The 89271-nt window shown below is 74.8% G+C and carries 84 protein-coding genes and 3 tRNA genes (1 of these 87 cut by a window edge); 21 read left to right on the top strand and 66 right to left on the bottom strand.

The annotated features are described in order from the left end of the window. Positions 1 to 286: 286 nt before the first annotated feature. The 30 genes from CAE01nite_RS17605 to CAE01nite_RS17465 form a co-directional block, all read right to left on the bottom strand. Positions 287 to 1264 carry an ROK family protein gene (locus CAE01nite_RS17605; protein WP_146906828.1) on the bottom strand — a complete coding sequence of 326 codons (978 nt, stop codon included), beginning with the start codon at positions 1262 to 1264 and terminating at the stop codon, positions 287 to 289. Beyond that, positions 1261 to 2190 (bottom strand): carbohydrate ABC transporter permease, encoded by a 930-nt coding sequence (locus CAE01nite_RS17600; protein ID WP_371862919.1) that lies wholly within the window; start codon positions 2188 to 2190, stop codon positions 1261 to 1263. The genes CAE01nite_RS17605 and CAE01nite_RS17600 overlap by 4 nt, the downstream gene beginning before the upstream one ends. Next, a complete protein-coding gene (locus CAE01nite_RS17595; protein ID WP_246131315.1) occupies positions 2187 to 3176 on the bottom strand; it encodes a carbohydrate ABC transporter permease in 990 nt (329 codons plus the stop codon). Before CAE01nite_RS17595 ends, CAE01nite_RS17600 begins: the two co-directional genes overlap by 4 nt. An 87-nt stretch (positions 3177 to 3263) precedes the next feature. Next, positions 3264 to 4604, bottom strand: coding sequence for an extracellular solute-binding protein (locus CAE01nite_RS17590; RefSeq protein ID WP_146906827.1), 1341 nt, complete (start codon positions 4602 to 4604; stop codon positions 3264 to 3266). An 86-nt stretch (positions 4605 to 4690) separates the two neighbouring features. Continuing rightward, the gene (locus tag CAE01nite_RS17585) at positions 4691 to 5848 is read right to left on the bottom strand and encodes an ROK family transcriptional regulator (RefSeq protein WP_246131314.1); all 1158 of its coding nucleotides are present in this window, start codon (positions 5846 to 5848) and stop codon (positions 4691 to 4693) included. 328 nt (positions 5849 to 6176) lie between these two features. Next, positions 6177 to 6249, bottom strand: a tRNA-Ala gene (locus CAE01nite_RS17580). 95 nt (positions 6250 to 6344) lie between these two features. Continuing rightward, positions 6345 to 7049 (bottom strand): histidine phosphatase family protein, encoded by a 705-nt coding sequence (locus CAE01nite_RS17575; RefSeq protein WP_146906826.1) that lies wholly within the window; start codon positions 7047 to 7049, stop codon positions 6345 to 6347. Further along, positions 7046 to 7441: a ribosome silencing factor gene (gene rsfS, locus CAE01nite_RS17570; RefSeq protein WP_146906825.1), complete on the bottom strand. Its 396-nt coding sequence runs from the start codon at positions 7439 to 7441 to the stop codon at positions 7046 to 7048. Before rsfS ends, CAE01nite_RS17575 begins: the two co-directional genes overlap by 4 nt. Beyond that, positions 7438 to 8643: a hypothetical protein gene (locus CAE01nite_RS17565; RefSeq protein ID WP_146906824.1), complete on the bottom strand. Its 1206-nt coding sequence runs from the start codon at positions 8641 to 8643 to the stop codon at positions 7438 to 7440. Before CAE01nite_RS17565 ends, rsfS begins: the two co-directional genes overlap by 4 nt. Continuing rightward, the gene (nadD, locus tag CAE01nite_RS17560; protein WP_146906823.1) at positions 8636 to 9241 is read right to left on the bottom strand and encodes a nicotinate-nucleotide adenylyltransferase; all 606 of its coding nucleotides are present in this window, start codon (positions 9239 to 9241) and stop codon (positions 8636 to 8638) included. The genes CAE01nite_RS17565 and nadD overlap by 8 nt, the downstream gene beginning before the upstream one ends. 26 nt (positions 9242 to 9267) lie before the next feature. Further along, the gene (locus CAE01nite_RS18275) at positions 9268 to 9420 is read right to left on the bottom strand and encodes a hypothetical protein (protein ID WP_186816644.1); all 153 of its coding nucleotides are present in this window, start codon (positions 9418 to 9420) and stop codon (positions 9268 to 9270) included. A gap of 119 nt (positions 9421 to 9539) precedes the next feature. Beyond that, positions 9540 to 10859 carry a glutamate-5-semialdehyde dehydrogenase gene (locus CAE01nite_RS17555; protein ID WP_146906822.1) on the bottom strand — a complete coding sequence of 440 codons (1320 nt, stop codon included), beginning with the start codon at positions 10857 to 10859 and terminating at the stop codon, positions 9540 to 9542. A gap of 86 nt (positions 10860 to 10945) precedes the next feature. Next, positions 10946 to 12091, bottom strand: a complete 1146-nt coding sequence (proB, locus tag CAE01nite_RS17550; protein ID WP_146906821.1) for a glutamate 5-kinase — start codon at positions 12089 to 12091, stop codon at positions 10946 to 10948. A 125-nt stretch (positions 12092 to 12216) separates the two neighbouring features. After that, positions 12217 to 13764 carry a GTPase ObgE gene (gene obgE, locus CAE01nite_RS17545; protein WP_146906820.1) on the bottom strand — a complete coding sequence of 516 codons (1548 nt, stop codon included), beginning with the start codon at positions 13762 to 13764 and terminating at the stop codon, positions 12217 to 12219. A 147-nt stretch (positions 13765 to 13911) separates the two neighbouring features. After that, positions 13912 to 14163, bottom strand: a complete 252-nt coding sequence (gene rpmA / locus CAE01nite_RS17540; protein ID WP_146906819.1) for a 50S ribosomal protein L27 — start codon at positions 14161 to 14163, stop codon at positions 13912 to 13914. Between the two features lie 70 nt (positions 14164 to 14233). Continuing rightward, on the bottom strand, positions 14234 to 14542 hold the full coding sequence (gene rplU / locus CAE01nite_RS17535) for a 50S ribosomal protein L21 (protein WP_222595981.1): 309 nt from the start codon (positions 14540 to 14542) through the stop codon (positions 14234 to 14236). A 217-nt stretch (positions 14543 to 14759) separates the two neighbouring features. Further along, positions 14760 to 18953, bottom strand: coding sequence for a ribonuclease E/G (locus CAE01nite_RS17530; RefSeq protein ID WP_146906817.1), 4194 nt, complete (start codon positions 18951 to 18953; stop codon positions 14760 to 14762). A 295-nt stretch (positions 18954 to 19248) separates the two neighbouring features. Then, complete coding sequence (gene mutM / locus CAE01nite_RS17525; protein ID WP_146906816.1) at positions 19249 to 20166, bottom strand: bifunctional DNA-formamidopyrimidine glycosylase/DNA-(apurinic or apyrimidinic site) lyase; 918 nt, start codon at positions 20164 to 20166, stop codon at positions 19249 to 19251. 4 nt (positions 20167 to 20170) lie between these two features. Beyond that, the gene (gene rnc / locus CAE01nite_RS17520; RefSeq protein ID WP_222595979.1) at positions 20171 to 20872 is read right to left on the bottom strand and encodes a ribonuclease III; all 702 of its coding nucleotides are present in this window, start codon (positions 20870 to 20872) and stop codon (positions 20171 to 20173) included. Positions 20873 to 20889: 17 nt separating this feature from the next. Beyond that, positions 20890 to 21084, bottom strand: a complete 195-nt coding sequence (gene rpmF / locus CAE01nite_RS17515) for a 50S ribosomal protein L32 (protein ID WP_146906815.1) — start codon at positions 21082 to 21084, stop codon at positions 20890 to 20892. A 2-nt stretch (positions 21085 to 21086) separates the two neighbouring features. Further along, positions 21087 to 21632: a YceD family protein gene (locus CAE01nite_RS17510; protein ID WP_371862920.1), complete on the bottom strand. Its 546-nt coding sequence runs from the start codon at positions 21630 to 21632 to the stop codon at positions 21087 to 21089. Between the two features lie 188 nt (positions 21633 to 21820). After that, complete coding sequence (locus CAE01nite_RS17505) at positions 21821 to 22327, bottom strand: hypothetical protein (protein WP_146906814.1); 507 nt, start codon at positions 22325 to 22327, stop codon at positions 21821 to 21823. After that, positions 22324 to 22827 carry a pantetheine-phosphate adenylyltransferase gene (gene coaD / locus CAE01nite_RS17500; protein ID WP_146906813.1) on the bottom strand — a complete coding sequence of 168 codons (504 nt, stop codon included), beginning with the start codon at positions 22825 to 22827 and terminating at the stop codon, positions 22324 to 22326. The genes CAE01nite_RS17505 and coaD overlap by 4 nt, the downstream gene beginning before the upstream one ends. Positions 22828 to 22842: 15 nt before the next feature. Further along, positions 22843 to 23409 (bottom strand): 16S rRNA (guanine(966)-N(2))-methyltransferase RsmD, encoded by a 567-nt coding sequence (rsmD, locus tag CAE01nite_RS17495; protein ID WP_146906812.1) that lies wholly within the window; start codon positions 23407 to 23409, stop codon positions 22843 to 22845. Positions 23410 to 23418: 9 nt separating this feature from the next. Next, positions 23419 to 24954: a DUF6297 family protein gene (locus CAE01nite_RS17490; RefSeq protein ID WP_146906811.1), complete on the bottom strand. Its 1536-nt coding sequence runs from the start codon at positions 24952 to 24954 to the stop codon at positions 23419 to 23421. Continuing rightward, positions 24951 to 25655: an ABC transporter ATP-binding protein gene (locus tag CAE01nite_RS17485; RefSeq protein ID WP_146906848.1), complete on the bottom strand. Its 705-nt coding sequence runs from the start codon at positions 25653 to 25655 to the stop codon at positions 24951 to 24953. Before CAE01nite_RS17485 ends, CAE01nite_RS17490 begins: the two co-directional genes overlap by 4 nt. A gap of 99 nt (positions 25656 to 25754) precedes the next feature. Beyond that, positions 25755 to 27566, bottom strand: coding sequence for a glycoside hydrolase family 88 protein (locus tag CAE01nite_RS17480; RefSeq protein ID WP_146906810.1), 1812 nt, complete (start codon positions 27564 to 27566; stop codon positions 25755 to 25757). A 125-nt stretch (positions 27567 to 27691) separates the two neighbouring features. Continuing rightward, the gene (locus CAE01nite_RS17475; protein WP_146906809.1) at positions 27692 to 28339 is read right to left on the bottom strand and encodes an SGNH/GDSL hydrolase family protein; all 648 of its coding nucleotides are present in this window, start codon (positions 28337 to 28339) and stop codon (positions 27692 to 27694) included. Positions 28340 to 28507: 168 nt separating this feature from the next. Further along, on the bottom strand, positions 28508 to 30790 hold the full coding sequence (locus CAE01nite_RS17470) for an ATP-dependent DNA helicase RecG (RefSeq protein ID WP_246131313.1): 2283 nt from the start codon (positions 30788 to 30790) through the stop codon (positions 28508 to 28510). A gap of 190 nt (positions 30791 to 30980) precedes the next feature. Then, positions 30981 to 32654 carry a DAK2 domain-containing protein gene (locus tag CAE01nite_RS17465; protein WP_146906808.1) on the bottom strand — a complete coding sequence of 558 codons (1674 nt, stop codon included), beginning with the start codon at positions 32652 to 32654 and terminating at the stop codon, positions 30981 to 30983. A gap of 237 nt (positions 32655 to 32891) precedes the next feature. On the opposite strand from CAE01nite_RS17465, the gene rpmB reads away from it, so the two are divergent. Next, on the top strand, positions 32892 to 33083 hold the full coding sequence (gene rpmB, locus CAE01nite_RS17460; protein WP_146906807.1) for a 50S ribosomal protein L28: 192 nt from the start codon (positions 32892 to 32894) through the stop codon (positions 33081 to 33083). A 245-nt stretch (positions 33084 to 33328) separates the two neighbouring features. Continuing rightward, positions 33329 to 33850, top strand: coding sequence for a GNAT family N-acetyltransferase (locus tag CAE01nite_RS17455; protein ID WP_146906806.1), 522 nt, complete (start codon positions 33329 to 33331; stop codon positions 33848 to 33850). Between the two features lie 34 nt (positions 33851 to 33884). Here CAE01nite_RS17455 and CAE01nite_RS17450 read toward each other — a convergent pair whose 3' ends face one another. Continuing rightward, positions 33885 to 34886 carry a thiamine-phosphate kinase gene (locus CAE01nite_RS17450; protein ID WP_246131312.1) on the bottom strand — a complete coding sequence of 334 codons (1002 nt, stop codon included), beginning with the start codon at positions 34884 to 34886 and terminating at the stop codon, positions 33885 to 33887. Between the two features lie 164 nt (positions 34887 to 35050). Here CAE01nite_RS17450 and CAE01nite_RS17445 point away from each other — a divergent pair, with 164 nt between their 5' ends. Further along, positions 35051 to 35578 (top strand): DUF3515 domain-containing protein, encoded by a 528-nt coding sequence (locus CAE01nite_RS17445; protein ID WP_146906805.1) that lies wholly within the window; start codon positions 35051 to 35053, stop codon positions 35576 to 35578. A 79-nt stretch (positions 35579 to 35657) separates the two neighbouring features. On the opposite strand, the gene CAE01nite_RS17440 is transcribed toward CAE01nite_RS17445, so the two are convergent. Next, positions 35658 to 36815, bottom strand: coding sequence for a D-alanine--D-alanine ligase family protein (locus CAE01nite_RS17440; RefSeq protein WP_246131311.1), 1158 nt, complete (start codon positions 36813 to 36815; stop codon positions 35658 to 35660). Positions 36816 to 37092: 277 nt separating this feature from the next. On the opposite strand from CAE01nite_RS17440, the gene CAE01nite_RS17435 reads away from it, so the two are divergent. Next, on the top strand, positions 37093 to 38241 hold the full coding sequence (locus tag CAE01nite_RS17435) for a trans-sulfuration enzyme family protein (protein ID WP_146906844.1): 1149 nt from the start codon (positions 37093 to 37095) through the stop codon (positions 38239 to 38241). Next, the gene (locus CAE01nite_RS17430) at positions 38234 to 38938 is read left to right on the top strand and encodes a DNA alkylation repair protein (protein WP_246131310.1); all 705 of its coding nucleotides are present in this window, start codon (positions 38234 to 38236) and stop codon (positions 38936 to 38938) included. Before CAE01nite_RS17435 ends, CAE01nite_RS17430 begins: the two co-directional genes overlap by 8 nt. Here the strand turns inward: CAE01nite_RS17430 and CAE01nite_RS17425 are convergent. After that, positions 38935 to 40230, bottom strand: coding sequence for an MFS transporter (locus CAE01nite_RS17425; RefSeq protein WP_146906804.1), 1296 nt, complete (start codon positions 40228 to 40230; stop codon positions 38935 to 38937). The two genes, CAE01nite_RS17430 and CAE01nite_RS17425, sit on opposite strands and share 4 nt — an antisense overlap. Before the next feature lie 109 nt (positions 40231 to 40339). Here CAE01nite_RS17425 and CAE01nite_RS17420 point away from each other — a divergent pair, with 109 nt between their 5' ends. Further along, positions 40340 to 40825, top strand: a complete 486-nt coding sequence (locus CAE01nite_RS17420) for a winged helix-turn-helix transcriptional regulator (protein ID WP_146906803.1) — start codon at positions 40340 to 40342, stop codon at positions 40823 to 40825. Positions 40826 to 40877: 52 nt separating this feature from the next. Here CAE01nite_RS17420 and CAE01nite_RS17415 read toward each other — a convergent pair whose 3' ends face one another. Both CAE01nite_RS17415 and CAE01nite_RS17410 read right to left on the bottom strand, forming a co-directional pair. Continuing rightward, the gene (locus CAE01nite_RS17415; RefSeq protein WP_146906802.1) at positions 40878 to 41510 is read right to left on the bottom strand and encodes a maleylpyruvate isomerase N-terminal domain-containing protein; all 633 of its coding nucleotides are present in this window, start codon (positions 41508 to 41510) and stop codon (positions 40878 to 40880) included. A 115-nt stretch (positions 41511 to 41625) separates the two neighbouring features. Further along, positions 41626 to 42492 (bottom strand): SDR family NAD(P)-dependent oxidoreductase, encoded by an 867-nt coding sequence (locus CAE01nite_RS17410; protein WP_146906801.1) that lies wholly within the window; start codon positions 42490 to 42492, stop codon positions 41626 to 41628. 159 nt (positions 42493 to 42651) lie between these two features. On the opposite strand from CAE01nite_RS17410, the gene CAE01nite_RS17405 reads away from it, so the two are divergent. After that, entirely contained in the window at positions 42652 to 43044 is a 393-nt protein-coding gene (locus tag CAE01nite_RS17405; protein ID WP_146906800.1) for a glyoxalase superfamily protein, read from the top strand. A 31-nt stretch (positions 43045 to 43075) separates the two neighbouring features. Continuing rightward, positions 43076 to 43648: an MOSC domain-containing protein gene (locus CAE01nite_RS17400; RefSeq protein WP_146906799.1), complete on the top strand. Its 573-nt coding sequence runs from the start codon at positions 43076 to 43078 to the stop codon at positions 43646 to 43648. Positions 43649 to 43676: 28 nt separating this feature from the next. Here the strand turns inward: CAE01nite_RS17400 and CAE01nite_RS17395 are convergent, their stop codons facing one another. The 5 genes from CAE01nite_RS17395 to leuC form a co-directional block, all read right to left on the bottom strand. After that, entirely contained in the window at positions 43677 to 44675 is a 999-nt protein-coding gene (locus tag CAE01nite_RS17395; RefSeq protein WP_146906842.1) for an NAD(P)H-dependent glycerol-3-phosphate dehydrogenase, read from the bottom strand. Positions 44676 to 44680: 5 nt separating this feature from the next. Beyond that, positions 44681 to 45454 (bottom strand): lysophospholipid acyltransferase family protein, encoded by a 774-nt coding sequence (locus CAE01nite_RS17390; RefSeq protein WP_146906798.1) that lies wholly within the window; start codon positions 45452 to 45454, stop codon positions 44681 to 44683. 76 nt (positions 45455 to 45530) lie between these two features. After that, complete coding sequence (gene murA / locus CAE01nite_RS17385) at positions 45531 to 46847, bottom strand: UDP-N-acetylglucosamine 1-carboxyvinyltransferase (RefSeq protein WP_146906797.1); 1317 nt, start codon at positions 46845 to 46847, stop codon at positions 45531 to 45533. Between the two features lie 184 nt (positions 46848 to 47031). After that, on the bottom strand, positions 47032 to 47715 hold the full coding sequence (gene leuD, locus CAE01nite_RS17380; protein WP_146906796.1) for a 3-isopropylmalate dehydratase small subunit: 684 nt from the start codon (positions 47713 to 47715) through the stop codon (positions 47032 to 47034). Between the two features lie 40 nt (positions 47716 to 47755). Then, positions 47756 to 49195 carry a 3-isopropylmalate dehydratase large subunit gene (leuC, locus tag CAE01nite_RS17375; protein ID WP_146906795.1) on the bottom strand — a complete coding sequence of 480 codons (1440 nt, stop codon included), beginning with the start codon at positions 49193 to 49195 and terminating at the stop codon, positions 47756 to 47758. Between the two features lie 107 nt (positions 49196 to 49302). Between leuC and CAE01nite_RS17370 the strand changes: the two genes are divergently transcribed. Continuing rightward, a complete protein-coding gene (locus CAE01nite_RS17370) occupies positions 49303 to 50022 on the top strand; it encodes an IclR family transcriptional regulator (protein WP_146906794.1) in 720 nt (239 codons plus the stop codon). 307 nt (positions 50023 to 50329) lie between these two features. Here CAE01nite_RS17370 and CAE01nite_RS17365 read toward each other — a convergent pair. The 8 genes from CAE01nite_RS17365 to gltX all read right to left on the bottom strand — a co-directional run bounded on the left by CAE01nite_RS17365 (position 50330) and on the right by gltX (position 57170). Next, positions 50330 to 50402: transfer RNA gene (locus CAE01nite_RS17365), tRNA-Glu, on the bottom strand. 109 nt (positions 50403 to 50511) lie between these two features. Then, positions 50512 to 50583, bottom strand: a tRNA-Gln gene (locus tag CAE01nite_RS17360). A 172-nt stretch (positions 50584 to 50755) separates the two neighbouring features. After that, positions 50756 to 51361, bottom strand: coding sequence for a response regulator transcription factor (locus CAE01nite_RS17355; RefSeq protein WP_146906793.1), 606 nt, complete (start codon positions 51359 to 51361; stop codon positions 50756 to 50758). Then, on the bottom strand, positions 51358 to 52752 hold the full coding sequence (locus CAE01nite_RS17350) for a sensor histidine kinase (RefSeq protein ID WP_146906792.1): 1395 nt from the start codon (positions 52750 to 52752) through the stop codon (positions 51358 to 51360). Before CAE01nite_RS17350 ends, CAE01nite_RS17355 begins: the two co-directional genes overlap by 4 nt. A gap of 99 nt (positions 52753 to 52851) precedes the next feature. Further along, on the bottom strand, positions 52852 to 53688 hold the full coding sequence (locus CAE01nite_RS17345) for an ABC transporter permease (protein ID WP_146906791.1): 837 nt from the start codon (positions 53686 to 53688) through the stop codon (positions 52852 to 52854). Beyond that, positions 53685 to 54743 carry an ABC transporter ATP-binding protein gene (locus CAE01nite_RS17340; protein WP_146906790.1) on the bottom strand — a complete coding sequence of 353 codons (1059 nt, stop codon included), beginning with the start codon at positions 54741 to 54743 and terminating at the stop codon, positions 53685 to 53687. Before CAE01nite_RS17340 ends, CAE01nite_RS17345 begins: the two co-directional genes overlap by 4 nt. 139 nt (positions 54744 to 54882) lie before the next feature. Then, positions 54883 to 55632 (bottom strand): HAD family hydrolase, encoded by a 750-nt coding sequence (locus tag CAE01nite_RS17335; RefSeq protein ID WP_146906789.1) that lies wholly within the window; start codon positions 55630 to 55632, stop codon positions 54883 to 54885. Further along, positions 55629 to 57170, bottom strand: coding sequence for a glutamate--tRNA ligase (gltX, locus tag CAE01nite_RS17330; protein WP_146906788.1), 1542 nt, complete (start codon positions 57168 to 57170; stop codon positions 55629 to 55631). The genes CAE01nite_RS17335 and gltX overlap by 4 nt, the downstream gene beginning before the upstream one ends. A gap of 220 nt (positions 57171 to 57390) precedes the next feature. On the opposite strand from gltX, the gene CAE01nite_RS17325 reads away from it, so the two are divergent. Next, entirely contained in the window at positions 57391 to 58290 is a 900-nt protein-coding gene (locus CAE01nite_RS17325) for a diguanylate cyclase domain-containing protein (RefSeq protein ID WP_146906787.1), read from the top strand. Between the two features lie 107 nt (positions 58291 to 58397). Here the strand turns inward: CAE01nite_RS17325 and CAE01nite_RS17320 are convergent, their stop codons facing one another. Further along, positions 58398 to 59183: a fumarylacetoacetate hydrolase family protein gene (locus CAE01nite_RS17320; RefSeq protein ID WP_146906786.1), complete on the bottom strand. Its 786-nt coding sequence runs from the start codon at positions 59181 to 59183 to the stop codon at positions 58398 to 58400. Between the two features lie 42 nt (positions 59184 to 59225). Continuing rightward, positions 59226 to 60038, bottom strand: coding sequence for a methyltransferase domain-containing protein (locus tag CAE01nite_RS17315; protein ID WP_146906785.1), 813 nt, complete (start codon positions 60036 to 60038; stop codon positions 59226 to 59228). Between the two features lie 135 nt (positions 60039 to 60173). Here CAE01nite_RS17315 and CAE01nite_RS17310 point away from each other — a divergent pair, with 135 nt between their 5' ends. Next, positions 60174 to 61352 carry a heparan-alpha-glucosaminide N-acetyltransferase domain-containing protein gene (locus CAE01nite_RS17310; protein ID WP_246131309.1) on the top strand — a complete coding sequence of 393 codons (1179 nt, stop codon included), beginning with the start codon at positions 60174 to 60176 and terminating at the stop codon, positions 61350 to 61352. Here the strand turns inward: CAE01nite_RS17310 and CAE01nite_RS17305 are convergent. Further along, positions 61256 to 61972, bottom strand: a complete 717-nt coding sequence (locus CAE01nite_RS17305) for a pyridoxine/pyridoxamine 5'-phosphate oxidase (protein WP_146906783.1) — start codon at positions 61970 to 61972, stop codon at positions 61256 to 61258. The genes CAE01nite_RS17310 and CAE01nite_RS17305 overlap by 97 nt on opposite strands. Positions 61973 to 62050: 78 nt before the next feature. On the opposite strand from CAE01nite_RS17305, the gene CAE01nite_RS17300 reads away from it, so the two are divergent. Then, complete coding sequence (locus CAE01nite_RS17300) at positions 62051 to 62953, top strand: 3-methyladenine DNA glycosylase (protein ID WP_146906782.1); 903 nt, start codon at positions 62051 to 62053, stop codon at positions 62951 to 62953. Positions 62954 to 62980: 27 nt separating this feature from the next. Here the strand turns inward: CAE01nite_RS17300 and CAE01nite_RS17295 are convergent, their stop codons facing one another. Both CAE01nite_RS17295 and CAE01nite_RS17290 read right to left on the bottom strand, forming a co-directional pair. Continuing rightward, a complete protein-coding gene (locus CAE01nite_RS17295) occupies positions 62981 to 63583 on the bottom strand; it encodes an HNH endonuclease signature motif containing protein (RefSeq protein ID WP_146906781.1) in 603 nt (200 codons plus the stop codon). Continuing rightward, positions 63543 to 64367 (bottom strand): DUF222 domain-containing protein, encoded by an 825-nt coding sequence (locus CAE01nite_RS17290; protein WP_146906780.1) that lies wholly within the window; start codon positions 64365 to 64367, stop codon positions 63543 to 63545. Before CAE01nite_RS17290 ends, CAE01nite_RS17295 begins: the two co-directional genes overlap by 41 nt. Before the next feature lie 411 nt (positions 64368 to 64778). Here CAE01nite_RS17290 and CAE01nite_RS17285 point away from each other — a divergent pair, with 411 nt between their 5' ends. The 8 genes from CAE01nite_RS17285 (at position 64779) to CAE01nite_RS17250 (ending at position 73327) form a co-directional block, all read left to right on the top strand. After that, entirely contained in the window at positions 64779 to 67388 is a 2610-nt protein-coding gene (locus CAE01nite_RS17285) for a DEAD/DEAH box helicase (protein ID WP_146906779.1), read from the top strand. Between the two features lie 163 nt (positions 67389 to 67551). Next, positions 67552 to 69267 (top strand): S8 family peptidase, encoded by a 1716-nt coding sequence (locus tag CAE01nite_RS17280; protein ID WP_146906778.1) that lies wholly within the window; start codon positions 67552 to 67554, stop codon positions 69265 to 69267. A 111-nt stretch (positions 69268 to 69378) separates the two neighbouring features. After that, a complete protein-coding gene (locus tag CAE01nite_RS17275; RefSeq protein ID WP_146906777.1) occupies positions 69379 to 70095 on the top strand; it encodes a VIT1/CCC1 transporter family protein in 717 nt (238 codons plus the stop codon). A gap of 46 nt (positions 70096 to 70141) precedes the next feature. After that, positions 70142 to 70648, top strand: a complete 507-nt coding sequence (gene ybaK / locus CAE01nite_RS17270; protein ID WP_146906776.1) for a Cys-tRNA(Pro) deacylase — start codon at positions 70142 to 70144, stop codon at positions 70646 to 70648. 131 nt (positions 70649 to 70779) lie between these two features. Further along, positions 70780 to 71535, top strand: a complete 756-nt coding sequence (locus tag CAE01nite_RS17265) for a YggS family pyridoxal phosphate-dependent enzyme (protein ID WP_146906841.1) — start codon at positions 70780 to 70782, stop codon at positions 71533 to 71535. A gap of 289 nt (positions 71536 to 71824) precedes the next feature. Further along, complete coding sequence (locus CAE01nite_RS17260; protein ID WP_146906775.1) at positions 71825 to 72724, top strand: CPBP family intramembrane glutamic endopeptidase; 900 nt, start codon at positions 71825 to 71827, stop codon at positions 72722 to 72724. After that, positions 72721 to 72915, top strand: a complete 195-nt coding sequence (locus CAE01nite_RS17255; RefSeq protein WP_146906774.1) for a helix-turn-helix transcriptional regulator — start codon at positions 72721 to 72723, stop codon at positions 72913 to 72915. Before CAE01nite_RS17260 ends, CAE01nite_RS17255 begins: the two co-directional genes overlap by 4 nt. After that, positions 72902 to 73327, top strand: coding sequence for a hypothetical protein (locus CAE01nite_RS17250; protein WP_146906773.1), 426 nt, complete (start codon positions 72902 to 72904; stop codon positions 73325 to 73327). The genes CAE01nite_RS17255 and CAE01nite_RS17250 overlap by 14 nt, the downstream gene beginning before the upstream one ends. 66 nt (positions 73328 to 73393) lie before the next feature. Here the strand turns inward: CAE01nite_RS17250 and lplAB are convergent, their stop codons facing one another. The 6 genes from lplAB to CAE01nite_RS17220 form a co-directional block, all read right to left on the bottom strand. Then, a complete protein-coding gene (gene lplAB, locus CAE01nite_RS17245) occupies positions 73394 to 74443 on the bottom strand; it encodes a lipoate-protein ligase LplAB (RefSeq protein ID WP_146906840.1) in 1050 nt (349 codons plus the stop codon). A gap of 103 nt (positions 74444 to 74546) precedes the next feature. After that, on the bottom strand, positions 74547 to 76163 hold the full coding sequence (gene cimA / locus CAE01nite_RS17240; protein ID WP_281285618.1) for a citramalate synthase: 1617 nt from the start codon (positions 76161 to 76163) through the stop codon (positions 74547 to 74549). 544 nt (positions 76164 to 76707) lie between these two features. Next, on the bottom strand, positions 76708 to 77832 hold the full coding sequence (locus CAE01nite_RS17235; protein WP_146906839.1) for a branched-chain amino acid aminotransferase: 1125 nt from the start codon (positions 77830 to 77832) through the stop codon (positions 76708 to 76710). Between the two features lie 115 nt (positions 77833 to 77947). Next, entirely contained in the window at positions 77948 to 79009 is a 1062-nt protein-coding gene (locus CAE01nite_RS17230; protein ID WP_146906771.1) for a 3-isopropylmalate dehydrogenase, read from the bottom strand. Positions 79010 to 79101: 92 nt separating this feature from the next. Then, a complete protein-coding gene (locus tag CAE01nite_RS17225; protein ID WP_146906770.1) occupies positions 79102 to 79656 on the bottom strand; it encodes a hypothetical protein in 555 nt (184 codons plus the stop codon). 97 nt (positions 79657 to 79753) lie between these two features. Next, positions 79754 to 80404 (bottom strand): ASCH domain-containing protein, encoded by a 651-nt coding sequence (locus CAE01nite_RS17220; protein ID WP_222595978.1) that lies wholly within the window; start codon positions 80402 to 80404, stop codon positions 79754 to 79756. A 90-nt stretch (positions 80405 to 80494) separates the two neighbouring features. Here CAE01nite_RS17220 and CAE01nite_RS17215 point away from each other — a divergent pair, with 90 nt between their 5' ends. Next, on the top strand, positions 80495 to 81514 hold the full coding sequence (locus CAE01nite_RS17215) for a YihY/virulence factor BrkB family protein (RefSeq protein WP_146906769.1): 1020 nt from the start codon (positions 80495 to 80497) through the stop codon (positions 81512 to 81514). A 236-nt stretch (positions 81515 to 81750) separates the two neighbouring features. Here the strand turns inward: CAE01nite_RS17215 and ilvC are convergent, their stop codons facing one another. From ilvC to CAE01nite_RS17180, 7 genes are all read right to left on the bottom strand, one after another. Beyond that, positions 81751 to 82779: a ketol-acid reductoisomerase gene (gene ilvC / locus CAE01nite_RS17210; protein ID WP_146906768.1), complete on the bottom strand. Its 1029-nt coding sequence runs from the start codon at positions 82777 to 82779 to the stop codon at positions 81751 to 81753. A gap of 55 nt (positions 82780 to 82834) precedes the next feature. Next, the gene (gene ilvN, locus CAE01nite_RS17205) at positions 82835 to 83359 is read right to left on the bottom strand and encodes an acetolactate synthase small subunit (RefSeq protein ID WP_146906767.1); all 525 of its coding nucleotides are present in this window, start codon (positions 83357 to 83359) and stop codon (positions 82835 to 82837) included. Then, positions 83356 to 84075: an aspartate/glutamate racemase family protein gene (locus CAE01nite_RS17200; protein WP_146906766.1), complete on the bottom strand. Its 720-nt coding sequence runs from the start codon at positions 84073 to 84075 to the stop codon at positions 83356 to 83358. Before CAE01nite_RS17200 ends, ilvN begins: the two co-directional genes overlap by 4 nt. Next, positions 84075 to 85985: an acetolactate synthase large subunit gene (locus CAE01nite_RS17195; RefSeq protein WP_146906765.1), complete on the bottom strand. Its 1911-nt coding sequence runs from the start codon at positions 85983 to 85985 to the stop codon at positions 84075 to 84077. Before CAE01nite_RS17195 ends, CAE01nite_RS17200 begins: the two co-directional genes overlap by 1 nt. Before the next feature lie 249 nt (positions 85986 to 86234). Further along, complete coding sequence (locus tag CAE01nite_RS17190; RefSeq protein WP_146906764.1) at positions 86235 to 88025, bottom strand: glycoside hydrolase family 13 protein; 1791 nt, start codon at positions 88023 to 88025, stop codon at positions 86235 to 86237. Positions 88026 to 88050: 25 nt separating this feature from the next. Next, positions 88051 to 88950, bottom strand: coding sequence for a carbohydrate ABC transporter permease (locus CAE01nite_RS17185; RefSeq protein WP_146906763.1), 900 nt, complete (start codon positions 88948 to 88950; stop codon positions 88051 to 88053). Beyond that, positions 88950 to 89271, bottom strand: the 3' end of a protein-coding gene (locus tag CAE01nite_RS17180) for a carbohydrate ABC transporter permease (RefSeq protein ID WP_146906762.1). It continues 611 nt past the right edge of the window; the window shows 322 of its 933 coding nt (coding positions 612-933); its start codon lies beyond the right edge, outside the window; its stop codon occupies positions 88950 to 88952. The genes CAE01nite_RS17185 and CAE01nite_RS17180 overlap by 1 nt, the downstream gene beginning before the upstream one ends.

Here is an 89271-nt window from a genome sequence, read left to right as displayed (position 1 = left end):
ACCCCGATGCGCACCCCTCGTCCCGCGCGCTGCGAAGAACGAGCGGGTGGTGTCACACAGAGGGTTGCGCCGGCCCCCGGGACCAGCCGCCGCTCCAAGGAGCTGGCGTCCGTTCCTCCCGACCAGGGCGGCGAGGGACAACGTTACCCGCCCTGCGCGGTGTCCGGTCAACCCGGAGGACCGTGACGCCCGTCACCGGCCTCGCACGCAGCGCCTGTGCCGGGCGCGGAACGGGCGGATCGCTCGTCGGGCGGCCGTGACGAGGCGCTGCCGGCGAGGGCTCGTGTCACCGCGCCGGCGCCGGCGCCGGCCGGCGGGCCCCTGCCGGCCGTGCCGCCAGCGCTGCCCCGAGCGGGGCGACCTCACCGCCTCGTGGACTGAGCACGAGCCGGTCGGCGATGTGCATCGACTCCAGGAACGGCGAGCCGGCGGCGTGCACCCGCAGTGACTCCGTGACGGCCTCGAGCAGCGGCATGCCCAGCTGCGCGACGCCGCCCCCGAGGACGACATGGCGCACGTCGCACATGAGCACGAGCATCCGTACCGCTGCGGCCACGGCGTCGGCGACGTCGTCACGGATCCGCAGGGCGTCGGCGTCACCCGACGCGGCTGCCTCGAAGACCTCGGCGGGTGCCGGCCGTCCGGTCCTGCTGGGCCACGCCGCAGCGATGGCGGACCCGGACGCGTAGAGCTCCAGACAGCCTCGTTGTCCGCAGAGGCACGTCGGGCCGTCGGCCCGGAACGGCAGGTGGCCGATCTCCCCCGCGCCTCCCCGGTGCCCCCGGCGCAGCTGCCCGTCGAGGACGAGCCCGGCACCGACCCCGGTCCCCAGCGCGAGGAAGGCCAGGTCGCCGTCGAGGTGGAGCAGCTCGGACGCGCCCAGGGCCGCGACGTTGAGGTCGTTCTCCACCCGGACCGGGCTGCGGCGCAGCTCCTCACCGAGCAGCCGCCCGAGCGGGAGGGGGTCCCCGTGGACGCCGAGGTTGACCGCATGGGTCACCGTCCCCGCCGCGGTGTCGACCATCCCCGGCACGCCGACGCCGACCGCGGCGAGCTCCCCCGGCGTCACGTCGGCCTGCGCGCACAGCCGGTGGGTGGCCTCGGCAGCGGAGCCGACCACGCCGGAGACGCCATGACGCGTCGGCATCCGCAGAGCCGACCGGACGGTCGACGTCTCGTCCACCAGCACCGCGCTGATCTTCGTCCCACCGATGTCGAGCCCGACCGACCAGCCTGTCCCCCCTGGGCCCGCCGGTGCGGTCATCCCTTCACCGCCCCGGCGACGAGACCGCCGGTCATGCGGTTCTGGACGACGAGGAAGAACACGATGACGGGGACCGCGATCATCGTGGCCCCGGCCATGACGACTCCCCATTCCGTGGCGCGGTTCGCCTCCACCAGCCCCTGCAGCCACAGCGGGAGCGTGCGCTCGTCGGGATCGGTCATCACGACGAGGGCCAGTGTGTACTCGTTCCACGCCTGCAGGAATCCGTAGACCCCGGAGGCGACCAGACCGGGCGCGAGGAGCGGGAACGTGATGCGGAAGAACGCGCCGGTGCGCGAGAGCCCGTCCACCATGCCCGCTTCCTCGAGCTCGATCGGGACGCCGGTGACGAAGCCACGCAGCATCCAGATGGTGAACGGCACGATCGCGGCGACGTAGACGAGGCTGAGGCCGAGGACGTGGTTGACCAGGCCCCAGCCGTCGAGCATCTGGTACTGCGAGATGAACAGGCCCTCGGCCGGGATCATCTGCACCACCAGGATCGCCACGACGAAGCTCCGGCGGCCGCGGAACCTGAACCGGCTGACCGCCAGTGCGGCCAGGAACGCGAAGAGGATGGCCGCGGCGAGCGTGATCCCGGTGACGACGAGCGAGGTCCGGAAGGACTCGGCGAAGCCCGGGTCGCCCAGGACGGTGCGGAAGTTGGCCAGCGTGCCGTCGAGCGGGACGAACGTCGGTGTGGGGGTGCGCAACCGGTTCGTCGGCAGGAACGAGCTGCTGATCATCCAGTAGATCGGGAAGACCCAGACGAGGGCCACCGCGACGGCCACGACGCCCAGCAGACGGGTGGCGAGCGGTCGGCCACCGGAACGAGCGGTCCTCCGACCGCGCGAGAGCGGCGCGGCAGGACGCGGCCCGGCCCCCAGCGGCGAGGTGCCCCGTGCGGGGGCGGTCGACGCGGTCACAGCTCCTCCTCGCGCAGCATGTGCCGGATATAGAAGCCGGTCAGCGCCAGTGTCAGGACGAGCATGATCGTCGCCATGGCGCCGGCCATGGAGAACTCCTTCGCCAGCGAGTAGATGTACGTGCCCAGCAGGTGCGTGTCACGCGTCGGAGCACCGGCCCGTTGCAGGACGTAGATCTGGGTGAAGACCCGCAGGTCCCAGATGATCTGCAGCAGGGCCACGACCAGGAGGACGGGCTTGACCATCGGGATGGTGATCAACCAGAACCGGTCCCAGGAGCTGGCCCCGTCCAGCTGGGCGGCCTCCAGCGTCTCCGTGGGCACCTGGAGCAGGCCGGCGTAGACCGTGAAGACGACGAACGGCACGCTCATCCACACCACGATGACGGTGGCCACGGCGTAGAAGGACAGCGGTTCGACGAGCCACGCGTGGTACCGCATCCCCGCCATGCCCAGGGGCTCGGCCAGGATCCAGTTGACGACGCCGTACTGGGAGTCGAAGAGCCACTGCCAGACCGTCATCGTGGCCAGCACCGGGGTCCCCCACGCCAGGAGCATCGACACCTGCAGCACCAGGCGCGCGGGCCGCCCGACACGCGCCATCAGCACGGCCAGGGCCATCCCGACCGCCATAGTGATCGCCGCGTTGGCAAGGCAGAACGCCACCGACCGGACGATGACGGCCCAGACGTACCCGTCGGAGAGCAGCGCGACGTAGTTGTCCAGGCCGACCCACTCGGCGGGGCGCCCGAACTGCTGGGCGAGCCCGTACTCCTGGAACGACAGGACGAACTGGCGAGCCAGCGGGTAGCCGAGGCCGACGAGGATGGGGATCGCCGCCGGCACGATCAGCGCGTAGCCGCCGAGGCGGCGCAGCGGTGGACGCCCACGTGGTGGCGACTGCCCGGGTGGCAGGGCGGGGGCAGGCGCCACGGTCATCGACGGCGTCGCCGCGGTGACCGGGCGGCCGTCGTACGGGCCGGACATGGACTCTCCCGACGTAGTCGGACGCCGACAGCGGGCGGGTGGTGACCGTCGGAGGGCGACGGGACCCGCTGTCGGCGTCCGGTGCTGTTAGTTGAGCGTGTCGGCGATGAGCTGGTCGGCCGCGGCGGCCGCCTGCTCCACGTCGGCGCCGCTCGCGATCTGCTGGAAGAAGTCCTCCAGGATGCGCTCGCCCTCCACGTCGGCCCACTTCTCGGCCGGCGGGGTGAGACGGGCGTCCAGGGCCGCGTCCCGGGCGGCGACGGCGTACACGTCGTCCCCCAGGGTGTCGGCGAGCCGGGTGTTGCCCGGGATGAGGCCGTTCTCGCCCAGCATGGTCTGGTACTCGTCGCTGAAGATGATCCGCAGCAGCTCCTGCGCGAGCTCCTGGTTGCCGGACATCGACGGGATGGCGATGTTCGAGCCGCCGGCGAAGACGGTGGCCGGCTCTCCCTCGGACCGACCCGGCAGCGGGAAGATGCCGGTCTTCTCCTCGTTGCACGCCTGCTGCTCGGCCCGCAGCGCGACGGCCTCCTCGGACGTGTCCTCGGGGTCCACGCCCTTGTTGCACTCGGGGAGGTCGATGCTCCACCGTGCCCACGTCGGCGCGGAGAACATCGCGGTCTCGCCGTTGTTGAACGGGATCCACGGCTCGTTGGAGTCGGCGTCCCGCGGGGCGTTCGTCCCGGTGGTGAACAGGCGCTGGATCTCCGTCAGCGCCTTCTGCGACTCGGGGCTCGACAGTCCCCCGACCCATTCGTCGCCCTCCTGGACCGCGAGCTCGCCGCCGTTCTCGTAGATCCAGGGCAGCGCGTTGTACCAGTCCTGGCCCGGGAACCAGAAGCCGGAGAAGTTCGCCGCCCCGCGGGGGTTCGCCTGCTGGAGGGCGACGGCGGCCGCGGTGAACTCGTCCAGGGTCGTGGGCACCTCCACGCCGGCCGCGGCGAACAGGTCCTTGTTGTAGAACACGGCCCGGGCGCCCGAGTAGTACGGCAGGGCGTACACCGCGTCGTCCACCGTCCCCGCCTCGACGAAGCCCGGCAGCAGGTCGTCGCCGCCGAGCTCGTCGTACAGGTCGGTGAGGTCGGCGAACGCGCCGGCGTGGGTGAAGGTGGGCGCCTGCGTGTTGCCGATCTCCACGACGTCCGGCGTCTGCTCCGCCGAGGTCAGGGCCGTCTGCAGTCGCGGCACCAGGCCGTTCCAGTCCTGCTCCTCGATGGCGAGCGTCGCGCCGGTCTCCGCCGCGAAGGTGTCGACGAGGTACTCCCGCAGCTCGTCGGGCGTGTCCCCGCCGTTGAGCCACAGCCGGATCTCGGTGTCGGAGCCGGCCTGGGAGGTGCCCTCCTGCGACTCGGCAGGGCTGCCGCCGCTGCACGCGGTCAAGGTCAGTGTCCCGAGCGCCAGTACGGCCGTCGTGCGTGCCAGTCTCATGGGTGTTCTCTCTCTTCCGTGGTGCGGCAGCGCCCTCGACGCCGCGGTGGACCTACCGATGTGCCGGTCGGAGAGCCCCGAGGGGGTCAGCCGAAACCGAGTTCTGCGGACAGCACGAGGACGGCGGCGCCCAGCAGGGTCCCGTCCTCCTCCAGCCGGGTCATCCGCAGGTCGAGACCGGTGCCGATGACGGGGATCGTGCGCTCCCGGATCGTCCGCAGCGCCGCGTCCCGCAACGGCCCGCCGAGCAGCTCCGGGGGTCCGCTGAGGATCACCTCGGAGAGGTTCAGCGCACTGACCACCGGTGCGAGCGCGACCCCGAGACGCCGGCCCACCGCAGCCAGCGCGACGTCGCGCTCGGCAGCGTCCAGTCCGGCGATCCGGTGCCGCAGCGCGGGCACCGAGAGGACCGTCTCCAGGCACCCGCGACGACCGCACGCGCACTGCTGCGCCCGGCCCAGCGGGGCGTGGTCGACGTCGTCGCGCTCGTCGACCACGGTGACGTGCCCCAGCTCCCCCGCGGCATCGCCGTGGCCGCGCACCAGCGCGCCGTCGACCACGATGCCCGCGCCGACGCCCTGCCCGACCGTGACCACCAGGACACCCGACGCGGACGCCGCCCCGAAGGTGAACTCCCCCAGGACCGCCGCGTTGGCGTCGTTGGCGACGTGCACCGGCAGCGACAGCGCCCGGGACAGCGTCTCCGCGAGGCCGACGCCGTACCAGCCGCGGTTGGGCGCCTGGATCACCGTGCCGTGCGCGTCGACGACACCGGGCGAGCCGATGCCGACGCCGAGCAGCGGGCGGTCGGCCAGCGCGACCAGCTCACGCGCGAACTCCAGGACGGCAGCCAGCGCCTCGTCACCGTCCAGGCCCTCGACCGCGACGTCCTTGCGTGCCTTCCGGTCCCCGCTCAGGTCCAGGACCGCCCCGTGCAGCCGGGTGTCGGCCGTCAGGTCGATCGCGACGATCTGGAAGGCGTCCGTACGCAGCCTCAGCCGGGTTCCCGGCTTCCCGACGCGACCCTCGGCGCGGGGCCCGAGCTCGGCCACCAGACCGTCGGCGATGAGGGAGGCGGCGAGGTCCGACACGGTCACCCGGGTGAGCCCGGTCACCCGTGCCAGCTCGGCGCGGGACGCCGGCCCCGTGTGGAACAGGTGCTGGAGCAGCATGGCCCGGTTGTGCGCGCGCCCGTCCTCCGGCAGGACCTTGCTCGTCGGCCGCAGAGCGCGCTTCGTCGCCACGTTTGTAAGTTGCCCTTCCTAACGCGCTCCCGTCAAGTGTTTTGCTCTATCTGTGCGTGGCCAGCGCTTGCCGGACCAGGCGCGGCGGCCGCAGGAGGTCCGGCGCGTCGGTGGGACGCGGCTCTGCCGACCCGTTCGCCGGATGCCACCGAGGAACGCGGGCGCTGGGGCACCGTGCCCGCGACCCAGGGGGCGGCTCCCCTGGGGCCCCGCCCGGGAGCAGCAGAGGGCGCAGCCCCTTGGCAGGGCGCCCCCTCCGATGTCGGCTGTCGCCATGGCATGACGAAGGCCCCCTCCCGGGATCCGGGAAGGGGCCTGTCGTCGTGAGTGGAGCTGAGGGGATTCGAACCCCTGACCCCCTGCATGCCATGCAGGTGCGCTACCAGCTGCGCCACAGCCCCGCTGCCCTTGCGAGCGACGTGAACTCTACGTCACGTCGCAGGTCCAAGGCCAATCGCCACGGTGTGGGGCGTCTCACGCACCCTCCGGCACGACCTCAGGCCGGCACCTCACGGCCGGCCCCGCGGTCCGGGGCGGCGATCGCACCGAGCGCCGTGCCCGCGTTCCAGTCGGCGATCGACGTCGACGGACCCAGGTCGTGGCCGAACAGCCGCCACCCCGGCTCGACGCCCGGCGGGTTGCGACGCAGCTCCGCCCAGTGCGCGTTGGTCAGACCCGCGATCCCGCGCCACTGCAGGCCGAGGCCGAGCATCCCGGTCAGCGCGAGCGTGATCGCGGCGCCGTGCGAGACGGCCACCAGCGTCTGCGTGGGCTCCAGCGCGGCGGCGTGCTCCTCGATCGCCGCGACCATCCGCTCGGACACCTGCGCGCGGGTCTCCGCGCCGACGCCCTGCGGGTCCCCGCCGGACCGCCACACGTCGAACTGCTCGGCCCAGTCGGCGGAGATCTCCTCGCCGGTGAGCCCCTCCCACTCGCCGAAGGCCCGCTCACGGAGCCGGTGGTCCACGACGGCCTCGCGGCCGGTGCGGGACGCGAGATGCGCGGCGGTCTCCCGCGCGCGCCCGAGGTCGGAGACCACGATGCCGTCGACGCCGACCGTCGCGGACAGCGCCGCAGCGGCGGTGGCCGCCTGCCGGTGACCCACCTCGTCGAGCGGGATGTCGACCTGGCCCTGCAGCCGCATCGCGGCGTTGTACGCGGTGCGGCCGTGCCGCCACAGGACGACGGTGCCGGCGCTCACTCCGGACGCCCGGCCTCGCCGGCGCCGCCGCGGGCGTCGGCGGGCAGGTCGACGAGCGGGCAGTCCTTCCACAGCCGCTCGAGGGCGTAGTACACGCGGTCCTCGGCGTGCTGCACGTGCACGACGATGTCGCCGAAGTCGAGGAGCACCCAGCGGCCCTCGGACTTGCCCTCGCGTCGGAGCGCCTTGACGCCCTCCCGGTGCAGGGCCTCCTCGACGGCGTCCACGATCGCGGACACCTGGCGCTCGTTCGTCCCGGACGCGATGAGGAAGACGTCGGTGAGGACGAGCTGCTCGCTCACGTCCAGGGCGATGATCTCGTCGGCCTTGAGGTCGGAAGCGGCGCGGGCCGCGGTGATCGCGAGCTCCACGGCACGGTCGGTGGCAGTCACAGCACTCCTCGGGGGTCCGCCGGCAGGACCGACGACAGCAGGGCGGGCAGGGTGGGGGCGAGCGCGGCGGCGCCGTCGTCCGCCCCGCGGGTGATGAGGGACCAGATCAGGAAGCCCAGGACGAACGCCACCAGCAGGAGCACCAGCAGGTGGACCGTGGTGTAGCGGTGGTGCTCGTGCGGGGCGTCGTCGTGCGTGTCGTCGTCGTGCAGGGCGTCGTCGTCCAGGAGGTCGCGCCGGTCCAGGTCGTCCGGGCGAGGTCCGGGGCCGGCGACCTCGCCCGTGGACGGCGACGCCCCGGCGCCCGTGGGCGACAGGATCCCCGTGCCGGGGCGGAGGGACGACGTCGCGGCGTCCGGGTCCGCCCCGGGACCGGTCGGGGGCCGGGTGGGTGCCGTCGCGCCGACGCCGCCCGCACCTGCGCCGGGGCGCGGTGTCGTGGTGCCCCTCGGACCGGTGCCCGCCGGGCCCGCGCCGGTACCGGTGGGCCTCCCGTCGGGTCCGGTCGCCGGCGTGCCCGCGCCGGGACGGGGGTCCGTCCCGGACGTCGAGGGACGACCGGGCAGGACCGGCACCGACGGCAGCGCGGCGGACGACACCGGCCCGGACGAGACGGGCCCGGGGCGTGCCGGACCCGGGCGCCCGGGACCCGGGCGTGCGGAACCGGGATGCGGACCCGACAGCGTCTCCTCGGCGCCCGCGGGGCGCGGCGGTGTGCTCCCGGGCGGGCCGGTGCGCTGGGCCGGGAGCAGTCCCGGGCGGGCGGCCAGGGGCGCCCGCGGCTCGTCGTGCTCGTCGTGAGCGTCGTGCTCGTCCCCGGCCGACCGGCGACCCCGCGGTCCGTGACCGGACCGGTCGGCCCCCGGCGGCAGGTCGACGGCGAGCTCCTCGCCCGCCTCGGCCGCACGCCGGCGCTCCAGCTCGCGCAGCTCGCGGCGGGACAGCGGGCGCGACCCGGCCGGCGCGACAACCGGGACGGCGGAGGTGACCGACGGCGTCGACGTCCCGTCCGGGGTCGGCGGCGTGCGGGGTCCCGGTCGGGCCGGCGCGTGGGTCGACCCGTCCGGACCCGGCCGCTCGACGCCGGCCGGACGCTCGGCGTCGGCCGCCTGCTCGGGTCCGCCCGCCGCCTGCTCGGCCGCGAGCTCGCGGGCACGCTCGGCCTCGCGCCGACGGCGCCGCTCCCCCGGTTCGTTACTCATCGTCCTGCTCTCGATACAGACCGTGCTTGGCGATGTACTGGACCACGCCGTCCGGCACGAGGTACCAGACCGGGTGCCCGGCCGCGGCGCGGATGCGGATGTCGGTGGACGAGATGGCCAGCGCGGGCACCTGCAGCTCGCTGACCCGGTCCTCGGGCAGACCGGCGATGGACAGGTGGTGCTCCGGTCGGGTCACCGCGACGAACTGCGCCATCCGGAACACCTCCTCGGCGTCCTTCCAGCGCAGGATCTGCTCGATGGCGTCGGCACCCGTGATGAAGTAGAGGTCGACGTCCGGCCGCGCCGTCGTCAGGTCGCGCAGGGTGTCCACCGTGTAGGTCACGCCGGCGCGGTCCACGTCCACCCGGCTCACCGTGAACCGCGGGTTCGACGCGGTGGCGATCACCGTCATGAGGTACCGGTGCTCCGCGTGCGTCACGCGCTGGTCGAGCTTGAAGGTCGGCTGGCCCGTCGGCACGAAGACGACCTCGTCCAGCTCGTACCGTGCCGCGACCTCGCTCGCGGCGACCAGGTGCCCGTGGTGGATCGGGTCGAACGTGCCACCCATCACGCCGATCCGGGGGCGTCGCTGTGCCATCGCTGCGGGGCCGCGGCCGCCGACGGTCAGTGGCGCTGCCCGACGCTGCGGAACGCGTAGGCGATGAGCAGGAGCACCACGAGCCCGCCGAAGCCGCCGACCCCGATGACGACCGGGTCCACCGGCAGCTGGTTCACGACCTCCGTCGCCTCCTCGGCCAGGATCTGGGCAGCGTTCACGTCGTCCTCCAGGTGGTGTTCTCGCGGCTGCGGCTACCCGCGCGCGCAGCGCCAAGTGTCGCACGGCGGCACCTCCCCGGCCCGCCGCTCAGCGCGGTGTGGCGAGGTGCACGAGGCGGTCAGGAGCGGATCTGCCCGTCCCCCTGGACGATCCACTTGGTCGTCGTGAGCTCCCCCAGCCCCATCGGCCCGCGAGCGTGGAGCTTCTGGGTCGAGATGCCGATCTCCGCCCCGAGGCCGAACTGGCCGCCGTCGGTGAACCGGGTCGAGGCGTTGACCATGATGGCCGCCGAGTCGAGCTCGGCGACGAAGCGCTCCGATGACGTCAGGTCGCGCGTGACGATCGCCTCGGTGTGCCCCGACGTCCACGTGCGGATGTGCTCCAGGGCCCCGTCGAGGTCGTCCACGACCCCGACGGCGATCTCCAGCGCCAGGTACTCCCGCGCCCAGTCGTCGTCCGTGGCCGGGACGACCGCCACCCCCGCCGGCGCGAGGGCGGCGGTGCGGGCGTCACCGTGCACGACGACGCCCGCCTCGGCCAGGGCGGCGAGCGCCAGGGGCAGGAACGCCGGCGCCGCGTCGGCGTGCACGAGCAGCGTCTCGGCGGCGTTGCACACGCCGGTCCGCTGCGTCTTGGAGTTGAGCAGGATGGGCAGCGCCATCGCAGGGTCGGCGGAGGCGTCCACGTACACGTGGCAGTTGCCGACGCCGGTCTCGACGACCGGGACGGTCGACTCCCGCACGACGGTCTGGATGAGGTCGGCCCCGCCGCGCGGGACGAGCAGGTCCACCAGGCCGCGAGCGTGCATGAGCGCGACGGCGCCCTCACGCCCGTACGCGTCGATGGACTGGACCGCGTCGGCCGGCAGTCCCTGCGCGACCAGGGCGCGGGACAGCACGCCGACGATGACCTCGTTCGACGTCGCCGCGGCCGAGCCGCCGCGCAGGATCACCGCGTTCCCGCTCTTGAGGGCGAGCCCGGCGGCGTCGACGGTGACGTTCGGCCGGGCCTCGTAGATCATCCCGACCACGCCCATGGGGACCCGGACCTGTCGCAGCCGCAGGCCGTTCGGCAGCGTCGAGCCGCGCACGACCTCACCGACGGGGTCCGGCAGGGCGGCGAGCTCGCGGAGCGCCGCGGCGATGGCCTCGACGCGGTCGGGGGTGAGCGTCAACCGGTCGAGCAGCCCGACGGACGTGCCGTTCTCGCGACCGCGGCGCACGTCGACCTCGTTGGCGGCCACGATCTCGTCGGTGGCCGCGACGAGGGCGTCGGCGAGCGCCAGGAGGGCGGAGTCCTTCTGGGCGCGGGTGGCCATGGCCAGCGCGCGGGAGGCGACCTTCGCCCGGCGCGCGACGTCCAGGACGGCGTCACGCACGGGGTCGGTGGGCGAGTCGGTCGGCGCGCTCGCCGTCGTCGCGTCGGTCAGCGTGGTCATGGTCCCAGGGTAGTGCCGCGGTGCGGCACGACCGCCGGCCCCGGCACGCGCCCCGCGGTCGCGAGCCGGCGCCCGTCGGCCCGCGGTCAGCGCCGGGCGAGCCGGACCAGCACGAGGTCGTCGCGGTGCACGATCTCCCGGTCGTACCCGGGTCCGAGCTCCGCCCGCAGGGCGGACGTGGAGCGGCCCAGCAGGGCGGGGAGCTCGCCGGACGCGTACTGCACGAGCCCGCGCGCCACGGTCCGGCCGTCCAGCCCGACGAGGTCGACCGGGTCGCCCGCCTCGAACTCCCCCTCCACGCGCACCACACCGGCCGGGAGCAGCGAGGCGAGCCCGCCCCGCACCGCCCGCACGGCGCCGTCGTCGAGCACGAGGCGCCCGTGGGTGCGTGCGGCGTACGCGAGCCACAGCAGGCGCGTGGACCGCCGGCGCCCGGTCGCGCTGAACCACGTGCCGACCTCCTCGCCGGCGAGGGCGGCGGCGGCCTGCGCTGCCGACGTGAGCACGACCGGGATGCCCGACGCCGTGGCGATCGCCACGGAGTCGAGCTTGGTGACCATGCCGCCGGTGCCGACGGCGCTGCCCCGCGAGGTGACCTCGATCCCGGCGAGGTCGGCGGGTCCGTCGACCACGGAGATCCGCCGGGCGCCCGGGCGCGACGGGGGGCCGTCGTAGAGCGCGTCGACGTCGGTGAGCAGCACCATGGCGTCGGCGTGGACGAGGTGCGCCACGAGTGCGGCGAGCCGGTCGTTGTCGCCGAACCGGATCTCGTCCGTGGCGACCGTGTCGTTCTCGTTGATCACCGGCACGACGCCCAGCGACAGCAGCCGGGTCAGGGCGCGCTGGGCGTTGCGGTAGTGACCGCGGCGGATGGTGTCCTCCGCGGTGAGCAGGACCTGGCCCACCCGCAGCCCGTGGGCGCCGAACGCCTCGGTGTACCGGGCGACCAGCAGCCCCTGCCCGACCGAGGCGGCAGCCTGGGCGGTGGCGAGGTCCCGTGGCCGGGCGCTCAGGCCCAGCGGCCCGAGCGCCGCCGCGATCGCCCCGGACGACACCAGCACGACCTGGCCGCCGTCGGCGACCCGCGCCGCGAGCACGTCGACGAGGGAGCCCAGCGCGGCCGGGTCGAGGCGCCCGTCCGCCCCGGTCAGGGACGACGACCCGACCTTGACGACGACGCGGCGCGCCGCCGCCAGCCCGGGGCGGTCGGTGACGTGCGGTGCGGCGCTCACGAGGGCGCATCCTTCCGTCCGGCCAGGTGCAGGGGCGTGAGGTTCCGCCCGCTGGACGCCGGTCCAGCGATCCGACGGCACGGACGGGCCCGGCCGTCCCCGCCGGACGGGACGGCGGGGCCGGCTCAGCGCCCAGAGTCCTCCGGGGCGGTGGTGCGGGCGTCGTCGTCGGTCCAGATGCCCGCCTCGCGCTCCGTCCACAGCTCGGCCCGGGCCTCGGACTTGGCGTCCATCCGGTCCTTGTACTCGCGACGCTTGTCCGAGCGGGTGGGCCTCGAGCTGTCCTCGAGGCGCAGGTCGGTGCCGCGCGGCCCGCCGAGCAGCTCCGAGCCGGTCAGCAGGGTCGGCTCCCAGTCGAAGACGACGGCGTCGTCCCCGTCGCCGATGACGACCTCGGCGCCCGCGACCGCCCCGGCCTTGAACAGCGCGTCCTCGACGCCGATCCGGGCGAGCCGGTCGGCGAGGTACCCGACCGCCTCGTCGTTGGAGAACTGGGTCTGGCGCACCCAGCGCTCGGGCTTGGAGCCGCGGACCTGGAAGAACACGTGCCCGCTCTCCTCGCGACGGGTCACCGTGAACCCGGCGTCGTCGACGGCCCTGGGCCGCAGGACGACGCGCGTGCGCTCGGGCTCGGGCGCCTCGCGCCGCGACTGCTCGACCAGCTCGGCGAGGGCGAAGGTCAGGGGACGCAGCCCCTCGTGGCTGACCGCGGAGATCTCGAAGACGCGCAGGCCCCGCGCCTCGAGGTCGGGCTTGACGAGGTCGGCCAGCTCCCGGGCCTCGGGGACGTCGATCTTGTTGAGCACGACCATGCGCAGGCGCTCGGTGAGCGGCACCCGGCCGCCCTCGATGCCCACGTCGCCGCCGTACTCGGCCAGCTCGTGCTCGATCACGTCGAGGTCGCTGAGCGGGTCGCGGCCCGGCTCCAGGGTCGCGCAGTCCAGCACGTGCACCAGGACGGAGCACCGCTCGATGTGGCGCAGGAACTCCAGGCCGAGGCCCTTGCCCTCGCTCGCCCCGGGGATCAGTCCCGGGACGTCGGCGACGGTGAACCGGGAGGAACCGGCCTGCACGACGCCGAGGTTGGGCACCAGGGTGGTGAACGGGTAGTCGGCGATCTTGGGCCTGGCCGCGGACATGGCCGCGACCAGGCTCGACTTGCCGGCGCTCGGATACCCGATGAGCGCGACGTCGGCGATCGTCTTGAGCTCCAGGACGACGTCCTGCGTGTCCCCCGGCTCCCCGAGCAGCGCGAAGCCCGGCGCCTTGCGGCGCGGGGAGGCGAGCGAGTGGTTGCCCAGCCCGCCGTGCCCGCCGGAGGCGACGACGTAGCGCGACCCGGCGCCCACGAGGTCGGCGAGCACGTGGCCGGACGGCGACTTCACGACCGTGCCGTCGGGCACGGGCAGGACGAGGTCCTCGCCCGTGGAGCCCTGCCGGTAGTCACCCATCCCCTGCGTGCCCGAGGGGGCGTGCCGGTGCGGCGAGTGGTGGAACTGCAGCAGTGTGGTGACCTGGGGGTCGACCTCGAGGACGACGCTGCCCCCGTTGCCGCCGTTGCCGCCGTCGGGGCCGGCGAGCGGCTTGAACTTCTCCCGGCGGATCGAGGCGCACCCGTGCCCGCCGTCACCTCCGGTGGCGTGCAGCACCACCCGGTCGACGAATGTCGCCACGGTTCACCATTCCTCTCAAGACTGCTGGTCCCGGCCGGTGCCGCCACTCGTGGGGCGGGCACGCCGGGACACTGCTGGACCACCGGAAAAGGACGAGGGGCGCACCGACACCGGTGCGCCCCTCGTTCTCACTGCTGTGCGTCGCGACTACGCCTGGACGATGTCGATCACCTTGCGGCCACGGCGCGTGCCGAACTGGACGGCACCCGGCGTGAGGGCGAACAGCGTGTCGTCGCCGCCCCGGCCGACGTTGTTGCCGGGGTGGAAGTGGGTGCCGCGCTGGCGGACGATGATCTCGCCGGCGCTGACGACCTGGCCACCGAAGCGCTTCACGCCCAGTCGCTGCGCGTTGGAGTCGCGGCCGTTGCGAGAGGAGCTCGCGCCCTTCTTGTGTGCCATGTCGAACCTGCTTTCGTGCTGCGTGGAGGAACAGGAGCCCGTGCCCGGTCGGTCGACCGGCCGCGGAAGGTCAGGAGATGCCGGTGACCCGCAGGCGGGTGAGCTGCTGGCGGTGGCCCTTGCGGACCCTGTAGCCGGTCTTGTTCTTGTACTTCAGGATGGCGATCTTCGGGCCCTTCTCGTCCCGGACGACCTCCGCCGTGACAGTGATCTTCGCGAGCGCCTCGGCGTCCGTGGTCACCGTCTCGCCGTCGACGAGCAGGATCGCAGGGAGCTGCACCGTGGCACCGGCCTGCTCGGCCAGCCGGTCGACGACGACGACATCGCCGACGGCGACCTTCTCCTGGCGGCCGCCAGCCTTCACAATCGCGTACACCACGTTGCTGCTCATCTCTGCTCGGGTCACTGCTTCGTCTGCGTCACGTGCGGGGCGACTCGCCGCGAGGCGGTGCAGGCACGTGGGATCAGCGCGCGATGCGCGCCGACGTTCTAGGGTACGGAACCCACCCACGAGGGTCAAATGACCGGGGCTGTGACGACCGCCGCTCGCCGCCCCCGGACACGGGGCGGCGAGCGGTCGGCCGACGTCGCGCAGGTCAGTCGTCCGCGGGCTCGTCAGGCTCGACGACGTCGCCCAGGTCGGGCGCGACCGGCTCGCCCAGGTCGGGCGGCGAGACCTGCTCCTCCTCGGGCTGCAGGGGCTCGTCGCCCACGGGCTCGCCGGCCACCGGCGGCTGCCCGGCGTCCGGCAGCACGTCCACGGACCCGGCGTCGTCCGGCTCGACGTCGTCGGCCTCGACGTCGTCGGACTCGTCGTCGGAGAGGTCGAAGACGTCGGCGGCCACCGGGACCAGGACCAGCGTCTCGGTGGGCTGGGCGCCCAGCTCGTCGGCCGGCAGGCCCGCGAGCGGGTCGCCCGCGGCGTCGGCGACCACCTCGTCGGCGACGTCCTCGACGGCCAGGACCTCCTCGACGGTCGGCTCCAGGTCCGCCGGGGCGACGTCGGGGTGTGCCGCCGTGGCCAGCGACTGCGCCAGGTCCGGCTCGGTGAGGCCGGGCTCGCCGAGGTCCGGCTCGCCGAGGCCAGGCGCTACGACACCGGGCTCGGCCACCGACGCCGGCGACGCGGCGGGGTGCGCCTCACGCAGCGCGTCCAGCGCCTCGCTCACCGCCGCGACGACGTCGCTGGAGCCGATCCCGCCCTGGAGGCCGGAGCCGCCGTCGACCGGGGTCGTCGGCCCGGACGCGGGGGTGGCCGGGACGGCGACGTCGGGAGCCGCCGTCGCGTGACCGTGCCCGTTGTGCTCGTGGGCGTGCGCCGCGGCGGCCGCGATGGTCGCCAGCGTCGCCTTGACCGCCTCGCGCGCCTCCGGCAGCACCGGCAGCGCCGGGACGGCCGTCGTCGTCGCCGAGCCCTGCTCCTTGCCCGTCCCGCGCTTGCGGCGGGACGAGGCCCGCTTGCTGTCGTCACCGGTCGTCACCGACTGCTGCGAGGCCCCCTGCGGGGCGGGTGCCGGGGCGCCGTTCGATCCCTCGACGGGGTCGGTGTGCACGATGAACCCGCGGCCGTTGCAGTGCTCGCAGGTCTCGCTGAACGCCTCGACGAGCCCCTGGCCCACACGCTTGCGGGTCATCTGCACGAGACCCAGGGACGTCACCTCGGCGACCTGGTGCTTGGTGCGGTCGCGACCCAGGCACTCGACCAGCCGCCGCAGCACGAGGTCGCGGTTCGTCTCGAGCACCATGTCGATGAAGTCGATGACGATGATGCCGCCGATGTCCCGCAGCCTGAGCTGCCGGACGATCTCCTCCGCCGCCTCGAGGTTGTTGCGCGTGACCGTCTCCTCCAGCGTGCCGCCGGAGCCGGTGAACTTGCCGGTGTTGACGTCGACGACGGTCATCGCCTCCGTGCGGTCGATGACCAGCGACCCACCCGACGGCAGCCACACCTTGCGGTCCATGCCCTTGGCGAGCTGCTCGTCGACGCGGTGGGCGGAGAAGACGTCACCCTCGGCGGTCCAGCGCGAGACCTTCTGGGCGAGGTCCGGCGCGAGCGCGCCGATGTAGCCCGAGATCGTCTCCCACGCCTCGTCGCCCTGGACGACCAGGGACCCGAAGTCGTCGTTGAAGATGTCGCGCACGACCCGGATCGCCATGTCCGGCTCGCCCTGCAGCAGGGCGGGCGCCGACGCGGTCTTCGCCTTCTTCTCGATCGCGGTCCACTGGTCCTGCAGGCGCTGGATGTCGGCGCGCAGCTCGTCCTCGCTCGCGCCCTCCGCGGCGGTCCGCACGATGACGCCGGCGGTGTCGGGCACGATCTCGCGCAGCAGCTTCTTCAGGCGTGCGCGCTCGTTGTCGGGGAGCTTGCGGGAGATGCCGGTCATGCCGCCGCCGGGCACGTACACCAGGTACCGGCCGGCGAGAGTGATCTGGCTGGTCAGGCGCGCGCCCTTGTGCCCGATCGGGTCCTTGGTGACCTGCACGAGCACGGAGTCGCCGGACTTCAGCGCCTGCTCGATGCGTCGCGGCTGGCCCTCGAGCCCGGCCGCGTCCCAGTTGACCTCGCCGGCGTACAGCACGGCGTTGCGCCCCTTGCCGACGTCGACGAACGCCGCCTCCATGCTCGGCAGCACGTTCTGGACGCGGCCGAGGTAGACGTTGCCGGCCATGGACAGCTGCGCCTGGCGGGAGACGTAGTGCTCCACCAGGACGCCGTCCTCGAGCACGGCGATCTGCGTGCGACCGTCGAGCTCGCGCACCACCATCGTCCGGTCGACCGACTCGCGGCGGGCCAGGAACTCCGACTCGGTGATGATCTGGCGGCGGCGGCCGGCGTCACGGCCCTCGCGCCGGCGCTGGCGCTTGGCCTCCAGGCGGGTCGACCCGCGCAGCGCGGTGACCTCGTCCGACGGCGCCCGCGGCGCCCGGACGCGGGCAGCGACGGGTGCGACGGCCTCGGCCTCGACGCCCTCGGTGCCACGCCCGCTGCGGCGGCGACGGCGACGGCGGCGGCTGGAGCCGGTCCCCTCGTCACCTTCGGTCGGCTCCTCGTCGCCCTCGGTCTCGGCGCCGGCGGCGTCCTCGTCGTCGTCCTCGTCCGCGTCGTCCGCGAGCGGGGTGCGCGAGGCGTCCGCGTCGCCACCGGCACGGCTGCGACGTCCACGACCCCCACGACGACGACGTCGCCGCGGCCCGCCGTCGGTGGTCTCGTCGTCGTCCTCGTCCTCGTCGGGCTCGACCGCGGTGTCGACGGCGGACCCGTCGACCGTGAGCAGCGCCTCACGGTCCTCGATGGCGTCCTCGTCCGCCTCGAGGTCGGCGCCGCCCTCGTCGACGGCGTCGCGCGTCGGCGTCTCTCCGAGGAGCTCCTGGACGGCGTCCAGGGCACGGGAGGACCCGCGCCGCCGCGAGCCGCGACGTCCAGTGCGCGGCGCGTCGACGGCCTGGTCCTCGGTGTCCGTGTCGGTCGCGGTCGGCTCGTCGCGGACCGGCGTGGTGACCTCGGCGGCGGGCGCCGGGACGACGGGCGCCGGAGCGGCGGTCGGCCGTGAGGCGCGCCGGCTGCGACGACGCGGCTCACCGGCGGCGGGCTCGTCGGCGACCGTGCCGACCGGTGCGGCCGGGGCGCTGACGGGCGCGGCGATCGGGGCCGACGGCCCCTCGCTCGTGGTGACGGTGACCTGCGGCGCGGCCGAGGCCTCCCCGCCGCGCGGGGCGTCGGGGGTGATCGTCTCGGGGACGATGAACTGCGGGGGTCCGGCCTGGGCGACCACCCGGCGGCGCCCGGCACGGGTGGTGACCGGCTTCGGCGGCTGGAACAGCACCGCGGACGACGCGAGCCGCGGGGCGGGGGTCGGCTCCTGCGGGGCGGCGGAGGCGTCGGCGGTCACGCCACCGGTCACCTCGGTCGTCTCCTCGGCGTCCTCGTCGGTGGACGTCTCGGGGCCATCGACGGTCACCGCCGAGGTCACCGCGGGGGCGGTCACCTCGGACGCGACGGGCTCGGTGAGGGCTGTCGTCTCCGGCTCGTCGCCGGACGGGGCGGCCGGCTCGGCGGTGCGGCGCGAGCGCCGACGGGTCGACGCGGCGCGTGCGACGGGGGCGAGCTCGGCGAGCACGTCGAGGCGGGCACCGGTGGCGGTCGCCTCGGTGACGGACTCGCTGGTGGACTCGGTGGCCGCCGCATCGGGGACGCCGGTGGTCCCGGGCTCCGCGGCGACGGGTGCGGCCGGGACGGCGTCGGCCGCGGGCTGCTCGGTCGGGGCGGCGGCCTTGGAGGTCGCGCGGCGGGTGCGCTTGGCGGGCGCCTTGGGCTCGGTCGCCGGCTCGGTTGCTGCGGCAGGCTCGGCGGCCGGGGCGGGCTCGGCCGCTGCGGCGGGCTCGGCCACGGCGGCGGGCGCGGTGGTGGCCGACGGCTCCGTGGCGGCAGCGGGCGGAGTGCCCGTGGACCGCCCGGCGGACGTCGCGCGGCGGCTGCGGGTGGCTCGTGCCGGCGGGGCCACGGAGGGCTCGGGCGCCGGGGCGACGTCCTCGGACGCGGCCGTGGTGGCGGCAGGCGTGGTGGCGGCAGGCGTGGTGTCGGCAGGCGTGGTGTCGACGGGCGGGGCCTCGACGGCAGCCGGTGCGCTCTCGGCACCGGCCGGGGTCTCGACGGGCGCCGGGGCGGCGGTCCTGCGGGTCGCGCGTCGGCGGGCGGGCTTCGACGCGACGGCGTCGACGGCCGGCGGGGCGTCGGCGGTGGGGACTGCTGCGGTGGGCGCTGCGTCGGTGGGTGTGTTCTCGGACGTCACGTGGGGTACTCCTGTGTGCCCGTCGGCGTCGTGCCACAGGTCACGTCGCCTTCGGGCGGTCGGTCGTCGCTCGTGCGGTGAGCACGGCGACGGAAGTCGTCGGTCGCGGCGCCACAAGCGCGGCGACGCCGGCGCCAGCCGATCACCCCGGAGGGCGGCGGCGCGCGGCGGCCGCGGATGCGGCGAGCACGGTCGTGGTCCTGCGGGAGCTGTGGACTCCCGGACCGCGCCCAGTATCGCACAGGGCCATCGGCGGGGTGACCCACGACACGCTCGGCCGGGGGCCGCCGCCCGCCTACCAGCGCCCGTTGCGGGGTCGGCGCTGGCACACCGGGCAGGTGAACGCGGACCGGTTCATGAAGTCGTCCCGCCGGACCGCCGTACCGCACCGCGGGCACGGCCGTCCGGCCTGGCCGTAGACCGCGAGCGAGCGGTCGAAGTACCCCGAGGCGCCGTTCACGTTGACGTACAGGGCGTCGAAGCTCGTCCCGCCGGCGACCAGAGCCTCCTCCATCACCTCGGCCGCACCGGCCAGGACACGCTCCACCTCCGCCCTGCGCAGCGTGTCGGTCGGGCGCGCGTAGTGCAGGCGGGCGCGCCACAGGGCCTCGTCGGCGTAGATGTTGCCGACGCCGGACACCAGGGTCTGGTCGAGGAGCGCCCGCTTGACGCCCGTGCGGCGACGGCGCACCGCGGCGACGACGGCGTCGGCGTCCAGCGCGGGGTCGAGCAGGTCCCGGGCGATGTGCGCGCTCGGGCCGGGGACCATCGGGGCCGGCGAGCCCTGCCCGCCCGGCTGCCCGTCGGGCGTGAGGACGAGGTCGGCCATCGCGAGGTGGCCGAAGGTGCGCTGGTCGACGAAGTCGAGGTGGGCGCCGTCGTCCAGGCTCAGGCGCACCCGCAGGTGCGGCGACAGGACGGGTGTCTCCTGCGCGGTGCGGACCAGCAGCTGCCCGCTCATGCCCAGGTGCGCGGTCAGCGCGACGTCGGGCTCACCGCCGGCGACGGGGTCGAGGAGGAGCCACAGGTACTTGCCGCGGCGCACGGCCGCGTCCAGGCGCCGCCCGGTGAGGTCGGCGACGAAGCGGTCCGGACCGCCGGGCGTCCGGCGCACGCTGTAGTCGCGCAGCACCTGGACGTCGGTGACGGTCCGGCCCAGGACGTGGCGGGCCAGACCGTCGCGGACGGTCTCGACCTCGGGCAGCTCGGGCACCGGCTCAGGCGGTGGAGGCCGGCTGCAGCACGCGGTACGCGGCGGCCGCAGCGAGCTGCTCGGCCACCTTCTTGGACGGGCCGACGCCCTCGCCCCGCACCACGTCGTCGAGCAGCACGCGGGCGGTGAACGTGCGCGCGTGGTCGGGGCCGGCGCCCTCGACGGCGTACTCCGGGGCGCCGAGACCCTGGGCCGCGGCGACCTCCTGCAGGGACGTCTTCCAGTCCAGCCCCGCGCCGAGGTCGGCGGCCGCGGCCAGCGTCGGACCGACGAGCCGCTCCACCAGCGCGCGGGCGTCCTCCAGGCCGTGGGACAGGTACACGGCACCGAAGAGGGCCTCGAGCGTGTCGGACAGGATCGAGTCCTTGTCGGCGCCCCCGCTGGCGAGCTCGCCCTTGCCCAGCAGCACGTAGCCACCGAGCCCGAGCTCCCGCGCGGTCGCGGCCAGGGCGCGCTGCGACACGGTCGCGGCGCGCATCTTGGCCAGCTCGCCCTCGCTCAGCGACGGGTGGCGGCGGTACAGCGCCTCGGTGACGACCAGCCCGAGCACGGAGTCGCCGAGGAACTCCAGGCGCTCGTTCGTCGGGATGCCGCCGGCCTCGTGCGCGAAGGACCGGTGGGTCAGCGCGAGCACGAGAAGCTCGGGGTCCAGGTGGACCCCGAGCTTCTCGGTGAGCCGGTCGGCCGACGTCGCGGCGTTCCGCACGTCAGCGATCGCGATGGTCAGCTCGCGTGCTCGGTGCGCACGGCCTCGGCGTACGTGCGGCCCTTGTAGGCACCGCAGTTCGGGCACGCGGTGTGCGGCATCACGTTGCTCTTGCACTGCGGGCAGGTGGTGAGCGTCGTGGCAGTGGTCTTCCACTGCGACCGTCGCGCACGGGTGTTGCTGCGCGACATCTTGCGCTTCGGAACAGCCACGGCTAGCTCTCTTTCGTCTCGTCGAACATGCCCTGGAGCCGGTTCAGCTCGGCCCAGCGCGGGTCAAGGATCTCATGCGAATGGTCTGGGTCGTCCGCCAGCCGGAACCCGCACTCGGAGCAGAGCCCCGGGCAGTCCGGCGTGTCGAGCGGCTGGAACGGCAGCGCCGGCACCACGGTGTCGCGGAGCGCGGGCTCGATGTCGATGAGGTCGCCGTCCAGCTCGCGGACCTCGTCCTCGTCCTCGTCGAGCCCGGCCTCGCCGGCAGCCTTCACCCGCTCGGCATACGCGTACAGCTCCTGGAAGGGGACGTCGAGGTCCTCGACGACCTCCTCCAGGCACCGCACGCACTCCCCGACCGCACGCCCGCGGACGTGGCCGGTGACGAGCACGCCCTCCATGACGGCCTCGAGCCGGAGGTCCAGCTCCAGGTCGGTGCCGGTGGGGATGCCGATCACCTCGGTGCCGAGGTGCTCGGGCGCCGCCACCGTGCGCTGCACACGCCGCATCGATCCCGGACGCCGACCGAGCTCGTGCGTGTCCAGCACGAGCGCGGAGCGCGGGTCGAGCCGGTGGGGCGTGTCCACGGAAGGATTCCAGTCTGATCGGGTGGGGGATCCGCCAGACCGGCGGGACCAACGGACGATGCTACGTCATGGCCGCGGCGCCGCCCAAACGCCCGGGCGCACGTCACACCGCTGCGCGGGTGTCGCCGGAGCGGCGCCAGGCCCGGGCGTCAGTCCTCGTCGTCGTCGGTCCCCAGCCGCGTGGCGAGCTTCGCCCGTCCGGCCTGCACCTGGGTCATGAGCCGGGTCAGGTCGATCTCGAAGTCCGCCAGGCGCCGGTCGCAGTAGTCGTCCGCGTCCCGGCGCAGGCCGTCGGCGACGTCCTGCGCGTCGGCGACGATCTGCTCGGCGCGTGCCTGGGCGGCGCGGGTCAGCTCGTGCTCCTCGACCAGCTCGGCGGCGCGAGCGCGGGCGCCGGCGATGATCGCGTCGGCCTCCGCCTGCGCGGCCACGCGGGCGGCGTCCGCGGCCGCGAGCACCTCGTCGGCGCGGGTCAGCTGGGTGGGCAGGACGTCGCGGGCCTGGTCGACGAGGTCGAGCAGCTCGGCCCGGTTGACGAGCACCGACGAGGACATCGGCATGGAGCGGGCCTGGCCGATCGCGTCCGCGAGGGCGTCCAGGATGCCGGTCAGGCCCTCCGGCTGCGTCCGGTCCGGTCCGTGGTCGCTCACGCTCATCGCGCCTCTCCTCCCTGGGCCGGGCCCACGCCCAGCGCGTCACGTACGGCGTCCTCCACCCCGGCCGGTACCAGGTCGCCGACCCGCCCACCGTGCCGGGCCACGTCCTTGACCAGCGACGACGCGACGTGCGCCAGCCGCGGGTCCCCGAGCACGAACACGGTCTCGACGCCGGTCAGGTGCCGGTTCATCAGCGCCATCGGCACCTCGTGGTCGACGTCGGCCCCGCCGCGCAGGCCCTTGACGACCGCCACGGCGCCGACCTCTCGGCAGAACTCGCTGAGCAGTCCGTGGACGGGCTCGACCCGGACGCCGTCGGTGCCCGCGACCGCGGCGCGGGCGAGCTCGACCCGCCGCTCGAGGCTGAGCAGCGCGGTCTTCGACGAGTTCCGGGCGACGCCGACGACGACCTCGTCGAACAGGGCGCGCGCCCGCCGGACCACGTCCAGGTGCCCGAGGGTGAGAGGGTCGAACGACCCGGGGCAGACGGCGATGGTCACGGGGACGAGGGTATGTCAGCGCTGCTGGTCGAGGCCGACGGGCGACGCGAACCACACGACGGTCTCGCCGTAGGCGCGCCGGTCGGTGCGCTCCAGCCCCGCGGGCCACGCCGGCTCCGGGCTGCGCGAGGAGCGCTCGACGACGACCACGGCGTGGCCGGCGAGGGCTGCCGCGAGCGGCGAGAGCACGGCGGCGAGGTCGTCGTCGGTGAGGTCGTAGGGCGGGTCGACGAGGACGAGGTCCCACGGCGCGGGCGGCGCGGACCGCACGTACCGCTCGGCGCGCTGGGTGACCACGTCGATGCCGCTCAGTCCCAGGTCGGCGACGTTGCGGCGGCACACGTCGGTCGCGGCACGCGCGGAGTCGACGAGCGTCACCGCGGTGGCGCCGCGGCTGGCGGCCTCGATGCCCAGCGCACCGGAACCGGCGTACAGGTCCAGCACCCGCGCGCCGTCGACGGCGCCGAGGTGCTCCAGGCGGGAGAACAGGGCCTCGCGGACCCGGTCGCTGGTGGGGCGGGTCCCCCTGGGCGGCACGCGCAGGGTGCGCCCACCGGCCGTCCCGGCCACGACCCTCGTCACGGCGTCAACCTACGCGGCGTCGGGGACGTGGGCGCACACGGCGGCGACCAGCGCGGACACCAGCGCCTGGGCGACCAGGACGCCCGGCACCACGGTCCCCAGCGCGACAGCCACGAGGACCGGCACCAGGCCGAGCACGACGACGTCCGGCCCCCGGGACAGCACGCTCGCGGCCCCGATGGGCAGCGCCCCGGCGGGGGTGGAGACGAGCGGACCGCCCCAGTCGGGGGCCGGCCGGTACGCCGCCCGGACCGCGGCACCGGCCCACACCGGCGCCGCGAGCAGCCCGAGCACGACCCACTCCGGGACCTGGGCGCCGAGCAGCACGAGCGGCGTGAACGCGGGCACGGACCACAGGGCGATCGCGACCCCGGGGACGACCATGCGCAGCCACCGCACGCGTCGCGCGCCGATGGGCAGCAGGCGGTCGACGACGGGCGCCATCTCGGCCCGGCGGGCGCCCTCCGCGGTCGCCAGCGTGGCCACGTAGCCCGCGGCGAGCAGCGCGGGCAGCACGACGACCGGTGTGCGCAGGTGCGGGACGGAGAGCACGGCCGCGGGCACGCACGCCGCCCCGGCCAGCTGGGCGAGGTGCCGTCCGGACCGCAGGAGCAGCAGCGCGTCCGCGGTGACGAGCGCGGCGGCCGCGGACCGGACCGGACGCAGCCGGGCGCTGCGCCGCCGCCGGCGTGCCGGGATGCCCTCGCCGAGCGCGCGGCCGAGCTCGCGGGAGTCCAGGGAGACGACCGCACCGACCGCCTGCCCGGCGACGGAGCCGCTCTCGCGCAGGGCGCGGGCCGGGATCCGGTCCAGCCGCCGGTCGAGCGCGACCGACGCGGCGACCACGACGACGCCCAGTCCGGCCAGGACGCCGGCGTCGGGCGTGGGTGCGGGCGGCAGGCTCACCCCGGTGACCGCCGCGCCGACCGCCAAGGCGGGCGCCAGCGCCACGAGCACGTCCCCGGCGGCTGCGATCCGACGGCGCGAGGCGCCGAACGTCTGCCCGACGCCGGCGGCGAGCACCAGGGCGGCGGCCCCCAGCGCCCCGGCGGCGGCGACCGCGAGCACCCGCTCCGGCGCCGGCCGGCCGGCCTCGTGCACGGCGAGGTCCAGCACCGGGAGGACCACCGCCCCGACCGCCCCGGCGGCCAGCGGCAGCCGGACGGCAGCGGGTCGCAGCAGCGCGCGGCGCCCGACGGGCAGCGTGAGCCACCACGTGGCCTCCGCACCCCCGACGCCGACCGGGCCGAGCCGGCCAGCCAGGGACACCACGGTCCCGACGAGTGCCAGGACGACCAGCGCACCGAGCGTCGGCAGGCTCACCTCGGGTCCTGCCGCACGGCCGCCGGTGTCCGGCGGCAGCACCTCGCGGACCCCGTCCACCAGGCCGATCGCGAGCCCGACGCCGACGGCCGTGGTGATCAGCACCGTGTAGACGTCGACGAGCAGGGAGCCGATGGACGCCCCGCCGCGGCGGCGGGCGCGGGCGGCGGTGTACCGGCGCACCTGCCGGCCGGTCGGCACCGGGGTCGCGGTGAGGGTCACCGGGGCGGCTCGGCGCGGATCGCGCGCACCGCCTCGGGGACGTCGAGCACGGGCGACTCGTCCTCCCCGACGAGCACCGCGGCGTCCGCCACGGCGGCCAGCAGCGCGGGGTCGTGGGTCGCCAGCAGGACCGCTCCCCCCGCGGCGGTCTCGGCCCGCAGCCGCGCGGCCAGGGCGGACCGCATCCGCTGGTCCAGGCGCTGCTCCGGCTCGTCGAGCACCAGCAGCCGGCGAGGTCGGGCGAACCCGGCCGCGAGCAGCAGCCGGCGGCGCTGCCCCGAGGACAGCGTCACCGGCAGGACGTCGGCGTGGCCGGCCAGGCCGAAGTCCTCGAGCAGCTCGTCGACCACGCCCTCCGCGTCCGGCACGCCGTGCCCGCGTGCGGTCAGGACGAGGTGCTCGGCCACCGTGAGCGCCGGGAAGTACGCGTCGTCGTCCAGGACGCCGGCGACCTCGGCCCGGAAGAGGTGCTCGCGCTCGTCCACCTCCCGTCCCAGGACGTGCAGGACGCCGTCGGCGGGGGTGAGCAGGCCGAGCACGGCGCGGAGCACCGTCGACTTGCCCGACCCGTTGGGCCCGACGAGCGCGAGCGCGGTCCCGGCGGGCAGGTCGAACGTGACGGGGGCGCACACGGGCTCCCCGCCGTAGCCGACGAGCAGGGAGTCGGCCCGGACGACGGGGTCGGTCGGCCGGTCGCCCAGCCGGCCGGTCGGCACGTCGGTCAGCCCGTCGGTCGGCACGTCGGTCGGCACGTCGGTCGGCACGTCGGTCGGCACGGCGGTCACCCTAACCAGGGCCGGTCAGCCCGCGCGCCGCACCACGACGTCGTCGACCGTCACCACCACCGAGGCCGGCAGCGCCCCGCTGCCGAGGTACGTCGTGATCCCGACCGACCCGGCCGTCTGCAGCCCGGCGGTGGAGTCGGTGGACGTGACCTGCCACGTCGTGGGCTCCGGTGCGCCCGCCTTCCAGACCCGGACCCGGACGGTGGTGGGCGACGCACCGGTCACCTGGACCCGCACCACGAGCCGGTCCCCGGACGCGTAGGTCAGCCCGGGGAGGGTCAGCGCACGCAGCGTGGTCCCCGAGCGCAGCGCCTGCACCTGGACCGCGCCGGCCGGGTCGACGACGGCGCGGCCCGCGTACTCCGCCGTCCCGACCCGCCGCCCGAGCAGGGCGACGTGGACGCTGCCGCGCGTCGGGCGGAGGAAGCCCACCGTCGCCCGCACGTCGGTGTCCCGCGCCTGGACGCCCGCCAGGACCGCCGAGCGTGTCGTCGCGGCGGGGGTCCGCAGGGTCCCGGTGCGGCCGTCGACGGCGAGGTCGGCGGCGACCGCGGTGGTGGTCCACGGTCCGCCGACGTCGGCGGTGCCCAGTCCCCCGCTCACGGTGCGGCTGAACGTGTCGGCGGCGAGGTAGCCTTCGAGCTGGGCGACCTCCGAGGCGGCCAGCCCGAAGGCGCCCACGCAGTAGGCGATCGACGTCGTCAGGCTCGGCGCCGCGGGCGCGTCGCCCACGCCCTGGCAGTGGGAGACGAACCCGGTGCTCTTCAGCGACGTGGTGGTCAGCCCCTTCCAGGCGTTGAGCACCACGGGCAGGTAGGTCCCCGCGTCCAGCACGCCGGTGCGGATGCCGTACGCCATGGCGTAGGTGAACAGCGCCGTGGCGCTCGTCTCCGGCGCGGGGTAGAGGGAGGGGCTCAGCAGGCTGGACCGCCACATGCCGTCGGCGCCCTGGAGCCGGGCCAGCCGTGCCGCCATCCGCTGCAGCATCGACCGGTACTCGGCCGCCTGCGGGTCACCGGAGGGCAGCGCCATGAGCGTGCGCGCCATCGCGGCGATGACCCAGCCGTTGCCGCGGGCCCAGAAGACCTTGTGGCCGAGCGCGTCCCGCTGCGCGACGAACTTGCAGTCGCGCCACCACAGGTCCTCGGTGGCGTCGAACAGCCCCGAGGCGGTGCAGCCCGGACGCCAGACCGTCGTGCCGTCCCGCTTGAGGAAGGCGTAGAACTCCGCCGACCTGGCTCGGTAGGCCGGGTCCCCGGTGCGGGCCGCCCACCGGGGCCACAGCGGCAGGCCCATGAACATGGAGTCGACCCACCAGTACTGCGACGCGGGCAGCGCCCGGTCGGCGGCCATGAACCGGTCCGACGGCGCGAGGTCGGCGGTCACGCCGGAGGCGACGGAGTCCTGCCAGACCTGGATCGCGGCCCGGCTGTCCGGGTTGGACGTCGGGCTCACCGGGGCGTCGGGGGTCCAGCGGTTGCGGTCCCCCCAGGACTGCAGCCACTGGCGGTACTTCGGGTCACCGGTCTGCCGGTGCAGGGTCTCGACCGCCATGAAGTACGGCGTCCACCGCCAGCCGGCGTTCGACGTGGCTCCCCCGCCGGCAATGTAGAAGTGGTCGACGGCGGACCGCGCCGCCGCGATCACCGAGGCGCGGCTGGGCGGTGCGGGGACGGGCGTCGCCGTGGCGGCCGCCGTGCCGGCCGACGTGCCGGCCGGCGTCGCGAGCGACGCGACAGCCGCCTCGCGGGCCGTCGCAGCCGCGGACGGCACGGCGGCGACCAGGGCCAGGGTGGCGGCGACGAGCAGTGCGACGAGCTTCTTCATCGTGGGCACCCCGGCTCGGCGAGCGGTGGACACCCGACGGTAGGCCGGTCGGCCGGGTCAGGCCAAGGGCCCGCTGGCGACGCGACCACGCGGCCACGCGGCCACGCGGCCACGCGCTCTCGCGGCTACGCGGTGACGGTCGAGCGTCGGGCGTCGCGGTGCACCAGCACGGCCGCGGCGACGGCGCGGGCGATCCGGGCGCCGCCCACCACCGACGGCTCGATCGGGTTGGCGTAGTCCGCGGCCTGCGTGCAGACCAGCCGCAGGTCGACCACGGGGACCGCGCGGGCGAACGCGGTCCGGGTGATGGCGTCGTTGAACAGCGCGAGCGCGCTGCGGATCACCGCGTGCTCGGGTGCCGACGGGTTGGTGTCGTAGACGGTGCACACCGCCGTCGGGAGCCCGGTCGCCAGGACGCCGTCCAGCATGGCCGCGTAGTCCCGCTCGAACGCGGACTGCGCCCGGCCCAGCAGCGCGATGCCCTCGGCGACCGACCGCACCGGGGCCCCCAGCAGGTGTGCGTGCCCGAGGGCGTCGTTGCCGCCGACGCTCACCACGAGGTGCGTCGCGTCGGCCGGCAGGGACGCGAGCTGCCGGGGGATCCCGGCCGTGACGTCGCCGTCGACGGCGAGCAGGGTCGCCGCCCAGCCCGCCGGCAGCTCCCCGCGCAGGTGCGTCACCACGTCCGGGCCGCCGGGCACGTAGACGCCGTTGTCGAAGATCGAGTCGCCCAGCAGGACCACGTGTCCCGGGCGATCCTCGGCGTGCGTCATGGCTCCTCCTCGGCGCCGTCGGCGTCGTGCGGCCTCACGGGGAGCGCCGCCCCACGGGGCCCGCTGGGTCGTCGTGCCCGCTCTGTCACGGTGCCTGCTCTGTCACTGTGCATGCTCTGTCACTGTGCCCTCTGTCACCGTGCCCGCGACCACGATGCACGCTGCGGGTCAGGTCCGCTCGAGGAACTCCTCGCGCTCACCGGCGAGCTGCCGGTCGATGGCGGCGCCGAGGGCGGGCCACGCGTCGAGGGTGGGGTCCTGGTCCACGAGCTCGCGCGCGTCGGCACGGGCCCGCTCGATCACGTCGGCGTCACGGGCCACGCGCAGCAGGCGCAGGGAGCTCGCCGCGCCGGACTGGGCGGCGCCCAGCACGTCGCCCTCGCGCCGCAGCTCGAGGTCGACGGCCGCGAGCGCGAAGCCGTCGGTCGTCTCGGCGAGCGTCTGCAGCCGCGTGCCGGCGGGCGTGCCCGGGGACGCACCGGACACCAGCAGGCACAGTCCGGGCTCCGTGCCCCGCCCGACCCGGCCGCGCAGCTGGTGCAGCTGCGAGAGCCCGAACCGGTCGGCGTCCAGGACCACCATGACGGTGGCCTCCGGCACGTCGACGCCCACCTCGATGACGGTGGTGGAGACCAGGACCGGCACCCGGCCGGAGGCGAAGTCCGCCATGGCGCGCTCCTTGTCCTCCGGGGGCATCCGCCCGTGCAGGACGCCGACGCCCACGCCGGCCAGCACCGGCAGGCCGCGGAGCATGTCGGCCACCTCGACGACGGCCCGCAGCGGCGGCTGGGGGCCGCCACCCGGACCCGCATCCTGCTCCACGTCCAGCACGAGGTCCGCGCCGTCGTCGTCCGCCCGCGCCCGACCCGTGGTGCCGTCGGGCGCCTCGCCTGCCTCGATGCGCGGGCACACCACGTAGGCGCGTCGTCCGGCGTCGACCTCCTCCTTCACGCGCTGCCAGGTGCGTCGTGTCCACGCCGCGTTGTCGGCGGGCACCACGTGCGTGGTCACGCCGCTGCGGCCGGCCGGCACCTCGGTCAGCGACGACGTCTCTAGGTCGCCGAACACCGTCATGGCCACCGTGCGCGGGATGGGGGTCGCGGTCATCACGAGCAGGTGCGGGGTCGTGCTGCCCTTGGCGCGCAGCAGGTCCCGCTGCTCGACGCCGAAGCGGTGCTGCTCGTCCACGACGACCAGGCCGAGGTCGGCGAACTGCACCGTCTCGCTGAGCAGGGCGTGCGTGCCCACGACGATCCCGGCCCGGCCGCCGGCCGCGTCCGCCAGGTTCTCCCGGCGGGCGGCGGTGGCCTGCGACCCGGTCAGGAGCGCGACCCGGGTCCCCTGGTCGGCGCCGCCGAGGAAGCCCGCCTCGGCGAGCGGGCCGAGCAGCGCCCGCAGCGTGCGGGCGTGCTGGGCCGCGAGCACCTCGGTGGGCGCGAGCAGGGCCGCCTGGCCGCCTGCGTCCACCACCTGCAGCATCGCCCGCAGCGCGACGACGGTCTTGCCCGAGCCGACCTCCCCCTGCAGGAGCCGCTGCATCGGTCGGGGCTGCGCGAGCTCGGCCCCGATCTCGGCCCCGACCGCCCGCTGACCGGCGGTGAGCGTGAACGGCAGCCGCGCGTCGAAGTCGTCGAGCAGCCCCCCGGCGCGCGGCGGTCGGGCGGTGGCGTGCTGGGCGGCGGCCCGGGCGCGGCGGCGGGCCAGCTCGGCCTGCAGGACGAAGGCCTCCTCGTACTTCAGCCGCTTCAGACCTTGCCGCCACTGCGCGTCGTCGTGCGGCGCGTGGACGTCGGTCAGCGCGCCGAGCAGCGTCACCAGGCCACGACGGGTGCGCAGCTCGTCCGGCACCGGGTCCGGGACGTCCGCGGGCGTCAACGGGTCCAGCACCGTCCGGACGCTGGTCGCGATCCGCCAGGACGGGATCGCCGCCCCGGCCGGGTAGATCGGGATGGGCCGGCTCGCCTCGGCGAGCGCCTCGTCCTCGTCCTCCACGTCCACGCCGATGATCCGGTAGTCGGGATGGGTGAGCTGCCGGTCGCCGCGGTACTCCCCCACCACCCCGGTGAACAGGCCGACCCGGCCGGCGCGGAGCTTGTGCTCGTGGCTGCGCAGCGCCCCGGCGCCCTTGGCGAAGAACGTCAGGTGCAGCGAGTGGCGGCCGTCGGTCACCACGGCCTGCAGCATGGCGCCGCCGCGGGACCGCATCGACCGGACGGTGGCCTGCCGGACCTCGGCCATCACGGTCACGTGCTCGCCGACCACCAGGGAGGACAGGTCGGTCAGCGTCCCCGGCTCGGAGTACCGGCGCGGGTAGTGGCGCAGCAGGTCGTGGGCGGTGTGCAGCCCGAGCTTGGCCAGCGCGGTCGCGGTGCGCGGCCCGAGCAGCCGGGTCAGGGGCTCGGACAGCCGGTCCGCGGGCGCGGCCACCACCTCACCCAGCTCGCTGGTCACCGGTCCCTCCCCGTGCTCGCCCGACCTCGGGTCCCCGGGCCGGGCGTCGCACCGGACCGCAGGTCTGCCCTGCGCACGGTACGACGCGCCGCCCACACCGACGCGGCTCGGTCCACCGCGCGGTCCACTGCTCGGTCCACGGCACGGTGCACGGCGTGGTCCGTCACGCGCGCCACTGCTGCGTGCGGGCTCACTCGACCGCCACCGCTGCCGCCGGCGCCGGCTGCCCGCCGGCGAGGACGACCACCTCGACGTCCGGGTGCGACTCCCCCAGCGCACGCACCAGGTCCGCACGCAGCGGGGCGAGCGCACCCAGGTCCGCGCCGGCCACCACCGTGACCAGCTCGCCGCCGTGGTCGTCGAGGAGGGCTCGGGCGGCGCCGAGCACGGCGGCGGTGTCCGGGACCTCGACGGTGGTCGTCCGGACGGCGGCGAGGGCGTCCCGCATCGCTCCCACACGGTCGACGTCCGTGCCGGCACCCGCGGTGACCGCGACGACGACGCGGACGTCGTCGTCGGCGTCCAGGACGTCGACCGACACGTCGGCGAGCCCGGTCGCGGCGCGCGCCGCCGCGGCGGCCGCCGGCGACCCGGGCAGCACGACGACGTGCCGCGCGCCGGTGTCCACGACGACCCGCAGGACGTCCCGCGCCCGGACCGGCGCGCCGGTCAGGACGAGGACGAGCGCGCCGGCACGGGCGAGGTCCGCCACCAGCCCGGTCGCCCCGGTCGCGGCCACGACGCCCAGGTCCCGGCCGTCCGCGTCCGGGGACGTCAGCCGGCCGACGACGACCTGGCTCAGCACGCCGACGTCCGCCCCGGCGCGGATCGCGTCCGCCGGACGGTCCGTGTGCACGTGGACGTGCCAGCCGTCGCTCCCGCCGACGACGGCGACCGATCCCCCCAGCGCCTGCATGCGCGCGCTGAGCGCCGGCGCCAGGTCGTCCCGCGCCTGGCCGGCCTCGGCGGCCTCCCTCGGCTCGACGACGAACATCACCTCGAGCTCGCCGTCCCCCGCGGCCTCCGGGTGCCCGGGGGCCTGCGGCCCACCGCCGACCGTGGTCGGGGACCCGCTCGCGCTCGCGACACCGGCCGCGGCCCCAGCTCCGGCCCCGGCCCCGGCACGGGCGACCACCGCGGCGATCTCGCTCGTGCGGACCTCGGCGTTGCGGACGACCGCCGCGAGCGCCTCGAGCATGACCACGAGCCCCGACGCACCGGCGTCGACCACGCCGGCGGCGCGCAGGACGTCCAGCGCCTGCGTGCTGCGCGCGAGCGCCTCGCGCGCCGCGCTCGCGGCAGCGGCCGCGGTGGCGACGGCGTCCCCGCCCTCGCGAGCCACCCGGGTGGCGGCGGCCGACGCGGCGGTGGCCGCGGTGAGGATGGTCCCCTCGACCGGCCGCGCGACGGCGGCGCGCGCCGCACGCTGCGCCTCGTCCAGCGCGCCGGCGACGACCAGGCCTTGGCCGCCGGCGGTCGCACCCGTCGACCCGCCCCCGGTCGCGTCCGTCGACCCGCCCCCGGTCGCGTCCGTCGATGCGCCCGCGGTCGCGGGGCCGGACGGCCGACCACCCGCGGCCAGGCCGGCGGCGAAGCCGTGCAGGTACTGGCTGACGATGACCCCTGAGTTGCCCCGGGCGCCGCGCAGCGCACCGCGGGCGAACGCCGCCGCCACCTCGGTCGCCGCCGCGTCCGGGGCGGCGTCGGCGGCGTGCTCCGCCCCCTCGGCCACGGTCAGCGCGAGGTTGGTGCCGGTGTCGCCGTCCGCCACCGGGAAGACGTTGAGGGAGTCGATGGACCCGCGCGCCCCGGCGAGGGCACGGGCGGCGGCGGTGGCCCAGGCGCGCACCGTGCCTGCGTCCACCGTGTGCTCTCCTGGGGGTCGACGCGCCGCGGCGCGGAGGGGACCGCCGGGGACCCGGCGCAGATCACACCCTGCCCCACCGGGCGCGGGTTGGGGACCGCGCCGGTCATCGGCTAGTCTGTGCAGGTTGCCCGGGCCGCGCCCGGGCAGATGTGGAGCGCTCCGGCAAGGGCGCGCACCGCAACCCCGACCATTTACCTACGCGCTGTCGCGCGTGCACGACGATCAGGAGAGACCGTGGCTGCCAACTGCGACGTCTGTGGCAAGGGCCCCAGCTTCGGGCACAGCATCTCGCACTCGCACATCCGCACGAAGCGCCGCTGGAACCCGAACATCCAGCGCGTCCGCGCACTGGTGGCCGGTGCTCCGAAGCGCCTGAACGTGTGCACCTCGTGCCTGAAGGCCGGCAAGGTCGTCCGGCACGTCTGAGCCTGCCGCCCGAGAACGTCCCAGAGCCCGCCGGAGCACCGCTCCGGCGGGCTCTGCCGTGTCCGGGGCGCCGTCCCGTCGGCCGGCGCCGGCGCCCGCCGCGTCGCGTCCCGGCGAACGCGGGAGGGCCGGTGGGCGACCCGGAGCCGTCCCCCGGGTGACGCCCCGGTGACATCGGTCCGGCGACCCGCCGCCTGTCGGGCAGATGGCTGCATGCCCGAGCCGTCGATGGCATGGTGTGGCCCATGGGTGAAGAAGCCGAGGTCGCCATCAGGACCGCCCGCGTCGACGACGCGGCCTCGATCGCACGTGTGCACATCGCGTCGTGGCAGCAGGCCTACGAGGGCATCGTCCCCGCGGACTACCTGAGAGCACTCGACCCGGCCGACCGCACCGAGCGCTGGGCCACGGACCTGCGCAACGCCGAGCGTGACGGCGTCCGGACCTGGGTGGCCGACGACGGCGGTCGCATCCTCGGGTTCGCCAGCGTGGGCCCGGCCCGCGACGAGGACGCGTCGCGGGAGCAGGAGGAGATCTACTCCATGTACCTCGACCCCACGATGTGGGGCAAGGGCGTGGCCCGCGACCTCATGCGCACCGTGCTGAACGCCGTGCGCAGCGGGACCCCCGTGTCGCTGTGGGTGCTGGCCGCCAACGAGCGCGCACGGCACTTCTACCGCCGGCACGGGTTCACCCCGGACGGGTCCGAGCGCATGGAGGAGTTCGGCGGCGCACCCCTGCTCGAGGTCCGCCTGCGCCGAGGCTGAGCCGTCCGGCTGCCGCCCCGGGCGGGCGGCTGGCTCAGCGCGCGAAGTGGTCCCAGCCGGTCGTGCCGACCGCAGGCGGCTCGCCGTCGACCAGCACCCCGCCCCTCGCGTCGGGCCCGACGGTCCGCGCCCGGCCGATGCGCCGGAACGGTGCGGGCAGGTCCGCTCCGGCGGGGAACGTCGCCAGCAGGCCGTGGTCCTCGCCACCGGTCAGCACCCACTCCGCCGCGCTCGCCCCGAGCAGTGCGGCAGCCGCCCCCACGGCCGCCAGGTCGTCCGGGAGCGCGGTCGCGACCGCGTCGAGGTCGAGCACGACGCCGCTGGCGCGGGCGATGCGGCCGGCGTCGCGCAGCAGCCCGTCGGACACGTCCAGCATCGCGGTGGCCCCGGCGAGCGCGGCGGCCGGTCCGGCGGCGAGCGGCGGGTCGGGGCGCAGGTAGGCGCGGACCAGCTCCGGGGCGGCGTCGGCGTGTCCCGCGAGGAGCAGCGCCAGCCCTGCCGCGGAACGGCCGCGGACCCCGGCGTGCGCGACGACGTCGCCCGCCCGGGCACCGGACCGCAGCACCGGCGCCCGCCCGCCGAGGTCGCCGTGGACCGCGACGGTCACCACCACCCGGTCCCCGCCGGACAGGTCGCCCCCCACGACGCCGACTCCGGCCGGACCGCAGGCCGCCGCGAGCCCGCGCGCGAACCCGGTCACCCACTCCACCGGCAGGTCGCCCGGCGCCACGAGGGTGACCACGACCGACGTCGGCCGCGCGCCCATCGCCGCGATGTCGGCGAGGTTCTGCACGGCGGCGCGCCAGCCGACGTCCTCCCCGCTGGACCAGTCGCGCCGGAAGTGGCGGTCCTCGACCAGCACGTCGGTGGACACCACCACCCGGCCGTCCGGGGCCCGGACGATCGCGGCGTCGTCGCCGGGGCCGAGCACGGTGTCCGCGCCGGCGGGCAGCAGCGGGAAGATCAGGGCGAGCAGGTCGTCCTCGGAGACGTCGGACACGGTCAGCGGGGACCGCGCGGGCGGCTCGGGGGTCACGGCCGACACGGTACCCACCGCCGTCCCCGCCGGGCCGCACCGCTGGTCCCACCGCGGTCCCGCCCCGTGGTCCCACCGCGGTCCCACCACCGTGCGCCCGCGCCCGCGGTCGCCGTGCGGCTCGCCGCCGGATCCGCCGCACGTGCCGCGGGTACCGTGGCGTCATGCCCCCCGCGAGCGCCTCCGTCCGCGCGCGCCCGTCCGCGCGCCGGTGGACGACCCCGGCGTCGGTCGGGGTCGGGGTCGGCCTGACGCTGCTCGCGGGCTGCTCGTCTGCGGTGAGCGTGGGCGCCGCACCGTTCGCCGGCGACCCGGTGTGCGCGCAGGTCGTCCTGGCCCTGCCGGACGAGCTCGGGGTCGCCCGGCGGACCGAGACGACGAGCCAGGCGACCGCCGCGTGGACCGACGGCGACGCGCGGGACGCCATCGTGCTCCGCTGCGGCGTCGAGCCGCTGCCTCCCACCACCGACCAGTGCGTGACCGCCACCGACGAGTCCGGCACGAGCGTGGACTGGGTGACCGTCCCCGGCGACGAGGCGGCCGGCACGCCGTGGACCTTCACCACCTACGGGCGGCTGCCCGCGGTGGAGGTGACCGTGCCGACGTCCGTCACGTCCGAGCGGTCGACGTCGTTCCTCGTCGACCTCGGCCGCGCGATCGCGCACACCGAGCAGGTCCGGCAGTGCCTGTAGCCCGCCCGCAGCCGAGCCCGTAGCCGGCCGGTGGCCGGCCGGCCGCGAGCCGGACGCGGGGAGCCGGCGGCGAGCCGGCTCAGCGCAGGCCGGTGGGGCGGCCGAGCGCGAGCTCGACCAGCTCGTCGATCAGGTCGGGGTAGGACAGCCCCGAGGCCTGCCACATCCGGGGGTACATGGAGAACGGCGTGAAGCCCGGCATGGTGTTGATCTCATTGACGACCACGCCGTCGTCGGGCGTGACGAAGACGTCGACGCGGGCGAGCCCCTCGCAGCCCACGGCGTCGAAGGTCCGGACGGCGATCGCCCGCACCTCCTCCAGCACGTCGGCCGGCAGGTCCGCCGGGCACGTCAGCTGCACGCCCGCCTCGTCGAGGTACTTGGCCTCGAAGTCGTAGAACCCGTGCCGGGTGTCGGTCACGACGATCTCGCCGGGCTGCGAGGCCCGCGCGGGCTGACCCGGACGTCCGCCGAGCACCGCGCACTCGATCTCCCGGCCGCGGATGCCGGCCTCGACGACGACCTTCGGGTCGTGCTGCTGCGCCGCGGCGATCGCAGCCGGCAGGTCGGCGAGGTTCTCGACCTTGGTGATGCCCAGGCTCGACCCGGCCCGCGCCGGCTTGACGAACACCGGGAGCCCGAGGGCCGCGACGGTCTCGGTCCACACCTGCGGGTCCCGGTCGAACTCCCCGGGACGGATCACGGTGAAGGGCGCGATCGGCAGCCCGTGCCCGGCGAGCACCATCTTCATCACGTGCTTGTCCATGCCGACGGCCGACGCGAGCACACCCGCACCGACGTAGCGCAGGTCGACGAGCTCGAGCATCCCCTGGATCGTGCCGTCCTCGCCGAACGGCCCGTGCAGCAGGGGGAAGACGACGTCGACGGACCCGAGCAGGGCCGGTGGGGCTCCGTTGCTGAGCACCTGCAGGTCACGGTCGCCTGCCGACTGCGGCAGCAGCACCTGCGCCGGACCGTCCAGCACCTCGGGCAGGTGGCCGTCCGTGATGGACCACGCGTCCGGGTCGTCGTCGACCAGCACCCAGCGTCCGGACCGGGTGATGCCGACCGGGACGACGTCGTACTTCGTCCGGTCGATCGCCCGCAGCACCCCGCCGGCGGTCGAGCAGCTGATGGCGTGCTCGCCGGAGCGGCCGCCGAACAGCAGCATGACCCGCGGACGGTCCCGCGGCTGATCCGGGTCGAGGGGCGGCACGGGCGCGGGCGAGGTCTCCATCGCGCCCGACCCTACCGGCCGGGGGGCGTCCGGCCCGCCACGGCGCGAGGGTGGCGCGAGGGCGGCCCCGGCCCCGCACTACCCTGACGGCGTGGATCCCCAGACGTCCCCCGTGGACCAGGCCGTCGGCGCCGTCGAGCCCGCCGGTGCACCCGACCGCGGCGCACCCGACCGCGGCGCACCCGACCCCGGTGCACCCGACCCCGGTGCACCGACCGTCACCGGCACGCCCGCCCCGACGGCGTCCGCCGGCGCGCCCGACGCCGCCGACCGGCACCTGACCGGGCTCGCCCCGGCCACGGTCGCCGTGGCCTCCGGACGTCCGTCGCGCACGCCCGGCGGACCCGTGAACCCGCCTGTGGTGCTGTCGTCCACGTACGTCTCCACCGGCACCCCGCCGCCCGGGGAGCTGCTCTACGCCCGCTCCGGCACCGAGACGTGGGTGCCATTCGAGCGGGCGCTCGCCGACCTCGAGGGCGCCGCCCAGCCGGCGCTGGTGTTCTCCTCCGGCATGGCGGCCATCGCGGCCGTGATGTCGCTGGTCCCGGCCGCCGGGCGCCTCGTCGTCCCGCGGCACGCCTACCAGGTGACGCTCGGGTTCGCGGCCGACCTGGCCACGCGTGCCGGCGTCGAGGTCGTCAAGGTCGACATCGCCGACACCGATGCCGTGGTGGCCGCCGTCCGCGCGGCGCCGACCTCGCTGCTGTGGCTGGAGTCCCCGACCAACCCGATGCTCGAGGTCGCCGACCTGCCGGCGCTCGTCGAGGCGGCCCACTCCGTGGGCGTCCCGGTCGCCGTGGACAACACCTTCGCGACCCCGCTCGGGCAGCGCCCCCTGGGCCTCGGGGCGGACGTCGTCGTGCACTCGGTCACCAAGTACCTCGCGGGCCACAGCGACGTGGTCCTCGGGGCCGTCGTCGTCGACGACGCCGCCCTGCACGCCCGCTTCCTGGCGTACCGGACGCTGCACGGCGCGATCGCCGGCCCGTGGGAGGTCTGGCTCGCGCTGCGGGGCCTGCGCACCCTGCACCTGCGGGTGGAGCGGTCGCAGGCGAACGCCGCCGAGCTCGCCCGGCGCCTGGCCGAGCACCCGGCCGTGCTGGAGGTGCGCCACCCGAGCCTGCCCGACGACCCGGGCCACGAGCGCGCGTCGACGCTGATGACCGGCTACGGCTCGATCATCGGCCTGCGCCCCGCGGGCGGCGCAGGCGTGGCCGACGCGGTCGTCGACGCGCTGCGCCTGTGGGTGCCGGCCACCAGCCTGGGCGGGGTGGAGTCGACGCTGGAGCGGCGCCGCCGGTTCGCCACGGAGTCCGAGACCGTCCCGGAGGACCTGCTGCGGCTGTCGGTGGGCGTCGAGGACGTCGAGGACCTGTGGGCGGACCTGTGCGCCGCGCTGGACAGCACGGTGCCCAGCGGTGTCTGAACCGGGGACGACGGCGACCACCGCGTCGGTGGCCGACCTGCTGGCCGAGGTGAGGGCCGAGCTCGCCTCGCTCGAGGACCCGAGGGCACGTGCGGTGAACGAGCGTCACGGTGACGACCACGGCGTGAACCTCGGCCGGCTCCGGGCGCTGGCGAAGCGGCTGCGGACCCAGCACGAGCTCGCGATCGCGCTGTGGGCGACGCAGGACACCGCGGCGCGGCTGCTCGCGGTCCTCGTCTGCCGCCCGAAGGCCTTCTCGCGGTCCGAGCTGGACGCCATGGTCCGCGAGGCCGGCGCGCCGAAGGTGCACGACTGGCTCGTGGGGTACGTGGTGAGGAAGAGCCCGCACGCCGAGGAGCTGCGCGTGGCCTGGTCCACCGATCCCGATCCGGTGGTCGCCGGCGCCGGTTGGGCGCTGACCACCGACCGGGTGGCCAAGAGCCCCGACGGGCTGGACCTCGCGGGGCTGCTCGACGTCGTCGAGACGCAGCTGAAGGACGCCCCGGACCGGCTGCAGTGGGCCATGAACCACTGCCTGGCGCAGATCGGGATCGACCACCCCGACCACCGCGCCCGGGCCGTCGACATCGGCGAGCGCCTGGAGGTCCTGAAGGACTACCCGACCCCGCCGGGCTGCACGTCCCCGTTCGCGCCGACCTGGATCGCCGAGATGGTGCGGCGCAGCACCAGCGCCTAGACCGTCCGCGCTGCGGTGGCCCCGATCCGGACCGAGACGAGGGCCGCCACGGCGCACATCCCGGCGGCGCCGAGCCACGCGATCGTGTACGTGCCGGTCTGGTCCCGGATCGCCCCCGCGGCGACGGCGGCCACGGCGGCACCCACCTGGTGCGCGGCGAAGACCCAGCCGAAGACGATGGTGGCGTCGTCCCCGAACGACTCCCGGCACAGCGCCACGGTCGGCGGGACGGTGGCCACCCAGTCGAGCCCGTAGACGATGACGAACGCCAGCATGCTGGGGTGCACGGCGTCGGACAGCAGCGACGGCAGGAGCAGCAGGCCGACGCCGCGGAACGCGTAGTACACCCCGAGCAGCAGGCGGGGGTTGACGCGGTCGGTGAGGTAGCCCGAGCCCAGCGTCCCGACCAGGTCGAAGACGCCGACGACCGCCAGCAGACCGGCGGCGGTCGTCTCGCCCATCCCGTGGTCGTGCGCCGCCGGGATGAAGTGGGTGCCGACCAGCCCGTTCGTCGTGGCACCGCAGATGGCGAAGCCGCCGGCCAGGGCCCAGAAGGTGCGCCGTCGTGCGGCCGAGCGCAGCGCGGTGACCGCACGGCGGGCGGCGCCGGAGCCCGGGCGCCCGGCCGGCACCGGGTCCAGCAGGTCGAGCGGCTCGGCGGCGCCGTACGGCTGGACGCCGCGGTCGCGGGGGTGGTCGTGGAGGTAGCGCACGACGAGCGGGACGACGGCGAGGCTGGCACCCGCGATGACGAGCGACGCGGCCCGCCAGCCCCACGCCTCGGCGACGAGCGCGACGACCGGCAGGAAGACGAGCTGGCCCATGGTGCTGCCCGCCGTCAGCAGACCCATGACCAGCCCGCGGCGCTGGACGAACCACCGGGACGCGACCGTCGCCGCCAGCACCAGCGCCATCGACCCCGTGCCGACGCCGACCAGGACGCCCCACAGGGCCACGAGCTGCCACGACGCCGTCACGAACACGGTCAGGCCGCTGCCCGCCGCGACGAGGACGAGCGCGGAGGCGACCACCCGGCGGATCCCGAAGCGCTCCATGAGGGCCGCGGCGAACGGCGCCGTGAGCCCGAACAGCACGAGGTTGAGCCCGACCGCCGCCGACAGGACGCCGCGGGACCACCCGAACTCCTCCTCCAGCGGCACCATCAGGACGCTGGGCCCGGCGCGGAACGCGGCCGCGCCGACCAGCGCGACGAAGGTCACCGCGGCGACCAGCACGGCGGGGTGCAGGGCGCCGCGGCGGACCACGCGTCGTGGGGTGGCGGTGGTGCTCATCGGTCCTCCGGCTCCGGTCCGCGCGTGCCGCCTCGTGCCGGACGCTTGACGCGGGACACTAACCACCTAGGCTTGCTTCAAGCAAGCATGGAGCGAGCAGGGAGAAGACGTGCCTCTCAGGTCGGACTGGTCGGGAGAGCCCTGCCCGATCGCGCGCTCGTTGGACGTCCTCGGCGACCCCTGGGCGCTGCTGGTGCTCCGGCAGGCGCTGTCGGGTGCGCGCCGGTTCGAGGACTTCCGCGCGTCCCTCGGCGCCGCCGACAACGTCCTCGCCTCGCGCCTGCGGGCGCTCGTGGACCACGGGCTGCTCCGCCGGTCGCCCTACCGCGACGGCGCCCGGACCCGCGAGGAGTACGTGCTCACCGACGCCGGCGCCCAGACCCTGCCGATCCTCAACGCGCTGGCGCTCTGGGGTGAGGCGCACCGACCGCACCGGGACCCGGACCTCACGATGGGCATCGTGCACCGCGACTGCGGTCGCACCACGCAGAGCCCCGACCGCTGCACGCACTGCGGGACGGCCCTGACCCCCGCGTCGACGGCCTGGCGCAAGAGCTGGGCGCCGCAGGACCTGGCGCTCGTCGACGCCGGCTGACGATTCCGTGCGCCGTCCGCGCCGTGCCCCTCGCCGGCGCCACCGCCGCCCCTCAGAGCACCGAGAACCCGGGCGGCAGGGGCGCGCGACCGGTCACCGCGAGCAGCAGCGGCGCGGCGTGGCCGTCCTCCACGGCCAGCGCGGCCACGAGGTGCAGCGCCTGCGTCGCCGCGACCGGCGGGACCGCGGCGGGCACGGACAGCGCCGCGGCCAGGTCGGTGGTGTGGACGACGAGCTCGAACGTGCGCGTGGGCAGGTAGTCGGCGAGGCGCATGCCGCCGGCGACCGTGGTGAGCAGCGCAGCCGGGTCGGACCCGTCGACGAGCGGCACGACGCGGGCGGCGATCGCGGCCACGGCGCCGGCGGGGTCCTCACCCAGCGCGACGCCCGCGTCACGGCCTCGCTGCGCCACCTCCGGCCCGGACGAGATCGCCCGGGTGGCGCGGTAGTAGTGCGGCGCGGAGGCGACCTCGACGCGCTCCGCCGGTCGGGCCAGGTACGACTCGACGGTGAGCAGCGAGCGGCTGGTGTGCCCGACGAGGGCCCGCACGTCCCACTCCCCCAGGCCCGGCTCGCCCCACCGGTCGGCCACCAGCGCGACCGTCCCGACGAACCACTGCGCCGCCTCCGCGAACGCCCGGCGGGAGTCCTCCCACGCCGGCGACGCCGCCGCTGTCGTGTCCACGGCCGTAGTCAAGCACCGCGGCGCCGGCAGCGGCCCTCCTCGCCGGCCGCACGTCGACGAGGTCCGACTCGCCGGCCGCAGGTCCCGACGAGGTCCGGCGACGACGTCCGCTCCCTCACGACGGAGCCGGACGCCGCCGGCCCGCCTGGTGCGCGGCCAGGCGGTAGACCGCCCGGTCCGGCAGGAGCCGCACCACGGCGGCGACCACGAGGGCGTCGCGCCCCACGACGCGCCGCGGCCGCGGGTGACGCTCGGTCAGGGCGCGCAGGACGGCCGCGGCGGCTCGGTCGGCAGGCAGCCCGGTCGCCGCGCTGCGTGCCGCGCCGGCGACGGCGGCGTCCATCCGCGCCCCGTAGTGCGCCTGCGCCTGCGGCGACATCCCGGCGGCCATGGCGCGACCGTCCGCGGCGCCCCGCCCCCAGATCGGCGTCGCGATGACCCCCGGCTCGACGAGCAGGACGCGGATCCCCCACGGCGCGAGCTCCGCGCGCAGGGACCCGGTGAGCCCGACCAGCCCGAACTTGGCGGCGTGGTACGGCCCGAGCATGGGCCCGGCGATCCGGCCGCCGATCGAGCCGATCATGACGATCCGCACGTCCCGTCCTCGCTCACGGCCGGCCCGCAGGGCGGGCAGCATCGCCTGGGTCACGGCGAGCTGACCGACGAGGTTGACCTCCAGCTGGCGGCGCAGCACGTCCAGCGGGAGGTGCTCCAGCGGCCCAGGCAGCGCCACACCCGCGTTGTTGACCAGGGCGTCGAGCGGACCGGCTGCGCCCACACGTTCCCCGGCCGCCCGCACCGACGCCTCGTCGGTGACGTCCATGAGCACCGGCTCGACGGCGTCACCGTGCTCGGCCCGCAGGCTCTCGGCGTCCTCAGTCCGGCGCACGGTCGCCCACACACGGGCGCGCGACCGGACGAGCCCCGCGACCAGCTCGCGGCCGATGCCGGTGGACGCCCCGGTGACGACGACGGACCTCATGGGCGGACCTCCGGTGGATCGCATGACCTCGGGTCGCCAGCGTCCCACCGGGCTGGCGCACCTGGCCTGCTCGGCGCCCGGCACGGCGGCGCGACGCCCTTCCTGCGCGGAGGCGGCCGGGGCTAGCGTGGGCGGCCTCGACACCGACGGGAGCCCTCGATGGACGTGCGTCTGGAGCTGGTCATGGTGCCCGTGTCGGACGCCGACCGGGCGATCGCCTTCTACGTCGACCGGGCCGGGTTCGTCCTGGACCACGACGTCCGGGTGGACGAGACGGTGCGGTTCATCCAGGTGACCCCGCCCGGCTCGGCGTGCTCGATCATGCTGGACTCCTTCTCCGGCGCCATGGCGCCGGGGTCGCAGCGGGGACTGCAGGCCGTGGTCGACGACGCCGACGCCGCCCGCGCAGAGATGCTCGGCCGGGGGGTCGAGGTGAGCGAGGTGGACGAGCAGCCGTGGGGCCGGTTCGTGCACTTCGCCGACCCCGACGGCAACACCTGGGCGCTGCAGCAGCTCCCGTCCTGGGCCCCCGCACGGGACGCGGAGAGCTAGCCGCCGCTCCCCGGGTGGGAGACTCCCGCCCATGCCCTCGATGCACCGGTACGACGTCGAGGTGCTGCACCTCCTGGTCTCCCCCGCGCACGCCTACTTCGGCCGGGCCCGGGACGGCGCGGCGGACGTCCCGACCACCGACGCGGACCTCGCGCAGGTCGTCGCCGGCAAGGGCATCGTCGGGGACCGGTTCTTCGGCAAGGCGGCGCACATGGACGCCGCGGTCACGCTGTTCGCGGTGGAGGGCCTGGAGGCGATCGCCGCCGAGCTGGGCGCCGGACCGTTCGACCCGCTGCTGACCCGGCGCAACGTCGTCCTGCGCGGCGCGCACCTGGCGCCCCTGCTCGGCGAGGAGTTCGAGCTGCGGACCGGCGAGACGTCGGTGCGGTTCCGGGCCGGGCGGCCGGCGAACCCGTGCGCGTGGATGGACCGCGTGCTGGCCCCCGGCGCGCACGCGGCGATGCGCGGGCGGGGCGGGCTGAGGTGTCGGCCCCTGTCCGACGGCGTCCTGCGCCGTGGGCCGGCCGTCCTGCTGAGCCCGGTGCCCCTCGACCCGGACCGCGCCGGCGTGGCCGAGTGGCGCCGCCCGTCCCGCCTGCCCTGACCGTCCCGCGCCGGCCGGCCGATGCGGCCTAGAGCCCCTCCGCCCGGTGCGGACGGCCGAGCAGGCGCGGCGCGAGCTCGTCGACCGGCAGTCCCTCGTGCAGGACGGCGACCACCGCCTCGGCGATCGGCATCTCGACCCCGACCGACGTGGCGAGCTCGAGGATGGACCTCGACGACTTCACGCCCTCGGCGGTGCCGCCGGTGACCGCGATCGCCTGCTCCAGCGTCAGTCCCTGACCGAGGTGGGACCCGAGCGTGTGGTTGCGCGACAAGGGGGACGCGCAGGTCGCCATGAGGTCGCCCATGCCGGCCAGGCCGGGGAACGTCTCGGCGTCGGCGCCCAGGGCGAGCCCGAGCCGGGTGATCTCCACCAGTCCGCGGGTGATGACGGTGGCCATGGTGTTGTAGCCGAGGCCGCGCCCCTGGGCGATGCCGACCGCGAGCGCGATGACGTTCTTCGCGGCGCCGCACAGCTCCACGCCGACGACGTCGGTGTTCGTGTACGGCCGGAAGTACCCGGTCGCGCACGCCCCCGCGACCAGCTGGGCGGTTCCCTCCTCCACGGCGGCGACCACGGTGGCGGTCGGCTGCCGCTCGGCGATCTCCCGGGCCAGGTTCGGCCCGGAGACCACGGCGACCCGGTCGTACGCCACGCCGAGCGCCTCGGCGACGACCTGGCTCATCCGCCGGTCGGACGTCAGCTCGACGCCCTTCATCAGCGAGACGGCGATCGCCCCGGCCGGGACGTGGTCGGCCAGCGGCTCGAGGGTCGCCCGCGCGCTCTGCGAGGGGATCGCCACGACGACCAGGTCCGCGGCGTCGAGGACCTCCTCCGCGTCGGTGGACGCCCGCAGCCCCGCGGGCAGCTCGATGCCCGGCAGGTACTCCTCGTTGCGGTGCTCGACCGTGATGTCGTGGCAGACGTCGTCCCGGCGCCCCCACAGGGCGACGTCGCAGCCGGCGTCGGCCAGCACGGCGGCGAAGGTGGTCCCCCACGACCCGGTCCCCAGGACGGCGGCGCGCAGCCCCGTCACGCGGGCTCCTCCCCGACGGCGGGCAGATCGGTGCCGGGTGACTCCGTGCCCGCGGTGCCGGACGGGCGGCGTCGGGCGTCGAAGCGGACCTCCGGCGCGTGCCCGCCCCGGATGCCCTCCAGCAGCACGGTGATCGCGGCCATGACGCGCTCGGTCGCCTCGCGCAGGGTCGCGGCGTCCAGCGGGCGGCCGTAGAGGTCGTCCAGGTCGACCGGTGGGCCGGCGACGACGGTGACCCGCTTGCGGGGGAACGGCTTGAGCACCTTCGCGTACTGACCGAGCAGGTCCTGGGGGCCCCACTGCGCGATCGGGATCACCGGGGCCCGGGTGGTCAGCGCGAGCCGGGCCACGCCGGTCTTGCCGACCATCGGCCACAGGTCGGGGTCGCGGGTGAGGGTCCCCTCGGGGAAGACGGCCACGCACTCGCCGGCGTCGATCGCCTCGACCGCGGCCTTGAGCGAGTCGCCGGCCTGCGCGGTGTTGCGGAAGACCGGGATCTGGCCGGTGGCGCGCAGCACCGGGCCGAGCACGGGGACGCCGAACAGCGACGACTTGGCCAGGATGCGGGGGGCGACGCCGTTGTCGTACAGGTAGTGCGCGAACGTCAGCGGGTCGACGTTGGTCATGTGGTTGGCCGCGGCGAGGAACCCGCGGTCGGTGGGCAGGTGCTCGGCGCCGTGCCAGTCCGGCCGGGTCATCGCGAACAGCAGCGGTCGGATCACACGGGCGACGGTGCGGTACGCGCGAGAGGAGCGTCGGGGGGCAGGCACGAGCGACGATGCTACCGGGCGCGCCCGGCGCGCAGGCGGTCGGGCAGCCTGCGCGCGCCGGACGCCGCGGACGTCCTCAGTCCCGGCTGAACTCCGCGCCCAGCGCGGTGAGCTTGTCGGTGAAGTGCTCGTAGCCGCGGTCGATGAGCCCGATGCCACGGACCGTCGAGGTGCCCTTGGCCGTCAGCGCGGCGATGAGGTGGCTGAACCCGCCCCGCAGGTCGGGGACCTCGATCTCCGCGGCCTCGAGCGGCGTCGGGCCGGAGATGACGGCGGAGTGCAGGAAGTTGCGCTGGCCGAACCGGCACGGGCGCCCACCCAGGCACTCCTTGTAGACCTGGATGTTCGCGCCCATGCCCACCAGCGCGTCGGTGAACCCGAAGCGGTTCTCGTAGACCGTCTCGTGCACGATGGACAGGCCCGTGGCCTGGGTCAGCGCGACGACCAGCGGCTGCTGCCAGTCCGTCATGAACCCGGGGTGGACGTCCGTCTCGAGCACGATGGACTTCAGGTCGCCGCCGGGGTGCAGGAAGCGGATGCCGTCGTCGTCCACCTCGAACTCCCCGCCGACCTTGCGGAAGGTGTTGAGGAACGTCGTCATCTCCGGCTGCGTCGCGCCGCGGACGTAGATGTCGCCGCGGGTGGCCAGCGCGGCCGACGCCCAGGACGCGGCCTCGATGCGATCCGAGAGCGCGGTGTGGTGGTAGCCGCGCAGGCGCGGGACGCCCTCGATCCGGATCACCCGGTCGGTGTCGACCGAGATGATCGCGCCCATCTTCTGCAGGACGTTGATGAGGTCCATGATCTCGGGCTCGATCGCCGCGTTCGCGAGCTCGGTCAGGCCCTCGGCGCGCACCGCGGTCAGCAGCAGCTGCTCCGTGGCGCCGACGCTCGGGTACGGCAGCGCGATCTTGGTGCCGTGCAGACCGTGCGGGGCGCGGATGTGGATGCCCTGCTCGCGCTTGTCCACCACGGCGCCGAACTGGCGAAGGATGTCGAGGTGGTAGTTGATCGGGCGGTCCCCGATGCGGCAGCCACCGAGGTCGGGGATGAACGCCTCACCCAGTCGGTGCAGCAGCGGCCCGCAGAACAGGATCGGGATGCGGCTGGAGCCGGCGTGCGCGTCGATGTCGGCGACGTGCGCGGACTCGACCTCGCTGGGGTCCAGGTGCAGGGTCCCGGCGCCGTCGTCGACCGCGACGTCGACGCCGTGCAGCTCGAGCAGCCCGGTGACCACCGCGACGTCGCGGATCTGCGGGACGTTGCGCAGCACGCTCGGCGTCTCGCCCAGCAGGGAGGCCACCATCGCCTTGGAGACGAAGTTCTTCGCCCCACGCACGGTGATCTCTCCACCGAGGGGGTTGCCGCCGTTCACGTAGAGCAGGTCAGTCATGGAACCCATGGTCGCCTACGCCTGCCCCTGCCACCTAGCCACGCGCCGCGCGTGCCGCGTCACACCCCGAGATCTTCACAGGCCACCACCCCGCCGAGTGCGACGTCGTGGCCCCTTCCGCTGCGCGGAGGGGTCCACGACGTCGCACTCGGCGGTGGGATCGGGCGGTGGGAGTGGTGGGGGGTCAGGCCAGCGGGACGGTGCCCTGGCCGGTCGGCGAGCCGATCGACACCGGCACGGGACGGGCGGCCTCGATCTCGACCGGCGGCAGGTGCTTGGCGGGCAGGGTCCTGGGCCGCCACGGCTCGCGCGACGCCTCGAACTCGACGATCTCGGCCTCGTGGTTGAGGGTCAGGCCGATGTCGTCCAGGCCCTCCATGAGGCGCCACCGGGTGTAGTCGTCCACCTGGAACGGCACGACGACGTCGTCGCACACGACCGTCCGCGAGACCAGGTCCACCGTGATCTCGGTGCCGGGGCGGGTCTCCAGCACCTTCCAGATGAGCTCGATGTCCTCCGGGGCGACGACGGCGGCCAGCAGGCCCTGCTTGCCGGAGTTGCCGCGGAAGATGTCGGCGAAACGGGGGGACAGCACGACGCGGAAGCCGTAGTCCTTCAGCGCCCACACGGCGTGCTCGCGGGACGAGCCGGTGCCGAAGTCGGGGCCGGCGACCAGGACCGAGCCGGTCGCGTAGGCGGGCTGGTTGAGGACGAACCCGGGGTCCCCGCGCCAGGCGGCGAACAGCGCGTCCTCGAAGCCGGTCCGGGTGACCCGCTTGAGGTAGACGGCCGGGATGATCTGGTCGGTGTCGACGTTGCTGCGTCGCAGCGGCACGCCGACCCCGGTGTGCTGGGCGAACTTCTCCATGGGGGCGCTCCGGTCTGGGGGTCTGGGTGCTGGTGCGGGCTCAGGCGTGGACGGGCTCGGGCTCGCGGACGGCGTCCGGGCCCAGGTCCGCGACCGACGACAGGGTGCCGCGGATGGCGGTGGCGGCCGCGACCAGCGGGGACACCAGGTGCGTGCGACCGCCCTTGCCCTGGCGGCCCTCGAAGTTGCGGTTGGAGGTCGACGCGCTGCGCTCGCCCGGGGCCAGCTGGTCGGGGTTCATGCCCAGGCACATGGAGCAGCCGGCGTTGCGCCACTCGGCGCCGAAGTCCAGGAAGACCTTGTCGAGCCCCTCGGCCTCGGCCTGCAGGCGCACCCGGGCGGACCCCGGGACGACCAGGACCCGCAGCGACTCGGCCCGGTGCTTGCCCTTGATCACCTCCGCGACCGACCGCAGGTCCTCGATGCGCCCGTTGGTGCACGAGCCGATGAAGACGGTGTCGACGGCGATGTCGCGCAGCGGCATGCCCGGGGTCAGGCCCATGTACTCGATGGCGCGCTCGGCGGCCTGGCGGTCGCCGGCGTCGGCGATCTGGTCGGGCACCGGGACCGTGGCGGACAGCGGGAGCCCCTGGCCGGGGTTGGTCCCCCAGGTGACGAACGGCTCGAGGTCGTCGGCGTCGAGCACGACCTCGGCGTCGAAGACGGCGTCGTCGTCGCTCCTCAGCGTGCTCCAGTAGGCGACGGCGGCGTCCCAGTCGGCACCCTCGGGCGCGTGCGGGCGGCCCTGCAGGTACTCGAACGTCGTCTCGTCCGGGGCGATCATCCCGGCGCGTGCGCCGGCCTCGATGGACATGTTGCAGATGGTCATCCGCGCCTCCATCGACAGCGAGCGGATCGCCTCGCCGCGGTACTCCAGCACGTAGCCCTGACCGCCGCCGGTCCCGATCTTGGCGATGACCGCCAGGATGATGTCCTTGGCGGTCGTCCCCGGCTTGAGCTGCCCGTCGACGGTGATGGCCATCGTCTTGAACGGGTTGAGCGGCAGCGTCTGGGTCGCCAGCACGTGCTCGACCTCGCTGGTGCCGATGCCGAACGCCAGCGCGCCGAACGCCCCGTGCGTGGAGGTGTGCGAGTCGCCGCAGACCACCGTCAGGCCCGGCATCGTCAGGCCGAGCTGCGGCCCGACGACGTGCACGATGCCCTGGTCCGCGTCGCCCAGGGAGTGCAGGCGGATGCCGAACTCCACCGCGTTGTTGCGCAGCGTCTGGATCTGCGTGCGGCTGGTCGTGTCGGCGATCGGCCGGTCGATGTCGAGCGTCGGGGTGTTGTGGTCCTCGGTGGCGATCGTCAGGTCCGGGCGGCGGACCGGACGACCGGCGAGACGCAGCCCCTCGAAGGCCTGCGGGCTGGTCACCTCGTGGACCAGGTGCAGGTCGATGTAGAGCAGGTCCGGCGCGCCGTCGCTGCCGCGGCGCACGATGTGCGCGTCCCAGACCTTCTCCGCCAGCGTGCCGGCCATGTCGTGGTGTCCCTTCGTGTGCGTCCCCGGGGTGGTCCCGGGGCTCCGTCCTGCCGTCTTTCGTCCTGCTACTTGCGTCTCACGCATCGAGACGCCAATATCGTCCTATGGACAACTCTAGCGGAGTCGGCGTCCTGGACAAGGCCGCGTCGGTACTCAGTGCCCTCGAGGCCGGCCCGGCGACGCTCGCCCAGCTCGTCGCCGCCACCCACCTCGCCCGACCCACCGCACACCGGCTCGCCGTCGCCCTCGAGCACCATCGGCTGGTGACCCGCGACATGCAGGGAAGATTCGTGCTCGGTCCGCGGCTCTCCGAGCTCGCGACCGCCGCGGGCGAGGACCGGCTGCTGGCCGCCGCCGGTCCGGTGCTCACCGCGCTGCGCGACCACACCGGCGAGAGCGCCCAGCTGTACCGGCGGCAGGGCGACCAGCGCATCTGCGTGGCGGCCGCCGAACGGCCGATCGGCCTGCGCGACTCCATCCCGGTCGGCGCGTCGCTGTCCATGCAGGCCGGGTCGGCCGCCCAGATCCTGCTCGCGTGGGAGGAGCCGGACCGGCTGCACCGCGGGCTGCAGGGAGCGAAGTTCACCGCGACGATCCTCTCCGGCGTCCGGCGCCGTGGATGGGCGCAGTCGGTGTCCGAGCGCGAGGCCGGCGTCGCCTCGGTGTCCGCCCCGGTGCGGGGGCCGTCCGGCCGCGTGGTCGCCGCGGTGTCGATCTCCGGTCCGGTGGAGCGGCTCAGCCGCCAGCCCGGCCGCCTGCACGCCGGCGCCGTGGTGGCCGCCGCGAACCGCCTCACCGAGGTCCTGCGCCGCACCGGCGAGTAGGCCACGCCCGTACCGCGTCCCGCGACCCGCACCCGTCCGCCCTCCACACCCTCCGCCCTCCGCTACCCCGGCCCCCCGCGCCCTGCCCCCTGCGTCGAGTGCGACGTCCTGGACCTTTCGGTCACCCAGAAGGGTCCAGCACGTCGCACTCGGCGGCGACGGACGGTCCGGGACGTCGCACTCGGCCCGCCCGGGCGCGGTCACGTCCGCAGACGCAGCGACGGACCGACCAGCACGTCGCACTCGGCGGCGGCGGACCGCAGGAACGGCGAAGGCCCGGCCACCGAGGTGACCGGGCCTTCGTGCGTACCCCCGACCGGATTCGAACCGGCGCTACCGCCGTGAGAGGGCGGCGTGCTAGGCCGCTACACAACGGGGGCCTTGCAGCAATCCGCGAGAAGGGCCGGAGCCGATCTCGCGGGGAACCACGGGTGGAGACTGTACCGGATGTCCGGGCCGGAGACCGGCACGTACTGGCACTGCCTCGCGCTGGGGTACCAGGACTCGAACCTAGAATGACGGTACCAGAAACCGTTGTGTTGCCAATTACACCATACCCCATGGGGGTAACCCGTCCGGTGCGCCCGCCGTGCCCGTGAGGACCCGTCGAGGTGCGGTGGACTTCGTACCGGGGAGAGACGTTACCCGAGCCGGGCGGCACGGACCAAACCTCGTGGCGCTCGGGCGGCGGAACGTGACGAAGGGCACCCGCCGTGACAGCCGTCGTGCGGCGTCAGATCCAGCCGTGCCGGCGGGCCACGTGGACGGCCTCGTGCCGGTTCGCCGCACCGAGCTTGGTGACCGCCGCCGACAGGTAGTTGCGCACCGTGCCGGGGCTCAGGTGCGCGCGCTGGGCGATCTCCTCCACGCCGGCGCCGCCGGCGGCGAGCTCGAGCACGTCGGCCTCGCGCGGCGTCAGGGGTGACTCCCCCGCGCTGATCGCCTCCGCGGCGAGCTCGGGGTCGACGTACCGGCCGCCGGCGTGCACCTGCCGGACGACGTCGGCGAGCACGCGTGCGGACACGGTCTTCGGCAGGAACCCCGCGACCCCCGCCGTGAGGGCGCGCTTGAGGTGCCCGGGCCGCCCGTGGCTGGTCACGATGACGGTCCGGCAGCCGGGCACCTCGGCCGAGAGCCGCTGCGCGGCGGCGATGCCGTCCAGCCCGGGCATCTGCAGGTCCAGGACTGCGACGTCCGGCCGGTGCCGGCGGCCGGCGTCCACCGCCTCCGTCCCGGACGCCGCCGTGGCGACCACCTCCAGGTCGTCCTCGAGCCCGAGCAGTCCGGCCAGGGCGTCGCGGATGAGGGTCTCGTCGTCGGCGAGCAGGATGCGGATCATCGTGCGGCCATGCTGTCAGCCGCCGGCAGCGGGACGGTGGCGCGCAGGGTGAACCGGTCGCCGTCGGCGGTGGCGGTCAGGGAGCCGCCGACCTCCGCCAGCCGCTCGGTGAGACCGACCAGGCCGGAGCCGGTGGTGCCCGGCCGGACGGCGGCGACGCCGTCGCTGACGAGGCCGTCGCCGGTGCCACCGTCGGCGGTGCGGCCCTCCCCCGAGAGGCCGTTGGTCGTGCCACCGCCCGTGCCGCCCTCGCCCGTGCCGCCCTCGCCCGTGCCGCCCTCACCCGTGCCGCCGTCGTCCGTCAGCCCGTCGTTGGTGATGGTGAGGACGGCGACCGCGCGGTCGTGCCGGCCGTGCCTGCCGGCGCTGCTGGGTGCGCCGGTGCCGATCACGTCGAGGTCGATGGTGCAGCGCCGGGCGTGCGCGTGCCGGACGACGTTCGTGACCGCCTCGCGCACCACCCAGGCCAGGGCGCGCTGGACGTCGTCGGGCAGCGCCGTGCCCTCCCCCACGACGCGCGTGTCGATCCCGGCGGAGCGCAGCACGGACCGTGCCCCGGTGAGCTCGGCGGCGAGGTCGGCCGTCCGCAGACCGGAGACGACCCCGCGGACCTCCCGCAGCGACTCCTGCGCGAGGTCGCGGACCTCGGCCATCTGCTCGACGGCGCCGTCCTGCCCGCGCCGTGCCAGCTCGGCGGCGAGCTCGCTCTTCACCGCGATGGCGGACAGCGTGCGGCCGACGACGTCGTGCAGGTCACGGGAGAAGCGCAGGCGCTCCTCCGCCACCGCGAGCCGGGCGTGCACGGTCCGCGAGCGCTCCTGCTCCCACACGACCGCGAGCATCCAGCCCGAGATCCGGAAGCTGACCGCCATCCCCCACACGACCAGGACGCACAGCACGCCGACGACCCAGGCGCCCTCCCGACCGGCCGCGACCTCGGTGACCGCGACCACGACGCCGACGCCGACGCCGCACAGCCCCAGGGTGCGCACACCCAGCACGGGCGCCACGGCCATCAGGGCCAGGGCGAGCGTCACGAGCAGGGCTAGCGAGCGGACCGGCTGGTCGAGGTCGCCGGTCAGCGGCAGGGCGGCGACCGCGACCCCCAGGGCGCCGAGGGTCGTGGCTGCGAGCGCGGCCAGCCACGGGCGCGACAGCGGCGCGCCGGTCACCAGCCGGACCAGCGCCGCCCGGACGACACCCACCGCCGCGACCGTCTGCGCGACCGTGAGCGTGACGAACACCGCGGCGGCGCGGGTGGTGAGCCCGGAGGTCAGGGACAGGGCGACCAGCGGTGCGCTGGCCAGCAGCAGGTAGATCGTCCAGCGGGTGTACATGTCGACCCGCTCGGGGTCGGTCTGCCGCTGCCAGGCGGTCAGCATGCCGGTCATGGGCTCACCCTCCCAGGCAGCGGGGCCAGGGAGGGCGTGCGCCGGCGTCGGGCGCCGGTGCCGCGGCACCGGCGGTGCTGCCGGTGCCGCCGGTGCGGGTCAGCGGCGGGGCTCCCAGCGCATCCACCGGCGTGCACCCCCGAGGCCCGCGACGGTCCAGAGCGCCAGGCACAGGAGGGGCTGCCCGACGGCGGTCAGGGTCCCGCCCGCTGCCGGGCCGGCACCGAGGCCCGCCTCGACGAGGGCGACGACGGGGTACATCGGCGTCCACGACGCGATCGTGCCGACGACGTCCGGCAGGGCCTCCAGCGGCACGGTGAAGCCCGACAGGACCATGGTCAGCATGATCACCGGCAGCGTGGTCAGCTGGGCGGACTCGACGGTCCGCGTCAGGCCGGAGCTCACGACGGCCAGCAGCACGAACACCACGGTGCCGCCCGCGAGCCCCAGGAGCAGCCACAGCGGGTCGGCGACGTCCGGCACCGTGAACCAGACGCCGACGGCGACCGCGCCCAGCACGAGCTGGCCGAGGACGACGGCGACCGCGGGCGTCGCGCACGCCGCGACGATCTCGGTGGCGGACACCTCGCCGCTGAGCAGGCGCTTGAGCACGAGCTCCTCCCGGCGGGCGACGAGGGTCGTGGTGAGGTTGTAGTAGACGACGAAGACCAGCGCGATCGCCGCCAGCACGGTCAGCAGGAACGTCGCGGTCGCCTCGGCTCCCCCGCCGGCCCCGGGGAACGAGCCCGCGCCGATCCAGGCCAGGAACGCCACGGTCGCCGGGGCGACCGCGAGCGCGTTGAACAGCGCAGTCCGGTTGCGGACCAGCAGCAGGATCTCCGCCCGCGCCAGGGACCACACCCGGGCGGGTGCGGGCCGACGGGCGGGAGCCGGCCGGGCGGCCGCGGGCATCGCGGCGGTGGTGGACGTGGTCATCGGGAGGTCCTCTCGAGCGGGGCGCCCCGGCGGCGGCCGGTGGCGCTGCGGGTGCTGCGGGTTCGGTCGGACCCACCGGGTGCGTGGGCATCACCGGGGTCGGCGGCGTCGCCGACCCCGCCCGCGCCGCCGGCGGCGACGGCCAGGAACGCGCGTTCCAGCGAGGCGGGGCTGGCGTCCAGGTCGGTGAGGACCGCACCGGCGCCGTCCGCCTGCACGAGCAGACGCGTGAGGGTCGCCTGGAGGTCCGTGGAGGTGAGCTCGACACCCGTGGCGTCGGACCGCGGCGGCGCGGCGAGCGCCGGCAGGGCGGCGAGCCGGGCGGCGTCCCGCAGGTCGGGGGCGGTCGTCCGGAAGCGGATGCGCGCGGGCTCCCCGGCGACGATGTCGGCGACGGTCCCGGTCCGCACGACGCGTCCGGCGTGCATGATCGCGAGACGGTCGGCGAGCCGCTCGGCCTCCTCGAGGTAGTGCGTCGTCAGGACGATGGTCGTGCCCTCGTCGAGGAGGCGGCGCACGAGCTCCCAGGCGTCCCGGCGCGACTGCGGGTCCAGCCCCGTGGTCGGCTCGTCGAGGAACAGCACCGCGGGACGCCCGAGCAGCGCGAGCGCCAGGTCGAGCCGGCGCCGCTCCCCGCCGGACAGCGACGCGACCGGGACGCCGGCGCGGCCGCGCAGCCCGACCAGCTCCAGCGCCTCGGCGACCGGCATCGGGTCGCCGAGCGTGCCCGCCCACATGCGGGCGGTCTCCGCCGTCGTCAGGTCGGACGGGAAGCCCGCCTCCTGCAGCATGATCCCGGTGCGCGGGCGAATCCGGGCGCGCTGCCGGTAGGGGTCCAGCCCGAAGACGCGGACCTCGCCGCGGGTCGCCGGCGCGAGTCCCTCGACGACCTCGAGGAGTGACGTCTTGCCGGCGCCGTTGGTGCCCAGCAGGGCGAACAGCTCGCCCGGCCGGACGTGCAGGTCCACGCCGCGGACGGCGTCGAAGGAGTCACGGCCGGCGCCGTAGGTGCGGTGCAGGCCTCGGACGGTGATGACGTGGTCGGTGGGGTCCATGGCTCCACGCTCCCGGCCGTCGGCGCCGGGCGGCAGTGGCGCCCGTCACCGGTCCCGGTGAGGGCCGCACGGGTCGGGCATGACGGATGTCATGGTCGAGCCCCGGCGCCGGGGCCGGCGGCGACCCCCGCGCGGGACCTCACAGCCCGAGCGCCCCGGGGAGCTCCGCCAGACCGCTGACCACGAGCACGCCGGACGTGGCGATCTCCGCGGCCGACACCGGCACCCGCCGGGGCCCCGGCCGGTCGAGCCAGACGCCGGTCAGCCCCGCGGCGCGCGCGGCGACCGCGTCGACGTCCAGCTCGTCGCCCACGTACGCGGTCCGGGACGGGTCGGTGCCGAGCCGCCGGCAGGCCTCGACGAACACCCGCGCGTCGGGCTTGCCGAACCCGAGCGTGTCCACCCCGACGAGCATGGGCACCGTCTCGGCGAGACCCACGCGCTCCAGCTTCAGGCTCTGGTAGTCGACCGACGCGTTCGACAGCGCGCCGACGGCCACGCCGAGGCCGCGCAGCTCGTCGACCGCCGCGGCGGCGTCGTCGTGCGGCTCCCACGCCGTGCGGAACGCCTCCTCGAAGACCTCGTCCCAGGTGGTGAAGCCGTCGTCGTCGAGCATCGAGCCGCCGAACGCCGCGTGCATCGCGTTCGCGCGCGCGAGGCGCTGCTCGCGGTAGCCGACCTCCCCGCGCGTGTAGCGCGAGTAGTGACCGGCGGCGTCGGCGCGCCAGTGGGTGAGCAGCTCGGGGTGGCGCCCGGCGGGCAGGTGCGGCAGAAACCGCTCAGCGACCACGCCGAGCGCGGCCGCGAAGGCTCCGCGGGTGTCGACGAGCGTGTCGTCGATGTCGAACAGGACGCCGTCGAACGGCCGGTCGGCCGCCCGGGCGCTCACCCGGCGTCCCCGAGGGTCGCGCGCAGACGCCGCAGCCGGGCCAGCGAGGCGTCCTTGCCGAGGATCTCCATCGACTCGAACAGCGGCGGCGACACGCGCCGGCCGGACACGGCGGTGCGCAGCGGGGTGTAGGCGAACCGCGGCTTGATGCCGAGCCCGTCGACGAGGGCCGCCTTGAGGGCGTCCTGCACCGGCTCGGCGGTGAAGCCGTCGGCCGGGATCGGCTCCAGCGCGGTCAGCGCGGCGTCGAGGACCGCGGGCGCCTCCTCGCGCAGGGCGCCGACGGCCTCGGCCTCGAGCACGACGGCGTCGTCGGCGACGAACAGGAAGCCCAGCATGCCGGGGGCCTCGCCGAGCAGCGTCATGCGCTCCTGGACGAGCGGGGCGCCGGCGTCCAGCAGGGCGCGGTGCTCGGGCCGCAGGTCGGCGTACGAGTCCCCGGCGACCAGGCCCGCGCGGTGCAGGTACGGGACCAGCCGGTCCCGGAACTCCTCGGGCGACATGAGCCGCACGTGCGAGGCGTTGATCGCCTCGGCCTTCTTGAGGTCGAAGCGGGCCGGGTTGGGGTTCACGTCGACGATGTCGAACGCCTCGACCATCTCCTCGACCGTGAAGACGTCCCGGTCGTGGCTCAGGCCCCAGCCGAGCAGCGCGAGGTAGTTGAGCAGCCCCTCGGGGGTGAACCCGCGCTCGCGGTGCAGGAAGAGGTTCGACTCGGGGTCGCGCTTGGAGAGCTTCTTGTTGCCCTCCCCCATGACGTACGGCAGGTGCCCGAACAGCGGCATCACCGTGGCGACGCCGATGTCGAGCAGCGCGCGGTAGAGGGCGACCTGGCGGGGGGTGGAGGACAGCAGGTCCTCCCCGCGCAGCACGTGGGTGATGCCCATGAGGGCGTCGTCGACTGGGTTGACCAGCGTGTAGAGCGGCTGGCCGTTGCCGCGCACGATCACGTAGTCGGGCACCGAGCCCGCCCGGAAGGTCACGTCGCCGCGCACGAGGTCGGTGAACGTGACGTCGTCGTCCGGCATGCGCAGGCGCAGCACGGGCGCGCGGCCCTCGCGGCGGAAAGCGGCCTTCTCCTCCTCCGTCGTGTGCCGGTCGGCGCCGTCGTAGCCGAGCTTGGGGTCGCGCCCGGCGGCGCGGTGGCGCGACTCGATCTCCTCGGGCGTGGAGAAGGACTCGTAGGCGTACCCGCCGGCGACGAGGCGCTCGACGACGTCGCGGTAGAGGTCCATCCGCTGCGACTGCCGGTACGGCTCGTGCGGCCCGCCGACCTCGACGCCCTCGTCCCAGTCCAGGCCGAGCCAGCGCAGCGCGTCGAGCAGCTGCCGGTAGCTCTCCTCGCTGTCCCGGGCGGCGTCGGTGTCCTCGATGCGGAACACGAACGTGCCGCCGGTGTGCCGCGCGTACGCCCAGTTGAACAGGGCGGTGCGGATCAGCCCGACGTGCGGCGTGCCGGTCGGCGAGGGGCAGAACCGCACCCGGACGTCGCGTCCGGTGGGCGTGTCGGTCGGGGTGTCGGTGGGGGCGGGAGTCACCGCGCCAGCGTAGTGCGGGCGCCGCGTGGCCCCGGGGCGGGCGAGGGTGCCCGCACGGCCGGCGGCACGTCCCGCCGGGCGCCGTTAGGCTCGCGGTCGCGTGCCCCATGCCCGGGACACCGTGCCGACGGGCGCCGCCCCGGCTACGGTCGCAGGCGACGCGCCCCGCCCGGCCACCAGCAGGCAGCCCCGGACGAACGCAGAAGGCGAGGTGGGCCCGATGGAGGTCGCTGCCCTGATCATGGCGAGCGTCGCGGCGTCCCGCACGACGGTCGTCATCTGCGACGCGTCCGCCCCGGACCTGCCCGTGGTGTACGTCAACCCCGCCTTCACCGAGCTCACCGGGTACACCGAGGCCGAGGCCGTCGGGACGAACTGCCGCTTCCTGCAGGGTCCCGCCACCGACCCCGGGACGGTGCGGGCGATCCGCGACGCCGTGCGCGCCGGGGAGCCGGTCGAGTGCCGGATCGTGAACTACCGCGCCGACGGCACGGAGTTCTGGAACGAGCTGCGGATCTCCCCCGTCCACGACGCCACCGGCAGCATCACCCACTACATGGCGACCCAGCGCGACGTCACCGACGAGATGACCGAGCGGGAGGCCGAACGTCAGGCCGCCACGCACGACCCCCTGACCGGACTGCTCAACCGCACCGCCTTCGTGGAGGAGCTCGACCGCGAGCTCGCCCGGGCGGCGCGCAACGGCACGGCGGTCGGCGTGCTGTTCGCCGACGTCGACCACTTCAAGAAGGTCAACGACACCCGCGGGCACCTGGTGGGCGACGAGTTCCTCCGGCACGTCTCCCGGCTGCTGCGACGCAGCCTGCGCACGCAGGACGCCGTCGCACGTCTGGGCGGGGACGAGTTCGTCGCCCTGCTCACGGACCTGCCCGTCGAGCTCGCGCAGGACAGCGTCGACGCGGTGGTCGAGGACCTCGAGCGGTCCCTGGCGCAGCCGGTGCCCCTCGACGGCACCGAGTACCGCACCACCGTCAGCATCGGGGCCGCGGTCCACACCGCAGGCGCCGCCACCGGACGTCAGCTCCTCGACGAGGCGGACTCCGCCATGTACGCGCGCAAGCGGCGAGCGGCCGCGCGCGCCGACCACCGCGGCCGCTGACCCGGCCGGCTCCCGGACCGGGCTCGGCGCGGGCTCGGCGCAGGCTCGGCGCAGGCTCGGCGCGGGATCGGCGTGGTCGCCCGCCCGCCGGCCGGCGCCGGTCGCGCTCAGTCGCGCCGGATGACCGGGTTGCGCAGGACGCCGATCCCCTCGACCTCGCACTCGACGACGTCGCGGTGCACGATCGGCCCGACGCCGGCCGGGGTGCCGGTGAGGATGACGTCGCCGGGCAGCAGCGTGAAGATCTCCGACACGTACGAGATCAGGTACGGCACGTCGAAGATCAGCTGCGACGTCCGACCGTCCTGCCGGGTGTCGCCGTTGACGCGCGCGGTGACCTGCAGGTCGTCCACGTCCAGCCCGGTGACGATCCAGGGGCCGAGCGGGCACGAGGAGTCGAAGCCCTTGGCGCGGGTCCACTGCTCGTCCGAGCGCTGCACGTCGCGCGCGCTCACGTCGTTGGCGACGGTGTAGCCGAACACGTGGTCGAGCGCCCGCTCCGGGGTGACGTCCTTGACGACCTTGCCGATGACGACGGCGAGCTCGGCCTCGTGGTGCACCTCGTCCGAGTAGGACGGCAGCACGATGGGGTCGTCCGGCCCGACGACCGAGGTGTTCGGCTTGAGGAACACCAGCGGCCGGGTGGGCACGTCGTTGCCGAGCTCGGCGGCGTGCGCGGCGTAGTTGCGCCCGATGCCGATCACCTTGGACCGCGGGATCACCGGCGCCAGCAGGCGCACCGCGTCGTCGGCGAGCGGGATCTCCTCGCCGGTCGGCTGCACGGGGGTGTAGATGGGGTCCCCGCTGATCACCACGAGCCGCTCGGAGCCGGCCTCGCCGTCGACGAGGGCGTAGCGGGGGTCGTTCCCGGTCGTGAACCTGGCGATGCGCATGCGCACACCCTAGGTGGACGGCCGGAGTGCGCCGACGCGGCGTCAGGCGCGGGCCAGGACCTCGCCGTGCAGGACGGCGAACCAGCCGTCGGGGTAGGTCCCCCACTGCCGCCAGCCGTCCGCCAGGTGCTCCAGGGCGACGTCGTCGGCGAGGCCGTGCGCCAGTGCCTGGCGGGCGAAGTCCGACTCCGTGCAGCGGTCCGCCCACAGGTCGGACCACCAGGTGCGGTCCTCCTGGGTGGCGTAGCACCACACGCCCGCGCCCGGGACGACGCCGGCCGGGTCGAAGCCCGCCTCGAGCACCCACGAGTGCAGCATGCGCCCGGCGTCGGCCTCGGCGTGGTTGGCCTCGGTGACCTCGTGGTACAGCGCGCGCCACTCGTCCAGCCCGTCCGACGGCGGGTACCAGGTCATCGCGGAGTAGTCGGCGTCCCGGACGGCGACGACGCCGCCGGGGCGGGTCACGCGCCGCATCTCGCGCAGCGCGGCGACGGGGTCGGTGAGGTGCTGCAGGACCTGGTGGGCGTGCACGACGTCGAACGAGTCGTCGTCGTAGGGCAGGGCGTAGACGTCGCCGGCGGTGAAGCTGACGTTGGTCGCCCCGGCGGCTGCCGCCTCCTCGCGCGCCATCTCGACCACGACGGCGGACCGGTCCAGGCCGACGACCTCGCCCGGTGCGACCCGGGCCGCGAGGTCGATGGTGACCGTGCCCGGGCCGCAGCCGACGTCGAGCAGCCGCTGACCCGGCAGCAGCGCCGGGAGGAGGTAGGCGGCGGAGTTCTCCGCGGTGCGCCACCGGTGCGAGCGCAGGACGCTCTCGTGGTGACCGTGCGTGTAGGTGTCCTGGCTGCTCACGCACCCCAGTAGGCCGGTCCCAGGCGCAGAGATCAAGTGGCGGGACAGGCGGTACCGGAAGGTGAGACGGATTCGTCGCCGGTGCACAGGTCGCGACGAGCCGGCCGGCGGCCGGGCGGACGTACGCTGCGGGGCGTGGAACGCATCGGTGGCGTCGACGTCGCCCGCGGTGTCGCGGTGCTCGGCATGATGAGCGCGCACGTCGGGGTGGCGGGCCCGGACCTGTGGTCGACGGACGGCTGGCTCGGTGTGGCGGACGGACGCTCGGCGGCGCTCTTCGGGGTGCTCGCCGGGCTGTCGATCGCCCTGCTCAGCGGCGGCCCGCGGCCGGTGTCCGGGTCCGCCCTCGGCCGGGCGCGCGTGCGGATCGCCGTCCGGGGCGGGCTCCTGCTGCTGCTCGGGATGTTCCTCGCCGCGCTCGGGGCGCCGATCGCGATCATCCTGCAGTCCTACGGCCTGCTCTTCGCCCTCGCCCTGCCCGTCCTCCGGCTCCCCCGCACCTCGCTCGCGCTGCTGGCGGTGGCGGTGGCGCTCGGCGGACCCGGGCTGTGCTTCGCGCTCACGGACACGCTCACCTCCGCCGGGCGGCCGCCGACCGGGCTGCTGGAGCTGCTCGTGGCCGGCTACTACCCTGCGGCGGTCTGGTTGGCGTACGTGCTGGCCGGTCTGGCGCTGGGCCGGTCCGACCTGCGCTCGACGGCGCTGCGCGTCCGGCTCGGGCTGCTCGGTGCCGGGCTCGCCGTGGCGGGGTACGGGGGCGGCGTCCTGCTCACGGCGATGGCGGCCGGCCAGTCAGCCCAGGTGCTGCGGCTGCTCAGCGTCGAGCCGCACGCCGACTCCACGTTCGAGGTCGCCGGCAACACCGGGGTCGCGTTCGTCGTCATCGCGGTCAGCCTCGTGGTGGCCGACCGCTGGCCGCGGGTCGTGTACCCGCTGGCCGCGACCGGTGCCCTCGCGCTCACGGCGTACAGCACCCACATCGTCGCGATCGCGGTCATGGGCGACGAGGTCGTCCGCGAGCCGCAGGTGACCGTCCACCTGGGCTTCCTCGTCACGACCCTCGTGCTCACCAGCCTGTGGCGGGCCGTGCTCGGTCGCGGGCCGCTGGAGCGCGCGATGCACGTCGTGTCGACGAGCGTGGCGGCATCGGTGGTGGACCGGGACGAGTCACCCGCGGGGGGCTCGGGGTCGATCGGCCCGCAGGGCCAGGTCGGCCCTCAGGGCCAGACGAGCTCGCGGCTCCAGCCGGCCGACGTCGAGCCGGCCGAGTCCCCCGCACCGACCGCGCCGCCGCCGGGCGCGCCCCGCCGGTAGACGACCCTGGTGTGCGCGCGTCGCGGGTCGCCCTGCCAGAACTCGACCGTGTGCGGCACGACGCTGTAGAGCACCCACTCCGCGAGCACCGTGCCCGGGTCCTGCTCGACGCGCGCGAGCGCCCCGGCCATCGCCTCCTGGAGGTCCGCGGTCGACGGCAGCGGCTCCCCGGGTCGGGTGGCCAGCGCGGCGGCGCGCGAGGCGGGCGAGCGAGCCAGGAAGTCTGCCGCGGACGCCTCCGGACCGAGCGCGCGGGCCGTCCCGTCGAGCCGCACCTGCCGGCCCTGCTCGCGCCAGTAGAAGGACACCGACGCGGCCGGGTTCGCCTCCAGGTCGGTGGCCTTGCGGCTGCGGGCGTCGGTGGCGAACTGCCAGCCGCCGTCGACCAGGTCCTTGAGGATCACCACGCGGGCCGACGGGCGTCCGGCTCCGTCCGCGGTCGCGACCGTCATGGCGTGCGGCTCGCGGACACCCGCGTCGACCGCCTCGTGCAGCCAGCGCACGAACAGCGCGTCCGGCCGGTCCGGCAGGTCCGCGGGGTCGAGGACCGGGAAGGGCCCGGCCAGGGCCGGCAGCCGGCGCAGCAGCGGTCGCAGCTCGCCGGGTTCCTGGGTGCTCACGGGGCGGCTCCGGGGTCGGGGGTCGGGTGCGACGGCACCCGCGCCTGAGCACCCTAGGCCCCGCCTACCCTGGTGGCCATGACGACGTCGGCGGCCCCAGCGACCGGCGTCGTGCTGCCCGCCGAGGCCTGGCTCCCGCGCGCCCGCGACCACGCCGAGCGGGCGGACGCGCTGACCGCCGGCTACCGCGAGCGCCGGGCCCAGGGCGAGCGGCACGCGATCGACGACTTCATGTACGACTACTACGGCGTCAAGTCCTCCCACCTGCGGCGCTGGCACCCCGGCCCGGGGGTCGTGCTCGCGGGCTCGCCCGACGACCTGGCCGCGCACGCGTCGTGGCGCTGGTACCGGGCCGTCGACGGCGGCGTCGCGCTGGACGCCGAGGGCTTCCTCGCCGAGCGCCGGTCGACGGTGGAGCACGTGCGCACGCTTCTCGCCGGCACGGCGTCACGGCCGGCGCACGTGGGCTGCCTGGGGCTGCACGAGTGGGCGATGGTCTACCGGCAGGACGACACCCGACGCCGTCACTCCCTGCCGCTGCGGCTCGGACGGGAGGGCACCGACGCGGTGGTGGAGGCGCACCCGCTGCGGTGCAGCCACTTCGACGCCTTCCGGTTCTTCACGCCGGACGCGGTCGGGCGCAACCGTGAGCAGCTGACCCGCGAGACGCAGACCGCCACGGAGCAGCCGGGCTGCCTGCACGCGAACATGGATCTGTACAAGTGGTCGGCCAAGCTCGTCCCGGCGGTGCCGGGCGAGCTCCTGCTGGACTGCTTCGTGCTTGCGCGGGACATCCGGACGCTCGACATGCAGGCGTCCCCGTACGACGTGTCCTCCCTGTACGAGCCCGCGGTCGCGATCGAGACGCCCGCCGGCAAGGCGGAGTACGTGGGGCGGCAGCGGGCGTTCGCCGAGCGTGCGGCGGTGCTGCGGCAGCGGCTGCTCGAGGTGGCGGACGGGCTCGTCGGTCCGGCGTCGTAGGGCGTGAGCGACGGGCGCCTCGCCCGGTCACGCGCCGTCGTCGTGGCGGTCCTCTCGAAGGTCCGGCAGCTCGCGTCCGGCCGCGTCGGTGAACACCCACCGGGCACCCTGCCGGTGGATCTCGATCCCGCGCGCATGCACATGCCCGTGGTGGTGCCAGCACAGCAGGATCCCGTTGCTGACCGAGGCGCTGCCGTGATCTCGTCCCCAATGTCGGACGTGGTGACATTCGGACAAGGTCGGTGGTGCGCTGCAGCCGGGGAACCGGCAATGCCGGTCGCGGGCGATGATCGCATTTCGCCTCGCCCGGGTGAACGTCCGTTCCGCTCGGCCCACGTCGAGGATCTCGGACGTCGGGCCGAATATGACGCGGTTCAGCTCCCCGTCGCACGCGAGGCGGTCCAGCAGAATGCGCGGGATCGGCGTGCCGTCCTCGAACTGCGGGCCGTGCAGCACGCTTTTGGCCGTCAATATCGGCGCTGCCTCAAGCAACGGGAGCCCGTCCTGCCGCGCGATCGCCCGCTCGGTGACGGCCTGCAGCGTCTCGTACGACACCAGCACGTTGAGGGAGGGCCGGGACGCGCGTCCCTCACCGGCCAGCCCCTTGTCGAGCGCGAGGTTCGCCAGCACCCCGACCGCCTGCGCGGCGCTGGTCGGCCGTGCTCGTGTCGCCCGCGGCCGGGACGGGAGTCACGGCCTCGAGGGCGGTGACCAGCGCCTGCCCCACATCCACGGTGAGGAACCCCTGCACGTGGTACCCGCCCAAGGTCGGTGAGACCTGCAGGTGCTGACGTTCGCACGCCTGCACGTACCCGCGGTCGTCCGCCTCGGTGTCGGCGGCCGCGGCCCAGTGCCGGACCACCGTGCGCAGGTCGTCGACCGTGTTGAGCCTGGCCTGCCTCACCAGCCACGCCTCGTCGCACTCGCCGTCCGGGCTGCTCAGCGCCGCACGCCGCCGCTCCGTGGTCGGGGCCAGCGCTGCAAGCACGTGCGCGTGCTCCCCGCCGATCTCCCCGACCGCGGCTGCGGCAGCGGTCAGCGGCAGGTCGTCACGCAGCTTGCGGCCCAGGCGCACCTGGGCCTGGGCGCTACGGACGCTGACGTCCAGCCGGCGTGCGGCCCACCGGACCAGCGACCGCGACTCCACCGACCACATCCCGTCCGCCTCCACCACCGCCAGCAGGCGGGCCTGCACCACCCCCAGCCGGCTCGTCGCGGCCGCGATCCCCGCGGCGACCACCGCCGCCTCACGACCGTCCACCCCGGCGTCCGAGCGAGCCACGGCGACCGCGGCATCGGCCACCGCGTCCAACGCCGCCAGCAGCTCCGCGATCTCCGGGCGCACCGTCGCATGATCGGTGCCGGTGGCACGCGCCGGGGTGACGCCCGGCTCGTCCGACACGTCGTCGTCCATGGCGCTCACCCCTTCCCGGCGTCTGCACCGAATCGGCTTGTTGCTCCCATTCTCGGGCGGCCCACTGACATTCCCGGCGGCCGGCCGAGCATTGTGGACGGCACGTCGTCGGGCCTGCCTGTGGACACGTCGCCGGCGCGGCGTTGTGGCGGAGGAAGAGACCCCCGGAGCATCATGGACCCAGACACGCGCCAATGTCCCCGAGAAAGCACGCGCCACTGACACGTCCCGCCGATTCCGCGCTCGCCCTGTGGACGACTCAGCGCGCGCACCGGCCGACGGTCCGCGGGACGCCACCCGACGCCAAGGGTGACGCCCGACCCCCACCGGTGCCCGGTCCCGCATGCCGGAGACGCCTGCCGCAGACCCCTGCACCACACCGCGCTCCACCACCAGGAACAATGAGTCCCGATGAGCCCCGACCCCAGCAGCACCCTCACCGCCCGCATCCCGGACGACCCCCAGGACCCGGACGCCCTCTACGAGGCGTTCACCGGGTGGGCCGGCGACCAGGGCCTGACCCTGTACCCCGCGCAGTCCGAGGCGCTGATGGAGCTGGTCACTGGGTCGCACGTCATCCTGGCGACACCGACCGGGTCCGGGAAGTCGCTCGTCGCGATGGCCGCGCACTTCGTCGCCCTCGCGCAGGGCCGGCGCACGTTCTACACCGCCCCCCTCAAGGCGCTGGTGAGCGAGAAGTTCTTCGCCCTCGTGGCGGCGTTCGGCTCCGAGAACGTCGGCATGATGACCGGCGACTCGGCCGTGAACCCCGGCGCGCCGATCATCTGCTGCACCGCGGAGATCCTCGCCAACCACGCCCTGCGCACCGGCGGGGCCGACGACGACGCCACCGACGACGACCTCGTCCGGGCCGCGAGCGCCTCGGGTGCCGCGGGTGCCGACGTCGGCCAGGTCGTCATGGACGAGTTCCACTTCTACTCCGACCCCCAGCGTGGCTGGGCGTGGCAGGTGCCGCTGCTGGAGCTGGCGCAGACCCAGTTCCTGCTGATGTCGGCCACCCTCGGGGACGTCTCCTTCTTCGCCGACGACATCGAACGGCGCACCGGGGTGCCCGTCGCCGTCGTCGCCCACACCGAGCGGCCGGTTCCGCTGACGTTCTCCTACGCGATCGAGCCCCTGCACGAGCTCATCGAGGAGCTCGTGCGGACCCGGCGGGCCCCGGTGTACGTCGTGCACTTCACGCAGGCCGCCGCCGTCGAGCGCGCCCAGTCGCTGCTCAGCACGAACGTCGCCAGCCGCGAGGAGCGCGACCGGATCGCGGACGAGCTCGGCGCGTTCCGCTTCGGCCCCGGGTTCGGGCGGACGCTGTCGCGCCTGCTGCGGCACGGCGTCGGCGTCCACCACGCCGGGATGCTGCCCAAGTACCGCCGGGTCGTGGAGCGGCTGACGCAGAAGGGGCTGCTCAAGGTCGTGTGCGGCACGGACACCCTCGGTGTCGGCATCAACGTGCCCATCCGTACCGTCCTGCTCACGTCGCTCGTGAAGTACGACGGCGTCCGGATGCGGCACCTGACCGCGCGGGAGTTCCACCAGGTGGCGGGCCGAGCCGGACGCGCCGGCTACGACACGGTCGGCGAGGTCATCGTCATGGCCCCCGACCACGTCATCGAGAACCGCAAGCTGCTGGAGCGTGCCGGGGACGACCCGAAGAAGCTCAAGAAGATCGTCCGGAAGAAGGCGCCCGAGGGGTCGGTCAACTGGACCGACAAGACCTTCGAGCGCCTGCGTGACGCCGACCCCGAGCCGCTGACCTCCAGCTTCGCGGTCTCCCACGCCATGGTGCTCAACGTCCTGGCGCGTCCGGGCGACCCGGTCGCGGCCATGACGAAGCTGCTCACCGACAACCACGAGCCGGAGTCGGCCCGTGGTCGCCACGTCCGGCGGGCGATCGCCGTCTACCGGTCGCTGCGGGCGGCCGGCGTCGTGGAGCGCGTCCGGCGGCCGGACGGGTCCGGCTGGACCGTCCGGCTCACCGTCGACGTCCCGCCGAACTTCGCGCTGAACCAGGCGCTGTCGCCGTTCGCCTTCGCGGCCCTGGACCTCGTCGACCAGGCCTCCCCCACGGCCGCGCTCGACACCGTCTCGATCATCGAGTCGACCCTCGACGACCCGCGACAGGTGCTCTTCGCCCAGGAGAAGAAGGCCCGCGGCGAGGCCATCGGGGCGATGAAGGCCGAGGGCTACGACTACGAGGAGCGGATGGCGGCGCTGGAGGACATCAGCTACCCCAAGCCGCTCGCCGAGCTGCTCACCGCGACGTTCGCGACGTACCGGCAGACGAACCCCTGGGTGGCGGACCTGGAGCTGTCCCCGAAGTCGGTCGTCCGCGACCTGCACGAGCGGACCATGACCTTCGCCGAGTACGTCTCCTTCTACGCCCTGGAGCGCACCGAGGGCGTGCTGCTGCGCTACCTCGCCGACGCGTACCGGGCGCTGCGCCACACCGTCCCCGAGGACAGCCGCACCGAGGAGCTCGCCGAGCTCGTGGAGTGGCTCGGCGAGCTCGTCCGGCGCACGGACTCCAGCCTGCTGGACGAGTGGGAGCGCCTGCGCGACCCCGAGCACGCCGACGCCGGCGCCGTCCCGGGCCTGGACACCGAGGACGAGTCGGCCCGTCCGATCACCGCCAACCACCGTGCGTTCCGTGCCCTGGTCCGCAACGCGATGTTCCGCCGGGTCGACCTGGCCGCCCGCGAGGACTACCGCGGCCTGGCGGCGCTCGACGGCGCCTCGGGCTGGGACGCCGACGCGTGGGCCGCGGCGTTGGACCCGTTCTACGACGACCACGACGCGATCGGGGTCGGCCCGGACGCGCGCGGACCCGCCCTGCTGCAGATCACCGAGCGGCCCCCGCACGCGCGCGACGCGTGGGAGGTGCGCCAGGTCCTCGACGACCCGGCCGGCGACCACGACTGGCGCATCGACGCCGTCGTCGACCTGCCTGCGAGCGACGCCGCGGGCGAGGTCGTCGTGCGCGTGACCGCCGTCGGGCGCCTGTAGCGGCACTCCCGCCGGGTGCGGCCTGGAGCCGCCGGTGCGCATCCGGCGCGGATCCGGCGCGCTTCGGCGCTGCCCGGCCACGAGCTGCTTGGGGATGTCGGCCCCTCGGCCTACCGTGTGGCGATCGGACGCAACGGCGCGTTCACCTGATCGGAGGCTTGCCATGGGCAGAGATCGATCCCTCGCCGTCCTCGCGACCGCGGCACTCGTGGCCGCGGGACTGAGCGGTGCGACGGCCGGCGCGGCGTCCGCCGACGTCGCGGGCACCACCACGCCGTCGAGCTGGCTCGTGCTGGCCGAGGACGTCGGCGACACCGGGCGGCTCGCGCAGGACCTGGCGGCCGCGGGGGCGGAGGTGACCTCCGTCAACGAGGCCATCGGCCTCGTCTCCGTCCGCTCGGCCGACGTGGGCTTCGCCGCGCGTGCGAACGCCGTGGACGGCGTGCAGGGCGTCGCGACCGACAGGGTCGTCGGGGTCACGCCCCGGCGCGCGGCCCCCGACCCGGTGGAGCGCGAGAACGTGTTCGACCGCAGCAGGCGCAACGGCACGGTCCGCGACCTGCCTGCCCCGCCGTTCGGGCACGACCCGCTCGACGGGCTGCTGTGGGGGATGGAGATGATCGACGCGTTCCAGGCGCACGCCGTGGAGACGGGCGACGAGCGGGTGACCGTCGGCGTCCTGGACACCGGGGTCCAGGCCGACCACCCCGACCTCCGCGACAGCGTCGACACCGCGCTGTCCCGGAACTTCGTCACGGACATGGAGGACATCGACGGGCCGTGCGAGGTGGCCGGCTGCATCGACCCGGCGACGGTCGACGAGGGCGGGCACGGCACCCACGTGGCGGGGACCATCGCGGCCTCCCTCAACGGGCTGGGCATCAGCGGCGTGGCCCCCGACGTCACGCTCGTGAACATCCGTGGCGGGCAGGACAGCGGCTTCTTCTTCCTCGGTCCGGTCACCAGCGCCCTCACCTACGCCGGTGAGGCAGGTCTCGACGTGGTCAACATGTCGTTCTACGTGGACCCGTGGCTCTACAACTGCCTGGGCGGCGCCCCGGAGGACTCCGACGCCGCCGCGTCGGAGCAGGAGGTCGTCATCGAGGCCATGACGCGCGCGCTCGACTTCGCGCACGACCACGACGTGACCCTGGTCGGGTCGCTGGGCAACGGCCACGAGGACATCTCCAACCCGCGGGTCGACGAGACCAGCCCCGACTACGGAGCGGACCCGTACCCGCGGACCATCGACGACGACACGTGCTTCGACCTGCCCGTCGAGGGCCCGCACGTCCTCGGCGTCTCGGCCGTCGGCCCGTCCGGCGCGAAGGCCGACTACTCCAACCACGCGACCGAGGTGACGTCCGGCGAGATCGAGCTGTCCGCGCCGGGCGGCTGGTACCGGGACCGGTTCGGCACCGAGGCGCACATGACCAACGGCAACCTGATCCTGTCGACTGTGCCGTTCGCGTACCTGGTGGAGACCGGCGAGATCGACCGCAAGGGCAACATCACCCGCCTGGGTCGGCAGAACGGGATCCTCAAGCAGTGCGTCAGCAAGCGGTCGGACTGCGGCTACTACGGGTGGTTCCAGGGCACCTCCATGGCGGCACCGCACGCCACCGGTGTGGCCGCCCTGGCCGTGAGCGCGCATGGCGCGGTGGACCCGGTGGCGGGCCACGGGCTGACCATGGCGCCGGACGCCGTCGGCGACCTGCTCATCGACACGGCCGTGGACCAGGCCTGCCCGGCGGGCGGCGTGCAGTCGTACGTCCGGGAGGGCCGGACGGCCGAGTGGGACGCCGTGTGCACCGGGGACGCGGCACTGAACTCGCTGTACGGGCACGGGCTGGTCAACGCCCTCGGCGTGCTCGGGTGAGGTCCGGCGCGGCGCCTGTCGGGTCGCTCCGACGGGTGCCGCGCCCGCCGCCCGCTGAGGGCAGCCTCCCCTTCGGTGACGTGGTGTGCTCCGGCTCCTAGCCTGAGCCGGGTGGACCGACCCTCACGACTCCTCGGTCAGAGCCCGGCCGAGCCGCACCACGCGGGCACCGCTGCGCGGCTGAACCGGCTGCGTGCGGGCGTGCTGGGGGCCAACGACGGCATCGTCTCGGTGGCGGGCGTCGTGGTCGGCGTCGCCGGCGCCACCGGCGCGCGTCCCGCGATCGCGATCGCCGGGGCCGCCGCGCTGGCCGCCGGGGCCCTGTCGATGGCGGTCGGTGAGTACGTGTCCGTCTCCAGCCAGCGCGACTCCGAGCGCGCGCTGCTCGACCTCGAGCGTCGCGAGCTCGCGGAGGCACCCGAGGAGGAGCTCGAGGAGCTGGCCGGGCTGCACCGGGCCAACGGGCTGTCCGACGGCCTGGCCCGGGCCGTCGCGGCGGAGCAGACCGCGCACGACGCTCTGGCCGCGCACGCGCGCGTCGAGCTCGGCATCGACCCCGACGCCCTGGTGAACCCGTGGCACGCCTCGCTGGCCGCGTTCCTGGTCGGCGGGGCGCTGCCGCTGGTCGCCGTCCTGGCTCCAGCCGTCGCCGCCCGGGTCCCGGTCACGGTGGCGTCCGTCCTCGCGGCGCTCGCCCTCACCGGGGTGCTGGCGGCACGGCTCGGACGCGCGCCCGTCCCACCGGCGGTGGTCCGCAACCTCGTCGGCGGCGGGCTCGCGATGGCGATCACGTTCGGCGTCGGCAACGTCGTCGGCCTGGCCGTCTGACGAGGCGCCCGACGAGCCGCACGTCCGGCTGGCCTACGCTGCCCGGGTGGTGAAGAAGGCCTCCCGGTCCGCGCACGGCGGCACCCCCGCGCTCGTCGCCCTGGAGGCCGCGGGCGTCCCGCACACCGCGCATGCCTACGAGCACGACCCGGCGAGCGACGTGGGGTACGGCCTGGAGGCCGCGCAGGTGCTGGGCATCCCGGCCGAGCAGGTGTTCAAGACCCTCATGACGTCCGTCGACGGCGTGCTCACCGTCGCCGTCGTCCCGGTGACCGGCATGCTCGACCTCAAGGCGCTCGCGCACGCGGTCGGCGGCAAGCGTGCGGTGATGGCCGACAAGGCGGTCGCCGAACGGGTCACGGGGTACGTGCTCGGCGGCATCTCGCCGCTCGGTCAGCGCACCCTCCACCCCACCGTCGTCGACGAGAGCGCCGAGCTCTTCGACACCGTGTTCGTCTCCGGCGGGCGCCGGGGCCTGGACGTCGAGCTGGCGCCGGCCGACCTGGTGCGCCTCACCGGCGCCGTCGTCGCCCCCGTGGCGCGGGACTCGTGACCCCCGACGACGCGGCCCGTCACGACGGCGCCACGCCTCCGCCGCGCGACGACGTCGCAGTTCCCGCGCGCGACGACGTCGCGGTCCCGGCGCGTGACGACGTCGCCGTGCCCGCGCGCGACGACATCGCCGTGCCCGCGCGCGACGACGTCGCGACCCGCCTGCGGGAGGTGCACCAACGCATCGCCGCCGCCGAGACGGCCGCGGGGCGGTCGGTGGGGTCCGTGCGGCTGCTGCTGGCCACCAAGACCGTCGGCGCGCCGGCGATCCGCGCGGCCCTCCTGGCCGCGCCGTCGGTCGCCCACCGCCCCGTGCTGATCGGCGAGAACCGCGTCCAGGAGCTCGTCGCCAAGGGACCGGACCTGGCCGACCTCCACCCCGACGTCCACCTCATCGGGCCGCTGCAGTCCAACAAGGTCAACGCCGCGCTGCGCTGGGTGTCGTGCGTGCAGACCGTCGACTCCCTCGCGCTGGCCACCCGCCTGGCCGCCCGGGCGACCGCCGACGTGCGCCCGCTCGACGTCCTGGTGCAGGTCAACGTGTCGGGCGAGACGACCAAGTCCGGTGTCGCGCCGGACGACGCCGTCGCCCTCGCCCTCGCGGTCGGCGCCCTGGAGGGGCTGCGGCTGCGTGGCCTGATGACCGTGGGTGCCCGCTCCCCCGACGACGCCGTCGTGCGCGCCGGCTACGCGGTGCTGCGACGGCTGCGCGACGAGGTCCGCGGCTCCGGTGCGCCGGGGACGGAGGCGGTCACCGAGCTGTCCATGGGGATGAGCGGCGACCTCGAGGCGGCCGTCGCGGAGGGCGCGACCGTGGTCCGCCTCGGCACCGCGGTCTTCGGCAGCCGTCCGCCGGTGGCTGCCGACGCCCAGCCGCCGAGCACCTGAGCCGCCGGGCCGTCGGGCCGCCGGGCCACTCGGCCGTCGGGCCACTGGGCCGCCGGACCCACTGCGTACACAGCCACCGCGCCGTCGAGCCAGCGGGCCTCCGCGCTACTGAGGCGCATCGCAACTGACAAAGACGCTTGACACCCCGACAGGTGTCAAGCACTCTTGTCACCAGAGGCGCTGTCAAGGGTCCTTGACCACCACCGCCGACCTCTGCGCCGGCGTCCTGCCGGAGCAGCGGCGCACCGACCAACGCCCACCGACCACTGACCACCGACCGGAGGCACGCATGAACCCGACTCTGGACGCCCTGCAGTCCCTCGACGTCGCGCCTGCGACCGTGGCGGCTCTCGTGCTCGCCGTCGTCGTGCTGGGCGTGACCGACCCCGTCCTGGGGCGGCGCGACCACCGTGCGCTGCTCGCCGAGCTCGCCGCCGACCCGGCCGGGGCGGAAGCGGCCCGGGTGCGCTTCTACCGCCGGTGGGTGCGTGGCGGCTGGCTGTGGGCCGCCGCGGTCGTCGCACTCGTCACCGCGCTGCCCGACGTCGGTCTCGCCGCCCTGGGCCTGCGCGCTCCGGACCTCGCCGGGCTCGGCACGTCGGTGTGGCGCGGGACGTCGTCCGCGGTCGACGTCCCGCCCGGCGACGTGCTCGAGACGGCCGCGGGGATGCTCGTCGGCCTGCTGCTCGGCACCGCCGTAGTGGTCGCGGTGCTCCGGCTGGTGGCACGCGCGCGGTCGCGCTCCGCCCAGGCCCCAAGGGCCGGCTCCGGCGGCATTCCCCTGGCCGGCTCCGCCGCTCTCACCCCGATGCTCCCCACCACGCCGCGCGGTCGGCGCGGGTGGGCGGCGCTGTCCGTCACCGCCGGCGTGACCGAGGAGATCACCTACCGCGGGCTCGTGCTGCTCACGCTGGCGCTGCTGCTGCCCACCGCAGACCCGCGCGTCGTCGTCGTGATCGCCGCGGTCCTGTTCGGGGCCGCCCACGCCTACCAGGGGTGGGCCGGGATGCTGGCCACCGGGCTGGCCGGCGCCGTGTTCGCCGGCCTGTACCTCGCCACCGGCAGCCTCGTGGTCCCGATGGGGCTGCACGTGCTCGTGGACCTGCGTGCGCTGCTCCTGACGCCGCGGCCCGTCCGCCGGCGGGACACCGCCGGGACCGTGCAGCCCGCGCAGCCCGTGAGCGCATGAGGAACGAGATCCGTCGCCTGCGCGAGGAGGCCGGGCTGTCGCAGGGCGCGCTCGGCACCGAGCTCGGCGTCTCCCGGCAGACGGTCAACTCGCTCGAGACCGGCAAGTACGACCCGTCGCTGCCCCTGGCCTTCGCCATCGCCCGCTACTTCGGCACCACCATCGAGGAGATCTTCCATGCCGACCTCTGACGCCCGGACCCGACGCCTGGTGTGGTGGGGCACGATGCTCGGCGGTCTCGCGGTCCTTCTCGTGCTCGCCGCGGTCACCGCCGCCGGTGGCGAGCGCGACACCGCCGCCGGGATGCTGACCGGTGGCCTGCTCGTGCTGGGGCTCGCCGTGCTGGCGCGGGTCCGCAGCGTCCGGCGGGGCCTGCAGGCGGCCACCGCGTCCCGGGTGGTAGGCGGCGAGCCGGACGAGCGGGACCGGCTGGTCCACCAGCGCGCCGCGGCGGCCGTGGGCATGTCCGCCTTCGTCGCCGCTCCGGTCGCCATGGTGGCGAACCTGTTCGGCGCGGATGCCGAGGTCCTGCTGGGCGCGCTGCCGTGGGTGTTCATCGTCGTCGGCGTCGTGTCGTTCGTGGTGATCGACCGGCGCAGCTGACCGGCAGGTGGGCGTCGGGCGAACCCCGACCGCCCGCGCGTGGGACGCCCCGCGCCGTCGGGCGTCCTACGGCACCCGGGCGGTCCACTCCGGAGTGCCGAACTTCGTCGCCACGAGCCTCTCCGCGGACGCGACCTCCTCCGGACGCAGGGACCCGTCGACCGTGTCGTACCGCGAGCGGAAGTGCGCCTTGAAGGCGTCGATGACCTCGGTGCGCGACCGCCCGGTCTGCGAGCGCACCGGGTCCACCCGCTTGGCCGCACTGCGGGTGCCCTTGTCGGACAGCTTCTCCCGGCCGATGCGCAGCACCTGGGTCATCTTCTCGGCGTCGATGTCGTAGGCCATGGTCACGTGGTGCAGGACGGCGCCGCCGACCAGCCGCTTCTGCGCCGCACCAGCGAGCTTGCCGGCCGGGGACGCGATGTCGTTCAGGCCCGCGTAGGACGCCGTCACGCCGACGTCGGCCAGCGCACCGAGCACCCAGTCGTCCAGGAACGCGTACGACTGCTCGAAGGTCAGCCCGTCCACCAGCGACGCCGGGACGACGAGCGAGAACGTGATGCAGTTGCCGGCCTCCATGAACATCGCCCCACCGCCGGAGATGCGGCGCACGACGTCGACGCCGTAGCGCTCCGCCGCCTCGAGGTCCACCTCGTTGCGCAGGGACTGGAAGGACCCGATCACCACGGCCGGGTCGACCCACTCCCAGAAGCGCAGCGTCGGCCCGCGGCGACCGGCGGCCAGCTCCTCGGACAGCACCTGGTCCAGCGCCGCGTGCAGCACGGGCGGCCGCGGACCCTCGTGGATGAGCTCGAAGGTGTGGTCGTGCCACCCGGTGGCCCGGCCCACGGCCCGGCGGACCGCGATGGCCACCGACTCCGGCGTGAACCCGACGAGCGTGTCGGTCGGCCGCAGCGCGGCCTCGACCGCCGCGGTCAGCTGCGCCGCCGAGGAGTCCTCCGGGCGGCCGGTGAGCGCCGTGTCGAGCCGGGCGAGGGCGTCGTCGGGCTCGAGGAAGAAGTCACCGCTGACGGCTACCCGGTCCAGCCGTCCGTCCCGGACCTCGACGTCGACGGCGACCAGCTTGCCGCCGGGGACCTTGTACTCGCCCCGCAGGACGCCGTTCTGGCTGCTCACCACGTCATCGTAGGTCGCCCGGACACCGGTCCCGCCGGGCCGTGCCGGCGTCGGCCAACCTCGGCACGGCGCTCGCCGACCCTCAGGACCGCCGCTCGACCCCGGCCTTGAGCAGCCCGTAGACCACCGAGTCGACGAGCGCCTCCCACGACGCCTCGATGACGTTGGGGCCCACCCCCACGGTCCGCCAGGTGGTCTCCGCGCCGTTGTCCATGGTCTCGACGAGCACGCGGGTCACGGCGTCGGTGCCGTGCATCGCGTCCATGATCCGCACCTTGAAGTCGATGAGCTCGAACCGCTCGATCTCGGGGTAGGAGCCCACCAGCGCGAGGCGCAGCGCGTGGTCCAGCGCGTTGACCGGGCCGTTCCCCTCGCCGGTCGCGACGACCCGCCGCCCGCCGGCGGTGAGCTTGACGGTCGCCTCGGCGTTGGCCTCGTCCGGGCGCCCGGGCAGCGTCTCGACGATGACCCGCCAGCTCTCCACGTCGAAGTAGGCGAGCCGCGAGCCGTCGACCTCCTCGCGCAGCAGCAGCTCGAAGGACGCGTCCGCGGCGTCGAACGTGTACCCCTCCGCCTCGGACTGCTTGACCCGGTTGGTGACCCGGCTGAGGACGTCGCTGCGCCCCTCCAGCTCGATCCCGAGCTCGCGGCCCTTGAGCTCGATCGACGCGCGTCCGGCCATGTCGGAGATCAGCATGCGCATGTCGTTGCCGACCTGGGTCGGGTCGATGTGCTGGTAGAGGTCCGGGTCGACCTTGATCGCCGAGGCGTGCAGGCCGGCCTTGTGCGCGAACGCGCTCGCCCCGATGTAGGGCTGTCGCGCGAACGGGCTGATGTTGGTGATCTCGCTGATCGCGTGCGCGATCCGGGTCGCGTCCCGCAGGCCGTCGTCGGCCAGCAGCGCGCGGCCCTGCTTGAGCTCGAGGTTGGCGACGACGGCGATCAGGTCCGCGTTGCCGGTGCGCTCGCCGTACCCGTTCACGGTCCCCTGGACGTGGTCGGCCCCCCCGGCGACCGCGGCGAGGGAGTTGGCGACGGCGCACCCGGAGTCGTTGTGGGCGTGCATCCCCAGGCGGCCCTGGGGCCCGAGCGCGGCGCGGACCACGGCGACCGTCTCCAGGACGCCGTCGGGCAGCATGCCGCCGTTGGTGTCGCACAGGGCCGCGACCTCGGCACCGGCCTCGAAGGCGGTGCGGACCGCGCTCAGGGCGTAGGTGGGGTCGAACCGGTAGCCGTCGAAGAAGTGCTCGGCGTCGAGCACGACCCGGCGGCCCTCGCCCACGAGCAGGGCCACCGTGTCCGCGATCATCGCGAGGTTCTCCTCGCCGGTGGTGCGCAGCGCACGCTCCACGTGCCGGATGTCGCTCTTGGCGACCAGCGTCACGACCGGCGCCTCGGAGTCCAGCAGCGCCCGGACCTGCGGGTCGTCGCCGGCCCGGACGCCGGGCTTGCGGGTCGCGCCGAACGCGGCGAGCTGGGCGTGACGCAGGGTCAGCTCCTTGGCGGCCCGGGCGAAGAACTCGGTGTCCTTCGGGATGGCGCCCGGCCAGCCGCCCTCGATGAACCCCACGCCGAGCTCGTCCAGCAGCGGGGCGATCGCGAGCTTGTCGGCGACCGACAGGTTCATGCCCTCCTGCTGCGCGCCGTCGCGCAGGGTCGTGTCGTAGACGTCGAAGGCCGTCGACTGGCTGGTCACGATGGCACCTCTCGAGGGATGACTGGTTCTCTTCGTCGGCGCTCGCGGTGGCTCGGGTGCCCCCGGCGGCGGGTGGTGCCGGGGCGAGGCGACGACGTCGTCGGGCGTGGGTGGTGCCCGGCAACAAAAAGACCCCCCGGGGTGCGGAGGGTCTGCGCGTCCGGCGGGTGGGCCGGACGCGCTAGGCGATGACGATGCTGCGGTGCTGCATCCCGTCATCATGGCACAGCGTCCGGCAGGTGAGAACACCATCCACCATGCGGTCGGTCTGTCCCGCCGGCCGCCCCCTCGGGCCCTGCCCTCCACCCCGCACCCCCTCCACGCCGAGTGCGACGTTTCGGTCCCAACCCGAAGTGCGAACGGTGCGGAACGTCGCACTCGGCGAGTTGCGGGGGCCACGTGCGTGCCGGGCCGAGCCGAGCGCTCCAGGCTGCCGAGTGCGACGTCGTGGACCCATGGCCTCGCGGGAGAGGTCCGGGACGTCGCACCCGGCGGTGGGAGTGGAGGGGCGCTGAGGGGTGGGCAGGGGCCGGGCGGGCGGTGGGTGTCAGATGAGGCGGTGCATCCAGCCGTGGGGGTCGGCGGCTCGGCCGTACTGGATGTCGGTGAGCTGGGCGCGGATGCGGGTGGTGACGGGTCCGGACGTCCCGTCGCCGACCGTGAGGTCGAAGTCGTCCCCCGCCAGCCGCCCGATCGGGGTCACCACGGCGGCGGTGCCGCACGCGAAGACCTCCGCGACGCGCCCGTCGGCGAGGCCGGCTCGGACCTCGTCGAGCGGGATGCGGCGCTCGGCGACCTCGTGGCCCGCGTCGGACAGCAGCCGCAGGATGGACGACCGGGTCACGCCCTCGAGGATCGAGCCGGTGAGCTCGGGGGTGGACACCCGGCCGTCGGCCTCGACGACGAACACGTTCATCCCGCCGAGCTCCTCCAGCACGCTGTTCGTGGCGGCGTCGAGGAAGCAGACCTGGTCGAAGCCCTTGGCGTGCGCGACCTGCTGCGGCAGCAGGCTGCCGGCGTAGTTGCCGCCGAACTTCGCCGCCCCGGTGCCACCCGCGCCGGCCCGGTGGAAGTCCTGGGCGACCCAGATGGACACCGGCTGCACCCCGCCGGCGAAGTAGGGGCCCACCGGCGAGGCGATCACGAGGAACTCGGCCTCGAGCGACGGCCGCACCCCGAGGAACCGCTCCGAGGCGTACATGAACGGCCGCAGGTACAGGCTCATCTCCTCGCCGCCCGGCACCCACGCGGCGTCGGTGCGCACGAGCGCGGTGATCGCGCCGAGGAAGTCCTCCTGCGGGAGCTCGGGGAGCGCGATGCGGTACGCCGACGCCGCGAACCGCGCGGCGTTGGCCCACGGGCGGAAGGTCCAGACCGACCCGTCGTCGTGCCGGTAGGCCTTGAGCCCCTCGAAGATCTCCTGCCCGTAGTGCAGGACGGCGGCCGCGGGGTCCAGCTGCAGGGGCCCGTACCGCTCCACCCGGCGGTCGTGCCAGCCGTCCCCGGCCGTCCAGGTGGCCCGGGCCATGTGGTCGGTGAAGACCGTGCCGAACTTGGGCTGGGCCAGCGCTGCCTCACGCTGGGCGTCCGGCAAGGGGCTGCCGGTGCGGTGGACGACGAACGCGTCCTCGGCCACGGCGACGGTCGCGAGGTCGGTGTCGGAGCGGGTCATGAGGGTGGGGCCTTTCACCTGGTGGTCGTTGCTGACGGTACCGGTGATGACGGCCGAGGACGCCGGGCGCCGCTCCCCGAGCGGGGGGCGGCACCGAGGGCGGGACGGGCGAGGGTCAGCCGGCGACGCGCGCGGCGAGGTCCTTGCCCACCTCGGCCGTCGACCGTACTCGTCCGCCCCGCTCGGTCAGGTCGGCGGCCACCGCGGCCTCGACCCGGGTGGCCTGGTCGGGGAGCCCCAGGTGCTCCAGCAGCATCGCGACGGACAGCACGGTGGCCGTCGGGTCGGCCTTGCCCTGGCCGGCGATGTCGGGCGCCGAGCCGTGCACCGGCTCGAACATGGACGGCGCCACGCTGGCGCCGGACGCGTCCCGGTCCGGGTTGATGTTCGCGGAGGCGGCCAGCCCGATGCCGCCGGTGATGGCGGCCGCGAGGTCGGTGAGGATGTCGCCGAACAGGTTGTCGGTGACGATCACGTCGAACCGGGACGGGTTGGTGACCATGAAGATGGTCGCCGCGTCGACGTGCAGGTAGTCGACCGTGACGTCGGGGAAGTCCGCGTTGACGGCTTCGACCGTCCGGCGCCACAGGTGCCCGGCGTGCACGAGGACGTTGTGCTTGTGGACCAGCGTGAGCTTCCTGCGCGGGCGGGCGGCGGCCCGGGCGAACGCGTCCCGGACGACGCGCTCGACGCCGAACGCGGTGTTGACGCTGACCTCGTTCGCGATCTCCTGCGGCGTGCCGACGCGCAGCGCGCCGCCGTTTCCGACGTACGGGCCCTCGGTCCCCTCGCGGACGACGACGAAGTCGACCTCGCCCGGGTCCGCGAGCGGCCCGGTGACCCCGGGGTAGAGGCGGCTGGGGCGCAGGTTGACGTAGTGGTCCAGCGTGAACCGCAGCTTGAGCAGCAGCCCGCGCTCCAGGACGCCGGACGGGACCTGCGGGTCCCCGATCGCGCCGAGCAGGATCGCGTCGTGGCCGCGGATGGCCTGGAGGTCCGCGTCGGTCAGCGTCTCGCCGGTGGCCTGCCAGCGCCGTGCGCCGAGGTCGAAGTCGCGCGTGGCGACGGTGACGTCGCTCCCGGCGAGCGCGGCCTCGAGGACGAGCAGCCCCTGCTCGACGACCTCGGTGCCGATCCCGTCGCCCGCGATCACGGCCAGGTCGATGCTGCGCGTCATGCCCGCGACCCTAGCGTGAATCGTCCATCACTCGGGACGCATGTCTCGGCATCCGAGCACGGCCGCACGGGACCCGGGCGCGGCGGCACCGGTCAGGACTGCTGGCGCGCCAGGAGCAGCGGGGCGCCGTCGGCGGGGGTCAGGACGAGGACGGCACCGCCCTCGCGCAGCTCGACGCCGTGCTGCTCGCGGTCCAGGTCGGCCTTGCGCGTGCTCACCGGCCCGTCGCCGGACTCGGGGTCGTCCACGGTCTGCGTCCCGGCCGTGGGGCGCAGCGTGAGGCGTCCGTCGCCGACCCGGAACGTCCCCTCGACGACGTCCTGGAACCGGAACGTCCCGCCCTCGCGCTCCTCGCGCAGCAGGCTGACCCGGGTGAACGTGCCGTCGGCGTCCAGCTCCAGGACGATCTCGGCGCCTCCGTCCTCGCCCGCGCCCCACAGCCCGAGCAGGTCCTCGGCTGTCAGGTCCTCCGGCGCGGTGGTCTGCGGAGGACGTGCCGCCTGGGTCGATGAGGCCGTCGCCGGGGAACCGGTCTCGGGCGGCCCGCCGAGCGCGACGGGCGTGGGGTCCGCGCCGCCGCAGCCGGCGAGCAGCAGGGCGAGGACGACGGCGGCGACCGGTGCGACCGAGCGCACGCGAGGCGTCATCCGACTGCTCTCCCGGGCCGACCCGCGCCCCTCGGGCGCCCGGCGTCGCACCACACCGCGTCGCAGCACCCGGTGTCGCAGCACCCGGCCCACCCGGTCAGCGCGTCCGGACACCCGTGGGGAAGCGGACCTCGAACCGCTCCAGCACCATCGGGGTGTCGTCATCCAGGGCCCGGCCGACCGCGGCCCCGAGGCGCCCGAAGTACCGCTCGTGCTCGGCGCGCCAGGTCTCCAGCGACCGGTCGCCCTCCCCCTCGCGGCGGGCGTGGTCGGCGTCCACGTCGGCGAACCGGGCGATGCGGACCTCGGTGGTGCGGATGAGCGCCCGCGGGTGGCCTCGGCCGTCCAGCACGATCGAGAGGTCGCCCCGCTCGGGGACGGGCTGGCCCGCGTCGGTCAGCTCCCACAGCGCCGTCGTCGTCGCCGTCTTCAGCCCGCGCAGCACGAGGTCCAGCAGCTCGTCCGCGAGCCCCGGGGAGTCGCCGAAGGCCCACGCGGGTGGCGCGACGCTCGCGGCGGCACCGGGGCCGACGAGCACCGCCAGCCGTCCTAGCCCGGCACGGGTCCGCGCGAGGTGCCAGAACGCCGCGATCTCGTCACCGTCGGGGGCCGGGACGCCGTCCGGTGCCGGGACGCCGTCGGGGGCCGGGACGTCGTCGGGGGCCGCGACGTCGGGCGCCTGAAGGCCGTCGGGGGCCGGCACGCCGTCAGGGGCGTCCAGCCCCGCGGCGCCGTCGGGATCGGTCATGGACCCATCCTCCCCTCCCGGCCGCCCGTCGGGCGCGACGACCCGCCCCGCCCGCACCACACTGGGACCACCCGACCGGAGGTGCGCCCCGTGAGCGTCGACCACCACGAGCGGGCGCACCCGGGTGCGCACGCCGACTCGCCGATCCGCATCCCGGCGCGGGGATGGCGGCAGATCGTCCTGCGCGCGCTGCAGCGGGCCTTCGTCGACCGCGTCACGCTCATCGCGGCGGGCATCGCCTTCTTCGGGTTCCTCGCCCTGTTCCCGTCGCTCATCGCCGCCGTCCTGCTCTACGGGCTCGTGAGCACCCCGGCCGACCTGGCCGAGCACGTCGACGCGCTCGCCCGCACCCTGCCGGCCGCGGCGGCGGACCTGCTCGCGGAGCAGATGCAGGAGCTGGTCGCCGCCGACGGGGGACGGCTGGGACTCGCGGCCGTCGTGTCGGTCCTCGTCGCGCTGTGGTCGGCGTTCGTCGGGATGGACCACCTGCTCATCTCGGTCAACGTCGTCTACGAGGAGACGGAGCGGTCCGGGTTCCTGCGCCGGCGGTGGCTCGCGCTGCTGTTCACGCTGGGCTCGGCGGTGGTGTTCGCCGTCCTGCTCACCCTGGTGGCCGTGGTCCCGGCCGTCCTCGACGGCGGCTTCCTGCTCGGTCTCGGGCGCTGGCTGCTGGTGCTCAGCGTCTTCGCGCTGTCCCTGGGCGCGATCTACCGCTACGGCCCCGACCGCCGCAAGCCCCGGGTCTCCTGGGTGACCGTCGGCGCGCTGGTCGCCACCGGGTTCTGGCTGGTCGCCTCGGCCGTCTTCTCGCTGTACGTCGCCGAGTTCGACCGGTACTCGCGCAGCTACGGCGCGCTCGCCGGCGTCGTCGTGCTGCTGGTGTGGATGTGGCTGTCCGTGCTGGCGATCCTGCTCGGCGCCGAGATCAACGCGGAGGCCGAGCACCAGACCGACGCCGACTCCACCGTCGGGCCGGAGCAGCCCCGGGGCGCCCGCGAGGCGGTCAAGGCCGACCAGGCCGTCGGCCGACCTGCACCGCACCCGACGGACGAGCCCGCTGCGGACGACCAGCCCGACGACCTGGACCGCTCCGCCCGCGCCGAGGGCTGACCGTCCCCGGCCGCCGGGTGCGACGTCGCAGACCTCGACCGGCAGCCGACTGCGACGTCGCCCACCTCTCACAGCAGCCGAGTGCGACGTTGCGGACCTCACAGCACCCGAGTGCGACGTTGCGGACCTCGAGCACGGAGCGAGAGGTCCGCAACGTCGCACTTGGCGGAGGGGTGAGGCGGCGGGGAGGGTGAGGCGGTGGGGCGGGCGAGTCGCCCCACCGCACAGAGGTCGGGTCAGCGACCGGCGCTGCCCTCGACGTAGTCGGAGTCGGACGGCTTGACCCACGCGAACATCTTGCGCAGCTCACGGCCGGTCGCCTCGATCGGGTGCGCCTCGCCCTTGGCCCGGAGCTCCTTGAACTCCGTGCCCCCGTTGTCCTGGTCGGTGATGAACCGCTCGGCGAACGCGCCGGACTGGATGTCGGCCAGGACGGCGTTCATGTTGTCCTTGACGTGCGGGTCGATGACCCGCGGGCCCGAGACGTAGTCGCCGTACTCGGCGGTGTCCGAGACGCTCCAGCGCTGCTTGGCGATGCCGCCCTCGACCATGAGGTCGACGATGAGCTTCAGCTCGTGCAGCACCTCGAAGTAGGCGACCTCGGGCTGGTAGCCGGCCTCGGTCAGGGTCTCGAAGCCGTACTGGACGAGCTGCGAGGCGCCGCCGCACAGCACGGCCTGCTCGCCGAAGAGGTCGGTCTCGGTCTCCTCGGTGAAGGTCGTCTTGATGCCGGCGGCGCGCAGCCCGCCGATCGCCTTGGCGTAGGACAGCGCGAGCGGCCACGCCTGGCCGGACGCGTCCTGCTCGACGGCGACGATCACCGGCACGCCGCGGCCGTCGACGAACTCCCGGCGCACGAGGTGGCCCGGGCCCTTGGGGGCGACCATGACGACGTCGACGCCCTCGGGGGCGGTGATGTAGCCGAAGCGGATGTTGAAGCCGTGGCCGAAGACCAGCGCGGCGCCGTCGGCCAGGTTCGGGGCGATCTCGTCGCGGTACACGTGCCGCTGGACCTGGTCCGGCGCGAGCACGACGACGACGTCGGCCTCCTTGACGGCGTCGGCGACGCTCAGGACCTTCAGGCCCTCGTTCTCGGCCTTGGTGCGCGACGCGCTGCCCTCGCGCAGGCCGACGCGGACGTCGACGCCCGAGTCGCGCAGGTTCAGCGCGTGGGCGTGGCCCTGGCTGCCGTACCCGATCACGGCGACCGTGCGCCCGCCGATGATGGACAGGTCGGCGTCGTCGTCGTAGAACAGCTCAGCCACGGTGGATCTCCTCGTTGGTTCGTCGGTGGTGCGGTGGACGTGCGGGGGAAGGCTCTCAGGCCGAGCGGCTCACGCGCTCCAGCGCCCGGTCGGTGATCGACCGCGAGCCGCGGCCGATCGCGACCGTGCCGGACTGGACGATCTCGCGGACGCCGAACGGGTCGAGCGCGGCGAGCAGCGCGGTCAGCTTGTCCGGGCTCCCGGTCGCCTCGATGGTCACGGCGTCCGGGACGACGTCGACCACGCGGGCACGGAAGAGCTCGACGACCTCGAGCACGTGGCTGCGCTGGGCCAGGTCCGCCCGGACCTTGACGAGCAGGAGCTCGCGCTGGACCGACGAGCTCTGCTCGAGCTCGACGATCTTGAGCACGTGGATGAGCTTGTTGAGCTGCTTGGTCACCTGCTCCAGCGGACCTCCCTCCACGTCGACGACGACGGTGATCCGGGAGATCTCCGGGTGCTCGGTCGGTCCGACGGCGAGGGAGTGGATGTTGAAGGAGCGGCGGGCGAAGAGGCCCGCCACGCGCGTCAGCACGCCGGGCTTGTTCTCCACCAGCACCGACAGCGTGTGCCTGCTCATGCTGCACCCTTTTCCTGAGTGGTCTGCGATTCCAGTGCGGCGTCCAGAAGCGCCCCGACGTGCAGGGCCGTGGTGTCCAGGACCGGGACGGGCAGGTCGTGCGCGGTGAGGATCATCGAGAGCTCCGTGCACCCGAGGACGACCGCCTGGGCGCCGGCGGCGACCATCCGGGCGACGACACCCTGCAGGGCGGTCCGCGACTCGCCGCGCACGACCCCGTGGACCAGCTCGTCGTAGATGACCCGGTGCACCAGGGCGGCGTCCGCGCCGGACGGCGCCTGCGAGGTGAGCCCGTGCCCGGCGAGCCGGTCGGGGTACAGCGAGGACTCCATCGTGTAGCGCGTGCCGAGCAGCGCCAGGCGCGTGACGCCGAGATCCACGGCGGCGGCAGCGACGGCGTCGACGACGTGCACCACCGGCACCCCGGCGCCGCGCACGACGTCGTCGTGCACGAGGTGCATGGTGTTGGCGAGGATGCCGACCACCTCGGCCCCCGCGGCGGCCAGCGCCGCCGCCTCGGACTCGTACCGGGCGCCGAGCGCGGCCCAGTCCCCCGCGCTCTGCAGCGCCTCGACCTCAGCGAAGTCCACCGACCGCAGCACGAGGTCGGCGGAGTGGAACCCGCCCACGCGCTCGCGGACGCCCTGGTTGAGCAGCGCGTAGTAGTGGGCGGACGACTCCCAGGAGGTGCCGCCGAGCAGCCCGATGCGGCGCACTACTCCTCCCGGTCCCAGGCCGGGCTGATGCCGCGGGCGTACTGGATCTCGTCGTTGGAGACCCCGGCGGCGACCATCGGCCACACCATCGCGTCCCGCGAGACGGTGAAGTCCACGACCACCGGGCGGTCGTCGATCTCCATCGCGCGCTTGATGGTCGCGTCGACGTCGGCCTTGGTCTCGCAGCGCAGGCCCACGCAGCCGTAGGCGTCGGCCAGCTTGACGAAGTCCGGCACGCGCACGGTCCCGTGCCCGGTGTGCAGGTCGGTGTTGGAGTAGCGGGACTCGTAGAACAGGGTCTGCCACTGGCGCACCATGCCGAGCGAGGAGTTGTTGATCACCGCGACCTTGATCGGGATCTCGTTGATCGTGCAGGTGGCCAGCTCCTGGTTGGTCATCTGGAAGCAGCCGTCGCCGTCGATCGCCCACACGGTGCGGTCCGGCTGGCCGACCTTGGCGCCCATGGCCGCCGGCACCGAGTACCCCATGGTCCCCAGGCCGCCGGAGTTCAGCCAGGTGTTGGGCCGCTCGTACTTGATGAACTGGGCGGCCCACATCTGGTGCTGACCGACGCCGGACACGTAGATCGAGTCCGGACCGGAGATCTCCCCGATGCGCTGGATGACGTGCTGCGGGGCGAGGTGCCCGTCGTCGGGCTCGTCGTAGCCGAGCGGGAACGTCTCGCGCCAGTCGTCGACCTGGCGCCACCAGCCCTCGAGGTCCGGCTTGCCGTGCTGGGCGTGCTCGCGCTCCAGCTCGGGCAGCAGGTCCGCGATGACCTCGCGCAGGTCCCCCACGATCGGCACGTCCACGGCGCGGTTCTTGCCGATCTCGGCCGGGTCGACGTCGGCGTGGATGACGGCGGCGTTCGGGGCGAAGCTCGCGAGCTTGCCCGTCACGCGGTCGTCGAAGCGCGCACCCAGCGCGACGATGAGGTCCGCCTTCTGCAGCGCGGCCACGGCGGCGACCGTGCCGTGCATGCCGGGCATGCCGAGGTTCTGCGGGTGGGAGTCAGGGATCGCCCCGCGGGCCATCAGCGTGGTGACCGCGGGCGCGCCGGACAGGTTGAGCAGCCGGACCATCTCGGCCGAGGCGCCCGAGCGGATCGTGCCGCCACCGATGTAGAGCACCGGGCGGCGGGCGGTCGCCAGCAGCCGGGCGGCCTCCCGGATCTGCTTCGCGTGCGGCTTGGTCACCGGGTGGTACCCGGGCAGGTGCAGGTCCTGCGGCCAGGAGAACGTGGTGCGCGACTGCATCGCCGACTTCGCGATGTCCACCAGCACCGGGCCCGGACGGCCGGTCGAGGCGATGTGGAACGCCTCGGCGATCGTGCGCGGGATGTCGTCGGGGTCGGTCACGAGGAAGTTGTGCTTGGTGATCGGCAGCGTGATGCCGACGATGTCGGCCTCCTGGAACGCGTCCGTGCCGATCATCGCGGCGCCGACCTGCCCCGTGATGGCCACCATCGGGATGGAGTCCATGTTGGCGTCCGCGATCGGCGTCACCAGGTTGGTCGCGCCCGGCCCGGACGTCGCCATGCACACCCCGACCCGGCCGGTCGCGTGGGCGTACCCGGACGCGGCGTGGCCGGCGCCCTGCTCGTGCCGCACGAGGATGTGCCGCAGCCGCTCGGAGTGCATGAGGGGGTCGTAGGTCGGCAGGATCGCGCCGCCCGGGATGCCGAAGACGACGTCGACGCCGGCCTCCTCGAGGGACCGGACGATCGACTCGGCGCCGGTGACGTCCTGCGGGGCGACGACCGTCTCGGGGCGAGCGACGGCGGACAGCCGTCCGGCCTGGGCCTGGGCCTGGACCTGCGCCGGTGCTGCGGACGGGCGGGCGCGCTCGGGCGCCGTCGGGCTGGTGCCGGCGCTGGTGCGCGGCGGCGCCGGGTGCTGACCCTGGACCATCGGTCTCTCCTGGCTGTCGAGAGCGGTACTGCTCGGGCTCGCCGTCCGCGTGACGGTGCGGCGAGGTGGCACAAAAAATCCCCTCGTCGCCCGCTGGCGGGCCGGTCGAGGGGATGCGCGCAGACGAAGGGCCGTGCAGGCCTCAGTCGGCGCGCTCGGGAAGTACTACGACGATCGTCTGCACACCGGCAGGGTACGCCGCGTACCGTGCAGGTGTCATCCCGGCGCCCTGCCGTCTCGGATCGTGGTTCACGTGCCCGTCTGGTGGACGTCCGGGCTGCTGACGCGGATCCAGGCCGTCGTGTCCGGGCCGACCACCAGGTCGCCGGCGGAGGCCGGTCCATCGCTGCGCAGCAGCACCGTGCCACCGTCCGGGACGCGGACCGCGGTGCCCCCGACGGTGACCACCACCAGGACGTCGCCGTTGCGGAACGCGAGCACGCGAGCCGGGTCGGCGCCGTCGAGCGCGACCCAGCGCAGGTCCCCCGAACCGAGCCGGAGCCGGCCGCGGAGCCCGAGCGCCGTCCGGTAGAGACTCAGCGTCGACCCGGGGTCCTCACGCTGCACGTCGACCGCGAGCGCGGCCCAGTCGGCGGGCTGCGGCAGCCAGGTGCGTCCTGTCGGCCCGAAGCCGAAGCCCGGACGGTCGGACTGCCACGGCAGCGGCACCCGACAGCCGTCCCGGCCCCGCTTGGTCCCGCCGGACCTGGTCCAGATCGGGTCCTGGCGCAGCGCGTCCGGCAGCGTCGTGTGCTCCGGGAGCCCCAGCTCCTCCCCCTGGTACAGGTAGGCGGACCCGGGCAGGGCGAGCATGAGCAGGACGGCGGCGCGCGCCCGGCGCAGCCCCAGCTCCGCGTCCGGCTGCGGGTCGTCTGCCCCGATGCCGCTCGGGGACCGTCCGGTGTCCGGCAGGCCCAGCAGGGACGCGTGCCGGACGACGTCGTGGTTGGACAGCACCCAGGTGGTCGGGGCACCGACGGCTCCGTCCGCCTCCCGGGACACGGTGATCACGTGCCGCAGCGCCGGGGCGTCCCACCGGCACTGCAGGTACGGGAAGTTGAAGGCCTGCTGCATCTCGTCCGGCCGGACGTACCGGGCCGCGCGCTCCGCCGGCTCCACGCACGCCTCGCCGACCATGGCGCGGTCGCCCGGGTACGTCACGAGCAGCCGGTTCCACGAGCGGTAGATGTCGTGCACGCCCTCCTGGTCGAACATCGGCCCCAGCTCGACGACCGAGTCCGTCACCAGGTCCGTCACCGGGCCCGCCACCGGGTCCGTCGGCGGGTTCCCGACCTGCGGCGCCCGCGCCCGGTCGCCGCCCATGACCATCGCCGCCCCGCCGCCGTCCCAGTCGGGCAGGCCCTCCGCCTTGACCAGGCCGTGCGCGACGTCGACGCGGAACCCGTCGACCCCGCGGTCGAGCCAGAACCGCAGGACGTCCTCGAACCGCGCCCGGACCACCGGGCTGTCCCAGTTGAGGTCCGGCTGCTTGGGGTCGAACGAGTGCAGGTACCACTCGCCGACGTCGCGGGAGTCGCCGGTCAGGCGGTCGACGCGGGTCCAGGCCGGGCCCCCGAAGATCGACTGCCAGTTGTTCGGCGGCCTTTCGCCGTGCTGCCCGGTCCCGCGACGGAACACGTACACGTCGCGCTCGCGGCTGCCGGGCCCGGTGGCGAGCGCGGCGCGGAACCAGGGGTGCTCGTCGCTGGAGTGGTTGGGGACCAGGTCGACGACGACCCGCAGGCCCAGACCGTGGGCGCGGTCCAGGAGCGCGTCCAGGTCCGCGAGCGTCCCCAGGAGCGGGTCGACGTCGCAGTAGTCCGACACGTCGTAGCCGCCGTCCGCCTGCGGCGACGGGTAGAACGGCGACAGCCAGACCGCGTCGACCCCCAGCCACACGAGGTGGTCGAGCCGGGCGGTGATGCCCGGCAGGTCGCCCACGCCGTCCCCGTCGGAGTCGGCGAAGGACTTCGGGTAGATCTGGTAGATGACCGCGTCGCGCCACCACGGCGCGCCGGACCCGCTCGTGGGCGTGGTCATGTGGCGGAGCCCCTCCGGTCCGGCGCTACTTGATGGCACCCTGCGTGACCCCGGACATGACCCACCGTTGGGTGAAGAGGTAGACGATGATCGCCGGCGCCATCGCCATGAGGTAGGACGCGAAGGCGACGTTGTAGTTGCTGCTGAACTGGGTCTGGAAGACGCTCTGCAGCACCGGCAGCGTCTGCAGGGTCGAGTCGGCGGTGATGAGCGACGGCATCATGAAGTCGTTCCACGAGGCCAGGAAGGCGAAGATCGCCACGGTCGCGCTCATCGGGGCCATCAGCGGGAACACGATGCGCCGGAAGACCGTCCAGGTCGTCGCCCCCTCCAGGCGGGCGCTCTCCTCGAGCTCCTCGGGCAGGCCGCGGATGAACGCCGTGAACAGCAGGACGCTGAACGACAGCTGGAACATGATGTGCAGGATGGCCACCCCCAACGGGTTGGCCAGTCCGACCATCCCGGTGAGCTTCACCTGCGACAGCGCGAGGACGGGGAACGGCAAGAACATCGCGGCGAGCAGGTAGTAGAAGGCACCGCGGAAGAACCGGTGGTCCCAGTTCCGCGCGATCGCGTACGCCGCGAAGGCGGCGAGCACCACGGTGCCCACCACGGTGATGACCGTGACGAACACCGAGATCGCGAAGCCGCGCGGGAAGTTCGTGAGCCGCCACGCCTCGACGAAGCCCTCCACGCTCAGCGGGGACGGCAGCGAGAACACCTGGCCGTTGACCGACTGCGCGGTGGTCTTGAACGCCATCGTCACGGTCGCGTAGAGCGGGAGGAACACCGCGATCGAGCACACCAGCAGCGTGATGGTCCCCGGCCGGTTGGGGTGCTCCTCGGTCCCCTTGCCGGCGAACGGGCGGCGTCGGCGGATCGGGACCTGGCCCGGCGTCGTGGTCGTGAGCGTCTGCTGGGTCATCAGAACGCAGCCTTCCCGCGCGTGGTGCGCAGCTGGAGAACGGCGAGGACGACGGCGATGAGGAAGAAGACCGTCGCGTTGGCCATCTGGTACGCGTAGTCGCCGCCGGTGAAGCCCGAGAAGATCGTCATGGCGACGCTGCGGGTCGAGGTGCCCGGCCCGCCGTTGGTCAGGCCGACGATGATGTCGTAGGCGTTGAGGTGGTTCTTGAAGCCGATGATCAGGTTGATGATCACGTACCCGGCGACCAGCGGCAGGGTGATGGAGACCAGCCGCCGGGCCGGCGAGGCGCCGTCCATGGCGGCGGCCTCGTACACCTCG

This window comes from Cellulomonas aerilata, from assembly GCF_007991755.1.
Taxonomy (GTDB): Bacteria; Actinomycetota; Actinomycetes; order Actinomycetales; family Cellulomonadaceae; genus Pengzhenrongella; species Pengzhenrongella aerilata.
The sequence above is the reverse complement of the archived record's forward strand: the minus strand, read 5'-3'. Positions and strand labels throughout refer to the sequence as shown.

Coding starts and splice junctions, on each gene's coding strand:
- CAE01nite_RS17605 (WP_146906828.1), bottom strand. CDS start 1,264: ATGACCGCACCGGCGGGCCCAGGGGGGACAGGCTGGTCGGTCGGGCTC.
- CAE01nite_RS17595 (WP_246131315.1), bottom strand. CDS start 3,176: ATGTCCGGCCCGTACGACGGCCGCCCGGTCACCGCGGCGACGCCGTCG.
- CAE01nite_RS17590 (WP_146906827.1), bottom strand. CDS start 4,604: ATGAGACTGGCACGCACGACGGCCGTACTGGCGCTCGGGACACTGACC.
- CAE01nite_RS17565 (WP_146906824.1), bottom strand. CDS start 8,643: ATGAGTAACGAACCGGGGGAGCGGCGCCGTCGGCGCGAGGCCGAGCGT.
- nadD (WP_146906823.1), bottom strand. CDS start 9,241: ATGGCACAGCGACGCCCCCGGATCGGCGTGATGGGTGGCACGTTCGAC.
- CAE01nite_RS17555 (WP_146906822.1), bottom strand. CDS start 10,859: ATGACCACGCTGACCGACGCGACGACGGCGAGCGCGCCGACCGACTCG.
- rpmA (WP_146906819.1), bottom strand. CDS start 14,163: ATGGCACACAAGAAGGGCGCGAGCTCCTCTCGCAACGGCCGCGACTCC.
- CAE01nite_RS17505 (WP_146906814.1), bottom strand. CDS start 22,327: ATGAGCGTGAGCGACCACGGACCGGACCGGACGCAGCCGGAGGGCCTG.
- CAE01nite_RS17480 (WP_146906810.1), bottom strand. CDS start 27,566: ATGAAGAAGCTCGTCGCACTGCTCGTCGCCGCCACCCTGGCCCTGGTC.
- CAE01nite_RS17475 (WP_146906809.1), bottom strand. CDS start 28,339: ATGACGCACGCCGAGGATCGCCCGGGACACGTGGTCCTGCTGGGCGAC.
- CAE01nite_RS17455 (WP_146906806.1), top strand. CDS start 33,329: ATGGGTGAAGAAGCCGAGGTCGCCATCAGGACCGCCCGCGTCGACGAC.
- CAE01nite_RS17445 (WP_146906805.1), top strand. CDS start 35,051: ATGCCCCCCGCGAGCGCCTCCGTCCGCGCGCGCCCGTCCGCGCGCCGG.
- CAE01nite_RS17440 (WP_246131311.1), bottom strand. CDS start 36,815: ATGGAGACCTCGCCCGCGCCCGTGCCGCCCCTCGACCCGGATCAGCCG.
- CAE01nite_RS17425 (WP_146906804.1), bottom strand. CDS start 40,230: ATGAGCACCACCGCCACCCCACGACGCGTGGTCCGCCGCGGCGCCCTG.
- CAE01nite_RS17410 (WP_146906801.1), bottom strand. CDS start 42,492: ATGAGGTCCGTCGTCGTCACCGGGGCGTCCACCGGCATCGGCCGCGAG.
- CAE01nite_RS17405 (WP_146906800.1), top strand. CDS start 42,652: ATGGACGTGCGTCTGGAGCTGGTCATGGTGCCCGTGTCGGACGCCGAC.
- CAE01nite_RS17400 (WP_146906799.1), top strand. CDS start 43,076: ATGCCCTCGATGCACCGGTACGACGTCGAGGTGCTGCACCTCCTGGTC.
- murA (WP_146906797.1), bottom strand. CDS start 46,847: ATGACTGACCTGCTCTACGTGAACGGCGGCAACCCCCTCGGTGGAGAG.
- leuD (WP_146906796.1), bottom strand. CDS start 47,715: ATGGAGAAGTTCGCCCAGCACACCGGGGTCGGCGTGCCGCTGCGACGC.
- leuC (WP_146906795.1), bottom strand. CDS start 49,195: ATGGCCGGCACGCTGGCGGAGAAGGTCTGGGACGCGCACATCGTGCGC.
- CAE01nite_RS17370 (WP_146906794.1), top strand. CDS start 49,303: ATGGACAACTCTAGCGGAGTCGGCGTCCTGGACAAGGCCGCGTCGGTA.
- CAE01nite_RS17355 (WP_146906793.1), bottom strand. CDS start 51,361: ATGATCCGCATCCTGCTCGCCGACGACGAGACCCTCATCCGCGACGCC.
- CAE01nite_RS17350 (WP_146906792.1), bottom strand. CDS start 52,752: ATGACCGGCATGCTGACCGCCTGGCAGCGGCAGACCGACCCCGAGCGG.
- CAE01nite_RS17345 (WP_146906791.1), bottom strand. CDS start 53,688: ATGACCACGTCCACCACCGCCGCGATGCCCGCGGCCGCCCGGCCGGCT.
- CAE01nite_RS17340 (WP_146906790.1), bottom strand. CDS start 54,743: ATGGACCCCACCGACCACGTCATCACCGTCCGAGGCCTGCACCGCACC.
- CAE01nite_RS17325 (WP_146906787.1), top strand. CDS start 57,391: ATGGAGGTCGCTGCCCTGATCATGGCGAGCGTCGCGGCGTCCCGCACG.
- CAE01nite_RS17320 (WP_146906786.1), bottom strand. CDS start 59,183: ATGCGCATCGCCAGGTTCACGACCGGGAACGACCCCCGCTACGCCCTC.
- CAE01nite_RS17300 (WP_146906782.1), top strand. CDS start 62,051: ATGACGACGTCGGCGGCCCCAGCGACCGGCGTCGTGCTGCCCGCCGAG.
- CAE01nite_RS17290 (WP_146906780.1), bottom strand. CDS start 64,367: ATGGACGACGACGTGTCGGACGAGCCGGGCGTCACCCCGGCGCGTGCC.
- CAE01nite_RS17285 (WP_146906779.1), top strand. CDS start 64,779: ATGAGCCCCGACCCCAGCAGCACCCTCACCGCCCGCATCCCGGACGAC.
- CAE01nite_RS17280 (WP_146906778.1), top strand. CDS start 67,552: ATGGGCAGAGATCGATCCCTCGCCGTCCTCGCGACCGCGGCACTCGTG.
- CAE01nite_RS17260 (WP_146906775.1), top strand. CDS start 71,825: ATGAACCCGACTCTGGACGCCCTGCAGTCCCTCGACGTCGCGCCTGCG.
- CAE01nite_RS17255 (WP_146906774.1), top strand. CDS start 72,721: ATGAGGAACGAGATCCGTCGCCTGCGCGAGGAGGCCGGGCTGTCGCAG.
- CAE01nite_RS17250 (WP_146906773.1), top strand. CDS start 72,902: ATGCCGACCTCTGACGCCCGGACCCGACGCCTGGTGTGGTGGGGCACG.
- CAE01nite_RS17235 (WP_146906839.1), bottom strand. CDS start 77,832: ATGACCCGCTCCGACACCGACCTCGCGACCGTCGCCGTGGCCGAGGAC.
- CAE01nite_RS17230 (WP_146906771.1), bottom strand. CDS start 79,009: ATGACGCGCAGCATCGACCTGGCCGTGATCGCGGGCGACGGGATCGGC.
- CAE01nite_RS17225 (WP_146906770.1), bottom strand. CDS start 79,656: ATGACGCCTCGCGTGCGCTCGGTCGCACCGGTCGCCGCCGTCGTCCTC.
- CAE01nite_RS17220 (WP_222595978.1), bottom strand. CDS start 80,404: ATGACCGATCCCGACGGCGCCGCGGGGCTGGACGCCCCTGACGGCGTG.
- ilvN (WP_146906767.1), bottom strand. CDS start 83,359: ATGAGCAGGCACACGCTGTCGGTGCTGGTGGAGAACAAGCCCGGCGTG.
- CAE01nite_RS17195 (WP_146906765.1), bottom strand. CDS start 85,985: ATGGTCCAGGGTCAGCACCCGGCGCCGCCGCGCACCAGCGCCGGCACC.
- CAE01nite_RS17190 (WP_146906764.1), bottom strand. CDS start 88,025: ATGACCACGCCCACGAGCGGGTCCGGCGCGCCGTGGTGGCGCGACGCG.
- CAE01nite_RS17185 (WP_146906763.1), bottom strand. CDS start 88,950: ATGACCCAGCAGACGCTCACGACCACGACGCCGGGCCAGGTCCCGATC.